The sequence below is a fragment of the Nocardia sp. NPDC003963 genome, from assembly GCF_053605105.1.
This window is the reverse complement of the sequence record NZ_JBSGIP010000009.1, coordinates 1-115343: the sequence shown is the minus strand read 5'-3', so window position 1 is coordinate 115343 and position 115343 is coordinate 1. Positions and strand designations below refer to the sequence as shown.

At 67.8% G+C, this 115343-nt stretch carries 104 protein-coding genes, 1 pseudogene and 1 riboswitch (1 of these 106 running past the window's edge); of the genes and pseudogenes, 38 read left to right on the top strand and 67 right to left on the bottom strand.

All coding sequences use genetic code 11. The features are described from left to right. Positions 1–31, bottom strand: the 5' portion of a protein-coding gene (locus ACWEWT_RS18245; RefSeq protein ID WP_452560328.1) for a hypothetical protein. The gene continues 626 nt to the left of window position 1, outside the view; 31 of the gene's 657 nt are visible here — the first part of the coding sequence; its start codon is at positions 29–31; its stop codon lies off the left edge, out of view. Between the two features lie 287 nt (positions 32–318). Here ACWEWT_RS18245 and ACWEWT_RS18240 point away from each other — a divergent pair, with 287 nt between their 5' ends. Together ACWEWT_RS18240 and ACWEWT_RS18235 are read left to right on the top strand one after the other, a co-directional pair. After that, positions 319–1212 (top strand): helix-turn-helix domain-containing protein, encoded by an 894-nt coding sequence (locus tag ACWEWT_RS18240; RefSeq protein WP_452560327.1) that lies wholly within the window; start codon positions 319–321, stop codon positions 1210–1212. After that, complete coding sequence (locus ACWEWT_RS18235; protein ID WP_452560325.1) at positions 1209–1400, top strand: DUF397 domain-containing protein; 192 nt, start codon at positions 1209–1211, stop codon at positions 1398–1400. Before ACWEWT_RS18240 ends, ACWEWT_RS18235 begins: the two co-directional genes overlap by 4 nt. Positions 1401–1642: 242 nt before the next feature. On the opposite strand, the gene ACWEWT_RS18230 is transcribed toward ACWEWT_RS18235, so the two are convergent. Next, positions 1643–2116, bottom strand: coding sequence for an RDD family protein (locus ACWEWT_RS18230; protein WP_452560324.1), 474 nt, complete (start codon positions 2114–2116; stop codon positions 1643–1645). A gap of 288 nt (positions 2117–2404) precedes the next feature. Next, entirely contained in the window at positions 2405–3640 is a 1236-nt protein-coding gene (locus tag ACWEWT_RS18225; protein WP_452560322.1) for a cytochrome P450, read from the bottom strand. A 488-nt stretch (positions 3641–4128) separates the two neighbouring features. Between ACWEWT_RS18225 and ACWEWT_RS18220 the strand changes: the two genes are divergently transcribed. The 3 genes from ACWEWT_RS18220 (at position 4129) to ACWEWT_RS18210 (ending at position 9463) form a co-directional block, all read left to right on the top strand. Further along, a complete protein-coding gene (locus ACWEWT_RS18220) occupies positions 4129–5127 on the top strand; it encodes an AraC family transcriptional regulator ligand-binding domain-containing protein (protein ID WP_452560320.1) in 999 nt (332 codons plus the stop codon). A 225-nt stretch (positions 5128–5352) separates the two neighbouring features. Then, complete coding sequence (locus ACWEWT_RS18215; protein ID WP_452560319.1) at positions 5353–6540, top strand: phosphotransferase; 1188 nt, start codon at positions 5353–5355, stop codon at positions 6538–6540. 163 nt (positions 6541–6703) lie between these two features. Continuing rightward, the gene (locus ACWEWT_RS18210; protein ID WP_452560317.1) at positions 6704–9463 is read left to right on the top strand and encodes a hypothetical protein; all 2760 of its coding nucleotides are present in this window, start codon (positions 6704–6706) and stop codon (positions 9461–9463) included. A gap of 53 nt (positions 9464–9516) precedes the next feature. Here the strand turns inward: ACWEWT_RS18210 and ACWEWT_RS18205 are convergent, their stop codons facing one another. Then, entirely contained in the window at positions 9517–10101 is a 585-nt protein-coding gene (locus ACWEWT_RS18205; protein WP_452560315.1) for a dihydrofolate reductase family protein, read from the bottom strand. A gap of 32 nt (positions 10102–10133) precedes the next feature. Between ACWEWT_RS18205 and ACWEWT_RS18200 the strand changes: the two are divergent. From ACWEWT_RS18200 to ACWEWT_RS18185, 4 genes and pseudogenes are all read left to right on the top strand, one after another. Beyond that, positions 10134–10493 (top strand): annotated as a pseudogene (locus ACWEWT_RS18200) (hypothetical protein); the annotation flags it as partial. Next, complete coding sequence (locus tag ACWEWT_RS18195) at positions 10483–10902, top strand: GNAT family N-acetyltransferase (protein WP_452560450.1); 420 nt, start codon at positions 10483–10485, stop codon at positions 10900–10902. The pseudogene ACWEWT_RS18200 and the gene ACWEWT_RS18195, both read left to right, overlap by 11 nt. Before the next feature lie 86 nt (positions 10903–10988). Then, positions 10989–11468, top strand: a complete 480-nt coding sequence (locus tag ACWEWT_RS18190) for an ankyrin repeat domain-containing protein (protein WP_452560448.1) — start codon at positions 10989–10991, stop codon at positions 11466–11468. 69 nt (positions 11469–11537) lie between these two features. After that, positions 11538–12497, top strand: coding sequence for a hypothetical protein (locus ACWEWT_RS18185; protein ID WP_452560313.1), 960 nt, complete (start codon positions 11538–11540; stop codon positions 12495–12497). A gap of 223 nt (positions 12498–12720) precedes the next feature. On the opposite strand, the gene ACWEWT_RS18180 is transcribed toward ACWEWT_RS18185, so the two are convergent. The 4 genes from ACWEWT_RS18180 to ACWEWT_RS18165 form a co-directional block, all read right to left on the bottom strand. Then, positions 12721–13557 (bottom strand): SAM-dependent methyltransferase, encoded by an 837-nt coding sequence (locus ACWEWT_RS18180; RefSeq protein ID WP_452560311.1) that lies wholly within the window; start codon positions 13555–13557, stop codon positions 12721–12723. Positions 13558–13977: 420 nt separating this feature from the next. Continuing rightward, a complete protein-coding gene (gene ilvC / locus ACWEWT_RS18175; RefSeq protein ID WP_452560446.1) occupies positions 13978–14979 on the bottom strand; it encodes a ketol-acid reductoisomerase in 1002 nt (333 codons plus the stop codon). 112 nt (positions 14980–15091) lie between these two features. Then, a complete protein-coding gene (gene ilvN / locus ACWEWT_RS18170) occupies positions 15092–15595 on the bottom strand; it encodes an acetolactate synthase small subunit (RefSeq protein ID WP_058856806.1) in 504 nt (167 codons plus the stop codon). Beyond that, a complete protein-coding gene (locus ACWEWT_RS18165) occupies positions 15592–17517 on the bottom strand; it encodes an acetolactate synthase large subunit (protein ID WP_452560309.1) in 1926 nt (641 codons plus the stop codon). The genes ilvN and ACWEWT_RS18165 overlap by 4 nt, the downstream gene beginning before the upstream one ends. Before the next feature lie 390 nt (positions 17518–17907). Between ACWEWT_RS18165 and ACWEWT_RS18160 the strand changes: the two genes are divergently transcribed. Further along, positions 17908–18504 carry a PH domain-containing protein gene (locus ACWEWT_RS18160; protein ID WP_452560307.1) on the top strand — a complete coding sequence of 199 codons (597 nt, stop codon included), beginning with the start codon at positions 17908–17910 and terminating at the stop codon, positions 18502–18504. Positions 18505–18602: 98 nt separating this feature from the next. Next, the gene (gene ilvD / locus ACWEWT_RS18155; RefSeq protein WP_452560305.1) at positions 18603–20444 is read left to right on the top strand and encodes a dihydroxy-acid dehydratase; all 1842 of its coding nucleotides are present in this window, start codon (positions 18603–18605) and stop codon (positions 20442–20444) included. Between the two features lie 78 nt (positions 20445–20522). On the opposite strand, the gene ACWEWT_RS18150 is transcribed toward ilvD, so the two are convergent. Then, positions 20523–21386, bottom strand: a complete 864-nt coding sequence (locus ACWEWT_RS18150) for a DoxX family protein (protein ID WP_452560303.1) — start codon at positions 21384–21386, stop codon at positions 20523–20525. A 170-nt stretch (positions 21387–21556) separates the two neighbouring features. Here ACWEWT_RS18150 and ACWEWT_RS18145 point away from each other — a divergent pair, with 170 nt between their 5' ends. Further along, on the top strand, positions 21557–22660 hold the full coding sequence (locus ACWEWT_RS18145) for a PQQ-dependent sugar dehydrogenase (protein ID WP_452560301.1): 1104 nt from the start codon (positions 21557–21559) through the stop codon (positions 22658–22660). Positions 22661–22751: 91 nt separating this feature from the next. Here the strand turns inward: ACWEWT_RS18145 and ACWEWT_RS18140 are convergent, their stop codons facing one another. The 9 genes from ACWEWT_RS18140 to ACWEWT_RS18100 all read right to left on the bottom strand — a co-directional run bounded on the left by ACWEWT_RS18140 (position 22752) and on the right by ACWEWT_RS18100 (position 33730). Further along, positions 22752–23390, bottom strand: coding sequence for a GyrI-like domain-containing protein (locus ACWEWT_RS18140; RefSeq protein WP_452560300.1), 639 nt, complete (start codon positions 23388–23390; stop codon positions 22752–22754). Continuing rightward, the gene (locus ACWEWT_RS18135; protein WP_452560298.1) at positions 23368–23907 is read right to left on the bottom strand and encodes a PadR family transcriptional regulator; all 540 of its coding nucleotides are present in this window, start codon (positions 23905–23907) and stop codon (positions 23368–23370) included. The genes ACWEWT_RS18140 and ACWEWT_RS18135 overlap by 23 nt, the downstream gene beginning before the upstream one ends. Positions 23908–24024: 117 nt before the next feature. Next, a complete protein-coding gene (gene gatB, locus ACWEWT_RS18130; RefSeq protein WP_452560297.1) occupies positions 24025–25533 on the bottom strand; it encodes an Asp-tRNA(Asn)/Glu-tRNA(Gln) amidotransferase subunit GatB in 1509 nt (502 codons plus the stop codon). A gap of 23 nt (positions 25534–25556) precedes the next feature. Beyond that, the gene (locus tag ACWEWT_RS18125; RefSeq protein WP_452560296.1) at positions 25557–26942 is read right to left on the bottom strand and encodes an alpha/beta hydrolase family protein; all 1386 of its coding nucleotides are present in this window, start codon (positions 26940–26942) and stop codon (positions 25557–25559) included. Between the two features lie 88 nt (positions 26943–27030). After that, positions 27031–28065 (bottom strand): ATP-dependent 6-phosphofructokinase, encoded by a 1035-nt coding sequence (locus tag ACWEWT_RS18120; protein ID WP_452560294.1) that lies wholly within the window; start codon positions 28063–28065, stop codon positions 27031–27033. An 88-nt stretch (positions 28066–28153) separates the two neighbouring features. Then, positions 28154–29128 (bottom strand): hypothetical protein, encoded by a 975-nt coding sequence (locus tag ACWEWT_RS18115; protein ID WP_452560292.1) that lies wholly within the window; start codon positions 29126–29128, stop codon positions 28154–28156. 65 nt (positions 29129–29193) lie between these two features. After that, complete coding sequence (locus ACWEWT_RS18110; RefSeq protein ID WP_452560291.1) at positions 29194–31395, bottom strand: protein kinase domain-containing protein; 2202 nt, start codon at positions 31393–31395, stop codon at positions 29194–29196. Positions 31396–31460: 65 nt separating this feature from the next. Next, positions 31461–32111, bottom strand: a complete 651-nt coding sequence (locus ACWEWT_RS18105; protein WP_452560444.1) for a response regulator transcription factor — start codon at positions 32109–32111, stop codon at positions 31461–31463. Positions 32112–32239: 128 nt separating this feature from the next. Beyond that, positions 32240–33730, bottom strand: coding sequence for a sensor histidine kinase (locus tag ACWEWT_RS18100; RefSeq protein ID WP_452560289.1), 1491 nt, complete (start codon positions 33728–33730; stop codon positions 32240–32242). A 192-nt stretch (positions 33731–33922) separates the two neighbouring features. Here ACWEWT_RS18100 and ACWEWT_RS18095 point away from each other — a divergent pair, with 192 nt between their 5' ends. Beyond that, positions 33923–34228 (top strand): hypothetical protein, encoded by a 306-nt coding sequence (locus ACWEWT_RS18095; RefSeq protein ID WP_452560287.1) that lies wholly within the window; start codon positions 33923–33925, stop codon positions 34226–34228. A 45-nt stretch (positions 34229–34273) separates the two neighbouring features. Continuing rightward, positions 34274–34987: an ABC transporter ATP-binding protein gene (locus ACWEWT_RS18090; protein WP_452560285.1), complete on the top strand. Its 714-nt coding sequence runs from the start codon at positions 34274–34276 to the stop codon at positions 34985–34987. A gap of 13 nt (positions 34988–35000) precedes the next feature. Here the strand turns inward: ACWEWT_RS18090 and ACWEWT_RS18085 are convergent, their stop codons facing one another. The 3 genes from ACWEWT_RS18085 to ACWEWT_RS18075 all read right to left on the bottom strand — a co-directional run bounded on the left by ACWEWT_RS18085 (position 35001) and on the right by ACWEWT_RS18075 (position 39155). Beyond that, a complete protein-coding gene (locus tag ACWEWT_RS18085; protein WP_452560283.1) occupies positions 35001–37025 on the bottom strand; it encodes a serine/threonine-protein kinase in 2025 nt (674 codons plus the stop codon). Between the two features lie 107 nt (positions 37026–37132). After that, complete coding sequence (locus ACWEWT_RS18080) at positions 37133–37795, bottom strand: response regulator (RefSeq protein WP_039825978.1); 663 nt, start codon at positions 37793–37795, stop codon at positions 37133–37135. A gap of 121 nt (positions 37796–37916) precedes the next feature. Beyond that, positions 37917–39155: a sensor histidine kinase gene (locus tag ACWEWT_RS18075; protein WP_452560280.1), complete on the bottom strand. Its 1239-nt coding sequence runs from the start codon at positions 39153–39155 to the stop codon at positions 37917–37919. A gap of 166 nt (positions 39156–39321) precedes the next feature. On the opposite strand from ACWEWT_RS18075, the gene ACWEWT_RS18070 reads away from it, so the two are divergent. From ACWEWT_RS18070 to ACWEWT_RS18055, 4 genes are all read left to right on the top strand, one after another. Next, positions 39322–40053: a hypothetical protein gene (locus ACWEWT_RS18070; RefSeq protein ID WP_452560278.1), complete on the top strand. Its 732-nt coding sequence runs from the start codon at positions 39322–39324 to the stop codon at positions 40051–40053. Further along, on the top strand, positions 40046–41476 hold the full coding sequence (locus ACWEWT_RS18065; protein ID WP_452560277.1) for an alpha/beta-hydrolase family protein: 1431 nt from the start codon (positions 40046–40048) through the stop codon (positions 41474–41476). The genes ACWEWT_RS18070 and ACWEWT_RS18065 overlap by 8 nt, the downstream gene beginning before the upstream one ends. Before the next feature lie 128 nt (positions 41477–41604). Continuing rightward, positions 41605–42549, top strand: coding sequence for a hypothetical protein (locus ACWEWT_RS18060; protein WP_452560276.1), 945 nt, complete (start codon positions 41605–41607; stop codon positions 42547–42549). 21 nt (positions 42550–42570) lie between these two features. Beyond that, on the top strand, positions 42571–43014 hold the full coding sequence (locus tag ACWEWT_RS18055) for an SRPBCC family protein (RefSeq protein ID WP_452560275.1): 444 nt from the start codon (positions 42571–42573) through the stop codon (positions 43012–43014). Positions 43015–43232: 218 nt separating this feature from the next. Here ACWEWT_RS18055 and gatA read toward each other — a convergent pair whose 3' ends face one another. Together gatA and gatC are read right to left on the bottom strand one after the other, a co-directional pair. Then, a complete protein-coding gene (gene gatA, locus ACWEWT_RS18050) occupies positions 43233–44711 on the bottom strand; it encodes an Asp-tRNA(Asn)/Glu-tRNA(Gln) amidotransferase subunit GatA (protein ID WP_452560273.1) in 1479 nt (492 codons plus the stop codon). After that, entirely contained in the window at positions 44708–45007 is a 300-nt protein-coding gene (gene gatC / locus ACWEWT_RS18045) for an Asp-tRNA(Asn)/Glu-tRNA(Gln) amidotransferase subunit GatC (protein WP_327150309.1), read from the bottom strand. Before gatC ends, gatA begins: the two co-directional genes overlap by 4 nt. Positions 45008–45330: 323 nt before the next feature. Here gatC and ACWEWT_RS18040 point away from each other — a divergent pair, with 323 nt between their 5' ends. Further along, positions 45331–45981 (top strand): amino acid-binding protein, encoded by a 651-nt coding sequence (locus tag ACWEWT_RS18040; RefSeq protein WP_452560271.1) that lies wholly within the window; start codon positions 45331–45333, stop codon positions 45979–45981. 34 nt (positions 45982–46015) lie between these two features. Here ACWEWT_RS18040 and ACWEWT_RS18035 read toward each other — a convergent pair whose 3' ends face one another. Next, positions 46016–46348 (bottom strand): hypothetical protein, encoded by a 333-nt coding sequence (locus ACWEWT_RS18035; RefSeq protein ID WP_452560270.1) that lies wholly within the window; start codon positions 46346–46348, stop codon positions 46016–46018. Between the two features lie 392 nt (positions 46349–46740). Here ACWEWT_RS18035 and ACWEWT_RS18030 point away from each other — a divergent pair, with 392 nt between their 5' ends. Continuing rightward, on the top strand, positions 46741–46944 hold the full coding sequence (locus tag ACWEWT_RS18030; RefSeq protein WP_452560268.1) for a hypothetical protein: 204 nt from the start codon (positions 46741–46743) through the stop codon (positions 46942–46944). 64 nt (positions 46945–47008) lie between these two features. Here the strand turns inward: ACWEWT_RS18030 and ACWEWT_RS18025 are convergent, their stop codons facing one another. The 5 genes from ACWEWT_RS18025 to ACWEWT_RS18005 all read right to left on the bottom strand — a co-directional run bounded on the left by ACWEWT_RS18025 (position 47009) and on the right by ACWEWT_RS18005 (position 54220). After that, on the bottom strand, positions 47009–48256 hold the full coding sequence (locus ACWEWT_RS18025) for an AAA family ATPase (protein WP_452560266.1): 1248 nt from the start codon (positions 48254–48256) through the stop codon (positions 47009–47011). 71 nt (positions 48257–48327) lie between these two features. Then, positions 48328–50463, bottom strand: a complete 2136-nt coding sequence (ligA, locus tag ACWEWT_RS18020) for an NAD-dependent DNA ligase LigA (protein WP_452560265.1) — start codon at positions 50461–50463, stop codon at positions 48328–48330. Between the two features lie 395 nt (positions 50464–50858). Further along, on the bottom strand, positions 50859–51893 hold the full coding sequence (locus ACWEWT_RS18015) for a methionine synthase (RefSeq protein ID WP_452560263.1): 1035 nt from the start codon (positions 51891–51893) through the stop codon (positions 50859–50861). Next, positions 51890–52990 (bottom strand): tRNA 2-thiouridine(34) synthase MnmA, encoded by a 1101-nt coding sequence (gene mnmA / locus ACWEWT_RS18010; protein ID WP_452560262.1) that lies wholly within the window; start codon positions 52988–52990, stop codon positions 51890–51892. The genes ACWEWT_RS18015 and mnmA overlap by 4 nt, the downstream gene beginning before the upstream one ends. A gap of 3 nt (positions 52991–52993) precedes the next feature. Further along, on the bottom strand, positions 52994–54220 hold the full coding sequence (locus ACWEWT_RS18005; RefSeq protein ID WP_452560261.1) for a cysteine desulfurase family protein: 1227 nt from the start codon (positions 54218–54220) through the stop codon (positions 52994–52996). Here ACWEWT_RS18005 and ACWEWT_RS18000 point away from each other — a divergent pair. Next, positions 54219–54389 carry a hypothetical protein gene (locus ACWEWT_RS18000; RefSeq protein WP_452560260.1) on the top strand — a complete coding sequence of 57 codons (171 nt, stop codon included), beginning with the start codon at positions 54219–54221 and terminating at the stop codon, positions 54387–54389. The genes ACWEWT_RS18005 and ACWEWT_RS18000 overlap by 2 nt on opposite strands. A 71-nt stretch (positions 54390–54460) precedes the next feature. Here the strand turns inward: ACWEWT_RS18000 and ACWEWT_RS17995 are convergent, their stop codons facing one another. From ACWEWT_RS17995 to ACWEWT_RS17980, 4 genes are all read right to left on the bottom strand, one after another. Beyond that, a complete protein-coding gene (locus ACWEWT_RS17995; protein ID WP_452560259.1) occupies positions 54461–54952 on the bottom strand; it encodes a hypothetical protein in 492 nt (163 codons plus the stop codon). An 803-nt stretch (positions 54953–55755) separates the two neighbouring features. After that, entirely contained in the window at positions 55756–56082 is a 327-nt protein-coding gene (locus ACWEWT_RS17990; protein ID WP_452560257.1) for a hypothetical protein, read from the bottom strand. A gap of 979 nt (positions 56083–57061) precedes the next feature. Beyond that, a complete protein-coding gene (locus ACWEWT_RS17985) occupies positions 57062–57796 on the bottom strand; it encodes an SDR family NAD(P)-dependent oxidoreductase (RefSeq protein WP_452560256.1) in 735 nt (244 codons plus the stop codon). A gap of 108 nt (positions 57797–57904) precedes the next feature. After that, on the bottom strand, positions 57905–58495 hold the full coding sequence (locus ACWEWT_RS17980; RefSeq protein WP_452560254.1) for a TetR/AcrR family transcriptional regulator: 591 nt from the start codon (positions 58493–58495) through the stop codon (positions 57905–57907). A 293-nt stretch (positions 58496–58788) separates the two neighbouring features. Between ACWEWT_RS17980 and ACWEWT_RS17975 the strand changes: the two genes are divergently transcribed. Beyond that, positions 58789–58950, top strand: coding sequence for a hypothetical protein (locus ACWEWT_RS17975; RefSeq protein WP_452560252.1), 162 nt, complete (start codon positions 58789–58791; stop codon positions 58948–58950). Between the two features lie 1260 nt (positions 58951–60210). Here the strand turns inward: ACWEWT_RS17975 and ACWEWT_RS17970 are convergent. From ACWEWT_RS17970 to ACWEWT_RS17950, 5 genes are all read right to left on the bottom strand, one after another. Then, positions 60211–61389 carry a bifunctional 2-methylcitrate synthase/citrate synthase gene (locus ACWEWT_RS17970; RefSeq protein WP_452560251.1) on the bottom strand — a complete coding sequence of 393 codons (1179 nt, stop codon included), beginning with the start codon at positions 61387–61389 and terminating at the stop codon, positions 60211–60213. Next, complete coding sequence (prpB, locus tag ACWEWT_RS17965; RefSeq protein ID WP_452560250.1) at positions 61389–62303, bottom strand: methylisocitrate lyase; 915 nt, start codon at positions 62301–62303, stop codon at positions 61389–61391. The genes ACWEWT_RS17970 and prpB overlap by 1 nt, the downstream gene beginning before the upstream one ends. Beyond that, entirely contained in the window at positions 62303–63805 is a 1503-nt protein-coding gene (gene prpD / locus ACWEWT_RS17960; RefSeq protein ID WP_452560248.1) for a 2-methylcitrate dehydratase PrpD, read from the bottom strand. Before prpD ends, prpB begins: the two co-directional genes overlap by 1 nt. A 465-nt stretch (positions 63806–64270) precedes the next feature. Beyond that, positions 64271–65698, bottom strand: coding sequence for a short-chain fatty acyl-CoA regulator family protein (locus ACWEWT_RS17955; RefSeq protein WP_452560246.1), 1428 nt, complete (start codon positions 65696–65698; stop codon positions 64271–64273). Positions 65699–66140: 442 nt separating this feature from the next. Next, positions 66141–66342: riboswitch (cobalamin riboswitch) on the bottom strand. Between the two features lie 401 nt (positions 66343–66743). Continuing rightward, the gene (locus ACWEWT_RS17950) at positions 66744–67106 is read right to left on the bottom strand and encodes a cytochrome P450 (RefSeq protein ID WP_452560244.1); all 363 of its coding nucleotides are present in this window, start codon (positions 67104–67106) and stop codon (positions 66744–66746) included. A 291-nt stretch (positions 67107–67397) separates the two neighbouring features. Here ACWEWT_RS17950 and ACWEWT_RS17945 point away from each other — a divergent pair, with 291 nt between their 5' ends. Then, entirely contained in the window at positions 67398–68888 is a 1491-nt protein-coding gene (locus ACWEWT_RS17945) for a class I adenylate-forming enzyme family protein (RefSeq protein ID WP_452560242.1), read from the top strand. Here the strand turns inward: ACWEWT_RS17945 and ACWEWT_RS17940 are convergent. Then, positions 68855–69109, bottom strand: a complete 255-nt coding sequence (locus ACWEWT_RS17940; protein ID WP_452560240.1) for an acyl carrier protein — start codon at positions 69107–69109, stop codon at positions 68855–68857. The genes ACWEWT_RS17945 and ACWEWT_RS17940 overlap by 34 nt on opposite strands. Positions 69110–69162: 53 nt before the next feature. Here ACWEWT_RS17940 and ACWEWT_RS17935 point away from each other — a divergent pair, with 53 nt between their 5' ends. Beyond that, on the top strand, positions 69163–70470 hold the full coding sequence (locus ACWEWT_RS17935) for a phthiocerol/phthiodiolone dimycocerosyl transferase family protein (RefSeq protein ID WP_452560239.1): 1308 nt from the start codon (positions 69163–69165) through the stop codon (positions 70468–70470). Between the two features lie 40 nt (positions 70471–70510). Here ACWEWT_RS17935 and menD read toward each other — a convergent pair whose 3' ends face one another. Beyond that, positions 70511–72154: a 2-succinyl-5-enolpyruvyl-6-hydroxy-3-cyclohexene-1-carboxylic-acid synthase gene (gene menD, locus ACWEWT_RS17930; RefSeq protein WP_452560237.1), complete on the bottom strand. Its 1644-nt coding sequence runs from the start codon at positions 72152–72154 to the stop codon at positions 70511–70513. A gap of 559 nt (positions 72155–72713) precedes the next feature. Between menD and ACWEWT_RS17925 the strand changes: the two genes are divergently transcribed. From ACWEWT_RS17925 to ACWEWT_RS17915, 3 genes are all read left to right on the top strand, one after another. Then, positions 72714–73319 carry a hypothetical protein gene (locus ACWEWT_RS17925; RefSeq protein WP_452560236.1) on the top strand — a complete coding sequence of 202 codons (606 nt, stop codon included), beginning with the start codon at positions 72714–72716 and terminating at the stop codon, positions 73317–73319. A 541-nt stretch (positions 73320–73860) separates the two neighbouring features. Then, complete coding sequence (locus ACWEWT_RS17920) at positions 73861–74730, top strand: alpha/beta fold hydrolase (RefSeq protein ID WP_452560235.1); 870 nt, start codon at positions 73861–73863, stop codon at positions 74728–74730. Between the two features lie 169 nt (positions 74731–74899). Continuing rightward, positions 74900–75346, top strand: coding sequence for a YybH family protein (locus ACWEWT_RS17915; protein ID WP_452560234.1), 447 nt, complete (start codon positions 74900–74902; stop codon positions 75344–75346). Between the two features lie 456 nt (positions 75347–75802). Here ACWEWT_RS17915 and ACWEWT_RS17910 read toward each other — a convergent pair whose 3' ends face one another. The 5 genes from ACWEWT_RS17910 to ACWEWT_RS17890 all read right to left on the bottom strand — a co-directional run bounded on the left by ACWEWT_RS17910 (position 75803) and on the right by ACWEWT_RS17890 (position 79709). After that, complete coding sequence (locus ACWEWT_RS17910; protein ID WP_452560232.1) at positions 75803–76597, bottom strand: SAM-dependent methyltransferase; 795 nt, start codon at positions 76595–76597, stop codon at positions 75803–75805. Between the two features lie 330 nt (positions 76598–76927). Continuing rightward, complete coding sequence (locus tag ACWEWT_RS17905; protein ID WP_452560231.1) at positions 76928–77611, bottom strand: cysteine hydrolase family protein; 684 nt, start codon at positions 77609–77611, stop codon at positions 76928–76930. 402 nt (positions 77612–78013) lie between these two features. Further along, positions 78014–78160, bottom strand: a complete 147-nt coding sequence (locus tag ACWEWT_RS17900; RefSeq protein ID WP_452560230.1) for a hypothetical protein — start codon at positions 78158–78160, stop codon at positions 78014–78016. 539 nt (positions 78161–78699) lie between these two features. Beyond that, positions 78700–79563 carry a phosphatidylinositol mannoside acyltransferase gene (locus ACWEWT_RS17895; protein ID WP_452560228.1) on the bottom strand — a complete coding sequence of 288 codons (864 nt, stop codon included), beginning with the start codon at positions 79561–79563 and terminating at the stop codon, positions 78700–78702. Between the two features lie 2 nt (positions 79564–79565). Next, positions 79566–79709, bottom strand: coding sequence for a hypothetical protein (locus ACWEWT_RS17890; RefSeq protein ID WP_452560226.1), 144 nt, complete (start codon positions 79707–79709; stop codon positions 79566–79568). 488 nt (positions 79710–80197) lie between these two features. Between ACWEWT_RS17890 and ACWEWT_RS17885 the strand changes: the two genes are divergently transcribed. After that, positions 80198–80770, top strand: a complete 573-nt coding sequence (locus tag ACWEWT_RS17885) for a hypothetical protein (protein ID WP_452560225.1) — start codon at positions 80198–80200, stop codon at positions 80768–80770. Between the two features lie 108 nt (positions 80771–80878). Here the strand turns inward: ACWEWT_RS17885 and ACWEWT_RS17880 are convergent, their stop codons facing one another. From ACWEWT_RS17880 to ACWEWT_RS17870, 3 genes are all read right to left on the bottom strand, one after another. Continuing rightward, positions 80879–81817 (bottom strand): lysophospholipid acyltransferase family protein, encoded by a 939-nt coding sequence (locus ACWEWT_RS17880; protein ID WP_452560223.1) that lies wholly within the window; start codon positions 81815–81817, stop codon positions 80879–80881. A gap of 4 nt (positions 81818–81821) precedes the next feature. Then, positions 81822–82649, bottom strand: coding sequence for a GNAT family N-acetyltransferase (locus tag ACWEWT_RS17875; RefSeq protein ID WP_452560221.1), 828 nt, complete (start codon positions 82647–82649; stop codon positions 81822–81824). 339 nt (positions 82650–82988) lie between these two features. Beyond that, positions 82989–84293 carry an NAD(P)/FAD-dependent oxidoreductase gene (locus ACWEWT_RS17870; protein WP_452560220.1) on the bottom strand — a complete coding sequence of 435 codons (1305 nt, stop codon included), beginning with the start codon at positions 84291–84293 and terminating at the stop codon, positions 82989–82991. A gap of 111 nt (positions 84294–84404) precedes the next feature. Here ACWEWT_RS17870 and ACWEWT_RS17865 point away from each other — a divergent pair, with 111 nt between their 5' ends. Together ACWEWT_RS17865 and ACWEWT_RS17860 are read left to right on the top strand one after the other, a co-directional pair. Then, entirely contained in the window at positions 84405–85262 is an 858-nt protein-coding gene (locus ACWEWT_RS17865; protein WP_452560443.1) for a LysR family transcriptional regulator, read from the top strand. An 897-nt stretch (positions 85263–86159) separates the two neighbouring features. Next, the gene (locus ACWEWT_RS17860; RefSeq protein WP_452560218.1) at positions 86160–86750 is read left to right on the top strand and encodes a hypothetical protein; all 591 of its coding nucleotides are present in this window, start codon (positions 86160–86162) and stop codon (positions 86748–86750) included. A gap of 273 nt (positions 86751–87023) precedes the next feature. Here ACWEWT_RS17860 and ACWEWT_RS17855 read toward each other — a convergent pair whose 3' ends face one another. The 5 genes from ACWEWT_RS17855 to ACWEWT_RS17835 all read right to left on the bottom strand — a co-directional run bounded on the left by ACWEWT_RS17855 (position 87024) and on the right by ACWEWT_RS17835 (position 90377). Continuing rightward, positions 87024–87320, bottom strand: coding sequence for a hypothetical protein (locus tag ACWEWT_RS17855; RefSeq protein WP_452560216.1), 297 nt, complete (start codon positions 87318–87320; stop codon positions 87024–87026). A gap of 142 nt (positions 87321–87462) precedes the next feature. Beyond that, the gene (locus tag ACWEWT_RS17850) at positions 87463–87804 is read right to left on the bottom strand and encodes a hypothetical protein (protein ID WP_452560214.1); all 342 of its coding nucleotides are present in this window, start codon (positions 87802–87804) and stop codon (positions 87463–87465) included. An 11-nt stretch (positions 87805–87815) separates the two neighbouring features. Then, the gene (locus tag ACWEWT_RS17845) at positions 87816–88661 is read right to left on the bottom strand and encodes an SDR family oxidoreductase (RefSeq protein ID WP_452560212.1); all 846 of its coding nucleotides are present in this window, start codon (positions 88659–88661) and stop codon (positions 87816–87818) included. Positions 88662–88793: 132 nt separating this feature from the next. Continuing rightward, positions 88794–89357: a hypothetical protein gene (locus tag ACWEWT_RS17840; RefSeq protein WP_452560210.1), complete on the bottom strand. Its 564-nt coding sequence runs from the start codon at positions 89355–89357 to the stop codon at positions 88794–88796. A gap of 243 nt (positions 89358–89600) precedes the next feature. Beyond that, on the bottom strand, positions 89601–90377 hold the full coding sequence (locus ACWEWT_RS17835; RefSeq protein WP_452560208.1) for an AraC family transcriptional regulator: 777 nt from the start codon (positions 90375–90377) through the stop codon (positions 89601–89603). A 248-nt stretch (positions 90378–90625) separates the two neighbouring features. Between ACWEWT_RS17835 and ACWEWT_RS17830 the strand changes: the two genes are divergently transcribed. After that, a complete protein-coding gene (locus ACWEWT_RS17830) occupies positions 90626–91420 on the top strand; it encodes an alpha/beta fold hydrolase (RefSeq protein WP_452560206.1) in 795 nt (264 codons plus the stop codon). Between the two features lie 74 nt (positions 91421–91494). Here the strand turns inward: ACWEWT_RS17830 and gdhA are convergent, their stop codons facing one another. The 3 genes from gdhA to ACWEWT_RS17815 form a co-directional block, all read right to left on the bottom strand. Continuing rightward, complete coding sequence (gene gdhA / locus ACWEWT_RS17825; protein WP_452560205.1) at positions 91495–92844, bottom strand: NADP-specific glutamate dehydrogenase; 1350 nt, start codon at positions 92842–92844, stop codon at positions 91495–91497. 204 nt (positions 92845–93048) lie between these two features. Beyond that, positions 93049–94005, bottom strand: coding sequence for an electron transfer flavoprotein subunit alpha/FixB family protein (locus tag ACWEWT_RS17820; RefSeq protein ID WP_452560203.1), 957 nt, complete (start codon positions 94003–94005; stop codon positions 93049–93051). A 37-nt stretch (positions 94006–94042) separates the two neighbouring features. After that, positions 94043–94828: an electron transfer flavoprotein subunit beta/FixA family protein gene (locus ACWEWT_RS17815; RefSeq protein ID WP_452560201.1), complete on the bottom strand. Its 786-nt coding sequence runs from the start codon at positions 94826–94828 to the stop codon at positions 94043–94045. Positions 94829–95023: 195 nt separating this feature from the next. On the opposite strand from ACWEWT_RS17815, the gene ACWEWT_RS17810 reads away from it, so the two are divergent. From ACWEWT_RS17810 to ACWEWT_RS17800, 3 genes are read left to right on the top strand one after another with little or no spacing between them, the layout of a single operon-like run. After that, positions 95024–95809 (top strand): class I SAM-dependent methyltransferase, encoded by a 786-nt coding sequence (locus ACWEWT_RS17810; RefSeq protein WP_452560200.1) that lies wholly within the window; start codon positions 95024–95026, stop codon positions 95807–95809. Next, on the top strand, positions 95806–97344 hold the full coding sequence (locus tag ACWEWT_RS17805; protein WP_452560198.1) for a 1,4-alpha-glucan branching protein domain-containing protein: 1539 nt from the start codon (positions 95806–95808) through the stop codon (positions 97342–97344). The genes ACWEWT_RS17810 and ACWEWT_RS17805 overlap by 4 nt, the downstream gene beginning before the upstream one ends. Continuing rightward, complete coding sequence (locus ACWEWT_RS17800) at positions 97341–98594, top strand: glycosyltransferase family 4 protein (RefSeq protein ID WP_452560197.1); 1254 nt, start codon at positions 97341–97343, stop codon at positions 98592–98594. The genes ACWEWT_RS17805 and ACWEWT_RS17800 overlap by 4 nt, the downstream gene beginning before the upstream one ends. Before the next feature lie 39 nt (positions 98595–98633). Here the strand turns inward: ACWEWT_RS17800 and ACWEWT_RS17795 are convergent, their stop codons facing one another. Continuing rightward, positions 98634–99944 carry an outer membrane protein assembly factor BamB family protein gene (locus ACWEWT_RS17795; RefSeq protein ID WP_452560195.1) on the bottom strand — a complete coding sequence of 437 codons (1311 nt, stop codon included), beginning with the start codon at positions 99942–99944 and terminating at the stop codon, positions 98634–98636. Positions 99945–100084: 140 nt separating this feature from the next. On the opposite strand from ACWEWT_RS17795, the gene ACWEWT_RS17790 reads away from it, so the two are divergent. Further along, complete coding sequence (locus ACWEWT_RS17790; RefSeq protein ID WP_452560193.1) at positions 100085–100834, top strand: acyltransferase; 750 nt, start codon at positions 100085–100087, stop codon at positions 100832–100834. Positions 100835–100843: 9 nt separating this feature from the next. Here the strand turns inward: ACWEWT_RS17790 and ACWEWT_RS17785 are convergent, their stop codons facing one another. Further along, positions 100844–101392 carry a DUF1697 domain-containing protein gene (locus ACWEWT_RS17785; RefSeq protein ID WP_452560191.1) on the bottom strand — a complete coding sequence of 183 codons (549 nt, stop codon included), beginning with the start codon at positions 101390–101392 and terminating at the stop codon, positions 100844–100846. A 173-nt stretch (positions 101393–101565) separates the two neighbouring features. Here ACWEWT_RS17785 and ACWEWT_RS17780 point away from each other — a divergent pair, with 173 nt between their 5' ends. From ACWEWT_RS17780 to ACWEWT_RS17770, 3 genes are all read left to right on the top strand, one after another. Further along, the gene (locus ACWEWT_RS17780; protein WP_452560189.1) at positions 101566–101784 is read left to right on the top strand and encodes a hypothetical protein; all 219 of its coding nucleotides are present in this window, start codon (positions 101566–101568) and stop codon (positions 101782–101784) included. 335 nt (positions 101785–102119) lie between these two features. After that, positions 102120–104153, top strand: a complete 2034-nt coding sequence (locus ACWEWT_RS17775) for a hypothetical protein (RefSeq protein ID WP_452560188.1) — start codon at positions 102120–102122, stop codon at positions 104151–104153. Further along, positions 104150–105625 (top strand): ABC transporter substrate-binding protein, encoded by a 1476-nt coding sequence (locus ACWEWT_RS17770; protein ID WP_452560186.1) that lies wholly within the window; start codon positions 104150–104152, stop codon positions 105623–105625. The genes ACWEWT_RS17775 and ACWEWT_RS17770 overlap by 4 nt, the downstream gene beginning before the upstream one ends. A gap of 362 nt (positions 105626–105987) precedes the next feature. Here ACWEWT_RS17770 and ACWEWT_RS17765 read toward each other — a convergent pair whose 3' ends face one another. From ACWEWT_RS17765 to serB, 9 genes are all read right to left on the bottom strand, one after another. Continuing rightward, positions 105988–106932, bottom strand: coding sequence for a hypothetical protein (locus ACWEWT_RS17765; RefSeq protein WP_452560184.1), 945 nt, complete (start codon positions 106930–106932; stop codon positions 105988–105990). A 397-nt stretch (positions 106933–107329) separates the two neighbouring features. After that, entirely contained in the window at positions 107330–108508 is a 1179-nt protein-coding gene (locus ACWEWT_RS17760; RefSeq protein WP_452560182.1) for a THUMP-like domain-containing protein, read from the bottom strand. Next, complete coding sequence (locus ACWEWT_RS17755) at positions 108508–109488, bottom strand: class I SAM-dependent methyltransferase (protein WP_452560181.1); 981 nt, start codon at positions 109486–109488, stop codon at positions 108508–108510. Before ACWEWT_RS17755 ends, ACWEWT_RS17760 begins: the two co-directional genes overlap by 1 nt. Positions 109489–109697: 209 nt before the next feature. Then, complete coding sequence (locus tag ACWEWT_RS17750) at positions 109698–110486, bottom strand: enoyl-CoA hydratase-related protein (RefSeq protein WP_452560180.1); 789 nt, start codon at positions 110484–110486, stop codon at positions 109698–109700. Positions 110487–110497: 11 nt separating this feature from the next. Continuing rightward, complete coding sequence (locus ACWEWT_RS17745; protein ID WP_452560178.1) at positions 110498–111397, bottom strand: NUDIX hydrolase; 900 nt, start codon at positions 111395–111397, stop codon at positions 110498–110500. Between the two features lie 62 nt (positions 111398–111459). Beyond that, positions 111460–112293 carry an ABC transporter ATP-binding protein gene (locus ACWEWT_RS17740; protein WP_452560177.1) on the bottom strand — a complete coding sequence of 278 codons (834 nt, stop codon included), beginning with the start codon at positions 112291–112293 and terminating at the stop codon, positions 111460–111462. Between the two features lie 141 nt (positions 112294–112434). Then, positions 112435–113070, bottom strand: a complete 636-nt coding sequence (locus ACWEWT_RS17735; protein WP_452560176.1) for a histidine phosphatase family protein — start codon at positions 113068–113070, stop codon at positions 112435–112437. A gap of 3 nt (positions 113071–113073) precedes the next feature. After that, positions 113074–113910, bottom strand: coding sequence for an aminoacyl-tRNA hydrolase (locus ACWEWT_RS17730; protein ID WP_452560174.1), 837 nt, complete (start codon positions 113908–113910; stop codon positions 113074–113076). Positions 113911–113993: 83 nt separating this feature from the next. Continuing rightward, the gene (serB, locus tag ACWEWT_RS17725) at positions 113994–115211 is read right to left on the bottom strand and encodes a phosphoserine phosphatase SerB (protein WP_452560172.1); all 1218 of its coding nucleotides are present in this window, start codon (positions 115209–115211) and stop codon (positions 113994–113996) included. Positions 115212–115343 lie beyond the last annotated feature (132 nt).

Sequence of the window (115343 nt, the reverse complement as noted above, 5' to 3'; positions counted from 1 at the left end):
ACTGCTTTTCGTTTACCGGACGTGTCGTCATCCGCTCTAACCCTTTCACAGGTGTTGTTTTGCCCGTTGACCGCGCATAACAATGCCGCCGGGCGCGGAAATACGAATCCGGCAGCTTTCCTGAAAATTTGCAATGAAAGTATTTGTGCTCAGTCGTTATCCGAGTCGGCCGTCATCGGGGTAGATACAGTAGACACCGAAAGTTGTTCGCTGGAAAGACTATTCGGGAGCATCCGGTCAGGTCGCCAGGCGTCCAGTATAGGTAGGTCCAGAAAACATAGGTCCGTACCGGACCACAACGAGATAGCGAGGGTGTGCATGGCTATTGGTTCGACTCTTCCACGGCGCGCTTTGGGCCGGCGGCTTCGCGAACTGCGGTTCCAATCCAAGAAGAGTCAGTTGGCCGCAGGTTTGGCGATCGAAGTGTCCAAGCAAGGGATCGGGAGGTTGGAAGACGGGCAGCCGGTGCGGATCAGCACCGCGCAGTTCCGAGATCTACTGAGGTTCTATGGAGCCGACGACCGAGTAACGGATGAGGTTCTGGGCCTTGTCCAAGAGGTGAAGGTGGCGACGGGCGATCCGTCACGAGGGTGGTGGCGCACCTACGCCGATGTAGTGAACCCGCACTTCGACCATTTCATGAGTCTCGAGCAGGCGTGCTCTCGGATGACCGCATTCCAGCTCACGCTTCTGCCCGGCCTGGTGCAGACGCCGGAGTATCGCCGATGGCTGGTTCGGACGGCAGACCCCGAGATGTCGGCGGTGGATGTCGACCGGCGTCTGGAGCTGATGGAGAGGCGGCAACGCAGACTCGTTGCAGATCAGCAGTTCACAATCGATGTGCTGCTATCGGAAGCAGCATTGCGACACCAGGTGGGCGGACGCCGTGTAATGGCCGGTCAGGCTCAGCACCTCGTCGATCTGGGAAGAACGTCAAATGTTTCCATCCGGGTGATTCCGTTCGGCGCCGGCGGACACTCTGGATTGATTGTCCAGTCGTTCACTCTCTTCGAGTTCCCCACCCTGCGTATATCTCGCGCTCCAGAACCGCCGGTCGTGTTCGTGGAAGGCTTTACGGGAGCACTCTTCTTGGAGGAAGACAGCACGATCGAAAGCCACAGGCAAGCCTTGGCCGATCTTCACGAGGTAGCGTTGAGTGCCGACGATAGTGGGCGCCTGATGCAGGAGATCGCAGAGGAGTTTGGCGCGTGACCAGGGATCTAACCGGTGTTAGCTGGTTCAAGAGTAGCTACAGCCAACCGAGCGGGGATTGTGTGGAGGTCGCGCACGCGACCGATTCGGTCGGTGTCCGAGATTCGAAGGCCCCAGCTGGACCCGTGCTCGTCTTCGCCCCAGCCGAGTGGGATGCGTTCATCCAGGAAATCTCGTCCGGTAGCTGAATGCCGCGACCGAAAAGGCGCGTGAATCCACCGCGATGATTCGCAGCGGCAACATTCTGCGGGGCCGAAACATCGGGAACGACCACAGTTCCGCTGGCCCGACACGATCCATCAGATGATCAGCACCCCACGGAGACGAACCGAGCGCCGAGCCGACGGTGGCTCGTCCACCGGCGCCGACAGCGCATCTCGCTACCGCACCGTCCGGTGCGGTAGCGAGAACAGCCACCGGATTACGAAAACTATGTGTCGATGACCTGGGTCCCGCCCGCCGCGTTGTCGTGCCAACCCTGCTTCGTCGGGCTCGAGCTGATCGTGAACGCGATGGCGATCGCCGCGATGAACCACAGCAGACCACCCACCCAGGGGATGATGTTGAGCAGCATGTACGCGTTGCGGACCGCCGAGTCCTTGAAGCTCGGTTTCGATGCCCCGCCCGATCCGTTGACGTGCAGCGAGAGCAGTTTCTTGCCCGGTGTAGACCCCGAGGAGACCTCGAAGGCGACGAAGTAGAGCCAGCCGAAGGCCGCGCCCGGGAGTACCGAGACCCAGTCGGGGAGGTCCCAGACCGTGCCGAGGAGCCAGAAGAAGATGGCACCGATGATGCCGGCGATGATCCAGTCGACGAACCTGGCCACCGCGCGTTTGCCCAGGCCCGCCGGTTTGATGCTGCTGGCGGTGGGGCTGTATGCGGGGTCGAATCCACCTGCGGTCATCACGCCTCCTCGCGAACACTGCGGCTCGATTGCCTGTCGGGTGCTGATCACGGCACAGCGATCTCCAAGGATGGCATACGCGCAGGTGTCGGCGACTGCTCCGACACCGTTTCGTATCCAACCCGAGCTGGTGGTTCAACCTTTTCTAAGTGCATAAATGACGGTTCGACCGGCCGCCCTCAGGGGAATCGAGCAGGTAGCACCGGAATAATTTGCCGATAGGTAGCGAAACTTGTGATCACGGCGACGAGCGCCGCGGTCCGGACAGTGGATCCCGTGCTGAATCGGTCAGAGGTTCAGTTTCGCCATCGGGGTGAAGGTGACCGGTAGCTCGGCCAGGGCACGGTGGAAGGGGCCCGGGCGCCAGGTCGGGGCGCCGCCCGGGAGGGCGGGTTCCATTTCCGGCAGGGCGTCGAGCAGCTGGTCGATGGCGCTCTGCGCGATCAGGTAGGACAGGGACTGGGCGGGGCAGGCGTGCTGGCCGATACCCCAGGCCAGATGGGAGCGGTTTCCCAGATGGTCGTCGGCGCGCACGGCGGGATCGTTGTTGCACGCGGCCATGCTGACCAGCACGGGCTGGTCGGCGGGTAGCCAGACGTCGTCGACGAGGACGGGGTGGCGAGGGTAGGTGATGAGGAAGTTCGCCAGTGGTGGGTCGTCGAACAGGACCTCGTCCAGGGCGTCGAGGGTGGACAGGCTGCCGCCCAGGACGCTGCCGCCGAACCGGTCGTCGGTCAGGATGAGCAGCAGGGTGTTGGCGATCAGGTTCTGCTGGAATTCGATACCGGCGCCGTAGTGGCCGGCGACCTGGTGGACCATCTCGGCTTCGTCCAGAGCGGCGGGATGCCGGAGCAATTGCGAGGTGATGTCGTTACCGGGTTCGGTCCGTTTGAGCGCGACCAGCTCCATCATCGCGGCGCTGATCATCTGGTTGCCCTGTTCGGCGTCGATACCCTCGACGAGCGCCGCCATACCGGTGGCGACGCGCTGACCGAGTTCGGCCGGGCAGCCGAGCAGGGCGTTGACGAGGGCGAAGGTCAACGGGAAGGCGTATTGGCCGATGAGGTCGGCGGTGCCGGTTTCGCAGAACGCGTTGATGAGTGGGATCGCCGCCTGTTCCACGGTGGCGTGCAGCGGGTGCAGGTCCACGGCGCCGATACTGGCGGTGATGGCCTCCCGGTAACGCCGGAAGTCGGCGCCGGTGTTACGGCTCGCGGTGGGCCGCCACTCCATGATCGGCAGGACGGGGCAGTCGCCGGGGATATCTTTCTGCCAGTTCCGCGGATCGGCCGGGAAACGTTCCGGATCGTTGAGGATGCGCAGGGCGGTGTTGTATCCGACCACCAACGTCGCGGGGACTCCCGGTGCCAGTTCCACCGGCACCAGTGAGCCCCATTCGGCACGCATCCGGCGGTAGGCGCGGTGCGGATCGGCGGCGAACTCCGGTGCGTACAGCGCTATCGGAGTACCGGACCGGCCCCGATGAGCGCTCGACGGGAACTGTGCGGGATTCCGCTGGGCCACGAATTCGTCCTAACCGATTGCCTCACAACACATGTCGAGATACGACCGGCAGGTCGACCGACTCGGCGATGGTGTCAGCATTCGGTTCGGGCGAACAGTGCCGATGGTGCCGCGGCCCGGGCGAACGGCGCCGATATGGCGGATATCCCTCCGCCGGAGCGGGATTCGTCACCGGCTGCCACGGCGCGGTGTTCCGATTCCGGGCAGTCGCGGATCGGCAGCATCGGGGTCGTGGGCGGGCGGTTCGATGCGGTCCGCATAGCCCGGGTCGTTTTCGAGTTGTGCCCGCGTACCGGGTTATCGGTGGTGCGAGACCGGCACACGGCCGACGGTGCCTGTCGGCGGGCGTATCGTGCCGATGTCCGGGATACCGATCGCTGGTGCCGAGTTCAGCCGCCGGACCGCCGTTTCCGGCCCGGATGCCGAGTGGAGAATCGGGCTATGGTCGACACACTCCGGGCATCCCGGTGGGTATTTGTCCTGGTTAGGTGTGTTCGCAATTGGATACGGTGGAGAGCGTCTCGTTCCCGAAGTTCATGCTGGCCCAGGCGGGTGTGAACGGCGCGACGCGACGACAACTCGCCCGTACCGCCGAGCTACCGGACTGGGTGCTGAACACGGCGGACACCATGGTGTCCAGTGATTTCCAGCTGCGGCTGTGGGAGCTGCTCGAACACGAGCGGGCCGAATCCGATATCGCGCTCCGTGTCGGTGCGACGAACACGCTGGGTCATTTCGGCGTGCACGACTACCTGTTCAGCACCGCGCCGACGCTGGGCGAGGGCCTGGCCCGCTCCGAGGAATACGCGGACCTGATCACCACCAATGTGGGATTCGCGGTGCTGGGCGATTCCGAAGAGGAAGCGAACGCCGATATCCGCCTGCTGAGCGGGCTCGGGCGAGGTAGGCAACTGGCCACCCAGTTCGCCCTGGCGGCGGTGGTGACCCGGGCGCGCAATGCCACCGGGCGCAATGTGCGTCCGATCCGGATCCGGTTCCGGCAGCCACCACCGCGACGGCACGACCGGTTCATCGAGATGTTCGGCACGCGAAAGGTCGATTTCGGTGCGCCGACCGATCAGATCACCTTCCGCGCGTCCGATCTGTCACTACCGCTGCGCACTGCCGACCCGGTACTGGCCGAGATCCTGCGCGGCTACGCGGCGATCCTGCCGCGGCCCCCGCGGCTCGAGGTCACCTGGACGGGGCAGGTGCATCAGGCACTCACGCTGCTGCTGGGCGACGGCCGGGTGACCATCGACCGGGTCGCGCGGTACCTCACGACCAGCCGGCGCAGCCTGCAGCGGCGGTTGGCCGATGAGGGGACCACGTGGACCTACGAACTCGACCGGGCCCGGGCGGCACTGGTGGAGCGGCGGGTCCAGTTCAGTCCGGACGATACGCAGACCGCGCTCGCCCGGCGGATCGGCTATTCCGACCCCGGCACCCTGCGGCGGGCCCGGCATCGCTGGTCGTCCCGGGACTGAGGCGACGACCCGGGCCGGTGGGCGGAAACCGTGCCGCGCGCGGGGCGAACGGCGCCATTCCGCTGCGGCACGCCAGGTTCGGTGGAGCGTGGTATTCGCAGTTCAGCAGGCTTATTCGACCGGCCGGACGGTACTGCACGGCCGGTGCGGCACCGGCCCCCGCTGACTCATACTTGCGGTCCGCCGGGCAGTCGTGCGGCGCCACGAGCCGAGGAAGGCGATGCGATGAGCGGGACAGCTACCAGCGGTCGGTCGGAGAGTGTGCTGCCGGGAGTGCTGCGCCTGGGCGGGCACGTACTGGCGGAGAAGATGCCGGGACGTCGGAGCGGGGATATCCCCATGCGCCCGGACGAGGTCGACGCACAGTGGCTCGACCGCGTACTCACTGCCGACAACCCCGGGGCGACCGTGGAATCCTTCGATATCGAGGACGCCGACGGCGGGACGACGAGCCGGTGGAAGGCCGCCGTCCGATACAACGAGGCCGGCCGCCGGGCGGGGCTGCCAGAACATCTGTTCGCCAAGACCACCCTGACCTTCACCCAACGCCTGACGCAGTATCTGGCGCATGCGCTACCCGGCGAGCCCGGGTTCTTCCGGCATCTGCGGCCGGGCCTCGATATCGAGGCGCCCCGCGGATATTTCGGGGCCGCGGATACGCGTACGGGTCGCTCGTTGACACTCCTCGAGGATGTGAGCGTCACCCGGCAGGCTCGTTTCTGTACTCCGCTGGAGCGGGTCACCCGGGAACAGATGGAGGACCTGCTGGCGAATATGGCCCGCTGGCACGGACACTACTGGCAGTCGCCGCGGCTGAACGGGTACGACTGGTTGAAGACACCGAGCGCGCATTTCCGCAATTTCGACCGGCTCCTCGGCATGCGGAAACGAGCGGAAGTCGGCCTGAAACGCGCCCCCGAAATCGTGCCCGACACCTTGCCTCCGGTGCAGCACGAACTCTACGAAGCCTGCGGCCGCGCTCTCCTGATCGCCGAACAGAGCCCCCACACACTGCTGCACGGCGATCCGCATATCGGCAACGCCTACATCTGCAGCGACGGCAGTATGGGATTCACCGATTGGCAGCTGGTGATGCGCGGTAGCTGGGCGTTCGATGTGGCGTACACGATCACCTCGGGGCTGGAGGTCGCCGATCGCCGGGAATGGGAGCGTGATCTGATCGCTTTCTACATCGACCGGCTGTGCGCGGCCGGTGGGCCGGTGCTGTCCTTCGACGCGGCATGGCTGGCCTACCGGCAGCAGTCGCTGTATCCGTATTTCGCCTGGATGATCACCATCGGGCGCAGCGCCCTGATGCCGGAGTTCCAACCGGCCGAGGTCTGCCGGGCGATCGTGCACCGCACCGCCACCGCGATCATGGACCTGGAGGCATTACGGGCGGTGAGCGCTTAGCGACCGGTCCGGTGCGCCGCCGGAGCGGGCGGATCGTCGGCGGAAGGCGCCGGAACACCGGGACGACCTCGGCGCCGGGACCTTCCGGGGCGGACACCATGCGCGTCATGGGCCGGGTGTGACAGCCGCGTTCCCATTGCCCGGGTCGGCTGTGGATGCTGAAGTGGGAACGGTGGGTGCGCATCCGGAATGGGCCGACCTCGCGCCGACCTTCGAATGGCGCAGGTCGCAACGACATCTGCTCGAACTGTGCACACATGTATCGGACGAACGGTGGCATCTGTGCGCGCCGCCGGGCGCGGGTAAAACGCTGATCGGGCTGGAGCTGGCCCGGCGGATCGGTGGTCGCACCCTGGTCCTGTCGCCGACCGCGGCGATCCGCGACCAATGGTGCGCGAGCACCGCCCTGTTCGGCGCGGCGGCCGAAACCTTCGCGAGTACGACGCTGGACCGTTCCGCGCACCTGTATTCGGTGACCTATCAACTGCTGGGCAACCCGGGCGCGGCCGAACAGGAACTACGCGCCGCGGCCCGACGCAGCTGGGTCGCGGAGGTCGCGGCACAGGTGGGTACCGAGGCCGCCGCGGACCGGATCGCGGTGGTGGAGCGCAGCGACAGGGGCCGGGCCGGGGCCGAGCTCTCCCGCCATATCCGGGCTCTCCGCAGGTCGCTCGCCACCGGCGAGGATATCGGCCTGGACTCCGCGACCCTACTGGGTGAGCGGACCGTGGCACTCATCGAACGCATTGCCGCGCTGGATATCCGCTGCCTCGTACTCGACGAATGTCATCATCTGCTCGATTGGTGGGCGCTGGTGGTGAACGCGCTGGTCGCGCGGCTTTCGGAGCAGCGCGCACCGGCGGTGATCGGGTTGACCGCGACACTGCCCGAGCCCGGCACCACGCAGGAGGGGCTGAACTACACCGGCCTGCTCGGTGCGGTGAACGCGGAAATGCACCTGGCGGCGATGGTCGCCGAGGGCGGCGTGGCGCCCTGGCGTGACGGGCTACGGGTCGTCGAACTCGAACCGGCCGAGTCCCGGTTCCTGGACACCTGGTCGGCTTCCTTCTGTGACCGGCTCGATTCGGTGCTGGTGAGCGAATCGTTCCTCGAATGGGCCCTCGCCCGCGTGGAAGGCGGGGATACCGCCACGTGGAAACTGTTCTGGGACAACGATCCGCTGGTCGCCCTGGCGGTGACCCGATGGTGGAATATGCGGGATCTGTTGCTGCCCAGCGGGTTTCTGCGCACCGCGCCGGCGGATGCGCGAGAGCCGCTGACCCTGGACGACCGGTTGCTGCTCGTGGACGCGTGGTTACATGCTCCGGACGCCGAGGTGCCGGCCGAGCTGCGGGACGACGCGAAGGGAATTCTGCGCGGGCACGGGGTGGCGATCTCCACGTCGGGACTGCGCTGGACCCGTTCGACGGCCGATATCGTGTGCTCGCGGTCGGCCGCGAAAGGCCGGGCGGCGGGCGAGATCATCCGGCACGAAGCGGCCGTCCGGCAGGACCGGCTCCGGGCCCTGGTCGTGGTCGAACGCGATCGGGCCACCCGCCCACCGGCCGCCGGACGGGCCGCACTCGGGGAGGACGAGGGCACGGCGGCCGGGGTGCTGGCCACGATCTGCGGTATCGGCCCGGCGGTACAGCGGGGCGTGCTGTGTGTCACCGGTAGCGGTGCCTGGTGTGATGCGCTCGGCGCGGACCGTATTCAGCATGTCGTCAACCTCGCCGCCGAAGACGGGCGGTGGGTCACCACCCGCGGCTGTGATATCCCGGCGGTGGTGGAGCTGACCGGCCGGGGCGGCCGGTGGGAACCGGTGCACTGGTTGCGGGCGGCGCGGGCGGTGCTGGAGGACGGTTCCGCGCAGACGCTGGTGTCGACCAGAGCGCTGGTCGGCGAGGGCTGGAACTACCCGGGGCTCAATGTGCTGGTGGACCTTTCCGAGATCGGCAGTTCCACCGCCATGACGCAGCTGCGCGGCCGGGCACTGCGGATCGACCCGCAACAGCCGGACAAGGTCGCTTCGCTGTGGGATGTGGTGGTCGCCCACCCCACCGCGCACGGCGATTGGCACCGTTTCCGCCGCCGGCACGCACGATGGTGGGGCCCCGACGCGGCGGACACTGTGGTGACCGGGCCCGGCAAGGTACATCCGCGAGCCACCGATCCGCGGCCACCGGCGGCGGCCGAACACGAGTCGATCAACGCGACGAGCGCGGCCCGCACGGCCGACCACGAGGGCACCGTACGGGTGTGGTCGGCGGTCGAGGCCGGTGGTATCGCGACGAGCCAGCTGCGCATCGTGTCCCGGCGCCGTAGCCGGGTCCGGACCCGCGATCGCGGCCGGTGGCTCTCCGGTGCGGGCGTGGCCGCGGCCGTGGGGACGGCCGGGGTCGCGGTGATCGATATGGCCGGGCCGATCACGACGCTACCGGGTGTCGCGGTGACGGCCGGTCTGCTGGTGCTGGCGATCCGGGGGCGAACGCGCTCCGAACGCGCGACGCTGGTCGCCTTCGGTCGCGCGGTGGCGCTGGGGTTGGCCGCCACCGGTCACCCGGAACTGCGCGCGGCCCGTATCGTCGCCACCACCGACGCGGACGGCAGCACGGTGCGGATCCACCGGGTCGCCGACGATGCCGCCACGCTCTGGGCCGACGCACTGGAGGAACTGCTGGGCCCGCTCGGCACGCCGCGATGGATGCTGGTCAGCGGTGACCGGGCCTGGCGGGTCCCCCGCCGGATCGGCGCCACCAAGAATGCGGCCGAGGAGTTCGCCCGCGCCTTCCGGCGGCATATCCCGGGTGCTCGGCTGTTACGTGCCGGAACACCGGAAGCCGCGGCGCATATCCTCCGGGCCGGCCGAACCCACCCGGAACACATCCACCGTTCGCTGCGCTGGACCGGAGCCCCTGGGTGATCCGGTGCGCACTGCTACATCATCTCGACGACGAATCGGACCACCGCCCCGGATCACCGGTGCAGAGTGGGCCGGTAGGTGAGCTCCTGGATACGGCCGTCGAGCGTCCGGCTCTCGAGCAACTCCAGATCGAAATCGGCCGCGCCCGCGAAGACCGGCTCCGTACCGGTCCGCCCGGTGAGCACCGGGAATATCGTCACCTGGACCCGATCGACCAGGCCGGCGGCCAGCAGCGCCCAGTTCATCGACAGACTGCCGTGGGATCGCAACGGCACCGCGGACTCCTCTTTGAGCCGGGCGACGATCTCGACGGCGTCACCGCTCGCGACGGTCGCGTCCGGCCAGTCGAGCGGACCTTCCAGGGTGCTCGACACCACGGTCGCGGGGAGATCGCGCATCCGGGTGACCCAGGGGTCGCCCACTCCGGATTCCGCGGTGGGCGAGCTCAGCATCGCCACGAATTGCCGGAAGGTATCGGCACCGAAGACCATGCGCTGCTCGGTACCGAACAGGGCGTATCGGTGGGCGAGCAGTTCGGGGCCCTGTTTGCCCCAGTAACCGCCCCAATCACCCCCTTCTCCGTAGGAGCCGTAGCCGTCGAGGCCGGCGAAGACATCGAAGGTGTAGGTGGCGGTCATGATGGCTCTCCTCGGGTGCAGTCGTTCCGGGTATGGGTACTGACCCGGAATCACGCCGGAACTCATCGGCGCGCGGCTACCGTCCGCTCTGTCCACGCTCGACGACGTCGGCCGTCGACGAACGCGGTGTAGTGCTGTATTCCACTGCCGGACTGCACGGATTCGCGGCGCTGCGGACCTTGACGTGCGCCGTCGCGGTGGGACGACCATGTCCCATGACGCGCACTCTGTCCACGCCGCCCACCCTCCCCTCCGGCGCGCTCGCCGGCTCCCCGCAACCCGCGATACCCGCCGCCGGGAATCTGCTGATCCGCCCCTGGGAGCCGGCCGACGCGCCGGCCTTCTTCGCCGCGTACCAGGACGGCGAGATCCGGCGCTGGCATACCCGCCGGCCTTCCACTACGACCCAGGTCCGGGATTGGTTCACCGCCTACCTCCAGGGACTGGCAGCAGGAGAAGGGCGGCCACTGGGCCGTCACCCACGCCGACGGCGAAGTACTCGGCCGGATCGCGCTGCGCGGCCTGGACTTCGACGACGGTACCGGCGATATCGGCTACTGGGTGCTCCCGGCCGCACGCGGCGCCGGTGTCGCCTCGCGTGCCCTGTCGGCACTCACGACCTGGGCTCTCGACGAAATCGGTTTCCACCGGCTGCAACTGGACCATTCGACCCGCAACCAGGCCTCCTGCCGAGTAGCCACGAAGGCCGGCTATCTCCTGGAGGGCACCAAACGCAGCGCCGCCGTACACGACGACGGCCGTCACGATATGCACCTGCACGCCCGGATCCGAGGCGACTGAGCTGTCCACAACCGCCGCACTCACCGGGGTTCGGTTCCAGAGGGGGCACGGTCGCCGGGAAAGCCGGGCCGGGACATACTGCTGAAGTGGCCGATGCGGAGGAGTTCGATCTCGTCATGGCCGTCGTACACGGCGACACCGACGAGGTGCGACGCGCTCACGCGGCCGGTATCGACCTGGCGAGTGCGACCGCGCCGGGAGGGTCACTTTTCGGTTGGGCCGCGGAGTGGGGCCGCACCGAGATCCTCGGCTATCTGCTGGCCCACGGCATCGAGCCGGACCGCAGAGCGCTTTCGAAGGCCGCGGACAAGGGCCATGCCGAGACCGTACGGCTACTGCTCGATCACGGCATGCACCCGGATCTACCGGCCGAGTGGCCACCATTGTGCGCGGCGGCAGACCGCGGTTCGCCCGAATGCGTCCGAATCCTCCTGCGGGCCGGAGCACGGGTCGATGTGCGGATGGGGACGCAGGCGGGCCGTTGGCGCGGGAAGACTCCGCGGGAGCTCGCCGTCATGCGTCCCGCGGAGGGCACAGCGGAGATACTCCGGTTGCTCGAACGGTAGACCGCGTCGAGGACCGGCCACCGGCCCGGAAGCCGTGCCGGCCTTCGGGAACTGTGGGAAAGTTGTTCTGTGACTGAGAATCCGGGGGGATTCGCGGCCAGAGTACTCGGTGTCGTACTTCTGCTGTCCGTTGCCCTACCTATCGCGTTCTGGACCGGAAAGCCGTGGCTGCTGATCTTCGCGCTTGTTCCGGTACTCGGCTGGGGAGAGATCGTCCGGGATGCCGCGTGGCTCGCGCTCGTCACTCCGCGGCGCGGTCTGATCCTGTTGTCCGGGTGGCTCTTCGTCCTGCTGGGCACAGTCGACGGCGCCGCGGTTGTTCTGGTCCTATGGGAATCGTCGTGGGTGCCGGCGGTCGTCTGCGGGGTGCTCGGTGGCTCGATCACCTATCTGGCGGTGTGCCGGGTCGTCACACGTACGTGGATCGCAAAGAATCTCTACGACTACGCGAGCCCGCCGACGATTCCAGGTGGTCTCACGGTCGGGTTCCCGGCGAATCGGCAGCCGTTCGGCCCGATACCGAGCCGGACGCGTGCGCGGCAGCTCATGGATCTGCAACCACCGGTCTTCCGGTCACCGAGCTTTCGCATCTACTTTCGCGACCTCCGCAACGATATCGCCGAACTCCATCTCCGGGTGGCAGCAGAACTCCGCACGGCCGGCGCGCTGGACGAGGCACTACTGCACTGCGCCGAAGCGTCGGCGTTGCGGCGTCGGATCACCGACGAGTCCAGGCGTACCGATTACCTCATCGCCTTCGCCCAAGCCCTGGGCGACGAGGTGGAGTGCCTGATCAGCGCCGGCCGGATCGCCGAAGCGGTGCGAGTCGGTGAGGAAGAGCTCGGCAGCGGCCGCCGCATCAACGCGGTGTTCGCTCACCACAGCGGTTTCTCGGCAGCGGACAAGAGCCGGACACTCGGTTATCTCGGCAAGTCACTGGAACGACAGGCCGATCTGCTGCACCGGATCGGTAGAACCGCGGAGGCGGAGAAGCTCACCGCGGAGGCCCGGGACCTGGGGCTGTCCTGACCGCGATGACCCGGGTCCAGCGGCCCTTCCAGCGTTCGCGACACCGCTGTCGCGGGCAGGTTCCGCATCCCGTCGACCCACGAATCGCCGCCCCGGAGTCCTCGGTATTCGTGCCCAGCACTCGTCCTCGCCGGAGCGGAGCGCAACCCTCGTCGAACAGCGGTGGACACCGACCGAACACCGGCTCAGCGGAGTTCGCCGCCGGGAATCCGGCGGCGGTCGGCTACTTCTTACGGCCCACGGCCGCGTAACCGGCGGCAGGCGGCCTGGGTGCACCGGTCGGCAACTCGGTGACTCCGGGTGCCACCTCGGGCTTTCTGCCGTCGGGATACCAGTTCTCGATCGCGACGATCCCGGGCTCCAGTAATTCCATATCGCGGAAGAAATGCGAAACCGCCGCGTGGTCGCGGGCTTCCATCTCGATCCCGCTGGCCCGATACGCCTGTACGGTGCCCTCGACCATGGCCGGATCGAAATCGGTGGTCAGATGGGTCATCACCAGATACGAACCGGACGGCAACGCGGCCAGCAACGTATCGACGATTTCGTAGATGCGGTCGCCGGGAACAAAATGACACAGGGCGATGAGACTCAGCGCCACCGGTTCACCGAAATCCAGGGTTTCGCGTACCGCGGAGGCGGACAGGATCCGTTCCGGCGCGGTCAGATCCGACTGTACGTACTGGGTCACACCCTCGGGTGTTCCGACCAGCAGCGCCCGCGCGTGCGCCAGCACGATCGGATCGTTGTCCACGTAGACCACCCGGGCATCGGCCGCGGTCTCCTGGGCCACCTGGTGCAGATTCGGCTCGGTGGGGATCCCGGTGCCGATATCCAGGAACTGGCGGACCCCCAGCTCACTGAGGTGTCGCACCGCCCGCACCATGAACGCGCGATTGTCACGCGCCACACCGCGAACCGACGGAATGGCCTGTTCGATCTTCGCCGCGGCCTCGCGGTCGGCCGGATAGTTGTCCTTACCGCCCAGGAAGTAGTCGTAGATCCGGGCGCTGTGGGCGCGGTCCTGCCGGAGATCCACCGAACCTTTGTGTTCTGCCACGATCTACTCCTCACTCGAATCCACTGATGCTATCGAGTTTTCGCCGAGTGGAGTCGGCCCGCATCCACGGACGGGAAGGTTCGATTCTCGACGTAACACATCCGGTGCGCCGATTCGGCGGCAGGACAGCGGTCGAGATGTGCAGTTCGGGTCGACCGGATCGCCGGTGCGGCAGAGTAATTCATCGTCATTGTCGTCGGTCGCCCTCGCCTGCCCCACCGCGGCTGCTCCCGTCTCGCAAGGCAGCACCCGAGAACGGGAACCATGAACGCATGGACGAATACCGGGCGGGCCGCTTCGCCGACGCCCTTGTCACCGCCACCGGATACGAGTAGGCCGATTCACCACCGACCATGCGAAAGGGGTCCTCCCGCATTCTCCGCGGAAGGACCCCTTTTCAGCGCTGGATCAGCGCACCGCTCAGGCGGTTTCGGTGATCGGCCGGTCCACCCAGCTCATCAGATCGCGCAGCTTCTTGCCGGTGACCTCGATCGGGTGCTCGGCGTTCTGCTTGCGCAGGCCCTCGAGCTCCTTGTTGCCACCGTCGACGTTGGCGACCAGGCGCTTGACGAAGGTGCCGTCCTGGATGTCCTTGAGGATGTCCTGCATCCGCTTCTTGGTATCGGCGTCGATGACCCGCGGACCCGACAGGTAGCCGCCGAATTCGGCGGTATCGGAGACCGAGTAGTTCATCCGGGCGATACCGCCCTCGTACATCAGGTCGACGATCAGCTTCAGCTCGTGCAGCACCTCGAAGTAGGCCATCTCCGGGGCGTAACCGGCCTCGACCATGACCTCGAAACCGGTCTTGACCAGTTCCTCGGTACCACCGCAGAGCACGGCCTGCTCGCCGAAGAGATCGGTTTCGGTCTCTTCCTTGAAGGTGGTCTTGATGACGCCGGCGCGGGTACCGCCGATGCCCTTGGCGTAGGACAGCGCCAGGGCCTGGCCCTCACCCTTCGGGTCCTGCTCGATGGCGATCAGGGCGGGGACACCCTTGCCGTCGACGAACTGGCGGCGCACCAGGTGGCCGGGGCCCTTGGGGGCGACCATCCCGATGGTGATCTCGGCGGCCGGCTTGATCAGGCCGAAGTGGATGTTGAGGCCGTGGCCGAAGAACAGCGCGTCGCCGTCCTTCAGGTTGGGCTCGATGTCATTGGTGAAGATCGACGCCTGCGCGGTGTCGGGGGCGAGCAGCATGATGACGTCGGCCCATTCCGAGACCTCGGCGGGGGTGCCGACGGTCAGGCCGGCTTCTTCGGCCTTGGCCCGCGACTTGGAGCCTTCCTTGAGGCCGATGCGGACCTCGACGCCGGAGTCGCGCAGGCTCAGCGAATGCGCGTGCCCCTGGCTGCCGTAGCCGATCACAGCGACCTTACGGCCCTGGATGATCGACAGGTCGGCATCGTCGTCGTAGAACATCTCGACTGCCACTTGGTGGTATCCCTTCTGACTTATTCGAACCCGCGAAACGCGGGAAACGGTAAACGAGGCACGTGATGCGGCCGGGCGCGGGGTGCGCCCGGCCACGGGTTCAGCGGGTGGCGGTGATCGATTTGGGCCCGCGGCCCACGGCCACCACCCCGGATTGCACGATCTCCCGGATGCCGTACGGCTCGAGCATGCGCAGCAGCGCGTCGAGCTTGGACCGGGTGCCGGTCGCCTCGACGGTGAGGGCGTCGGGCGAGACGTCGATGACCTTGGCGCGGAACAGGTTGACCGATTCGATCACCTGGGTGCGCACGCTGGCGTCGGCGCGGACCTTCACCAGGATCAGTTCGCGGGCCACGGAGGTGTCCGGGTCCTGTTCGACGATCTTGATCACGTTCACCAGCTTGTTGAGCTGTTTGGTGACCTGTTCCAGCGGGAGATCGTCCACGGTGACCACGATGGTCATCCGGGAGATCTCCTTGACCTCGGTGGCGCCGACGGCCAGGGATTCGATATTGAATCCGCGCCGGGAGAACAGGCTGGCCACCCGGGCCAGCACGCCGGGCTTGTCCTCGACCAGGACGCTGAGGGTGTGGGTAGTGCTCATGAAGGATTCCCCTCCGTCTCGGCCTGCTCGCGGTTCATGGCCTCGTGGATGACCGCGGGTTCTTCGGCCTGCTCGTCCTCGTCGAACAGCGGGCGGATCCCGCGGGCGGCCATGATCTCGTCGTTGCTGGTGCCGGCGGCGACCATCGGCCACACCTGGGCATCCTTGCCGACGATGAAATCGATCACCACGGGCCGGTCGTTTATCGACTGTGCCTCGCGGATCGCGGCCTCGACGTCCTCTTCCTTCTCCACCCGGATACCGTGGCAGCCCAGCGCCTCGGCGAGCTTCACGAAATCGGGGATGCGCAGACCGTGGGTCTTGAGGTCGGTATTGGAGTAGCGCTGGTCGTAGAACAGGGTCTGCCACTGGCGGACCATGCCCAGATTGCCGTTGTTGATCAGCGCGACCTTGATCGGCACACCCTCCACCGCGCAGGTGGCGAGCTCCTGATTGGTCATCTGGAAGCAGCCGTCACCGTCGACCGCCCACACCTCGCGGTCGGGCTGCCCCATCTTGGCGCCCATCGCGGCGGGGACCGCGTAACCCATGGTTCCGGCGCCGCCGGAGTTGAGCCAGGTCCGCGGCTTCTCGTACTTGATGAACTGGGCGGCCCACATCTGGTGCTGGCCGACGCCCGCGCAGTAGATGGCATCGGGTCCGGCCAGCCGGCCCAGGGTCTCGATGACGAATTCCGGGGACACCGACCCGTCCGACGGCTTGCTCCAGCCGAGCGGATAGGACTCGCGGATACCGTCGAGGTAGGTGCGCCAGGCGGTCAGGTCGAGTTCGAAACCGGCCGGATCGGCGCGCAGCGTTTCGATGAGTTCGGTGATCACCTCGCGGCAGTCGCCGACGATCGGCACATCGGCGTGCCGGTTCTTACCGATCTCGGCCGGGTCGATATCGGCGTGGATGACCTTGGCACCGGGGGCGAAGGAATCCAGCTGACCGGTGACGCGGTCGTCGAACCGGGCACCCAGGGTGACCAGCAGATCGGATTTCTGCAGGGCGGCCACCGCGGCCACGGTGCCGTGCATACCCGGCATACCCATGTTCAGTTCGTGGCTGTCGGGGAATGCCCCGCGCGCCATCAGGGTGGTGACCACCGGGATACCGGTGAGCTCGGCGAGCTCCAGCAGTTCGGCCGATGCCTCGGACTTGATCACGCCGCCGCCGACGTAGAGCACGGGCTGACTGGACTCGGCGATGAGCCGGGCGGCTTCGCGCACCTGCTTACCGTGCGGTTTGGTGACCGGACGGTAGCCGGGCAGCCGCATCTCCGGCGGCCAGCTGAAGGTGGTCTGCTCCTGCAGCACATCCTTGGGGATATCGACCAGCACCACCCCGGGGCGCCCGCTCGAGGCCAGGTAGAAGGCCTCGGCGAGGATGCGCGGGATATCGGCGCCCTCTTTGATCAGGAAGTTGTGCTTGGTGATCGGCATGGTGATACCGGAGATATCGGCTTCCTGGAACGCGTCGGTGCCGATCAGCTTGCGGCCGACCTGACCGGTGATCGCGACCATGGGCACCGAATCCATCTGGGCGTCCGCGATCGGGGTCACCAGGTTGGTCGCGCCGGGACCGGAGGTCGCCATACAGACGCCGACCTTGCCGGTGGCCTGGGCGTATCCGGTGGCCGCGTGGCCCGCGCCCTGTTCGTGCCGCACGAGCACATGGCGGACCTTGGTGGAATCGAAGAGCGGATCGTAGACAGGAAGGACAGCACCGCCCGGAATGCCGAATACGGTGTCGACGCCGAGCTCCTCGAGGGAGCGGACGACGGACTGCGCGCCGGTGACCCGCTCGGGCGGGACCTGGCGGCGGTTCGCCGGGGTGGTCGGAGCGCCGGCCGGAGCCGGCGTATTCGAAGGCGCGGGCCTGCGGGCCGCGGGCCCGGGCCGGGTAGTTGGTGCGCTCACCGTCTTGTTCCTTACTGCTTGTCGTTCACTGGTCCCGACATAAAAAAGCCCCCGACAGCCGGCGGCTGTTCGAGGGTGGCGCGTCGCAGTGCGAGCTGACGTATTCGACTCCGGATCGTCTGGCTCAGCGCTGGACGCGCCGGCCGATTACGAGCATCTCGTTTCGATTCACGCGCATGACGGTATGTGTGCGTGTGGTGCGGAGTCAAACAGCTGACCGCTGACTTCCCATTATGTGGGAAGGTAGCGGGTGCTCACGCCGGTCCACCATGATGCGAGGATGGTGTGGTGTCATCACCGCATCAGTCCGTGCCACCACCTGAATCGTCCCACAACCCCGCGGCCGCGGAGGTAACGGGTGGGGATACGGCACCGCCGGGACCGAGGCGTGTGATCCGCACTACACGACTGTCCTTCCTCGGCGTGTTCCTCCTGGCGATGTGCGTGTTCTTCCCCATCGTCGGCTGGCCCGCCGGACTGTTCTGGCTGGCGATCATCCCGCTGATCGCCGTCGTCTGGATCGTGCGGACCCAGACCACCGTCTCCCCGCAGGGCCTGGATCTGCGGTCGGTGTTCTCGTCCCGGCACATCGACTGGGCCCGGGTACAGGGCCTCAGCATTCCCAAACGCGGTTTCGTGCGGGTGCATCTCGACGACGACACCGAGGTACCCCTGCCGGCCGTGAGCTACGACCGGTTGCGCGACCTGGTGGACGCCTCCGATGGTCGGATCCCCGACCCGTTCGCGATCCCCGAACCCGATACGAGCACCGACGCCGACTCGGATTCCCCGGCCGCCGAGGGGGCCGAGCAGACGGGGGCCGACACCGATGACGCGGCGGCCGAGGGCACCGGGAACACCGCGGTCCGCGACACCGACGACACCGCGGCCGCGGACTCCCCCGCACCGCGCGGCGACTCCGCCGGCGCGACGCCCAGCCCGAAGACGGCCGATACCGAACCCGGGCCCGCTTCCGAGCGGGAGTAGCCTGAGAAATCGCCGATCGCACCGCACCCGCGGTCATCCGCTCGGGCGATACGGCGCAGTCGCATTCTCTCAGCCCCGCGACCCGACCGAGGACACTCATGCCACCGCTTCGCTCCCGAACAACCACCATCGGCCGTAATGCCGCCGGCGCCCGCGCCCTGTGGCGGGCCACCGGTATGACCGACTCCGATTTCGGTAAGCCGATCGTCGCGATCGCCAACTCCTACACCCAGTTCGTGCCCGGGCACGTACACCTGAAGAACGTGGGCGAGATCGTGGCCGACGCGGTGCGCGAAGCGGGCGGGGTTCCGCGGGAATTCCACACCATCGCGGTGGACGACGGTATCGCCATGGGCCACGGCGGCATGCTCTACTCGCTGCCCAGCCGGGAGATCATCGCCGATTCGGTCGAGTACATGGCGAACGCGCACACCGCCGACGCGCTGGTCTGCATCTCGAACTGCGACAAGATCACGCCGGGCATGCTGAACGCCGCCATGCGGCTGAACATCCCGGCGGTATTCGTCTCCGGCGGACCGATGGAAGCCGGTAAAGCTGTGGTGGTGGGCGGTGTGGCCCAGGCTCCCACCGACCTGATCACCGCCATCTCGGCGAGCGCGAACGCCGCTGTCACCGACGAAGGACTGAGCGAGGTCGAGCGCAGCGCCTGTCCGACCTGCGGATCCTGCTCGGGCATGTTCACCGCGAACTCGATGAACTGCCTCACCGAGGCGCTGGGTCTGGCCCTGCCGGGCAACGGTTCCACGCTGGCCACCCATGCCGCGCGGCGGGCGCTGTTCGAGCGGGCCGGCCGGGTGGTCGTCGATATCGCGACCCGCTGGTACCGGGACGACGACGCGTCGGTACTGCCGCGCAATGTCGCGAACGACAAGGCCTTCCGCAATGCGATGGCCCTGGACGTCGCGATGGGCGGTTCGACCAATACCGTGCTGCACACCCTGGCCGCGGCCCAGGAGGGTGAGATCGATTTCGATCTGCACAGCATCGAGACCATCAGCCGCAGGGTGCCGACCCTGTCGAAGGTGTCGCCGAACTCCGACTATCACATGGAGGACGTGCACCGGGCCGGCGGAATCCCCGCCATCCTCGGTGAGCTGCGCCGGGCCGGGCTGCTGGAAACCGATGTGCGCACGGTGCACTCCGCGACCGTGGACGAATGGCTCGACACCTGGGACATCCGGTCGGGTAAGGCCTCGGCAGAAGCCCTCGAACTGTTCCACGCGGCACCGGGCGGGGTGCGCACCACCGAACCGTTCTCGACTGACAACCGCTGGTCGTCACTGGATACCGATGCCGCGGGCGGCTGCATCCGCGATATCGAACACGCCTACACCGCCGAGGGCGGACTGGTCGTGCTGCGCGGCAATATCGCGCTCGACGGCGCGGTGCTCAAAACCGCCGGTATCGACGAAGAACTGTTCACCTTCGAGGGCCCGGCGGTGGTGGTGGAGTCCCAGGAGGAAGCCGTTTCGGTGATCCTGGGCAAGAAGATCCAGCCCGGGGATGTCCTCGTGGTGCGCTACGAGGGTCCGGCCGGAGGCCCGGGAATGCAGGAGATGCTGCATCCGACCGCGTTCCTCAAGGGCGCGGGTCTGGGTAAACAGTGCGCCCTGATCACCGACGGCCGGTTCTCCGGCGGCACCTCGGGCCTGTCGATCGGCCATATCTCGCCGGAGGCCGCCAGCGGCGGGGTGATCGGCCTGGTGGAGAACGGCGACCGGATCCGCATCGATGTCGCGACCCGGACACTCGAGGTCCTCGTCGACGACGCGGTCCTGACCGAACGCCGGGCCAAGATGGAGGCCCGCGAACGTCCGTGGCAGCCGCTGAACCGGGAGCGGACGGTCACCACCGCGCTGCGTGCCTATGCGGCGATGGCGACTTCGGCGGACAAGGGCGCGGTCCGGCACGTGCCCTGATCCCCTCACTTTCGACGAACGAGGCGCCCTCCCGGATCTCCGAGATCCGGGAGGGCGCCTCGCGTCTGTCGGGGTGGATCAGTCGAAGGGACCGATACCGGTGAGTGGGTTACCACCTTTGAGCCACCAGTAGGTGAGCACCGCGGCCACGACCGCCAGCACGAACACCACGAACGAACCGGCGCCGGGCCGGATCGCCCAGCCACGCCCCCGGTCGAACGACCAGCGCCCCGGGCCGGTGAAGATGACGGCGACAGCGGTACCGGCCAGGATGCTCTCCAGCTCGACCGCGCCCGGACCGGCCTTGTACTGGAAGCCCGGGTACATCCCCTGTTTCCAGAACCAGGCGTCCAGGATCACCGCCAGTACCGCACCCGCGGCCAGCGGAGTGGCCAGGCCCAGGATCAGCAGGGCGCCACCGCCCACTTCACCGGCGGTCACCATGGCCGCGGCCAGCGAGGGATGTTTCCAGCCGCTGCTCTCCATCATGGCCTTGGTGCCGTCCAGGCCGGGGCCGTGGAACCAGCCCGTCAGCTTCTGCAGGCCGTGGTAGAGGAAGGTGGCACCGACGACCAACCGGAGGATGAAGAGCCCGAAGTCGAGGGTGCCGCGCCGGCCGTCGCCGTTACGGCGGCGCAGGCCCCCGCTGGGCGTGTTACCGGCCGGGGGGATGCTGGCATAGCTGTAGGTGTCGTCGTCGCTCGCGGGCACGCCGGGCTCGCCCGGTCCGGCAGGGCCGGCCGGTGTGCCGCCTGTGGTAGCCGATGCGCTCACCGGGATCTCCTTGGTCATGGCCACTTTGGGGAACTGGCCGGTCGGGGAATCATAGGGACTCCCGACCCCGCCCGCGGTGGTCGACACCGCGCGCTGCTCTCCGGTAGACAGATTCCCGGGCCCCGCGGCCTCGGGGGACGCGGACCCGTTTCTCGCCTTGGCACTCACTCCTCAACAGTAGGCCGCCGAACCGCACGGCACCTGCTGAATCAGCGGCGTGTCCGCGCCACACCAGACCCATGTGTCACAGTGTGGACGGCTCCGCGCGACGCGAACGCCGTCACCCGCGGCGGGCCTCGAGGGCACGCCCGGTGTCATTTCCACTACGTTGGGACGTTATGAGGTCGGTTGGCGCGCGGCGCGTGACGGTGGGGCTGGTACTCGGGGCGTTGGTGCTGAGCGGATGCGCCCGATTCGACGATTCCGCATCCAGTCCGTTCACCCCGGAGCCGACCCTGGACGGCGCGGAACTCGAGCCGCCGAAACCCGAACAGCCCGAAAGCTCCACCAGGCCCAGCGGTCCGTGTATCGATCCCGATCCGGCCGTGGTGGTCAGCTGCCTCGATACCACCGGCGGGCTGGTCGAGATGGGCGGCTACGCGCTGGTGGCCGAGCGGCGCACCGGCCGGATCCTGCAGGTCACGCCGGATCAGCCACCGATCGAGGTGGCCAAGGTCGAGGTCGATCCCGCGGGCGACGGCGGACTGAGCGATATCGCCATCTCCCCCACCTACCCCGAAGACGGGTTGATCTACGCCTACGTCACCACCGCCAGTGACAACCGGGTGGTACGGGTCGCCGACGGCGGCCCCGCGAAACCGGTGCTGACGGGGATCCCCAAGGGCACCACCGGTAACCGGGGCGCGATCGATTGGTCGAAACCCGACCAGATGCTGGTGCTCACCGGTGATGCCGGTGATACCGGCGCGGCGGCGGACCCGGGGAGCACGGCCGGGAAACTGTTGCGGGTGAACAATCCGACATCCAACGGCAACGCGCCCACCGAGGTCGCGGTCTCCGGTATCGGTTCGGCCGGCGATATCTGCCTGGGCGGCGATCAGATCTGGATCACCGATCGCACCCCGGCCATGGATCGGCTCCAGCGGATCGGACCCGACGGTGTGGTCACCACCGCGTGGACCTGGCCCGACCGCCCCGGCGTCGCCGGTTGCGCGGTAACGCCCGAAGGAGTCGCGATCGCGCTGACCGAGGCGAAGGCCCTCGCGATGGCGGCCCCGGATCCGCAGACTTTCGCGGTCACCGCCCCGCCCAGCACGTTCATCGCGAACAAGTACGGTCGGCTGCTCGGCGCGGCCCCGGCGATGGACGGGACGATCTGGGTATCGACAGCGAACAAATCCGACGGCGGCCGGCCCACCCCGAACGACGACCGGGTCGTGCGTATCCCGCCCCCGTCCGCCGGTGGCGGCGGCCCGGACTAGACGCCGGTATCTCCCGCACCGGTCCTCCCCGGAAGTTCCGGAAGGACCGGCTTCGCGGTCCGGCCACCTGAGGCCGGCCCCGGGTACTGCCTCAGGAGATCCGCACGACCGGTTGCCGGAGGATGGTGCGGAGTTTCTCGGGCGCCACCTTGCGGGCATCACCGAGATAGATCTCGTGGTGTGTACCGGCCATCCGGAACCCGTTGTCCGGCACGAACTGGTGGTGCATCCGGGCCAGTACCTCGGCCTCGTCGTCGTAGGAACCGACGTGCAGGGTCTGTACGCAGCGGCCCTCCGACAGGGTCTCCAGGCGTACGTCGTGCAGTCGCCGGGGGCGATCATCGGCCGCGAACTGTCCGGCCACGGCCGCGAACAGATCCGGCTCGATCCAGTCGGGCACCATGATCATCAGGGTCCAGTCCCACCGGGATTTATCGCGTGCCACGGTGAACGCGTCCATATCGCCGGACCACCACAACCCCTCCAGTGGCATGACGACATAGTCGCGGCCGAGATCGCGTTTGCTGGCGAATTTGAGTTTGTACGCCAGCGGGTAAAGGGCTTCGGTCGCGTGCGCGAAGGCGGGGTCGGTATTCGGGTCACCGTGACCGTCGATCATGAGGTACTGCAGATCGGGCACATCCACCACCTGGAACCCGCCCTGCCGCGCGCGGTAGCTCGCGATCTCCTTCTTGAAATCGATCTTGTCAGTGGTCGTCTTGTTCGCCATCGTGCACCTGGACCCGCTGCGCGAGCCACAACCTCTCTGCCTCCAGGAGGCTCAGGGAATAGGAGAAGACCTCACGCGCCGGAAGCGGGAGAGGTGATTGCGCCGCCGCGGCGGCCTCGACCGCGGCGATCCGTGCCTCGACCCCGCCGAGGCGCTCGCGCAGTGCGCGCGCGTAGTCGGATTCGGCGAGCAGCGGCAGATTGGCCACACCCACCAGGAAGGGCTGCGGAACCGGGCGCGACTCCGTGACCAGGGCGAGCGCGCCGCGTGCCGCCGCTTCCCGCCCGGCGACGGTCGCACGGAAGACGCGCCGGCCCTTCGCCGTCGCGGGTTCGGCGGGAACGTGGACGAGCCCGCGTTTCTCCAGTTTGCTGAGCAGGTAGTAGATCGAGGAGAACCCGATCTCGGTCCATTGCCGGATACCCCGCCGTTCGATGGCCTGTTCCAGGTCGTAGCCGTGCTGCGGGCATTCGATGATCAGGCCCAGGACGATCAGTTCGGAGGGCGTCGGTTCCACGCCGCTATTCTAGCGCTAGAATAGCGATATCGGACAGCGGACGAGAGGAGCCCGGAGTCGGGACGACTCCGGGCTCCTGCTGTCGGCGGGTATTCGGCTACGGGCTTCGGACTCCGGTCACTCCCCGCAGGCGGCGAGGACCAGCTCGCGCACCCGGGCGGCGTCGGCCTGACCCCGGGTCGCCTTCATGACGTCCCCGACGATCTTGCCCGCGGCCTGCACCTTGCCGGACCGGATCTTGTCGGCGATATCAGGATTGGCGGCCAGCGCTTTGTCGACCTCGGCCTGCAGGGCGCTGTCGTCGCTGACCATGCCCAGCCCCTTGCTCTCGACGATATGGGCCGGATCGCCCGCCCCGTCGAGCACCAGATCGACGACCTGCTTGGCGACCTTGTTGTTCACCGTCTTGGCCTCGACCAGACCGATCACCTCGGCCACCTGCGCGGGCGTGATCGGCAGATCCTCGAGAGCGACACCGCGTTCGTTGGCCTTCTCGGTGAGGTAGGCGACCCACCAGGAACGCGCCTCCTTGGCGGGAGCGCCGGCATCGACCGTGGCGATGATCAGATCCAGCGCACCGGCGTTCACCAGATCGCGCATGACCTCGTCGGAAACACCCCAATCCGATTGGATACGCGCCCGGCGCAACCACGGGTATTCGGGGATGGTGCCACGCAACTGCTCCACCCACGCCGTATCGGGCGCCACCGGCTCCAGATCGGGTTCGGGGAAGTACCGGTAGTCCTCGGCGGTCTCCTTACGGCGGCCCGGCGAGGTGGAACCGTCGGCCTCGTGGAAGTGGCGGGTCTCCTGGATGATCTCGCCGCCGGTCGCCAGCACCGCGGCCTGCCGGCGCATCTCGTAGCGCACCGCGACCTCGACGCTCTTGAGCGAGTTCACATTCTTGGTCTCGGTCCGGGTACCGAACACCTCGGCGCCGACCGGCATGAGCGAGACATTGGCATCACAGCGCAACGAACCGTGTTCCATCCGGACATCGGAGACGGCCAGGGATTTCAGCAGATCACGCAAGGCGGTCACATACGCGCGGGCGACCTCGGGCGCGCGGTCCCCGGCACCGGTGATGGGTTTGGTGACGATCTCGATGAGCGGCACCCCGGCCCGGTTGTAGTCGAGCAGCGAATGACTCGCGCCGTGGATACGTCCGGTCGCGCCGCCGACGTGCACCGATTTCCCGGTGTCCTCTTCCATATGAGCGCGTTCGATCTCGACCCGGAAGGTGGTCCCGTCGTCGAGTGGGACCTCGAGGTAGCCCTCGGTCGCGATGGGCTCGTCGTACTGGCTGATCTGGTAGTTCTTCGGCTGATCCGGGTAGAAGTAGTTCTTGCGCGCGAAGCGGCCCCACGGGGTGATGGAACAGTTGAGCGCCAGGCCGATCCGGATCGCCGACGCGACGGCCTGCTCGTTGACCACCGGCAGCGAACCGGGCATACCCAGGCAGACCGGGCAGACCTGGGTATTGGGCTCGGCACCGAAGGTGGTCGGGCAACCGCAGAACATCTTGGTCGCGGTGTTCAGCTCGACATGGACCTCCATGCCCAGCACCGGCTCGTACCGGGTGACGACCTCGGTGTAATCCATGAGTTCGACGGTGGGTGCGCTCATGGCCACAGTCTAAGCGTGGTCGATCAGCCGGCCGGAACCCGTTCCCCGAGCCAGCCGGTGACCGTATCCAAGGCCGCCGGGTCGATGGTGGTCTCGATGGATTCGTACTCGGCGGGCAGACCGGTTCCGGCGGGCTGCATCAGATGGTTGAGCCCCGGCAGTACCGTAACGGTGGCCTCGGGATCGGCGCCCAGCAGATCACGCATGGGCTGTTCGTTCTGCGCCGGCGGGACCTGGACATCCTTCGACCCGAAGAACGCGAGCACCGGTATCCGCAGCGCGGACAGGGCGGGAGCCGGGTCGTAGGACACCAGCGCGGCCATGTACGGGGTGTTCTGGCCGGTGAGTTCCTCGGACGTGGTGCGCAGGGCCGCCGGCAGCGTGCGGTTGTAGGTCTCCGACAGTCGCGCCGCTTTCGTGAGTTGACCGGCGCGCAGTGCCGCGGTCCAGTCCCGCAGGAAACCGAGATGGCGGTCGAGCTGGTCGGGAGTGGCCCCGGCCTCGATGAAGGTACGGCGGCCCTGCGCCAGGACGATATCGGTACCGGGCACGGCCGGTGCGGCCATCAGAATCGTGAACGCGATCCCGTTCTCCGGTCGCGCGGCGACGAGCGGGGCCAGATAGCCACCCTCGGAATGCCCGAGCAGACCGATACGGTCCGGGTCGATATCCGGGCGGGTACGCAGGAAGCGCAATCCGGCTTCGATATCGCCGGCCAGATCGGCGTAGTTCGCCTGGTTCAGGTTGCCCCCGGTACCGCCGACTCCCCGATCGTCGGTGCGCAGGACCGCGTAACCCGCGCGGGTGAGTGTATCGGCCAGTAGCAGGAAGGGTTGATGTCCGGCGATCTCCTCGTTCCGATCCTGCGGCCCGCTGCCACCGATCAGTACGACCGTGGGCAGTGGACCGGCGGCGTCCACCGGCCGGGTCAGCGTGCCGGTCACGGTGATATTGCCGCTCGGGTACGAAACGTCCTCGGAGAGGTAGGGATACGGCGGTACCGGTCGCTGCGGGCGGGCCGGGGGACCCACCGGGCCGCGCGCGAGCCGTAGTCCGAAACTCTGCCCGGACTGGCGGAAATCACCGACGATGGCATCGGCGGATTCGTCGAGCCGCCCGGCGAAACGCGCGTCCCCGGGTACATCCGGCACCCCGAACTCGACCTGCTCGGGTTCGGCCGACACATCCGCCAGCGTGCGCCCGGCAACCTGTCTCGCCGGGATATCGATGACCCCGCTGTGCCGGCCGGTGAAATCCACCGCGACGACCACCGGCGCCCCGGGGACCTCGATGGCCCCGTGCCACTGCCCGCCCACCCGATCGTCGACGGCACCACCGGTGCAGCCGACGACAACCGGGACGAGCATCGAGAGAACCGCAACCAGCAACACTCCCCTGCCATGGCGCATGATCCAGACTGTATCCCCGGATCGTCTCCCGACCGGGGCGAAGCACCGTGGTAGCGGCCGATTTCGTGCGCGCGAGTCCGCGGGACGCTCAACCGAAGAAGGCGCGGGCCTCGTCGTAGCGGTCGGCCGGGACCCGTTTCAGCTGTTTGGTCGCCTCGTGCAGCGGTACCAGCCCGATCTCGGTACCGCGCAACGCGACCATCTGGCCGAAATGCCCGGCGTGTACCGCTTCGGCGGCGTGCAGGCCGAATCTGGTGGCCAGCACACGGTCGTACGGGGAGGGGCTCCCGCCGCGCTGCACATGCCCGAGCACCGTGGTGCGGACCTCTTTGCCGATCCGGCGCTCGATCTCCATGCCCAACTGCTGGGCGACACCGGTGAACCGCTCGTGCCCGAATTCGTCGACGCCGCCCTCACGCAGGGTGAACCCGGAATCCGGGGCCGGATGCGACCCTTCGGCGACCACACAGATGAAATGTTTGTCCCCGCGCTGGAAACGGCTCTTGATCAGGGCACAGACCTCGGTCACGTCGAAGGGCTGCTCGGGGACCAGGGTCAGATGCGCGCCCGCCGCCATACCGGCGTGTACGGCGATCCAACCGGCATGCCGGCCCATGACCTCGACGAGCATCACCCGCTGATGCGATTCCGCCGTGGTGTGCAACCGGTCGATGGCTTCGGTGGCGATGGACAGGGCGGTGTCGTGGCCGAAGGTGACATCGGTGCAATCGATATCGTTGTCGATCGTCTTCGGTACACCCACGACGGGCACGCCTTCTTCGGAAAGCCAGCTGGCGGCGGTCAGTGTGCCCTCCCCGCCGATCGGGATCAGGGCTTCGATGCCGTTGTCGTCGAGGGTCTGCCGGATCCGCCCGAGGCCCGCGCGCAGCACATCGGGGTTGGTGCGCGCCGTTCCGAGCATGGTGCCGCCCTTGGCGAGCAGCCGGTCGGTGCGATCGTCGTTCTGGATCCGGACCTTGCGGTCTTCGAGTAATCCGCGCCAGCCGTCCTCGAAGCCCACGATCGCGTCTCCGTAGCGGCCGTTCGCAGTACGAACGACCGCACGGATCACCGCGTTCAGTCCCGGGCAGTCCCCACCTCCGGTCAGGATTCCGATGCGCATGGCGCCCATCTTGCCCGTTGTGGGACACCTTCGCCGCGTCGGGCCCGTGAATGTCCGGTAACGCCCACGCCCCGTGCGCGGGGCACCGCTACCGGGCCGGGCAGGAACCGCCGGTGAATTCCCCCAGATGCTGCGAGATCAGTCCCGCCATCTCGTCGAGCAGATTCATCCCGTCCGAGAAGGTTCCCGAATCCGGTTGCGCGGCAAGCGCTATCGCGACCGAACCACCGTTGGCGGGGACCATGCCGAACTGCCGCACCAGATAGGCGCCGTCGGCGTCGGGGCCCCATCCGCCCTTGAACTCGGCTGCCTCGAATACCGACCCCAGCCCCCACTGCTGGTTCGAACTCACCGAACCCATCAGTTCCACGACCTTGTCCGACCCCGGCAGGCACGGCAGTTTCGCGGCGAACCGCACCTGATCGGCCAGCGACCAATCGGACTGGCCGAACGACGAGTACTCCGAACGCTTCGGTTTCTCCTGGACGACGGTGACGGTATCGCCACCTTCACGCAGTACCGCCTGCACCGACTGAGCGGCCTCACGCGGGGTGCCCAGCGAGGACCAGAGACTGTCGGCGGCGGAGTTGTCCGAAGCGGTGATGGCGGCGGAGGAGGCATAGGTCTGCGCGCCGGGATTCTTCCGTTCGGCGGCCATCACCAGCGGCACCTTCATCGTGGACCAGGCGGGACCGGTGGTCCACTCGCCCAGGCCGACGAGCTGTTGCCCACCGACCGGCATGATCGCCAGACCCAGCTCCCCCTTCGCCGATTGCTCCAGCACCGTGAAATCGGCGGCCAGCGTCCCCGGAATGGTGATCGAGACCCGGCCGTCCGGAGCCTCGGCCGCCGCCTGGGTGATCGAGGTGGTCAGCGGGCGTTTCTCGGGTTCGGTACCGCAGGCCGGGACGAATGCCGCGACGAGCAGGCAGGCGGTGACCGCGAGCCCACGACGAACCAGCGAGAGTTCCCGTTTCTTATCGGCCGACACTTCTCTCCGCATGGTTTTCGTGATCTCCCACAGTCCCGCTGATTCGTACCCGGTCGGAAAACCGTACTCCATCGGCGACAGTAGCCCGGCTCGGATGAGCTCGCGAAATATCGGGCCGGTGACCGATTCCGGGCCGGTCAGTAGAGGTAGATGATCGCGTTGTTCCCGCCCCGGCAGGTGACCAGACCGTCGTCGGCGACACATTCGAGGGTGTAGGACTGGCCGGTCACCGGACTGACCGCCTCGACCGGCACCGGATCACCTTCGGCCGAGACAACACTCGGGTCGAGATAGGCCTGCCGGACCGCTTCCGCGAATTCACAACTGGTGACCGCGGTGCCGGTCGCCGCCGAACCGTATTCGGCACCGCCGGTGGTCGACCCGGTGCAGGGCTGTGCGCCCGCGGGCAGATCCGGCCGGGCGGTGGTGGTCGGCGACGCGGAGGTAGTGGTGCGCGACGACGTGGTGGTGGCGGAGCCGGTACTGCTGCCGGCCGCGGAGGTCGGCGCGGCGGCCGAGGTCGTGGCGCCGACGGCGGTGTCGGCGGACTCCGAGCCGCCGGAACCGCCGAGGAACTGGATACCGACGACAGCGATGACGATCACCAGCGCGAACACTCCGATACCGATCAATATCGGTACGACTCCGGAGCGTCCACCGCCGGAGCCGGTCGCGCGCTCCCGCGCGGTCGCGGCGTAACTGTCCCGATAGCCGGCCTCGTAGGCGGCCGCGTAGGGATCAGCCGACGGCGAATCCTCGGCCCGGTAACCGTATCGGTCGGCGGGACCGGGTCCCGGCGGCGCCGCGGGGGCATCGTGACGACCGGCGGATTCGGGTAGCGGATACTGCTCGGCAGGTCCGTACGGCGGATACTGCCCAGCGGGCTCGTACGGCGGATACTGCTCGGCAGGCTCGTACGGCGGATACTGCTCGGCAGGCTCGTACGGCGGATTTTGCTCGACCGGCTGGTAGGCACGGGTCGTCGCCTCGTCCGCGGAATAGGCGACGGCCGGCGGCTCCTGTTCCACCGGTTGGAAGACCCGGGTGGTCTCCTCGTCTCCGGGCAGCGGGTACCCGGATCCGCCGTAGATACGGGTCGCCTGATCGTGCGGGTAGAAATCCGCGACGGGCATCCCCCCGGTCGCCGGCGCCGGATCCTCGTACTGGGTGGGGTCGGCGGCGGGGTGCAGCTGTTCGTTCTGGTAGAGGTGTGCGTCCGGGAACGGCCGGATACCGGTGGCCGGAGCCTCGGGGGCCGACGACGCTTCGGGGGTCGCCGGATCGTCGGCCGAGAGCGGCGTGAACTCGAATTCGTCGGGCCGTACCGAGGTCGGGTCGCCGGGAATGATCGCGGGCAGTGTGGTGGTGGGGTCCGGGGCGCCCTCGTCCTGCGGCATCCGCACGACGAGGGTGGGTATCCCTCCGGTCGGCGGTGCGGACGGACCGGAACCCCCATCGGTAGCGGGATATTCGCCGGAGTGCGGCTCGAGCCCCGGCGGGCGCGCCGGGGAATTCAGCGCGGCCCGGGCAGCTTCAGCTAGTTCACCTGCAGTAGCGAAACGCTCGTGCGGATCCTTGGCCATACCCCATGCGATCACATCATCGAGCGCGGCCGGTAATCCGGTTCGCTGCACGCTTGCCCGCGGGGGCGGTTCGGTCAGATGCGACCGGATCAGCACGCCCACACTGGTCGCCGGGAAAGGGGTCGCGCCGGTGAGGCATTCGTGCAGTACACAGGCCAGCGAATAGATATCCGCGCGCGCGGTCACCGGGCCGGAATCGAATCGTTCCGGTGCCATATAGGTATAGGAGCCGATCGCCACTCCCGCCTGCGTCACTCCGGTATCGCTCTCGTGCCGGGCGATACCGAAATCGGCGAGATAGGCGAAATCGGCGGGGGTGATCAGGATGTTCGCCGGTTTCACATCGCGGTGGACGAGCCCGTCCTCGTGCGCGGCGTCCAGCGCGGCGGCGATCTGCTCGATCACCGCGACCGCGCGCTGCGGGCTCAGCGGCCCGCCCGCCTGCAGTACCGCTCGCAGATCGGCGCCCTGGACCAGCCGCATATCGATGAACAGCCGGCCGTCGATGACACCCCAGTCGTGGATGGGGATGATGTGTGGTTCGGCGAGCCGGGCGGCAGCCTGCGATTCCCGCCGGAACCGCACCTGGTACTCGGGGTCGTCACCGAGGGTGTCGGAGAGCAGTTTGAGCGCGACCACCCGGTCCTTGACCGTGTCGTAGGCCTCGTAGACCTCGCCCATCCCACCTTTACCCAGCAGCGAGCGCAGCTCGTAGGGACCGAACCACCTACCGACTTCGGAGCCAGGCGCCTGCACCCGTCCATCCTCTCCACGTCGCGGGCACCGTCTCACCTGGGCGCGGATCGCACTCGGGCTGCCCGTCAAATCCTGGATTGTCCAGGGGAGACCACACCGTGGTCAAACGCGTAGACGATGGCCGCCGCGCGGTCACGCACTCCCAGTTTCCCGAAGATATGACCCACATGGGATTTCACGGTCACCTCGGAGATTCCGAGCGCGTGGGCTATCTCACTGTTCGCCCGGCCCCGGCCGATCAGCACCAGGACCTCGCGTTCCCGAGAGGTCAGTTCGACGGCCCCGGTGGGCGAGGCCGGGGCGGCGGCCGTACTGCGGTAGGTGGACAGCACGCGCCCGGTGACGGCGGGATCGAGCCAGGCGCCACCCGCGGCGACGGTGCGGACGGCACGGATCAGGTCTTCGGCCGGCGAATCCTTGAGCAGGAACCCGGCCGCACCGGCCCGTAGCGCACCGGACAGCAGTTGATCGTCGTCGAAGGTGGTGAGCACCAGTACGGGCGGTTCCGGCGCGCGGGCGCGCAGAATCCGGGTGGCCTCGATACCGCCGACCCGTTTCATCCGCAGATCCATCAGCACGATATCGGGGCTGTCGGCAGCGACCGCCGCGAGCACCTCGTCCCCGTCGGCGCATTCGCTGATCCGGAAACCGTCACGGCGCCGCAGGATGCGCCGCAGACCTCCGCGTACGAGCTCCTGATCATCGACGATCAGCACCTCTACCGCCGCCGGATCGCTATCGCCCGCCCTGGTCAATTCTGCTCCTTCGAAGGTGGTTCACGCGGTCCGGACAGGCCGCAGCGAAAGCGGAGATATAGCATCACATTTCTTCCCTCCGAGCAGTCTCATGTGGTCCGCGGAGGCCGCAGCGAAGGCGGAGGTATCGCACCACTGTCCGGTGCCGGGTACCCGGGCGGGTCGTGATCGGCGATGATCTCCGAGATCGGACAGCGCAGCCGGTCCCGTCCGGTGGCGGTATGCCGATCGGCGAGGGGGAACTCGGCCCGCACCAGCCATCCGCCGGCCTCCGGCCCGATCCGGATACGGCCCCCCAGCCCGTCGGCACGATGCCGCATCCCCGCGACACCGGTCCCGCGGCCGAGTTGCGCGGGCAGACCACGCGGGATGGTGTTGTGAATGCGCACGAGGGCCGAACCGTCGGTCAGATCCACACTCAACTCCACCGCCGCGCCCGGGGCGTGTTTGGCGATATTCGCCAGCGACTCCTGGCAGATGCGGTACAGCGCCAGCCCGACCGCCGCCGAGACGACACCGAAGTCCCCGCTGAAGTGCCGGTTCACCGGCAGACCGGCGTTCACGAAGTCGTCGACGAGCGCGGGGATATCATCGGCCCCCGGTTCCACCCCGGGCGCCGACGGTCCCGAATCCAGCAGGCCGACCGTGCGCCGGATATCGGCCATGGCCTGGCGGCCGAGCCGTTCGGCGTCGACCAGCGCGTCCGCCGCTTCGTCCACATCACGGTCGGAGGTCAGCGCGTGCCGGGCCGCTGTCACGTGCAACAACGTCACAGTGAGGGAATGGGCGATCACATCGTGGACCTCGCGCGCGATGCGGTTGCGTTCGGCGGCCGCGGCCTGCGCGGCCTGCGCGCTCCGGTTCTCCCGTTCCTGGTAGAGGAACAGCCGCTGGTATTGCAGCATCACCCCGACCAGCCAGCCGAGCACGATACCGAGGACGTACATCGGGACGCCGGTGCGCAGGGAATGGTCGTTCCACAGGCTCTGGCCGAGAAACGCGAAGGCGATCAGTTCGGCCGCGGCCAGCACGGCCAGCGGGATACTCACCCGTTTCGGCGCGATCGCCGCTATCTCGGCGATCACCACCATCAGCACGAACGGCGCGAAATCGGCATCCACCGGTTGTACGAAGAACAACGCCGCCGCGATCATGGTGGCGGCGACCAACGGCAGCGGCCGGGGCACGATCCCGAACAGGATGTAGGTCGGCACCGAGGCGAACAACAGCACCAGGGCGATCAGCGGTAGCGCGGTCGGGAAGTACTCGTGCCGCTGCAGGCAGGCAACCACCCCGATGACCAGGAACGCCAGATCGGTGAACAGTACGACCTTGGGCGGATAGTCGAACGGCAGTTCACGCAGCGGATACGGGGCACCCGGAAGCAACTTCGCCGCCCAGCCACCCATCCGATAGCGGGCGCGCGCCCACCTCCCCGCTCGGTCCGGATCCGTGGTGGGCCGATGTGCCGGCTCCGGGGCACGCGGACCGGAGCCGTCCCCGGATTCCCCCGCGCCACCGTGCGCCGGTGGCGTACGGTCCGCCGCGGCGGCACCGAGTGTGAGGTGGCTCTCAGTCACCTGTCCAGGGTAAGCACCCGCACGGCCGCTCGGCATCCTGCTACGGCCGGTTCCCGCCTCCGACCACGGTAGGACTGCGATTCACATCCCCGGCACGACGTTTTCCCTGTCCCGGATTCGTAGCGTTGAACACAAGGTCGCCGCACCACCAGGCCGGCGAATACCAGGCCCCGACCGGAAAGGGCTCGGATCATGTCTTGGGAAGATCAGCATCTACGCACCGCGATCCTGCACACCGTCCTCGACCGCGCCGCCCACGACCCGGCGCGCCCGGACCTCTTCGACGATATTCCCCACCTCGACCGTCTGTTCGGCGGACCGCAGGGAGTACTTGCGGCGCTGCGCTATCGGTGGAACATTCATCTGGACGCCAAGCTGGAGCTCGACCCGGGCCGCTGCTGGACCACCGAGGACGCCCGGCTCGAGCTGGCGGCCGAACAGCCCGTGCTGTACGCGGTGCTCGACGCGCGCACGGCGTCGCCCGTGCCGGTGTCCTGAAGGGCGCGGACCGATAACGAACATCCGTGGTAGACGGGGGTGGCGATGACGCAGCCGGCCATGCTGGAACTGACCGATGTGGTGAAGGAGTACCGGGTCGGTGACCAACCGGTGCGGGCCCTGGACGGTATCGAGCTGAGCCTGGCGGCCGGCGAGTTCACCTCGGTGATCGGCCCGTCCGGATCGGGTAAGAGCACCCTGCTGCATATGCTGGGCGCACTGGACCGCCCCGATTCCGGGTCGATCCGTTTCCGGGGCACCGAGATCGGCGATCTGGACGAGGAGCGGCAGTCGGAGTTCCGCCGCCATCGGGTCGGATTCGTATTCCAGTTCTTCAATCTGCTGCCCACCCTGTCGGCGTGGGAGAACGTGGCCGTACCGAAACTGCTGGACGGCACCGGGCTCCGCAGGGCCCGGCCGCGGGCGCTGGAACTGCTCGAACGGGTCGGGCTGGCGGCACGGGCCGAGCACCGGCCGGCCGAACTGTCCGGTGGGCAGATGCAGCGGGTCGCGGTGGCGCGCGCGCTGATCATGGATCCCCCGCTCATCCTGGCCGACGAACCCACCGGCAACCTGGACTCGAAAACCGGGGCGTCCATTCTCGAACTCCTCGCCGGGGTCGCGGGATCCGGGAATTCGGTGGTGATGGTGACCCACGACCGGGGCGCGGTCGACTACTGCGACCGGGTGGTCACCCTCGGCGACGGCCGGATCGGGTCCGACGAACGGACGGCGGCGCGGCGCGCGGTCGACGCCTGACGCCCGGCCGCGCTCACAGCGGAGCGTCCGACCACCACTGGTCGATATCGTCGCGGGCCTCGGTACCCCAGTAGCGGACGAACAGCAGCGAATTGCTCCGCGGCGAATCGGTGCGGGAACCGAAGCCCACCACCATGTTCGCGGTGGACCGGCCGCGATCTCCGGGTTCCTCCCACAGATGCGCGGTATACGGTTCGCCGCTCTTGGCGCCGGATACCGAATCGTGCGGGGGCAGGCTCTCGATCACCTCCAGGGTGTCCTCGACATCCGGGTAGGTGATGATCGTGTAATCGAGCCGGGTGGCCACCAGCGACCGCTGCCGGCAATCCCAGATCGATTCCCAGGGACGGGTTTCCAGTACCTCGTCGAAGACCGGCACCACCTCGAGAATCGGAATCTGATCACCGGGCACGTACTGGCTGCACATCGCGTCCTGATATCCGAAACCGTCCAGCTCGGATCCCTGCGGGAGCAGCGTGGGGAACAGTCGCCGGGTCCGGTCGCCGGGTTCACCACCCGGCTGCTGGTCGGTCTCTGCTCCGCCCGGCCCGGTGGTGCTGCCCGGGCCGCGCTCCAGCGTCGAGGGTTGCGTCGCGGCGGGTGCGCTGTCCGAACCGGAATCGCTGTCGGCCACGACCACCAGGACGGCGGCCACGATCACGGCCAGCACGATGAGCGGGACCAGGATCGCCACGGCGATCCACGGTGCCCGGCTGCGCCGCGGCACCGGTGCGGCCGGGCCGGGATGATAACCGTGGTACTGCCCGGGCACCGGGTGCCGCGGGACCGCCTGGACGGGTATCCCGCCGGTGTGCTCGACACCCGGGCCCGGTGCCACCCCGGCGGAACCGGTGTATTCGACCCCGTGGCCGGGACCGCCCACCCCCGGCGACGCGACGATCTGCTGCGCTCCGGTGTGCTCGACATCCCCCGGCCGGACCGCCGACCCGACCGGCCCGGCGCCCGCGCCACCGGCTCGTTCCCCGGCCGGTCCGGGACCACCGGCGGGGGTGCCCGGCGGGACCGCCGGTGCGGTCCGGCCCGGATATCCGCTGTCGGTATAGCCGGCGGCCGGGACCGCACCGGGCGGTGCGCCCGCGGGCGGGGAGCCCGGGGCGGCCGGATACCCGGTCGCCGCAGCGGTATACGCCGTGCCCGGCGCACTCGCCTCGACCGGCAGCGCATAGGCCTGAGTGGGAGCGGGCGCGGTGAAAGCCTGTTCGGCGGCATTCGCGAACTCGACACAGGTGCGGTACCGGTGCGCCGGGTTCTTCGCCATCGCCTTGGCCAGCACCGGATCCAGGCCGGGCGGGAGGCCGCGCCGTTTCACCGCGAGCGGGGGCGGCGCGAGTTGCAGATTGCCGTGGATGATATCGGCCGGATTGGGGGAATCGAACGGCGCCATACCGGTGAGCAGCCAGTACAGCGCACAGGCCAGCGAATACTGATCCGAACGGCCGTCCATTTCGCCGCCGGTCATCTGCTCGGGTGAGGCGAATGCGAGCGTGGCGGTGAACATACCGGTCTGCGTCAGCCGGACCGTTTCCGCGCGTAATCGGGCCAATCCGAAATCGGTGAGGAAAACGCGTTCGCCCTGCCCGGGATTGGCGCGGGCGAGCAGGATATTCGACGGTTTCACATCACGGTGCAGAACCCCCATACCGTGCGCGTAATCGAGCGCGTCGGCCACACCGGCGATGATCTGCACCGCTTTCTCGGGCGCCAGGGCCAGCGGATTGACCGTACCGGCGTCGGCACCGTCGATGTACTGCATGCACATCCACAGGTGATCGCCCTCGGCACCGCGGTCGTAGACCGTGACAATGCTCGGATGATCGAGCGCGGCGGCGAGATCGGCCTCCCGCTCGAACCGGGTACGGATCGCGGCGTCGGCGAACAGTTCCGGTTTGAGCAGCTTCAACGCGGTCTGTTTCCCCAGCCGGGGATGCCGGGCCAGATATACGGCGCCCATTCCGCCTTCGCCGAGCAACCGCTCGACAGTGAAACCGGCGAACACGTCACCGTTGTTGAGCAACACGACCCCCTTCAGGCGACCGACAGACTCGTGAGCCTACCGGGCACAGCGCGCCACTTCTCCCGTGACAACGGGAATCGGGGCACTTCATGGAATACCTGGCAGTCCGTTCAGCCGGGGGTGACCAACCCGGATTCGTAGGCCAGCACCACGGCCTGCGCGCGGTCGCGCAGATCCAATTTGGTGAAGACCTTGGACACATGTGTTTTCACCGTCTGTTCGGCGATGAACAACGCCGTGGCGATTTCGGTATTCGACATACCGCGGGCGACGAGTTCGAGTATCTCGCGTTCGCGCGGGGTCAGCGACGCCAGCGCCGGAGCGGGCGCACGACGCGCGGCCCGCCGGGTGGTCACTTCCGCGATGAGCCGCCGGGTGACGGTCGGGGCGAGCAGCGCCTCTCCGGCGGCGACCACCCGCACCGCCCGCACCAGTTCCTCGGCGGGGGCGTCCTTGAGCAGGAACCCGCTGGCGCCGATCCCGAGCGCCTCGTACACGTAGTCGTCGATATCGAAGGTGGTGAGCATGAGTACGCGTACCGGCGGATCGAACCCGGCACCGAGGATCGAACGCGCGGCGTCCAACCCGTTCATCTCCGGCATCCGGACATCCATCAGCACCACATCGGGCCGCAACCGCGCCGATTCGGCGACCGCCACTTTTCCGTTGGGCGCGTCGCCGACCACACTGATATCGGGTTGGGCGGCGAGCAGTGCTCCGAATCCTTGCCGCACCATGGCCTGATCGTCGGCGATCAACACGGTTATTGCCACGGGCCCAGCTTAATTCCCGATCGGCGGACAGGTGCGCCGAGCATCGGTCCGTGCAGCTCACCGCCGAGAACGGCGGCGGTGCCGAATTCCGGTGCGCCCGATGCCGGGGGAACCGGCGAGGTCAGGGGGCGGCCGAACCGGCGGCGGACAGCGTGAACTCGGTCGCGGGTCCGAGCGGCAACCGCGCGTGGACCCGGAAGCCACCGTCGGGAGCAGGTGTCGCGTCGAGTCGCCCGCCGACCGCGAGCGCACGCGCCTGCATCCCCGGGATACCGTGTCCGCCCGTACCTCCGGCCGCCGCGCCGGCGCCCGGACCGTTGACCACGGTCAGCTCGACCTCCGTGGCACTGGCGATCGTCACCCGTACCGGGGCACCCGGGGCGTGCCGTCCGGCGTTGGCCAGCGATTCCTGCACGATCCGGTACAGCGCGGACCCGACGGTATCCGGGATCGCGGCCAGGGTTCCGTCGACCGACCAGGTGAGGTCCACCCCGGCGCGGGCCGCGCCGATGAACAGCGCCTCCAGATCGGCGGCGGTCGGCTGCGGGGTGTGCTCGGCCAGCTGGCCGTCGCTGCGCAGCACTCCCAGCAGACCACGGATCTCGTTGAGGGCCTCGCGGGCGGTCGCCCCGATCGATTCGAATTCCGCGCGCGCCGCGTCGCCGACCCCCTCCACCCGGTAGGGAGCGGTCTGCGCCTGGACCACGACCAGCGACATATGGTGGGCGACCACATCGTGCAGATCGCGCGCGATCCGCGCCTTCTCCTCCAGGATGGTGCGACGCGCTCGTTCCAGCTCGCCGATCTCGGTCTGCCGGTTCAGTTCGGACCGCGACCTGACCAGCGACCGCACCAGCAGCGCGATGAAGAGCAGCCCGCCCAGGGATACCGGCCAGGCCCACGGATCGGCGCCGACTCCCTCGGCCGACAGCGCAGCCCCCAGCAGCAGCGAGGTCGCACCCCACACCACCGCGACCAGTTGCAGCGGCGACCGCAACGCCACCGCGAACACCAGGAAGTACAGCGCGACGATATGGACGACCTGGAACGGGATCGCCTCGCCGGGCAGGTTCGGTACCGCCAGCGCGATGAACAGCGCCGAAGCCGCCGATACCGACCAGCCCAGCAGCGCGTTCACCCGCATCATCAGGACCGGCAGGGCGGCGAACGCCGCGATCAGTGGCGCGATGGGCCAGGGCACCTGATGGGTCAGATGCAGGGTCGGCCACGCCACCGAGAACAACGTCACGGCGGTGAAGACCGAGGCGGCATCGAGCCACCAGCGCAGGCCGGGCCGGACGATCAGGCCCCAGATACCCGGCCCCCGGGTCGCCGGCTTCGCGATGCTCGTGTCGTTCATTCCCACGACACTAGGAACTCGGGGCCCGGCGCACCTCATACCGTGGGGTGAATTACGGCCGGTACCACAGGACTGGCCCCGTACCCCCGTAGGTTCGCGGAGCGGGGGCGAAACCCCTCCTGAGCGGGACGGCCGCGACTGTCGCGGATTCCTAACGTCCTCGGTCATGGCTGTCTCGAACAATGCCGTGCCCCACCGGGCCCGGCCGTCCCTGCAGGCCGCGCGGCGCGTGGTGATCACCGCCGCCGGACTCGCGGCGGCGGTATCGCTGGTGTCGGCCCCGGCCGCCGACGCCGCCGACGCGGCCCCCCGGCCGGACCCCGCCGCGGCGGCGGTCCGGGCGCTCACCGAGCCGGGCGCGGTCGCCGAGGTCCCGGCCGATTTCGGCACGGTCGCCGGGTACCGGCCGGCGCGGATGGACGGGATGCTCGTCGCACCGCACGGTTCGTGTTCGTCCCCGGTACCGCTGCCGGCGGAGTTCGACAAAGCCTGCAAAGCCCACGACCTCGGCTACGACCTGCTGCGCTACGCCGACCGCACCGGCGCCCCGCTCGGGCCCTGGGCGCGGCGAGAACTGGATCGCGCGCTCGCCGAGCGGATGCGCACGGCCTGCGCCGGCCGGCCCGAACTGCTACCCCGCAGCCGTTGTACCGCGATGGCCGAGGTGGCCGCGGTCGCCGTCGATCTCAACTCGATGCGCCAGGACTACGGCGTACCGGTCGTGGAGGAATTCCCGCTGGCCGGCACCCTCGCCGCCTGGTTTCCGCGACTCTGCGGCCTGCTCCTGCTCGCGGTCCTCGTGCTCGTACTCCTCCGTCCGGTGACCACACCGCTGCTCGCGGGGGCCCGGATCCACCGTCCACTCGTCGCCACTGTCCCCGGGGGTAAACATGTCTGATACCGCGACGACCACCCGGCGGGTGCCGGCACACCCGTTGCTCGTCCGGCTCGCGGGCTCGCTGCGCGTCCGGCTGCCGCGGTACCGGCCGCCGGTCGGGCCGGCACTCGCCGTCGCGGCGGGCACCGCGGTCTCGCTCGCGCCGGGGCTGCTCCCCCGGACCGCCACCGCGCAATCCGTACTCACCGCGCTGACGGTGGTGCTGGCGCTGGTCCTCGCGCGGTTCGCCCGCCTCGTCGTACGGCATACCGGCGGGCGGATTCCGGCGAGCACCGCACGTACCCGGCATCTGGCGTACGCGGCCGCTACCTCCGGTGTCCTCGGCGCGGTGGTGTACGCCGAGCACTGGCAGCAGACGTTGCGAACCGCCATGGACGTCGCCCCCACCGGACCGGGGTACTGGCTGTCATGGGCATTCGGGGCGGCCCTGCTGAGCACGGTGATCGTGGCGGCCGGATACGGATGCCGCCGCCTGCTCCGGTGGATCGGCTGGTCCCGCGCACTCGTCATGGCCGTGGTCGCCGGTCTGCCGATGGCACTGTTCGCGGTGCCCGCGGCGGTGAGCTGGGGCGACCGGACCTATGCCGCCGCGAACGCCAGTGCCGATCCCGGCCTGGTCCGGCCGGTCACCGTGACCCGGTCGGGCAGTGCCGAATCGATGGTGGGCTGGTCGACGCTGGGACGCGAGGGACAGCGGTTCGTGACCAGCGGACCTCCCGGCGCGGTCCAGGTCTACATCGGACTCCGCTCGGCGCCGGATCTGGCCGCACGTGCCGCGCTCGCCGTGGCGGAACTGGAGCGGGCGGGAGGTTTCGACCGCGCTGATCTGGTGGTCGCGGTGCCGACCGGATCGGGCTGGGTGGACGCGCGAGCGCTGCGCGGATTCGGCACCCGGTTCGGCGGCGATGTCGCGGTGGTGGCACTCCAGTACTCCTATGCGCCGAGCTGGGCCACCTTCCTGTTCGGCCGCGATGCGGCAGCGGCGTCGGCGCGCGCCTTGTTCACGGCCGTCGAGCGACGTGTTGCCACTATGGCGGATCCACCGCGACTGCACCTGTACGGCCAGAGCCTGGGCGCGTTCGGCGGTAGCGCGGTATTCGCCGGTGCCGCCGAACAGAACCGCCGGGTGTGCTCGGTGCTCTGGGCCGGTATGCCGGGCGGCGGGGGTCCCGAACCGGGCGCGCGGACCGCGGTCCTGGCCAATTCCTCCGATCCGGTCGTGCACTGGTCACTCGACCTGCTCTGGCGGCCACCGGATCTCGCCACAGCCCGCCGTGATGCGCCCACCCCGCGCTGGCTGCCCGTGGCGAGTTTCCTGCAGACCACCGCGGATCTGCTCGGCGCCCTCGGCGCACCGCCCGGGCACGGTCATCGCTACGACACGGACCAGGGCACGGCACTGCCCGGATGTGCCCCGCGGTAGCCGGCGACGGCCCTCCGGGCGGGCCGGTTTGCCGGTCGGATGCGGGCAACCGCCCCGGTGACGCCGGTCACCGGTACCGATACCTGCCGTGCGTACCCGCAGCCGTCTACCGCTTAAGGTGTCCCACCATGGCTTCACCCCGTATCGACCACCCGCGCCGGTCGCGGCGCCGGTTCCGGCGCATCTCACTGCCGGCGTTCACCGGCGCCGCGCTGTTCGGACTGGTGATCACCGCAGTGCCGGCGCCGACCTCCGAGGCCGTCGGTATCGACGGTTCGGTCGCGGCGCCCGCCGGACTGGCGGTGGTGGGTCTGACCTCGGGTGGAGCGGCCATGGACGCTGCCGCGGCCATCCCACGGGATTTCGAGGCATATCTCGGCTATGAGCCGGTCGTCCGGCAGGGTGTACTCGTGGCCCCGGGCGGCGACTGCTCGTCCCCGGTCGAGTTGCCGCCGGAGTTCGATACGGCGTGTATGGCGCACGACCTGGGCTATGACCTGCTCCGCTACGCCGACCGCACCGGTGCCCCGCTCGGACCATGGGCCCGCCAGGCGCTGGACCGCACCCTGAGCACCCGGATGCACCAGGCCTGCGAAACCCATACCGAACCGGTGGTGCGCACCCGCTGCGAGACGATGGCCGAGATCGCGGCGACGGCGGTGGACCTGAATTCCCGGCGGCAGCGCTACGGGGTCCCGGTGGTGGAGACGTTCGGTCAGGTGGCGGCTCATGCCGCCACCGAGCATCCGACCCGGCCCTGGTTGCTGCGCGCGGTGGCACTCGGCCTGGCGGCGCTGGCCGCGCTGGTCTTCGGCATCCGGCGGCTGCACCGGCGGATCCGGCGCACGACGGGTCCGGGCCGCCCGGTCGCGGTCGGGCCCGTCCGGCCGGGCCGGGTAGCCGCACTGCCACATCCGGCGACGGCGCGTCTACTGCTGCCGCGTACCCGATGGTTGCCCGGTTTCGGGAACCGGCCCGTGGCCGCCCCGGCCGACCCAGCGCTGCCGTCGGTCCTGCATCTGATGCCCGCGCAGGCGGTACGGACCGCGCCGACCGCGGTTGACCCCACTTGAAACACGTTCTAATTTGGGGTCGTGCTTGTAGTGGACGACGTGGTCGAGGTGGACGCTCCCGCCGAAGTGGTGTGGTCGGTACTCACCGATTTCGACCGGTACGGCGACTGGAATCCGTTCATCACCCGGTGCCGAGCCGATCTCACGGTCGGGGCGCCGATCGAGATGACCGTCGGGCAACTCGCTCCCCGGCCGATCCGGATGCGCGAATGGATCCGCAGCGTGACCCCGGGCCGGGAGTTCACCTACTCCATGAAACCGATCCCGCTCGGGGCGCTGCGCAGCAAACGTTCCCATTCGCTGACCTCGCTGCCCGGTGACCGCACCCGCTACGAATCTCATTTCGAACTCGACGGCTGGCTGTCTCCCCTGGTCCGCCTGCTGTTCGGCCGCGGCTTCGCACGAGGATTCCCCGGGATGACGACCGCGGCCGGGCGCGAAGCCGAACGCCTGCACTCGAGCTGACCCGGCCGGTGCCGCCGGACGGCACCCGAATACGCCCGGTACGCCGGGAGACAGTCACGCCGCCGGGTATCGGGCGGGCCCGTCCCGGGGCGCGTGCCGCCCGGCACAGAACTCGGCGGGATATCCCGCGGCGCGAAGACGCCGATGGCGGCGACCCTTTCCGGAGTCACCGCCATCGAATGTCGCGCACCGCGGCACCGGCGGTCCCGCGGTAGCCGTCAGACGATATCGCCGCGCGCCGCCTCGTAGGCCGCGCCGACCCGGTACAACCGGTCGTCGGCCAGCGCGGGCGCCATGATCTGCAGCCCCACCGGCATCCCGTCGTCGCGGCTCAGGCCCGACGGAACCGACATGGCCGGATGCCCGGCCAGGTTGGTGGGCAGCGTGCACAGGTCCGACAGGTACATGGCCAGCGGATCGTCGACTTTCTCGCCCAGCTTCCAGGGCGTGAACGGACTGGTCGGCGAAACCAGCACATCGACCTGTTCGTAGGCCTTGTCGAAATCGCGCGCGATCAGAGTGCGCACCTTGAGCGCCTGGCCGTAGTACTCGTCGTAGTACCCCGCCGACAACGCGTAGGTGCCGATCATGATCCGTCGTTTGACCTCCGGACCGAATCCGGCTGCCCGGGTCGCGGCCATGACCTGCTCGGCGCTGTGGCTGCCGTCGTCGCCGACCCGCAGGCCGTAACGCATGGCATCGAAACGGGCCAGGTTCGACGAGACCTCACTGGGCAGGATCAGGTAGTAGGACGCCAGCGCGTACTCGAAATGCGGGCAGGACACCTCGACCACTTCGGCACCGAGATCCTTCAGCACGCCTACGGCGGCGTCGAAGGACGCGAGCACCCCCTGCTGGTAGCTGTCGGAGTGCAGCTCCTTCACCACGCCGACCTTCACCCCGCGCAGATCACCGGTCGCACCCCGCCGGGCGGCGTCGACCACCGCGGGGACCGCGACGTCACGGGAGGTGGAATCGCGCGGATCGTGCCCGGCGATCACCTCGTGCAGCAGCGCGGTGTCCAGTACCGTCCGTCCACACGGCCCACCCTGATCGAGCGAGGACGCGCAGGCCACGAGCCCGTACCGGGAGACGGTCCCGTAGGTGGGTTTGGTACCGACGGTCGCGGTGACCGCGGCCGGTTGCCGGATCGAACCACCGGTATCGGTACCGATCGCCAGCGGCGCCTGATAGGACGCCAGCGCCGCCGCCGAACCGCCGCCGGAGCCACCGGGGATCCGGGTGGTGTCCCACGGATTGCGGGTGGGCCCGTAGGCGGAGTTCTCGGTGGACGAACCCATCGCGAACTCGTCCATATTGGTCTTGCCCAGGATCGGGATACCGGCGGCGCGCAACCGGGTGGTCAGCGTGGCGTCGTAGGGCGCCACCCAGTCCTCGAGAATCTTCGATGCGCAGGTGGTGGGCATATCGGTGGTGGTGAACACATCCTTGAGTGCCAGCGGCACCCCGGCCAGCGGCGACGCCGGCGGATGCCCGGCGCCCAGCGCGGTATCCACCTCGGCCGCCGCGGCGAGCGCCTGCTCCCCCGCGACGTGCAGGAAGGCGTGGTACTCGCCGTCGACCTCGGCGATCCGGTCCAGATGCGCCCGGGTCACCTCCACGGAGGACACCTCGCCGCCGTGGATACGGGCCGCGAGATCGGCCGCGCCCAGCCGGGTCAGTTCGTTCGCGCTCATTCGCCCTCTCCCAGGATCTGCGGAACCAGGAACCGCTGGTCCTCGGCGGCGGGTGCCCCGGACAGCGCCTGCCCCGGGGTGAGTCCGGGACGGACCTCGTCGGCACGGGTCACATTCGTCACCGGATCCGGCGACGAAGTGGCCGGAACATCGGCGGCGGCGACCTCGGAGATGGTCCGCACATGGCTGAGGATCGAATCCAGCTGTCCGGCGAACTGATCGAGTTCGTCCTCGGACAGGGCGAGCCTGGACAGCCGGGCGAGGTGTGCGACCTCGTCGCGGGAGATGGCGGTCACCGCGAACCCCTTTCGGCGATAGTTTGGACTGCGGATCACAAGCACCGAACAGCCTAATGGTGTGGCCGGCCGGGGTCGCCCGGCAGCCCGCGCGGCGGGCCACCGATGGTCCGCGGGCGCGTCCACGGACCGCCGGCACGGCACCGTCGGATGTCGGCGAACCCCCGGCGAAATCCGAAAGTTATACATTTCACACCATTCGTCACCTGTACGGTCCCGCTCGGGCGCACAATTCGAGTCGATAACCCTCGATAATGGGTGTAAGGATGGGCAGACCGGGTATCCGTTGATAGCCTCGGCCGCTGAAGGAAAGGGAAACGCACGTGTCTTATCTGCTCCGCGTGCAACTTCCGGATCGTCCGGGAAGCCTCGGGTCACTAGCTGTAGCCCTCGGAACCGTCGGCGCCGATATCCTCTCGCTGGACGTGGTCGAGCGCGGCGCGGGTTTCGCGGTCGACGATCTGGTGGTCGAGATCGCCCCGAACGCCCTTCCCGACACACTCATCACCGCCGCGGAATCGCTCGGTGATGTGCGCGTCGATTCCATCCGGCCCTACTCGGGGGTGCTCGACACCCATCGGGAACTCGAACTCATCGACAATGTGGCCAATGCCCGCGACGATCGACTCCAGGTGCTGGTCGACGGGGTGCCGCGGGTGCTACGCGTCGGCTGGAGCACGGTGCTCGATATGGGCGCCCAGGGCGCCTACCGCGTGGTGGGCAGCCAGAGCGCACCGCAGACCCAGGCGGCGTCGGTGCCGTGGATGCCGCTGCAGAAACCGACCGCGCTGGACGGCAACGCCGAGTGGGTCCCCGAGATCTGGCGCGATATGGATACCAAACTGGCCGCGGCACCGCTGGGACCGTCCAGCAAGGCACTCCTGCTCGGCCGCCCGGGCGGACCGGATTTCCGCCCCTCGGAGATCGCCCGCCTGGGCTATCTCGCCGGAATCGTCGCCACCGTCCTGGGCTGACCCGACCCGGATCGGGACAGGGGGCGCGAGATCACTACCCGGTGCCCGGCTCGACGATCCGCCACCGGTCCGGTTTACCCGGCGGATAGGCGACGGTCAGCGTATCCCCGACCGACGGCCAGTAGGCGGCATCCCAGACCATCCGCCCGTAGACCACCTTCCCCGGCTCGGACGGCCCGGACAGATTCCCGGTGACGGTGACGAACTGCTCGCCCATCGCCTCGGGTCGCGGACTCACCCCCGTGAGGTAGAGCGAGCCGATCTCCGCGTCGGTGGGCATACGTCCACCCCGCCGCCCTCGTAACACCAGGACGAGCATTCCCGCCAGTGCGGCCACCATGATCACCAGCATCGCCAGTTCGAACACTCCACCATGCTAAAGCCCCGCGGCGCGACCGCGGCCGCCGACGCTCTCGGCACCGGCGGTTCCGCGCCCGGGTCGAGGACCTTGCCGTGCGCCGGACCTGCCACCGGGCGGGACACTTCGGCGTCGCATCGGGTCCGTCCGGCGATCCGCGCGCCCGGCGTTCCGTAGCCGGGAGCGTCGGCGGATGGACCGCTCGCCCCTGGACCCGCGCCGGTGACTTCTCCGCCACGAACGGCCGTGCGGCGGCCAAAATTCGGCCGGCACTGTCGGCGACCCGTACTTCTGCGAGACAGGCCACGCCGCGCATGAGTCGTGCGGGACGGGGTATTTCACTTCCACCGGACATGGAAGGAAGCGATGTCATGCCGGAATCTTCGATTCGAGCAGGTGCAATGGGTAGCCGTATAGCAAGCCTCGTAGTACTGGTCTGGTTCGTGGCGGGGATCGTCGCCGCGTGGCAACGAGGCTATTTCAATGATCCGCCGGAGGAGTGCTCCCACTTCGCGACACTGGCCGTGACCGTGGTGGCCGGTCCGCTCAATTACATCGGCCTCAATCCGAAGATGGGATGCACCCTTCCGGAACCCAGCAAGTAGACCGGAAACCCGGTCGCCGCACCGGCGGCGGCCGGGTCCGGCTCGTTCAGGACACCGGGCTCGTTCAGGACACCGTGAGCGTGCTGGTACCGGTCGCCGAGCGTCGCACGGTCCAGACGCTGCTGCGGGTCCGCGCGGATCGACCGTTACCGCGTTCCACCAGCGCCCGGTTCCCGGTGGTGAACACCAGTTGCGCACCGCGCGTATTGGTTTCCGGATTCTGGAACAGCTGCACGAGCCGGTCGGCCTCCTCGACCGTCAGCTGCGCACCGATATCGTCGACCACCAGCACTTTCCCCGTGTCGAGCGCGTCGAGCAGTACCGGGAGCAATCGCAGCAGGGCCAGCGTCGCCGAGGATTCCTCGGCCAGGGTGAAAACCGGCTCCACACCGGTGTGCACCAACCGCAGGCCGACCCCGCGCCGCACCACCATCCGGGTGTAGAGCGCGTCGCGGGCATTGCGCATATTGGTCAGTTCGCGGGCCAGCTGGATCGCGTTCAACCCGCTGTCCTGCTCCAATTGCGCGGCATACGCGGCCGATACCGCCGCCCGGTCGGTCTGCTCACCCAGTACGGCGATATCGGCGTCGAGATCGCGCAGATAGTCGGCGTAGCCGGGATCGTTCTGCGCGATGAGCAGATCGGTGATGCCGAGATCCGCGGACTGCAGCAGAGTCAGCAGGCGGGCGGCGTTCTCGGTGGACCGGGACAGATGCGAACCCAGTCGCAGTTCCGTGGATTCGATATCGGTGGCACCGGCCAGCACCTCGAGCATGGTCTCGAACCACCGGTAGGCCGGCACCAGCGCCTCCGCGTACATCTGGCCAGCCAGGCTCAACAGCAGCGCGTTCGGCCGGACCAGCGGGACCAGCGCGCTGATCCCGAATCGCGCCGGTTCGAACATCGGCCCGAGCCGGACGGCCTCCCCGACACGTTCGAAGACGATCCGCTTACGGGATCGCGGATGGCTGTAGAGCCATTCGGCCGTGACATCGGCCGCGTCCAACCGGAACCCGAAGGTGTACGGAATACCTTCGGCGACGAAAACAGCCTCGAATTCGGTGGGCTGCCCCGGCAGTGCGAGATGCGGGAACCGCACCGGACCGGCGTAGGGGTCCCAGCCGGTCACCGAGTTCAGTACCGCGTCCCGCATATGGCCCAGGGCGCCGACCAGATTCGATTTACCGGCGGCCGGGCCACCGTGTACCGCGGTCACCGGCACCGCGACCGGTGCGGCCGCGCCGCGGGTCAACCGCAATTCCTGTAGATCGGCCAGCGATTTGTGGTTGGACACCCGAAAACTGCGCAACATCCCTCCATCCTGCCGTGTCCGGTCCCGGTCCCGCAGGACCGGGACTCCGTTCGTTTCCGGCCGCGCCGCCGCTACTCCTCCGGTTCGGCGACCGCCGGGCGCACCGCGTCCGGCCCGGATTCGAGCAGGACCCGGAAACCCTCCTCGTCCAGGATCGGGACACCGAGTTCTTCGGCTTTGGCGGCCTTCGAACCGGGCGCCTCCCCGATCACGACGAACGCGGTCTTCTTCGATACCGACCCCGCCGCCTTCCCGCCGCGCAACAGGATCGCCTCCTTCGCGCCGTCACGCGAGAAGGCTTCCAGCGACCCGGTCACCACGATGGACAGACCTTCCAGCGTGCGCGGGATCGACTCGTCGCGTTCGTCCTCCATCCGCACCCCGGCCGCCCGCCATTTCTCGACGATGGTCCGATGCCAGTCGACGGCGAACCATTCCCTGACCGCGGTGGCGATGGTCGGCCCGACTCCCTCCGCGGCCGCCAGCTCCTCCAGAGACGCCTGTTCGATCCGTTCCAGACTGCCGAATTCGGCAGCCAGCGCCCGCGCGGCGGTAGGTCCGACATGCCGGATCGAAAGCGCGACCAGGACCCGCCACAGCGGCCGGTCCCGGGCGGCGGCGAGATTGCCGAGCAGCCGGTTGCCGTTCGCCGAGAGGCTCCCGTTCTTGTTGACGAACAGCGCGACGTTGCGCAGCCGGTCGGCATCGAGATCGAACAGATCACCCTCGTCGGTGATCGCCTCGGCGTTCAGCAACGCGATCGCCGCCTCGTACCCGAGTGCCTCGATATCGAAGGCACCGCGGCCGGCCACATGGAAAACCCGCTCCCGCAGCTGCGCGGGGCAGCGCCGCTGATTGGGGCAGCGGATATCGGCGTCGCCCGCTTTCTCGTAGGCGAGTTCGGTCCCGCATTCGGGACAGTGCGTCGGCATCACGAAGGCCCGCTCGGCCCCGGTGCGGGCGTCCACCACCGGACCCAGCACCTCCGGGATCACATCCCCGGCCTTACGAATGGTCACCGTATCCCCGATCAGCACGCCCTTGCGCACGACCTCGGCCGCGTTGTGCAGTGTCGCCATGGAGACCGTGGATCCGGCGATGACGACCGGCTCCATCACCGCGAAGGGGGTGACCCGCCCGGTCCGGCCGACGTTCACCGCGATATCGCGCAGTTCGGTGGTGGCTTCCTCGGGTGGGTACTTGTAGGCGATCGCCCAGCGCGGCGCACGCGAGGTGGCGCCCAGCCGGCGCTGGAGCGCCAGTTCGTCGACCTTCACCACCAGCCCGTCGATCTCGTGCTCGATATCGTGGCGGTGCTCGGCCCAATAGGAGATCCGTTCGAGTACCGCGTCCACACCCTGCACCAGTCTGGTGTGCGCGGAGACCGGCAGACCCCAGGCGGCCAGCGCGCGATAGGCCTCGTGCTGGGACTTCGGGGTGAAGCCCTCGGTGCGGCCGAGCCCGTGACAGATCATCCGCAACCGCCGCCGCGCGGTGACCGACGGGTCCTTCTGCCGCAGCGACCCCGCCGCGGTGTTACGTGGGTTGGCGTACGGCGCCTTCCCCTCGGCCACAATGGCCGCGTTCAGCGTTTCGAAATCCGTCAGCCGGAAGTACACCTCCCCGCGCACTTCCAGAAGTTCCGGGACCGGGAACTCGGTATCGGCATTCAACTCCGGCGGGATGTCCTCGATGGTTCGGGCATTGAGGGTGACGTCCTCACCGGTCCGCCCGTCGCCGCGGGTCGCGCCGCGCTCCAGCCGGCCGTCCCGGTACACGAGGTTCAACGCCACACCGTCGATCTTCACCTCGCACAGATAGTGCAGATCCGGCCCGGTCTCCTCCTCGACCCGGGCCACCCAGGCCCGCATATCGGCTTCGGAGAACGCGTTGTCCAGTGAGAGCATCCGTTCGAGATGATCCACCGCGGTGAAATCGGTGGCGAACCCACCACCCACCAGCTGGGTCGGCGAATCCGGGGTGCGCAGATCCGGGAACCGCTCCTCCAGCGCCAGCAACCGCTGGAACAGTGTGTCGAATTCGCCGTCGGAGATGATCGGCGCATCCCGCACGTAGTAGCGGAACTGATGCTCGCGCACCGTTTCGGCGAGCTCCTGCCAGCGCACCCGCTCCTCGCCGGCGGCCGGGGGCGGGGCGGCGGCTGTGGAGCGGTCTTCCCGTTCGGCGGGGCTCACGGTCTCACTCACATCTCGCAGGGTAGTCCAGCCGACCGGCACTTCAGTAGCACCGTAACCGCACGTCGCCGGACATATCGGCCGCACACGGGCCTGTTCCGGAACACCGGCGGGCGCCGTCGAATCGCACCCCGGCCGTCGGGCCGGGCGGGTGGGCGGCGGCGCCGGACGCGGCCGGCGGAACCGGTGTGGCTTCGGGACCGGAGCGCCGATCGACCCCGGAGCGGCCGGCGGAGGTACGGTCGGCGGCACCCGGTCGGCAACCGAAAGTCGACTTCCCCGCTGGAACGCCGACCACCGAATCCGAGACCCGCCTCGGGCTCGGCGACCCGGGCAGGCCGGGTCGCCCGCTGTCCCGGCACCGGCTGTTCGATGTCACCGGCTGCTGCCACCGGACCGGGTGGAGGTCACCCGGCGACGAGCGACTCCGGATCCTGCGCGAAGGCCTTCGCGGTATCGGCGGCCAGGCGCAGCGCATCGCGCGCCCAGCTCAGCGGAGCCCCGGCCAGACCGCACGCGGGGCTCACCGTCACCTGCCGAGCGAGTCGAGCTCGGGGGAAACCGAGCCGATCGACCAGGCGCGCGCCCGGTTCGGCGATCTCCCGCCAGGTCACCGGTCCGGCCGGCCGGGTGGTGGGGACGAGTCCGAGAATCAGGTGTTTGCCCCGGTCCAGCGCCTCGCCCAAGGCGTCCAGGCCCGCCGTACCGGATACCGCGGCGAGATCGAACCCCAGCGCGACCGCCGAGGTCCGGCCCAGGAAACCCAGGGGCGGCCGGCTCGCGCAACTGTGCACCACCGCGGGTACGCGCTGATGGCCGAGCACCGTATCGAGTATGGCCAGCGCCTCGGGCTCGGGTATCGCCGCGACGGTGTTCAGCACGCTCGGACCGCGCAGCGAACCGCTCAGCACAGCATCCAGCAACGGTTCGTCCAGTTGCAGCACGACCTCGGCCTCGAGTCGCGACCCGACCTCGGCGATATGGGTCGCCAAACCCTCGGCCAGCGATTCCGCCAGATCTCGTACCGCGCCCCGGTCGGTCAGTACCCGGTGCCCACCGGCCAGTTCCACCTGCGCGGCGAGCGTCAGCGGGCCGGCGGCCTGCACCTTCACCGGCCGGCCCGATCCACGCAATCCGGCGTTCTCCCAGGCCTCCTGTAACGCGTCCAGATCGGTGCGCAAGAGATCGCTCGCGCGCCGCGAGGCCGAACCCGGCCGCGCCGCCAGCCGGTAACCGCGCGGGGTGGTATCGAATCGCATATCCACCAGCAGCGCCGAGACCCGGCCGACCGTATCCGCACCCACCCCGCGCGCCGGTAGTTCCACCAGATGTGGCAGTTCGGTCAGCTCGCCCACGATGACCGCGGCGGCTTCCCGGGGATCGGTACCGGGCCACGACCCCACCCCGGTGGCCGCTCCGGCCGGGAAACCGGCCGGATTCATCGTGGCGCGCCCGCCGGAGCCGTACGCGCGGTCGCGGTGATGGTGCCGCTGCCGAGCACTTCGTCACCGGCGGTATCGGGGCGGTACAGGACCACGGCCTGCCCGCGCGCGACACCGCTGAGCGGTTCGTGCAGGCGTACCGCGAGCCCGTCGCCCACCGCCTCGGCGGTCGCGGGCGCGGTCCCGCCGTGTGCGCGAACCTGCACCACACAGTCGAACGGCTCCCCGGGGACCGCCCCGCCGGTCCAGATCGCCCTGTCGGCCTCGATCGACCACACCTGCAGATCATCGGCGGAACCGACCCGTACGGTGCCGGAATCGGGGTCGATATCGGTCACGTAGCGGGGTTTGCCGTCGGGTCCGGGACCGGGCAGGCCCAGCCCCTTGCGCTGTCCGATGGTGAACCCGTGCACGCCTTCGTGCCGGCCCAGTTCCGCACCCGCGGAGTCCACGATGGCGCCGGGCCGGATCCCGATCTTCGCGCCGAGGAAGGCGCGGGTGTCCCCGGAGGGGATGAAGCAGATATCGTGGCTGTCCGGTTTATCGGCCACGGCCAGCCCACGTTCGGCGGCTTCGGCCCGGATCTGCGGCTTCGGAGTATCGCCCACCGGGAAGACGGCGCGCGACAACTGTTCGGCGGTCAGCACCGCCAGGACGTAGGACTGATCCTTGTCGGCGTCCACCGCCCGGCGCAGCACCCCGTCGGCGAGCCGGGCGTAGTGCCCGGTGACGACCGCGTCGAAGCCGAGCGCGACGGCCCGGTCCGCCAGGGCCGAGAACTTGATCTTCTCGTTGCAGCGCAGGCAGGGGTTGGGTGTCTCACCCGCCGCATAGGACTCGACGAAATCGTCGATCACATCTTCTTTGAAACGGTCCGCGAAGTCCCAGACGTAGAAGGGGATCCCGAGTACATCGGCCGCCCGGCGCGCGTCCCCGGCGTCCTCCTTCGAGCAGCAACCGCGCGATCCGGTGCGCAATGCGCCGGGCGCGGTGGACAGCGCCAGGTGCACCCCGACCACCTCGTGCCCGGCGTCGACGGCCCGTGCCGCCGCCACCGCCGAATCGACTCCACCACTCATCGCGGCGAGCACTCGCATACGCTACGCACCTCCTCTCGCACCGGCCAGACCCGCGGCTCTGGCTCGTTCCACCACCTGCGGCAGTACCTCCAGTACTGCATTGATATCGGATCGCTGCGAAGTGTGTCCAAGGGAAAACCGCAGCGATCCCCGCGCTTCCCGGGCCTCGACTCCCATTGCGATCAGGACATGACTCGGCGAGGCCACTCCGGCGGTGCACGCCGACCCGGTCGAACATTCGATTCCCGCGGCGTCCAGCAACATCAGCAGCGAATCGCCCTCGCAGCCCGGGAAGGTGAAATGGGCGTTGCCCGGTAGCCGCCGGTCGTCGTACGGACCGTTGAGTACCGCGTCCGGAACAGCCTGCCGCACTCCGGCGATCAGCTCGTCGCGCAGGGCGGCCAGCTCCCCGGCCCGGACCGGCATCTCCACCACGGTCTGCCGCAGTGCGGCGGCCAGGCCCGCCACCGCCGCGACGTCGGAGGTACCCGAGCGCAGATCCCGTTCGTGCCCACCGCCGTGCAGCAGCGGTACACAACCCGCCTGCCGCCCGAGCAACAGGACGCCGACACCGTGCGGACCACCCAGTTTGTGGCCGGCGAAACTCGCCGCCGCCAGCCCGCTCGCGGCGAAATCGATGGGCAGCTGGGCCGCGGCCTGCACCGCGTCGCTGTGCATCGGCACACCCGCCGCCTGCGCGATCTCCGCCAGTTCCCGGATCGGCTGGACGGCACCGATCTCGTTGTTGGCCCACATCACGGTGACCAGGGCGACCTCGTCCGCGCATTCGGCGAGGGCGGCGCGCAGCGTCTGCGGTGCCACGATTCCGTCCGCGTCCACCGGCAGCCAGGTGACCCGGGCGCCCTCGTGCCGCTCCAGCCATTCCACGGCGTCGAGGACGGCGTGATGCTCGGTGGCACCGGCCAGGATCCGGTTACATCGCGGATCGGCGTCACGCCGGGCCCAGTAGAGACCCTTGACCGCGAGATTATCGCTCTCGGTTCCGCCCGAGGTGAGGATGACTTCGGAGGGACGGGCGCCCAGATCCGCGGCGATCGATTCGCGCGATTCCTCCAGTCGGCGCCGGGCCGCCCGGCCCGATCCGTGCAGCGAGGACGCGTTCCCGACCAGTGCGAAGGCAGCGTTCATCGCCTCGATCGCTACGGGCAGCATCGGTGTGGTCGCCGCGTGATCGAGGTAGACCGTCGTGGGCACACCGCTGACAGCACCCGGGAAAGCCGACTTCATGACCGACAAAGCCTATACCACCGTTGACCTGGGCATCTTTGGGGTATCCCCCCTGTTTCTACAAATTTTCTACAAACTACACACGATCCACAACAAAGCAGGCACCACCGACATTCCTGGATTTACATGCCCGGATGGCAGACATGGCACCGCCGGACTTGTGGCCTGAACACCAAGTCCGGGCCCTTCGGGACAGATCAGGAAGAGGCCATCGCGATGAACCCCGCTCACCGAGCTCGGTCAGGTCCCCAGTGACTCGATCGGGTGCTCGAAGTCAGCCGTGCTGACCTCGACGATGGCAAACGGCTCCACCTCGCCGGTAGCGCGCAGTTCGGGGGTTCGAGGGCCGGTCTGTGGTTCTGGCCAGCCGGTAGGAGTCGGGAGCTCACCCAACTCGAAGTGCTTTCGGTCCAGTACATGGACGTGGCCAGAGTATCTCATTTGCGATTCGGGTTCGTCGACGATCGCTGCGCGGTAGGTCATAGTGCCGTCGTCGTTGATCTCGTAACCACATCGCGCGCGGCCCTTGAAAAGCGCCAGGAACATCGGAACATCGAATTTGGTGTCGGCGCAAATGGCAGGTTCACCATCGGGATATCGGCGACCGCCACTGTCGATCCAGTTCATCTGGCGTGGTTCGAGTTTGAAGATGGCATCAGCGCTGCCGTGGAAGACGATCCGGTCGCCATAGATCGACGACAGATCCTCGAGGGCTCGGCGGCCTCGCAACATGATCGGTCCATTGCGATCCGGCTCAGGAACAGCGGGTGGGACATGAGACCGGCTCTCGCTTGCGTGATCGAATGAAGGCCCGATTCGGTGTTCGAGTTCACCGAAGATCTCTCCGACGGTCTTCAACCCACGCGCCGAACCTGTGGTGTGCGCCGTGAGTTTGCTGCATAGTTTCCGAAAAGCGCAGTCCAGTCGTCGGACAGCGAAAATCATTCCAGTGCTGGGGGATTGCATGAAGTGTCTCGTAGCGCCTTCCTCGGCTCAGCGGCCTCCCGTCGCCGGTGCGCCGATGTGGGCACCTCGATCTCCGGCGCCGCATCGTTGCCTTGCACCTCACTGCCCATAGGACGCAGGGCGATCAGCGATCGAGTTTCGGCTGCCACAGTCGAATACGCAATCGAGGCACCGGTCCCTGCCCCGCACCGATACTTCGAAACACCAGAACATAATTTCGAGACTCGAGTACGACGGTCCTCGCGATCGACCTCGCCACCAGGTGCCGGTGTTCGTGCCACGAAGGTTCGAGAGACCGATGGCCGGGCCCGCACTCGCGGAGCGCGATGGCGGCCCTGCAACCAGGCTCGGGCAGTCATAGTCCGAGAGTGCGCGGACGAGCGTCCGTGTCGACAGCTTTACCGGGGAGTCGATCTCGTCGATTGCGCATCGGCGGCTCACGCGGTGCCGCGGAGTTCATCCTTGCCGTGCGGCTCACCTCATTGAGGATTCGCCGTCCGATCGCTTCGCGTTCCGCGTGCAATGCACCCTCGCCCGAGACCGCGGATCGATCACTCTCGTTGCCGGCGTCATCGGCCGGACCGCCTGTTTTGCTGGCCACCGGCGGCGACAACCTCGTCCACACCGCGTGCGTCGGTCAGCGTCGGTGGGCCGTCGAAACCCTGTACCCGGCAGATCTCCGCGAGGCCGGGGTCGCTCCGACCCTCGAACCACTGCTCCAGTTTGCTACGAACGACCGCGCAGTCCAACCTGTCCAGCAGATTCCTCCCGCGCGAGTAGTTCGATCGGGACAGCTGCGGCAGGCCGCTGCGCTCACGCCGGGCGAACAAATTCGAAAAGGCGCCGCGTACACCGTGGGGGCGGTCCGCGGCGTCCAGATCCCGTGTGGCATTCATGGCCGCGTCGCTGATCAGGCGGGTTCTGCTTGCCGAAGCATGCGCGCCCATTCGCAGCGCGCTTCCGAGCCGGTTTCTGATCGACTGCATTACGTCGATCAACGAGCGAGACAGCACAGAGGTCCTCGGGCCGGTGCGGTCCGATCCGCGGGCCGCCTTCGCCGCATTATTGCCCAGCGGTAGCCCGTCTCCGTATCAGAGATCAGTTCAGAATGAGTTTGCGGAGGCGGATGACCGAGCAGGCCAGGCTCACACGACGAGTGGATCGAGGGCCGCCGCTACCTCGGCCTCGACGTCCTGGCCCGCTCCCGCCACCACAGCGACCCTACCGAGGAACAGGGGGACACCGAACCCGCAGCCCTGACCGCCTGACCACACCGGATCACGCGGCGATCACCCTGTTACACCACGCATTTGGACTTGACCGCGTTGTCTGTGACCTCCGCCGTCCGAGCGGCACGGCCGAGGCCGGCTGCCATCGGCGAAATCTGATGTCACCAGCGCGCGTGTCCGGCGGCACCGGACCTCCTGCGAACGCACTCCTCCGTGCGTGTATCGAGTTGCTTGTGTCCGTACCTGCGGTGCCGACCGACCCTGATTGCTGCCGGAGCTGTCATACGGGCGATCCGCGGACGGTCCGATGAAGCGGGGCGAGCGCAGAGTTACGTGACAGCCTATGTCGCCTGCCACCACTACGTTCCGATCCAGCGTTGTCTGCTTATGTTGTCCGGCAGGGTAATTCGACGACAGCGAAGGCCCGCGAACGCGCGTGGTCGTGTTGCGTTGCCTGCACAGTGTTTTGGGAGGAGCACTTGACCGGCACCACCCGGGCCCGGCAGGGATGAATCCGCACCGCGAGAAGATCACCTCGGCTCGAACCCGGGAGGATAGGCCACTACAGCTCTTGGTTGGCAAACAGTGCCATGCGCTCGGACTTTCCACAGCTTCTGCCGGGCGGACGGGCTTGCGCCTACGCGGCTCAGATCTGGGCGGAGCCGCCGTCCACGGCGAGCTCGGAGCCGTTGACATAGCTGGACGCGTCCGAGGCGAGGAAGACAGCCGCCGCGGCGATCTCTTCGGGTTCGGCCAACCGGCCGAGCGGAACCGACGCCCCAGCGGTGGCGACCGTCTCCGCCGAGATCAGGTCGACCAAACCCTGCGTGCGGGTACCGCCCGGGGAAAGCATGTTGATCCGGTACCGGCGTTCCCCGGCTTCGTGGGCGAACCCGCGAACCAGGTTGCGGAGCGCGGCCTTGGTCGCCCCGTACACAGGCAGGTACGGCTCGGGCCGTGAGGCCGCCGTCGATCCGGTGAGGATGATCGACGCCCCCGGCGAGAGCAGCGGCAGCGCCTTCTGCACGGTGAACAGCGAGCCCTTGACGTTGGTGGTGAACATGGCGTCGAACTGCTCCTCGGTGATCTCGCCCAACGGCGCCACGATCCCGATCCCAGCGTTGGCGACCAGGACGTCGATCCGACCCGCCTGCTCGGCGACCGTCGCGTAGAGCGCGTCGAGGTCCTCGAGCCTGCCCACGTCGCAGCGGACCCCGGTCACCCCGGGACCGAGATCGGCCTCGACCTCGTCGAGCTGCGCCTGGCGTCGGCCGGCGACGAACACCCGGGCACCCTCGTCGAGGTACGCCCGCGCGATCGCCCGTCCGATACCCGCGTTTCCCCCGGTCACGACCGCGACCTTGTCCTCCAGAATCTTCATGGCAGCTTCCCACTTCCTATTATTGACCGATCCGTCCATAACACTCGATATGGACGGATCAGTCAAGAACTTGGTCGGTGCTCGATCTCACGCCACCACGGGGAACGCTCAAGCGTTCGGCAACAGACCGTCGAGCAGGGCCTCGGCCATGATCAACAACGCAGCCGGATCTTGACCCACCCTGCCGAGAACAATGAGTCCGAGCTGACCCGCCAGCACCGCATGGGCGGCGCTGTCCGGGTCGACATGGGGCGCGATATCGCCCTCGCGCTGCGCTCGCCGTATCGCGTTGACCAGCACAGACGTGGTCGCGGCGTAGCTGCGCCGAGCCTCGGCCGCCACCTCGGAGGTACTCACGGAGAGCTCCATCGCGGTATTGGCGAGCAGGCAACCCCGACGGGCCTGTTCGCCGCCGGGATCACGGACGGGTCCGGTCACGAAACCGCGAATCACATCGATAGCCCGGTCGGCCTGCTCCAGCCACGTACGCAGCATCCGATCGTTGGCCTCGTCGTACTCGCGCAGCACCCGCAGGAACAAGCTCTGCTTATCCCCGAACGCCCCGTACAGACTCCCTTTGCCCAGGCCGCTGGCCGCCAGGAGATCTTCGAGTGACGTGCCCGCGTACCCGTTGTCCCAGAACACCGCCTGCACGGCCGCCAAGACGCGCTCTTCATCGAACTGGCGTGGACGCGGCATGCATCCAGGCTACCTATAGTGGACCGTCCGGTCCATCATTGCGCCAACAGGCGACACCCGCTGACACGGGGTGAGCTGGTGATCGGTGGCCCTTGCCGCGCAGGTTCCGCATCCACAGGACCGCCCCCTGCGACGAGGTGAAGACCTCCACGTCAGCACTTCGGCCGGCCACTCGCTCGATCATCGGCTCGACCGGGAACACCGGGAATGCGACACTTCGTCGCTGGTGATCCTTCGGGGCCTTGATCACCAGCTGCCCATCCACCTCGCTAATCGCCATCGCATTACCCGGTATGCAAGGCGCCGAGCAGGCCGGTGTCCGTGCGTTTCTGGAAACCTCGGCCGAGCGCAACCTACGGTTCTACCGGCGGCTCGGCTTCGAAGTGACCGACGAGGTGGCCATTCCGGACAGTGGCCCGACAACGTGGTGCATGCTGCGATACACGGGCACCTGACCTTGCTCCGCGTGCACGTGTGTGGCCATGAAGCCCCAACTTCGGGAGGCAGCCGGGTTCAAGAATCAGTCGGCGGAATATGGAAGCGCTCGTGATTGTGGAAGCGGCTGTGGTCATGAATGCAGGTGAGATCACTGACGCGCGCCCCGTCGCGCACACGCGTGTTCTCATCGATGCAAAAGCCGTCATCCCCAGACGGCAACGACTCGGCAGTCGCCGTCACCGCGCTCGGCGCCCCGATCGCCGCGGCAATCAGCGCTACAACCAGGGTACGGCGCACCAGCGCGGCAGTCGTTGGGCATTGTTCGCCCCATCGGGTTCCTTCCGTCGCGGGACCTCACAAGATTCTATCAGCGCACACAGCATGAAAATTCACCGATTCCAGTGGCGCCTCGAAGATCATCGACCGCGATCCCTTCCTGACCGGTCGGATCCCGGCCCAGTACACCGAGTTGGGCTCGCACCTGTACGTACAGCGACGAATCTCGTTTCAGCGAAGCAGGCCAGGGCGTCCACGGAGGTTATGCACCGGGACCGGTTGAGGCACCCGTCAACCGGATCAGGATGATCGAACGCCGGATGTTCGGCCGTGCAGAAGCGGATCCACCCCGGAGGCGAATCCTGTTGAAAACACAGCACTCCCGCCGCCAGTATCACGCAATTTGTGCCTCATCCAACATTCGACCGACGGTGACACGAGGCTATGCCACATCGAACTCGAGCAGTCACCGACGATGGCCACGCGCTGAACACCGCCTCGCACCGGAGGTTCATCGCCGAATTCGCGGGCCGGCCGGGGCACCGAATCGAACCAGAGCAGATCCCCGGGTAATCCGCGTTCCCATCTTCGATGTGCCCCACCCTGGTCCCGGATGGCGGACTCGCGCCCGACGGCACTCGCATCTTGACCGTCGACTCGACGCGCGGCGATCTCGTCGCGCGGTCCCCGCGCCGAGGAGGTCCGGCCGGTGAGCACACCCACGTCCAGGTCCGCGGCCGGCGCGAACCCCGGTTCGGAGGAGGTGCCGATCCACAGCCGGTCACGGAGGCGGGGGCGTTCGGCACGAGATCGCCACCCGCCGAGAGCAGTTCGCGTAGTCGATGCAGGGTGTCGGCGAATTGTTCGCGGCGATCGGCCACCAGGATCTCGGAGAACATATCGGTCGACCTCGTCGGATTCGGGCGCGGTGGGTGAACGCGCCGGGAACGGAGTAGACGGCTCGCACAACTCGTGCGAGCCGTCGACGGGGTGGCGAGATATCAGGCCACGACCGGGCGCTGCGGCACGCCCACGTATTCGCTCAGCGGCCGGATCAGCGCGTTGGATTCACCCTGTTCGATGATGTGGGCGGTCCAGCCGGTGATGCGGCTCAGCACGAAGATCGGGGTGAAGACCTCGATATCGAAGCCGAGCAGGTGATAGGCGGGCCCGGTCGGGAAATCGAGGTTCGGTTTGATCCCGGTGGCGTCGTCCATCGTCTTCTCGAGGACCTCGTACATCCGCACCCACTTCTGCCCACCGGTGACAGCCGCGATATCCAGGAACGCCTGCTTCATGGTGGGCACCCGGGAGTCACCGTTCTTGTAGACCCGGTGACCGAAACCCATCACCTTCTCTTTCTTCGCCAGCTTCTCCCGTAACCACTCCTCGGCCAGGGCGGGATCGTTGATCTCGAGCATGTGATGCATGACGGCCTCGTTGGCGCCGCCGTGCAACGAACCCTTGAGCGCACCGATCGCCGCGGTGACCGCGCTGTAGATATCCGACAGTGTCGAAGTCACCACCCGCGCCGCGAAGGTCGAGGCGTTGAAGCTGTGCTCGGCGTACAGGATCAGCGAGACTTCGAACGCCTTCACCAGCTCCGGGGCGGGGACCTTGCCGAAGCACATGTTCAGGAAGTTCTCGGCGTATCCCATATGGGAATGCGGGGCGATGGGGTCCAGGCCGTGCCGGCGCCGGTGATCGGCCGCGACGATCGTCGGCAGCACGGCGAACATCCGCAACGATTTCGCGCGATTGGCCGGCGCGGAGTTGTCGTCCTCGAGCGGATCCTCGGCCCCCAGATAACTGATCGCCGTCCGCACCACATCCATCGGATGGCAACTGTCGGGCAGCTTCGCCACCAGCGACAGCAGCGACCGGTCGGCCCGCCGGGAGGCACGCTCCTGCTGCTGGAAACGCTCCAGCTCGGCATCGGTCGGCAACTCCCCGTTCCAGAGGAGATAGGCGACCTGTTCGAAGGTGCAGTGGGCGGCCAGATCCTGCACGGCATAACCGCGATAGGTCAGCGAGTTCGTATCCGGCACCACTTTCGAGACGGCGGTGGTGTCGACGACGATGCCCGCCAGCCCCTTGTAGATGGTCGGTATCGCGGTCTCCGGCCCACCCGTCGCCCGACCACCACCCCTCACCGAATCGCTGAGCGATGCTGAGCTCATCACTGGTTCCTTCCCAGAGTGAAATCGAATATGTCGGAATCGAATTCGTTGTAGCGCTCGTACTGCAGCAGTTCGTAGAGGCGGCTGCGATGCTGCATACGGTCCAGCAGGCCCGACTGGGTGCCCTGGGCGTAGATCTCCCGCAGCCCGGCCTCGGCGGCGAACATCGCCAGCCGCAGGGTCGAGACGGGGTAGATGACCGCGTTGTAGCCGATCGATTCCAGCGTGGTGGCCGGAATCAGCTCGGATTTACCGAATTCGGTCATGTTGGCCAGCAGCGGGATCGATACAGCGGCCCGGAACTTCTCGAACTCCGCCGGCGTGTGCAGCGCCTCGGTGAAGATGAGATCGGCGCCGGCGTCGGCGTAGGCCTTCGCGCGGTCGATCGCCGCGGCGATGCCTTCGATTCCCGCGGCGTCGGTGCGGGCGCAGATCACGAAGCCGGGATCCCGGCGCGCGGCGACCGCGGCCCGCAGTCGGCGCATCATCTCGCTGGTCGGGACCACGGCTTTTCCGTCGAGATGCCCGCACCGCTTGGGGTTCACCTGGTCCTCGAGGTGGCAGCCGGCGATACCGGCGTCCTCGAGCACGGTGATCGTGCGGGCGGCGCTCATCGGTTCACCGAACCCGGTGTCGGCATCGATGAGCACGGGCAGGTCGGTGACCCGGGCGATCTGGTGACCGCGCCCGGAGACCTCGGTGAGGGTGGTCAGGCCGATATCGGGCAGTCCCAGATCGGCGGAGAGCACCGCACCGGAGACATAGACACCTTCGAACCCGATTTCTTGGATCAGTTTCGCGACAAGAGGATTGAAGGCACCGGGGAACCGCTGGATCCCGCCCGATTCGAGGCCGGCGCGGAAGGCGATGCGCTTCTCGGCGGCCGACGTGGACGCCGCCAGGAGGCCGGTCATCAGAACAGTCCCTTCGGGGAACGGGGCGCGCGGGCGAGCACATCCGGCGAGACGGTGAAGGTGAGCTCCGACAACTCACCCACGGACAGCTCACCCGCGCGCTCGACCACTTCGAGGAAGCGGTCCTGCTCGGCCGGATCGACAACGCCCTCGGCGAGGGTGCGGAATTTGGCGATGTACTGGTCACGGGCGAAGGGCCGCGCGCCGAGTGGGTGGGCGTCGGCGATCGCGAGTTCGTCGACGATCACCTCCCCGCTCTTCAGGGTGACCTCCGCGCGGGCGCCGAAGGCCTTCTCGTCCGGGTCGGTGGAGTGGTAGCGGCGAGTCCATTCCGGGTCTTCGGCGGTGGAGATCTTGCGCCACAGCTCCACGGTGTCGGGGCGCTGCGCGCGCTCGGGAGCGTAGGAGCGCTCGTGATGCCAGGTGCCGTCCTGCAGCGCGACCGCGAAGATGTAGGGGACCGAGTGGTCGAGGGTTTCCCGGGAGGCTCGCGGGTCGAATTTCTGCGGATCGTTGGAGCCGGTGCCGATCACCACATGGGTGTGGTGGCTGGTGTGCAGGACGATCGACGCGATCTGGTCGAGATCACCGATACGGTCGCGCAGACGGCGGGCCAGATCGATCGGGGCCTGGCTCTGGTATTCGGCGGAATGTTCCTTGGTGTAGGTGTCCAGGATCGCCCGCTTGGCTTCACCGGGTCCGGGCAGCGGCACCGAGTACTCGGCCTTCGGCCCGCCGAGCAGCCAGGCGATCACACCGTCCTCGCCCTCCCAGATCGGCGACGGCGCGCCCTCACGGCGCATCGCCCGGTCGACGGCCTCCACCGCCATCTTCCCGGCGAACGCGGGCGCGTAGGCCTTCCAGCTCGAGATCTCGCCCTTGCGTGACTGGCGGGTCGCGGTGGTCGTGTGCAGCGCTTGGCCGATGGCCTGATAGACGGTCTCGGTATCGAGCCCGAGCAGCGTTCCGATACCGGCGGCAGCCGACGGACCCAGATGGGCGACATGGTCGATCTTGTGTTCGTGCAGGCAGATCGCGCGAACCAGATCTACCTGGATCTCGTACCCGGTGGCCAGGCCACGAACCAGTTCGCGACCGGACCGGCCGGCATGCTGGGCCACCGCCAGAATCGCGGGAATGTTGTCGCCGGGGTGGGAGTACTCGGCGGCCAGGAAAGTGTCGTGGAAATCGAGTTCACGCACCGCGACCCCGTTGGCCCAGGCCGCCCATTCCGGGGAGAACCGGCCACCGACACCGAAAACGGTCGAGCCGGGGCCATACGGGTGGGCCAGAGCCTGGGCGCGCGCATTGGCGACCGGGCGCCGGATCAACGACGCCGCGGCGACCGCCGCGTTGTCGATGATCCGGTTGACGATCATCTCCTCGGTCTCCGGGGCGACCTCCACCGGATCTGTCGCGACCTCCGCGATCCGCCATGCCAGATGCTGCTCGCGGGGGAAATGCTCCGCGGAACGATGGGTACGGACGAGATGATTCTTCACAGTCCTCGGCCTCCAGGGATCGATGCGATTCGCTTCGATTCGCACGCTACTGACGCGACAGAGCTGCCGGAATCCGTCGCAAATGCGTATTTTGTGGAGACTGAACTGCAAAGTTGTGGAGTTTGTGGAGGACACGGCGGACCGGCGCAAGCCGACGTGGGTCGGCAGCCATGGCTCGGTTACTCCGCCTGCGCCGCGCCGCTCGAACCGTTCCGCCGAGCACGGCCCGGGCGATCGGAGCCACCCGGAAGTCCTTCATCCACGCCGTTCTCGGATCACCCAACCCCGCCGACCGGCTCGCGGGGTCGCTCGCCGGCGCGGCACTCGCCTCCGCAGGAGGCGCGGCGATCCGGACCCACGATGTGCCGCTCATCCAGCACACCGTGCGCATGGCCGGGCCCGCCCCGGTGACCGCGCGCCGGTGCCTACGCCGCAGCCCGACCCGACCGCCTTTGGCGGGCACCTTCAGCCATCGACCACCGCGGGCGCGTACGGGGTTGTCGCCGGGCGGTTCTCGTCAGCGGCGAGCGGTCGCCCGATCTGCGGGAAAGCCCGTTGCGGACACGCCACACGCTCACATACCCGGCAACCGGCTCCGATCGGAACAGCGGCAGCCGCATCGTCGAGCGGGAGCCCGTGGGAATACACGAGTTTGTCGGCGTAGGCCAGATCACAACCGAGTCCGACGGCGAAATCTCGCGACGGCGCCAAATAGCCCGGGCTGCTCTCGCCTGTAGTCCGCGCCAACCACAGATAGGTCCGTCCATCCGGCATCTCCGCGATCTGCGTGCGGATCCGGCCCGGCGTCGCGAACGCATCGTGTACCACCCACAGCGGGCAACTTCCCCCGGCACGGGAGAAGTGAAACGCGGTGGCGGACTGGCGCTTGGAGATATTGCCCGCTCGATCGGTACGGACGAAGAAGAACGGCACACCACGCTGCCCACGCCGCTGCAACGTCGACAACCGATGACACACCGTTTCGAAACCGACCTCGAACTGCGCCGCGAGCAGATCGATATCGTAACGTAACGCCTCGGCCGCACTCAGGAACAACCCGTAGGGCAAGATCAACGCGCCTGCGAAGTAATTGGCCAGCCCGATCCGCAGCAGCCGACGCGATTCCGTCGGCAACGCAGCACTCTCGGCGAACAGATCCTCGATCACCCCCGACTGGGTGAGAAACGCCAGCTGCGTAGCCAACTGGAACGCGCGCTGCCCGGCGGTCAGGCGCCGCGCGAGTACGAGCGTACGTTTCTCCGGATCATAGAGACGCTTGGGACCGGGCCGGGCCGGGTCTTCCGAGCGGATCGAAACCTTCACATCGTGTTCTTCGTGCAGCAGGTGGGCCAGTTGCAGATCGAGCCCACCGAGCGTGAATCCGCCCCGTACGAACAGGCTCTCGGCGGCAGTATCCAAGGCCGGGATGTGATTACGGCGGTCGTAGAAGAAGTCACGAACATCTTCGTAGGGCATCGCTGTCCGCGGATCGACCACCGGCGATTCGAGCCCGGCGGTGAGCTGTTCGAGCTGGCCGTTGGCACTGCGCAACCGGCGGTGCTGACTGATCAGCAGCCGCGCCGCGGCCGGCACCCGCGAAAGAAGATCGTCGAGTTCGCTGCCGCTGACCGAGCCGGATTCCGGATCCTCGGCGAATGCCTCCTGCAGATCTGCCAGCAACCGCGCATCGGTCTCCGGCGCGAAGAAACCCACCTCCAAATCGAAGGTCGATGTCAACCGCATCAGCACCGGCACCGTCAGCGGCCGCTGATCGTTCTCCAGCTGATTGACATAACTCAGCGACAATCCGAGCATCTTGGCCAGCCGGGACTGAGACAATCCCTCCTGCTCACGCAACACCCGCAACCGAGCGCCCGCATACATCTTCTCCACCGGCCGACCTCCTTCCCGCAACGTTCGAGCCGACAATCGGCCACCCGAACCGAACGTGCTGTGCTTGCGCCCGACGCGAGGGGCCGCGGGTACTACTCCGACCGGAACCCCCGGCCCAGCAGCGCACAATGCCGGTCACCGGAGACCAACCGGCCGAGTGGTCGGACCGTACCGATCGCCTGCACCGGGGTGCCGGTTCGGGAAGGCTCCACTGAGCACCTGAGTGCACGGGGCAGGCAGACCTGCGGCGACCGCGACTCGACGGCCCTGAGAACCCCGAAAGTGATGACACGATACATACCCTGTCGTCGGCAGTGAACGGCCGTCACCCGTTCACGCGCACACGACGACTGCGCATCGGGAACTCTCCCGAATGCGTGGATATCGGCGTAGCACCCACTCCGCGAGGCGACGGCCGCCGGGCACGGCGCACCCGGCACAACCGGCAGGTCTTCGGACTCACGGGCATCGGCCTCGATCGGCCGACTCGGGATATACCCCGAGCTGTACTACGCCGTCGCTTCCCAGGACAGAACCCAGTGCTCTATGACGGCGGTCGTTCCCGCTCACCGCTGCGGGACAGTCCCGGATTCCCACCGGGTTCCCTCTCACCCGGCCACTCGACGTCGCGAAACGTCAACCGGCGGGCTTCGACGCCGCACACCGTCGCAACAGCGCACGACGAACCAGCTGCGCCCGCCAGAATATGCCCGCCTCCAGAAACATCGATCGGCGGGCGGGTAGTACATGAGATCGGTGTCCCGGATCGACGAGCACTGTCGAGAGCCGTACGTCGACAGGGTACTGCGACATTTCGCCGAGCTCCGCGTCGCCGACGGAACGCTCGGCTTCCCGGGCCATCGCGGCCTTGTCGCGACTTCCAGGAGCGAGCGCGGCAAAGCGCGTGCGGCATCCGGTGTAGGTGCCGGCGGCTCCTCCGGCACAATGACTTCGAGTTCCCATCGAGCTCGCGCTCTGTGCGGTGCGCGCATAGGCCGCCGGAGTGGTCTCGACTGGGCGAACATGCTCCATGGAACCCGGAGCATCAGCATCCGACCAACCGGCTGTCCGCAGGGATACAACACACGCGAATCGGCGAGCCCCGCCTGTATCCGGGCACTGTTCGACCCAGCGGTCTCCAGCCGACAAAGAGTCTGGCGGGCATGGAACGGTAGCTGTTCGGGTTCACCAGGCCGCGCGGGATCGGCGGCCCGTCCGGACGCAGATCAGGGTACCGCTCGAACAGGGCGCGCAATGCGACGGTGCCTCTCGATCGGGCCAGATCAGCGCCCGGACAGCCGTGCAGCCCGCTGCTGAACGAGAGGTGCTCCGCGGCGTTGCCCCTGGTCACATCGAATCGTTCGGGATCGGGGAAGACGGTGGGGTCCTTGTCGGCGCCCGCCAGCAACAGCGGGACCAGGGAACCCGGTTCGACATGTTGATCGGCGACGTCGATGTCACAACGTCACGCCGGCCGAATCGATGGGCAATGCCTCGGGAGCGGCATTGCGCCGGCTGCTAAAATCGCAGGTGGGTGGTGTGAGCATTTGCCCCACCCTTTCGACACCGACAGAAGCTCTGACGTTCGACAACGGCGTTCGCTGCCTCGCTTATCGGCATGATCGCCGACGCCTTGGAGATGCCGCAGCCCGGATATACCTCTCGGTCAGCGGGGGCGGCCCGACCGTGCGGAGTCGGAATGATCTACGACAACCTGCTTTCGCTGACAGCCGCGGCACCGATCACCAGTGGATTGCGCCACGGCGAAGTATTCAGGCCCTACGCTGCTCTGGTCGAGCGGATCGGCCGAATCGCGGCCGGCTTGATCGAACGTGGCGTCGAGCACGGCCATCCGGTTGCCCTGCTGGTTCCGAACTCGCCCGATCTTTTCGTCACTGCCCACGCACTGTTCGCCGCCGGCGCGATCGCTATGCCCTTGGACGTAACAGCCACGCGATCCGAGCTTGCCGCGCTCGCGCAGAAGACCGGACCCGAGGCCGTCGTGTCGACCCCCGGCCTTGCCGCTGCTGCCGAGACGCTGATCGCAGATGTGGCCCCCGGCATTCCCCTGTTCCTGACAGATACCCTGCCGCAAGGAAGTGCGACCGCCCCGCTGCCCGAGCTGCCGGGTGACACGACGGCGCTCTACCTCTTCTCCTCCGGCTCGACCGGGTTACCCAAGGTGGTGCCGCACACCCATGCCGAGCTCATCGCCGATGGTGAACGAGCCAGTACCGCCTGGGACCTCCAGCCAGACGATATCGTTCTCAACATTCTGCCCGGCAACTTCTCGTTGGGCTTCATACTGGGCGCTACGGAGGCCGTGGCCCGGGGTGCCACGACGCTCTACTGGAGCGATCCGCTGCCGCTGGCGCTCTCGCGCAAGAAGCTACTCGACACCATGGTCCGCGAGCGCGTCACCGTCATGGGTGCCGTTCCGGAAATGTACAGAATCATCGCCGGTCAGACCGGCAGTTACGATCTCGGTCTGCGCCTGGCCTTCTCGGGTGGCGCGCCATTGACGCGGTCGCTCTTCGAAGCGGCGTGCGGGCGCCTGGGTGTGGTACTCCGGCAGGCTTACGGCTCTGTCGAGGCGAGCATGTTCTCGCACAACGACTCCGCCGATCCCGATTCGAGCTGGGCCTCGGTGGGCAAACCGGCGGGCGACGCCAGGGTCCGCATCACGCCGTTCGATACCGAATTCGGCTCGTCCGTCGGGGAGATGGAAATCCGATCGTCCTCGCTCATGCGGGGCTATCTCGGCGATGCCGTGGCCAACGCCGCGGCGTTCGACGAGGGCTGGTTCCGGACCGGCGATCTCGCGTCACTCGATGAAGAAGGCCGCATCTTCCTCCGTGGCCGCAGCAAGCTGCTGATCGAGGTATCCGGCTACAAGATCGACCCCATCGAGGTGGAGGAGACGCTCATGACCTTGCCTGCCGTCGCCGAAGCCGCAGTGGCGGGTCTCCCGGACCCGCGGATGGGTAATCGGCTGATCGCGTTCGTCGTCAAAGAGGCGGAGGTATCGGCCGCCGAGTTGATGCACCAGGCCCGCGAAAGGCTGTCCGTGCAGAAGGTCCCCGCCGAGATCGCGTTCATCGATGCACTGCCGCGCGCCCCGACCGGCAAGCTCCTGCGCGCCCGGCTGTGCGAACTTCAGGCGGGTTCAGCCGCTCGTTGCGAAACGTAGGCTGCTACAGATGCCGGCGATTCGAACAGCTCCGCCTCTACTTCCGTATCCGGAATGCTGATCTCGAATCGCTCCTCGACGAAGTGCATCAGTTTCACCAGATCGATCGAGTCCAGCATGCCGGCCTCGAGCAAATGGGTTTCGCGACCGACCGGCGCTCCACCGGTTTCGGCCACCAGCCCGGAGATGTAGTCGATTATCGGTTGTTCGAAATCGTTCATCACTCGAGTCCCTTGTCCAATGTGGTTACCAGCCGATTTCATCGCGTTCTGAAATGGTGCTCGAAACGTGGGAGGACAGTGTGGATGTTACGCGCGCGCTGGGCGAACAGGAACAACTGCTCAGTTATATGCACGCCCATCGTGGGCTGATCGCCATACAGGTGCTGCACGTGCGCGGGCACCTCGATCCGGCGCTGGTGAAGCAGGCGCTCGCCTGGCTGCAGACGCAGCACCCCATTCTGTGCGCGCATATCCGCTACGGCAAGGTTATTTGGCGACGCCTGCCGCCCCTGGCCATGCGCCGGCCCTCGTTCCACACCGAGGGCACGACGGAGATCCCGTTGAAGGTGCTCTACGGTGCCGAACCGGACACCTGGCGCAAGGTTCTTGCCTCCGAGCTCCGTACACCGATCCCGAAGGGTAGTCATCCGCGCCTGCGGACAACGCTGGTGCGGCAGTCACCCGACGCCGACCTCAACCACATCGTCATCTGCGTCGATCACGCGATTCTCGATGCCCGATCCGCCAACATGCTCGCTCGCCAGCTCCTCGAATTCCTCGCCGATCCGGCCACGGCGCAACTCGAACCCCCGGTCCACACCACCCTGCCCCCACCGCTCGAGGAGGTCCTGCCCAGCAAATCCGGCAGCGGCAAGGAACCCACCTATACGCCCGCCATCCGGCTACCCAAGCAGAAGGTGCCCGATCCGAAGAAAGAAACCCGGGTGCTGGCGCGTTACCTCGGGCCCGACGCAACGGCCACGCTCATGGATGCCGTCGAAGCCAACCGGACCACGCTGCACGGAGCGGTAACGGCAGCCTTCCTGCTCGCCATTCGCGAGCGGTACCGGCTCGACGCCATGACCGTGTTGACCACCATCGATCTCCGCCGCCTGAGTAATCCCGCGCCACCGCGGGAGACCTGCGGTTGCTATGTCGACATCCTGCGTATCGAGCACCCGATAACCGACGACTTCTGGGCAACCGCCCGTGACGCCTCGTTCAAGCTGATCACCGCGCTGGCCAAGGACCAGGCGTCCGCCTCGATCATGAAGCTTCCCGACTGGGAGCTGTACCGGCACGAAGCCCGGCCATCGATGCGGCACAACGGGCGCATCGACGGACTCGCCGTTACCACGGCAGGCGAGTCCGGCCTCCAGACCACCTACGGCGCCTACACGCTCGAGGATGTCACCCGGGCCGTGTCACTCGACGTGTTCGGCCCGTCACTGTTCGTGATCGCCAACGAGCAGCTCGGTGGTCTCGATCTCAGCGTCGGGTACACGGCCTTTGCGATGAGCGATGAGGAGATTCGCTGGCTCACCGACAACGCGGTGGCGCAGCTCGAAAGTACGAAATAAGAACACCGCACCCATCCGGTTGCGGGCAGACCAGCCTCGATCAGGGCGCGATCCTGGCGCGCACCGCCGCATGCAGCTCACGCAGGCGCGACCGCTCGGTGATCACCTCGAGCACCCGAGTTCCGTGCGCGTGCCCGACCAACTCGACGGCCAGCTGCTCCGGATCGACCTGCCTGTGCGGAATGCGGTAGGCGGCGCACAGCGCGGCCAGATCCATACCGTGCGGGGTGCCGAACACCCGCTCGAATACTCCGGCATACTGCGGGTCGCCCTGTTCCAGTAGCTCGAAGATGCCGCCGCCGCCGTCGTTGGCGACCACGATGGTCAGATCGGCCGGGCGGGGTTCGCTGGGGCCGATCAGCAGGCCGGACGCGTCGTGCAGGAAGGTCAGGTCACCCAGCAGCGCGACGGTGCGGCCGTCGTGCTGCAGCGCCGCGCCGACAGCTGCGGACACGGTGCCGTCGATGCCCGCGACACCCCGATTGGACAGCACCGTGATACCCGGCCGCGGGTACGACACCAGGGCCGCGTCGCGCACCGGATTGGACGCGCCGAGCAGCAGCAGGTCGCCCTCGCGCAGCGAGTCCATCACCACCGCCGCCACGTGCAGGCCGGTCGGCTTCGGATACACGGCGAGTTCGGCCCGGACCACCTCGGTGGCCTTCTCGTTGAGCTCATGGCAATGCGCCAGCCATTCAGGGCGCGACGCGCCGCTGACGATCACCCGAGTGCCGGTGCCGACCACATTGCCGGAGACATCGGGCCAGCGCGGCCCGTTTGTGACCGCGTAGACAGTGACGTTCGGATCGGCCAGCACCTCGGCCACCGGACGGTGCAGGGTCGGACGGCCGGTGATGATGGCCTGACGGGGCTTCAGCAGCGGCAGCGCCAACGGGTGCAGCGCGGGGCCGTGCATGGGCGCCGTGGGTTCGGCGACAGTTGGCAGCCCGGACAGTTCCGGCCGCAGCCCGGCACCGTGACCGGAGATGACGACCGTATCGGGGGCCAGGTCGATATCGAGCGGCACATCGAGCATTGCGTACTCGGTGAGCGTCCAGGCCCGGCCGCCCTCGCGCCCTTCGGGCGCGCACTCGCCGGACGCGAGGTCGGGCACCAGCGGCTCGCGCAGCGGTATATCGAAGTGCACCGGGCCCGCATTGCCGGAGCGGGTACCGCGGGCTGCCGCGAGCACCCGGCAGACCACCGAGCGCCACATGCTGTTCTGGTGCCCGTACGAGGCATATTCGGCGGACGCGGATTCTTCCTCGGCCAGGCCGAGGCTGATGGTGGTGCGGACCTGGCTGCCGAACAGACCGAACTGCTCCACAGTCTGGTTGGCGCCGGAACCGAGCATCTCGTAGGGCCGATTAGCGCTGAGCACCACCAGCGGCACCCGCGCATAGTTGGCCTCCAGCACCGCGGGACCCAGGTTGGCCACCGCGGTCCCCGAGGTCATCACGACCGGTACCGGTAAACGACTGGCTACCGCCAGCCCAACCGCGAGGAAACCCGCGGTCCGTTCGTCGATGCGCATGTGCAGCCGCAGTCGGCCCGCAGCATCCGCCGCATGCAAAGCGAAGGCCAGCGGCGCGTTCCGTGAGCCGGGACACAAAACAACATCCCGGACACCACCGCGCGCGAGCTCGTCGACAACCACGTGCGCCTGTGCTGTGGACGGATTCACGGCCCCAGCCTCTCAGACGCACATCTCGGTTGACTGTCAGCTTCTGTTGCGGTCGTCGTGATGTTCGAGGCCCACTTCGATACAGAAGTGGACCACTTCGCGCCGCATTTGTTCATCACGGTGTCGTATGTGGCACGACCCACGATGCAATTCACCTGGGCGGGCCGGAAGGATTCACCGCCTGATGTCTCGCTGCGGGTTCGGTGGTTGCCGCCGACGTCGAAGACAGCGAACCGAGGTGGCCCCGGACGACAAACTTGCCGCTTCAACCGCAAAGTAGTAGCAAATACGATCGACGGCACACAACCCGGCCGACAAGGTCACCTGGGAGGCCGCGGCAATGGACGGCACCCCGCGACAGCCCGGCACGTGGAACCGGCTCGTCCGCCGGAGTGCCCCCGTTGTTACCGGACGACGATTCCGGGCAGCCCCACCATGGGTGTCGGTGACTCATGGCAGTGTCCGTCGCTGTGACTGCTTCAGCTAATGGCGATACCCGGTTCCATGATCATGGATCGTGGTTCCCGACCTCGATCGCGATCAACGAACCGGGGGCGTCGTGAACATCACGACCGGCGGCCTCGGGTGGATGTACGACACGGATCTTCCGCTGGTCGGCCTCACCTTCGCCCGTCAGATCAACGCCCGAGAGCTATTGGAGCGGATGGGCGTCGACCACACCACCGTGGCGGTGCGCGGGCCGGATGACTTCCACTACGAGCTGGGCGGCCATCTCTACACGACCGACGGATATGTGGTCAGCGCAGGGCATTGCCGAAGCTGGGCCTGGGCGTGGGAGCACGGCAGTTGGAAATCCATTCATGACCGAGGACCGGTGCTGCGCGCCTCGATCGGAACCGCGGCACTGGAGCTGCACGCCACCATGAAACCGGGAGCGGTGTTCCAATACGCCGAGAACGCCCGCCTCATCACCGGACTCGACACCACCGACAGCAGCCTCGCACGGACGGGCAGCGACCCACACCGCTTCGACACCGAGATCGAGGCACTCGGCGCTCGACCCGAACAATACGAATACGGTCCCCGGGGGTCCCTCGGAATGTTCTACAGGCTTGCAGAGAACCTCGGCGTCGGACTCCCTCAGGATGACCTCACCGCCCGTCCTGTCCTCAGTGGCCGGCTCCTGCCCCCAGCCTCACGATAGGTGCCGAGTCGCCCGACGCGCGTGCCGACACCTCGCAGCGGGGTGGTCCCAGCGGCCGGTCCAGCCGCGGCACGCGGGAACCTCGAGCGGCAGCCGGACGGAAGAGTGTTCAGCGCCACCGAAATAAAAAGGGGTTCACCGGCTCCAGATCGAACCTCTGCCCGGACCGACATCTCGGCATTGCCCAGCCTCCGGTCGAGGCTCGGCATCGCGTGAACGAGCGGAAGAGATATCTCGTCCAGGAGATCCTGGCCGCCACGCTGCCGATGGTCCGTCGCTGTGGCCGGCATCTTCGCTGATCTTCTCGCACTCGGCCGTACCTGGTTGCCGACCGGATCCAGACCGGGTAGCGAACCCGCCCGCGCTCGGAAATCCCACTGTTCGACGAGGTCGGCCGACACAATGTGGCGATGCGGCCGGATCACCGGACACCCGGACGCACACGCCGACCCCGTTCCGGCGGCAATTCTGGAGATCCGGGCGCTCCAGCCTCGACAGCAGGACCGATGAACAGCACCGACCTGTACAAGATAGGGATTCGATGACCCATTACCGCACGGTCTCGGTACACGGCCACGACATCTTCTACCGGGAGGCCGGCGACCCCGGTGACCCCACCCTGCTACTCCTGCACGGTTTCCCGACCAGCTCGCATATGTTCCGCGACCTGATCCCACAACTCGAAGATTCGTTTCATCTGGTTGCTCCCGACCATCTCGGTTTCGGGTACAGCGCCATGCCCTCGACCGAGGAGTTCGATTACACCTTTGCCGATCTGGCGCGACTGACCGAGGAGTTCCTCGGCGTAATCGGGGTGACGTCGTTCGCTGTTTACGTCCAGGACTACGGCGCACCACTGGCCTGGCATATCGCCCTGCACACCCCGGAGCGCATCTCGGCGATCATCACGCAGAACGGCAACGCCTACACCGAAGGATTGATCCCAGAGTTCTGGGACGGCCTGCTCAGCTATGCCGACAATCCCACACCGGATACCGAAGCTCCGGTGCGTGCCGCGCTGTCACTGGATTCGACCATCTGGCAGTACACCCATGGCGTCGCGGACACCTCACTGGTATCACCCGATGCTCGGCTGCACGCGCAAGATCGGCTGGACCGTCCGGGCAACACCGATATCCAGTTGGCGTTGTTCCGCGACTACCCCAGCAACATCGCACTCTATCCGGCGGTCCACGAGTACTTCCGGCAATCGCGGGTGCCGGTCTTGGCGATCTGGGGCGAAAACGATCCTATTTTCGGCGCCGACGGCGCTCTTGCGTTCGCGCAGGACACCGTCAACGGTGAGGTGCGGCTGCTACCGACCGGCCATTTCGCGTTGGAGACCCACCACCGCGTCATCGCAGACGAGATTCGCCGCTTCCTGGCCGACCGGCTCGAAGTCCGTCGATGAACTTGCACGGAAACCCCACCCGTGCCGCCGCACAACCTGGAGAACCACCCACGCCGCGCGGCCGGTCCCGGGCCCGAGGCGTCACTCCATACGATGTCGAATGCGTGAGTTGATCGGACGGGTGGCCCGAATACCAGAAGCGGGAACGCGGCGGCGTAGCCTGCGGGGAGTGAGTTCTCGCGAGCCCGTCCGGTCCGACGTCCGCCCCACGGCGGGGATCTCCGACGCCGACTCGGTCACGACTGCCCGGATCGAAGCACTGTTCCGGACACTGGAATCCGCGTTGGAGGCCAAAGACGCGGCCGCCTTCGATCAGCCGTTCACCGAAGACGTCATCTTCATCACGCCGGCGGGGGCGATCTTCCGGGGCTGGGACGAACTGCACGACTACCATCGCAAACGCCTCGGCGACAGCCCGGACGCGCGAGCCCGCTTCGAAATACTCGCCCTACGACTCCTCACGCCCGAACACGCAGTCGTCAACGTCGAGCAAACACTGCACACCCCAGAGTTCTCCGTCACCAACCGGGGCACCTGGGTCCTACTCGAACGCCACGAGACATGGTGGGTCTGTTCGGTGCACAACACCAACATTGCTGGATCGACCAAAGCCTGAGCCGCTGGCCGACGCTCGCCGTCAGGTCGACCTCCCGACTGTTCCGGGGTCGCGCCTCGCTCGGTTTCTGGACGATCCGCCCAGGCGACCCGCGGTATTCGGGAATTGAGTCTCTTTGGGCGATATCGGACATAAACCATCGCTGACCTGCGATGAATATCCGTCAGCATGCCCGACAAAGCATCGATCAATGCTCTGCCCAGCCCGGACAACCACCACATCGTAGGCCGCGAAAGCAGTCGGATGTCAGCGGCTCCATCTCAGTGTCGCTCCCCCGCCCGACCGTATTGCTGCCCGCCGCCGAACCACACTCTCCGAGGGGGATCACAAGCACCTGTCGCCCGAAACATCGAGCATCCTTCGGGTAACACGGTTGTGTGCCCGAACTTCGAGGCCATCGCGGGACAACAGCAGCCGTGGTCGCGGCCGCGACTGGGCACTCGGGGCGGTGCATTGTCAGGGTTTTCGGGCAACGCCTGCGTAGCAGGACACTTTGGCGTCGTGGGAGGCCGGGGTTTCGAGGTCGGGTCGCCACCGGTGCGGGGGCACGATTCCGGGGTCGAGGAGTTCGAGCCCGTGAAAGAACTTCGCGACCTCTTCGCGGGTGCGGTCCTGGGCGGTGATCCCGCGGGCACGGTAGATCTCGCGCGCGGTGGCGACCTGGTCGGGGTCGAAATCGGCGGTGGCCGTGCAGATCGTGAGGTAGGAGCCGGGGGCCAGCGCGTCGACGAGCGTAGCGACGATGCGCTCGGCGTCGTGCTCGATGAAATGCAGCAGGGCGATCAAGCTGACCGCGACCGGCTCGGACAGGTCCACGGTTTCGCGGAGTTTCGGGGAATCGAGGATCGCGGCCGGGTCGGTGGCATCGGCATGGATATAGGTGGTGCGGCCCTGAGGAGTCCCCGTCATCAACGCGCGGGCGTGGGCGAGTACCAGCGGATCGTTGTCGGTATAGACGATCCGGCACTGCGGTGCGACCTCTTGCGCGATCTGATGCAGATTCGGTTCGGTCGGTATCCCGGTACCGATATCGAGGAACTGCCGGATACCTTCTTCACGGGCAAGGTGTTCGACACTGCGGCGCATGAACGCCCGATTGGCTCGGGCAGCGATCTGGATCCCGGGCCACACCCCCAGGACGGCCCGGGCGGCCTGCTCGTCGGCGGCATAGTGGTCCTTGCCGCCGAGGAAATAGTCGTACATCCTCGCCGAATGCGGCTGATCGGGTCGATGATCGGATTCGGTTCCCACCAGTACCTGCCTCCACGATTCAGATCTGCTGTACCCGAACGTAATACACCCCGGCCGGCCGTGCGCTCCGAGCGGCATTCGGCCCATCGCAGCGCACGATGGCCCGTGGCTCCCAGCATCGACAAGGTGCGTACGCCGTCGGCGGCGGACCCACCGGCCGTCCCAGCCGGCGTTCGCGGTGTCGGCTGCGGCAGGAGGGTCGAAGCCTCGGCCCGGCTGTTCGAGGATGATGCTGCCGGTTTGGACGATGCCGAGTTCAGGCATGGTGGTCGAGGCTTCGGCGTCGACCACGGCACGGTCGCTTTCTGCCCGGCGGGTCGGGGGTGAGGATCAGTTCGGGGAATGCAGTGGGTCGACCCAGTAGTTCGGGCTTCGGCCGTAGTGCGGTGTCGAATACGCTCTATCCCACGCAGCGCCGGGGGCGATGAGTTCACGCCACGCTGCGACTTCGACATACATCACCCGCATCGAATTCAAGGATCCGGTATGGAGTTCCGGCCCGTCGGTCGTGACCGCATCCTCGGCGACCGCGACTTCGAAGTTGCGTTCCAGGGCGGCGCGGACCGTGGCTTCCACACAGACGTTGGTCTGGAACCCGCAGACGATCAAGCGGTTCGTGCCGAAAGTGCGCAGGATCGGTTCGAGCTCGGTATAGGCGAAGAAGCTGTGCCGGGTCTTGTCCAGCACCAATTCGCCCGGCTCGGGTGCGACAGCATCCATGATCCGCGATCGCCACAGTTGCTCCGCCTCGGACAACACCGGCAGCCGATCAGCGCGACCGGCACGATGCCGAGCCGACCTCGGCGTCGGCGCCGCAGACGAGACCTGGCGTGAGTAGATCACCGGAACCCCCTGCGACCTCGCCTCCTCGATCAACGACCGGCACTCGGCCACCACGTCGTCGCGCCGCCACAACGGCGGCCAACCGTAGGCGTCGCGGGTATCTTGCCGCAGATACGAGTTCTGCATGTCCACGACGAGCAACGCCAACGACCCCACGAGTGACCCCTCCATGATCCGAAACCTGCGCTACCCCAGCGGCTGGTGCCTCCGAAATCACCAGTATGGTCGGGCAACCGAGCTGTCACCCCGCATTTCGCGAACACCACCCGGCGCCGTCACAGGATCCGCTCACCGACCGGTGCGGGCACGTCGCGACGCTTGGATTGATGATCACCCACGATGACCAGGCCTTTTCCGCTCGCCCATGTTTTGCGTATCCGGCCGAGGGCACCGATCTGCCGAGATTCCGCCGACCGTAGCGCGATCGGGGGGTGTGGCGATGCGCAGGAGCTCAGGGCGGGTCGGGCTGGAGTCGGCGGCTGTTCTGGCCGGTCGCCGCAGGTAGTGATGCTGATGCCTGCCGATCCGGCTCTTGCCGCCGAACCAGTGGCGCCGGCCCTGTCCGGAACCGGATTACCTGGAACCGGCCTCCGGGCGGGCGGCGGTGTCCGGCTCGGGCACCGCGGTCAGGAATACCGGTTGCGGAGCATCGGCCGGTATCGAGTACGGCTCGGGTTCGGCGGGGACGTGACTGAACAGTCCGGAATTGTCGTCGTACATATTCGTGCTCCGATCTTCGGGGTGCACTGCCGCTGAGAGTCGCGGCAGGCAGGGTCGAGATGCGCGCCCCTGGTGGTCGGGCCGACCGACGGTCCGCCCCTTCCCGGGATACCCATCCGAACCCGGGGCCACTCCGCGCCGGACTGCCGAGTGGAGCAACCCGTCACCCGGAGGTAGCGGGACTGCGGCAGTTCGAAAGAGGTCCTGTCGGGTTCGGCAGCCGATCGGCTGCTCGACGGTGTTCCTCACCACCGTAACCCCCTCCGCCCCTACCGCGTGCTTCCCGGTCGAAAATCCGGTCCGCGACCGCATCGTCGCGCACGCGCCGCTTCACCGCACCGATCACGCCGGGCCGAAACCTCCGGGGCGGGTGACCGACACCGAGCGCAAGTCACCTGTGAACGGCAGGTCCTCCGCCGAGGACTCGCCCCGACCGGGCTCTCCCTGAGAAGACTGCGACACGCGCGGTCGGCCGGCCCACTCGATCGTCGCAATCGTCAGATCGGATACGAATCGAGATGACCAAGGCGTCGCTGTGTTCATCCGTCCGGCCAGAGGCGCTGCAACATATGCCAGTCGGCGGGGTGGGCGGCGATCCCCGCGGCGAACCGGTCGGCCAGCGTCTGGGTGGCTGCGCCCACCCCACCGGAGGTGTCGATCGGCTCCCCCACCGAGAAACCCCACCCGTCCGGCGTGAACCAGCAGTGCACGGGCAGCAACGGGGCGCCGGTATCGATCGCCAGCCGAGCCGGGCCGGCCGGCATCCGCACCTGTTCACCGAAGAAGGTGACGGGTACACCCCGGCCGGAGAGGTCCCGTTCCCCGAGCAGACAGACCAGACCGCCCGCGCGCAGGCGGGCGGTCAGCCCTTCGAACGGCGGCGAATCGGCACCGGTGAGGGGGATGATCTCGAAGCCGAGCCCTTCCCGGAAGCGAACGAAGCGCCGGAACAGCGACTCCGGCCGCAATCGTTCGGCGACGACGGTGGGTCTGCCGACCCGCTGGACGAGCCAGACTCCGGCGAGATCCCAGTTCCCGCTGTGCGGCAGGACGATCACCGCGCCACGGCCCGCGGCGGCCGCGGCACGGATCCGGTCCAGGCCGGTGGCCGAGGCTTCGATGGTGTCGGCCAGCTGCTGGGGATCCATCGAGGGCAGCCGGAAAGCTTCGCGCCAATATCGCGCGTACGAACGCAGATTCGCCTGGATCAGTTCGCGCGGAACCTCTTCGGGGGTCACCCCGAGTACCCGGGCGAGATTGCGCCGGAGCTGCGGAGGTCCACCGTCGCGCCGGGCGACGCGGTCGGCACCGGCGTCGAACAGGCGGACCGCCCATCGATGTGGCAGGGCGCGTACCAGGCGCCACCCCGCCGCATAGCCGAGGTCGCTCACCCTGCCGGGCATCGCTACCTGGGGCCGGCGTCCGGTGAGGAGGTCTCCGGCTCGGATACCGCGGTCAGGAATACCGGTTGCGGAGCATCGGCCGGTATCGAGTACGGCTCGGGTTCGGCGGGGACGTGACTGAACAGTCCGGGGTTGTCGTCGTGCATGTTCGTGCTCCGATCTTCGGGGTGCGCTGCCGATGGAAGTCGCGGCAGGCAGGGTCGAGATGCGCGTCCCGCGGCGGTCGGGCCGGCCGGCGGTCCGGACCTTCCCGGGATACCCATCCGAACCCGGGGCCACTCCGCGACGAGCTGCCGAGTGGAGCAACCCGGCGGCTCGGAGGCCGGGGACTGCGGCAGTTCGAAAGAGGTCCTGGCGGATTCGGCAGCCGATCGGCTGCTCGACGGTGTCCGTCACCACCGTAGTCCTATCTACCGCCGCGGTGTGCCCCGGTACACCGTCGGCCTTCGATCCGTGCCGCCCGCGGGCCGCATCGTGCCGGACTCGGCGAGTCGCGCCGATCACCCCGCTTGACAGCCACCTATTGAACGTGCCGTTATTCAGCGGTACGGTAAGTGATGTATCAATAAAGCACTCTGAGCAGTGCGGGCACCCGGGTCACGCGACCGAGGGTGTGACCGAGTGAGGACCACCGATGAACCGAAACCACGAACAGCGCGCCCGCCGTCTCGCGGCGCGGATCGCCGCGCTCGCAGTCATCACCCTCGCGCCGCTGGCGGTCACCGCCGGCCCCGCCCTCGCCGGCCCGGCCGATGCGGTCCAGGTCAGCGATTCCCACGATTCCGGTGACAGCTTCGGCGACAACAGCAGCTGGAACGACAACGGCCGGAACGACTACGACCACCACACCGGATTCGACGACGGCAACGATTTCGGCTGGGACGATAACGGCCACTACGGCTACAAGGACCACCACCGGCAGGATTACGACGGCTGGGAGGACCACCTCAACAGCGGCGGCAACCAGTACCCCGATCGCGATTCCCACGACAACCGGGGCCGCGATTACGACCAACCGGCCGATTGGGACCGCCACGAGAGCCCGCGCGGTGGTGGCGGAGCGCCGCCGAACTGGAATATGCCCAACCCCTACATTCCGCCGCCCCCGCCCAGCCTGCTGCCGCAGGTCCAATTGCCGGTACTTCCGCAACTGCCCTTCGCGCTGCCGGGCATTCCGGCACTCCCCGGAACGGGTAGCGCCCGCTGATACTGCAAACAAGTAGCCGTTGTATAGCGGTACATGAATGGGCGAGTCGATATATAGCAGCAGAAGCGGCCGGGTCCGCTCGGTGGACCCGGCCGCATTCCGCTCCGATCAGACGGTTGCCGCCGCCGCTTTCGTCAGTTGCCGGCCCGCCGCGGCGAGCACGGCATGCGCGGCATCCGAGAGTTCCTCCGCACGAACCGCGCGTTCACACCGCCGCGCCAGATCCCGGCGATCGGTACCGGCCGCTTCGACCGGCGCGAGGACGACCTCGGCGGTCAGGTTCCGCGCCCGCAGCACCCGCACGATGGAATCGATGAGTGTGTCGTCTCCGACGAAACCGGGGACGGTGGACCGATTACCGTGCGCGTCCAGGTACCGGAGCCGGACCGGCTGGACCGGCACCCCGGTATCCACGGCGGCCTGGAACAGTGCGGGCCGCAGCGTCCCGTAGGCACGACCGCACCAGGTGGTGCCCTCCGGGAAGAACCCGATCCGCTCCCCCGCGGCGAGCCGTCGACCCACCTGCCCCACCACATCCGGCAGGCGGTGCAGGCGCTCCCGTTCGATCGGGACGACCCGCATCGCCCGCGCGAGTCTTCCGAGCAACGGCCAATCGATCAGATCGGCCCGCGCCACGAAGGCGAGCGGCTGGACCGAGGCGAGCACGACGATATCCGCCCACCCGATATGCCCACAGGCGACGAGCACCCCGGCGCCCGGTTCGGCATACCGCGGCCCGATCGCAGCGGAGTCCGTCCGCCGGTCCACCACCCGCAATCGGATACCACAGGCACGCAGCAGCGTCCGCGCGAACCGGCGCTGGACACCCGAGCGCCGGGACGCCGGCGTCACGATATGTGCGAAAGGATAGGTGAACAGCACCGACAGCGCGCCCACCAGCCGGAGCCCGGCCCGCGCGATACCGATCTCGGGACGCTGCTGCACACAGCCGGTCCCGCACGGGCTCACCGGCATCCACGAGTGCAGAACGGGCAACTGCTGAACCTCGGCGGGCACCCGCTCCGCCGACTCGGCGATCATTTCCATCCCGTCACCGCCCGCCGTCGAAATTCGCGGCCGCGCCGCGCAACCGATCGAGATAGCGGGTGTTGATGGTGTCGAGCCCCAGCAACACCACGAAATCGGCGACGGCGAAATCCGGGTCGTGCGCGGGCTCCCCGCAGATCTCGGCACCGAGCCGCAGGTAGCCGTTGAGCAGCGGCGGCAGTTTCGGGCGGGCGGGGGCGGGCAGATCGTCGAGCGCCGCCCCGTCGACCACGACGGGGCGGTAGGGGTGCACCCGCCGCTCCGGCGCGCAGGCGTGCTTACCGAGCAGGAAGTCGCGTACCCCGCGGACATTGACACCGGCGGGTTCGGCGGGACTGTTCTGCATGGGCACCGAAGCGCAGCCCATCACCCAGTCGTAACCGGTGAGCTGGATGTAGTGCAGGATCCCGGCCCACATCAGCGTGAGGACCGAGCCGTTGCGATGTTCGGGCACCACGCACGCGCGCCCCATCTCCACGATCCGCAGCCCGTGCGGATCGAGATTCGTGAGATCGAATTCGGTGGCCGTGTAGTACCCACCGGCTCCGGCGACCTTGTCCGGCGGCAACATCCGGTAGCAACCCACGAACTCGCCGGTGGCCTCGTCGCGGACGAGCATATGGTCGCAGTGCTCGTCGAACCTGTCCGCGTCCAGGCCCGTGCCGTCGTCGGGGATCGAGAAACCCGGCTCGCCGGCGAATACGTTGTACCGCAGCCGCTGCGCCGCGATGCGATGGTCGGTGTCGGAGGAGACGATGAGGGCGTATCGGGACCGGTGATCCTCGCCGGCGGCCGGTCGAGCCGGAGCCGTCAGCACGGACGTAATAGCCATGGTGACAAGCAGGCCAGTCCGACACTGCGGCGGGGCGACCGTGACATGTCGCGGGCATGCCGGTTCGGTTAACGAGACGTAGGTCACACCGGACGTTCACCGGTCGGTACCCGCGCGTTCGCGCGAACACCGGAATCGGCACCGGAATCGGGCCGGGCGCAACCTGGAATTCGCCGCCGCCGCCCGGCGTACGCACCGTGGGCGGACCCTACTCGACCAGGTCCGCCCACAGTGCAACGCGTACCTCCGCGTTCGCTCCGGCCGTGCGCTCCCTGCGTACCTCCGCGTTCGCTGCGGGTCGCGCGCCGTGTGTCGCCGGGCTTCGCCCGGCCGCACCCATCAGGCGACGAAACGTTCGGGTTCGCGCATCCGTTCCAGATGCTGCCTGTCCACCTCCTGGAACCCAGGGCGTCCGGTGCCGATGAACGCCACCAGCCACGACAGGACCGCGGCGAACCGGTTGCGGAAGCCCACCAGATAGAACAGGTGCACGGCCAGCCAGATGAACCACGCGAACACACCTCGGAAGGTGATCTTGTCGTTCAGTTTGGTGACCGCGCTGAACCGGCTGATCACCGCCATGCTGCCCTTGTCCCAGTACACGAACGGGGTACCCGGGTGGGTGTCACGGCTGATGATATCGGCGGCGTGCCGCCCCTCCTGCATGGCGACGGGCGACTGGCCCGGGTAACCGTTGAGCGAGGTCATATCGCCGATCGCGTAGATATCGGCGTAGCCGCCGACGGTGAGATCGGGGTTGATGAGCAGGCGCCCGGCACGATCGGTTTCGCAACCGGTCGCCGCGGCCAGCAGTTTCGCGAAACCGCCGGCCTGCACACCGGCCGACCACACGATGGTCTCGGCCTCGATCTGGCGCTGACTGCCGTCCTTGTCCTTGACTGTGACCTGCCCGTCCTCGATATCGGTGACGAACGTGCCGAGCAGGACTTCGACCCCGCTGCGGGTGAGCGTTTTCTTCGCGTATTCCGATAGACCGCCGCCGAAGGGTGGTAGTACGGCGCCGGCGCCCTCGACCAGGGTCACCGACACTTCCTGGTGGTAGTACCGCTTCGCGAGTTCTTTCAGCTGTCCCGCGACCTCGACACCGGTGGCCCCGGCGCCGACGACGACGAACGAGAGCAGCCGGCGGCGGGTTTCCTCGTCGGCCTTGGCCGCCTCCCGGAAGACCCGTTCGATCTGGGCCCGGAGCAGCTTCGCGTCATCGATGGTTTTGAGCGAGTAGGTCTTGTCGGCGAAGTCGTCGCGTCCGAAATACGACTGGCTCGCGCCGGTGGCCGCGATCAGCGATCCGTAGCGGATCTGCCGGGTCTCCTCGCCGGTGCGGTAGGTCAGGACGGCCGCGTCGGGCTCGATAGCGGTGACCTCACCCAGCCGGACATCCGCCTCTTTGTGCCGGCGCAGGATGTTCGCGATGGGGGGTGCGATCTCGGCGGACGCCAACACCCCGGTGGCGACCTGATACAGCAGCGGCTGGAACAGGTGTTCCGGCGTGCTCGAGATCAGGACATAGTCCACTCCCGCCTTGGCCAGTTGTTTGGCCGCGGCGAGTCCGCCGAACCCCGAACCGATGATCACGACGTCCGCATATTCCACGCCGGCGCCGTTCTCAGTGACCTTGTGCATGACAGCCTCCTTCACTCATTAGGAACCGTCATCCGTAAGGCAGATATTTCAGGGTTCAGGGCGCATAATTGAGATGACTCTTATCTGTTCTGGTCATGAATGGAGATCGTGGTGGAACTACGCCAGCTCACGTACTTCGTGGCGGTGTGCGAGGAGCTCAGTTTCAGCCGGGCTGCCGTCCGGTGCTTTATCTCACAGTCGGCGATCAGCCATCAGATCGCCCGGCTCGAGCACGACCTGGGTGTGCAACTGTTCGAGCGTTCGACCCGCTCGGTCGTCCCCACCGACGCGAGCACCAGGCTACTACCGCTGGCCAAGCAGATGCTAGGTCTGGAATCGGCCATCCGCGCCTCCATCCGTACCACCGGACCGCGGATCCGGCTGGCGGCGAATATGTCGTTCGCCACGCGGTCGCTCTCGGCCATCGCCGGCGCGCGCGACGCACACCCCGGCGCGGAGATCGAATTCGTCATCAAACCCTTCCGTCAGCGGGTCGCCGCCGTTGCGGACGGCGATTGCGATCTCGCGCTGATCCGCGGCAGTGTGCAGCAGGCCGGGCTGATGGTCGAGCAACTATGGGTGGAGGACCTCACCCTCGCCACCGCCCCCGCGCATCCGCTGGCCGGCCGCACCGATGTCACCCTCGCCGAACTCAGCGCCTACCCGCTGCTCCTGCCACCGGAATCCGAGCAGTTCCTCCTGCACAATGTCATCCGGACCGCTTTCGCCGACCTCCCCACCGGACCCAGATTCGGCCCGCCCATCCCGCCGGACCATACCGCGACCATGGAGCTGATCAACCACCCCGACGCCTGGACGGTTCTCTACGCCAACAGCTCCACCGAGGGCATCGCCGCGCTCCCGCTGGTCGATCACCGCCTCCGCATCCCCGTTTCTGCGGTCATTCGTGCCGACACCCGCCGTACACCCATCCTCGACTCACTGCTCGAGGGGCTGCACTGCGCCTAGCAGTACCGGGGCACGCCGACGCGTCGGCTCGGGTTCTGTGACGATTCCCGAAACGAGCCCGTCGTGGATACCGCGACGGCGGTCCGAATCGGCGAGCGACGGATCTATCGGCGAATATCCGGCGAAACCCTGCCCGAGACCTGCACAACGGCGATCCCCGCCGCCGAGACCGGACTCAGAGCCGCACGAACAACGGCCATGACCAAGAGCCCGGCGCCGATAGCGTGACTTCACCTCTCGGTGCCACCCGTGCCGGAGCCCAGCGGTTCCGATAGTGCAGTCCTCACAATGCGCTGCCGAAATCTTGGCGGCACAGACCGTTTCCCGGCCGGCGCGATCGGGCTAGAGTTGCCCACCAGACAAATTCGATAGATCGAACCCATTCCCGCTGCAGCATTCCGGTGGCCACCAGCGACAGAATCGGCGCACACCCGAACCAGGTCGGCCCCGGCCTGTGCTCCGGATCAGAATCGATGTCGTGAGCCTCAACTCGATTCCGGATCATCACGAGGAGCTCGATGGCGATCTCACCACCGGCGGACTTCCGCCGGTCGACCGGCCGGGATCCCCTGGAAGCCTTTCGGCAGCACAGCCGAGAAACGATGGATGACAGCGTTCGAACAGGTCATACGGTCACGTCTGGAATGGATGCGAAATGATTTCATCGGGATTCGCGGACCTTACGGCAATATTCCGGCGACGCCGCCGAGACCGGTTCCGAGCGGAAGTCCCCGGGGTTTCCCCGAGCTCGGCAGATCTGGCAGGAGAAGCCATATGAGGAATCCCATTCCCGGGACAGTTGCCGCTGCGGCGCGACAGGCCGCGGCGAACTCATTGAAACTGGTGCACTCCCTGGCATCGGGATCCGCCAAAAACTACCGCAGTGCCGCGACGGGTGTGCGCGGCACCGACGAACTCGCGCAGGTCGACCGCAAGCCCGCGACTTCCCTCCGGTGGGTGGCGGTCGGTGCCGCGGCCTCGATCATCTCGACGCAAGTCGCCGGCGACGGCACCGTGGTCGAAGAAGACAGCACAGCAGCAGATCCCGGCATCGATCCGGCCGTCGGAGGCCGCATCGTGGAGGTCCCGCCCGACGACGTTCGTCACCGGATCACAGATCCGCGGGAAGACCCGACAGACGACCACTCCGGGGACGACATCAGAGATGATGTGCGTGAGTTCCTCCGTGAATCCCGCGAAACCGCGGCAGATGACACCGCCCCCGGAGCACGTTCGTCCCTCCCGGGGGACGAGAACCCCTTCCTGTGGGAAGACCCGCCACCGTGGTTGTTCGACGATATGGGCGGCTATCCCGGGGCGGGCGTGGGCAACCCGCAACCTTCCGCCGAACCGACGAAAGACCGATTGGATGAGGACGAGGGTGTGCCCGCGCCGCCACCGCCGGACAACAGCGGAAACTCCCCCTCTCCTCGGCCTCCTGCGATGGGCGTGCCGGCCGGCGATCCATTCGAACAGGACGGCTCATAGCCGGCCCCCAGGGGAAACGATCCCACGACCGGCTGCGGCATTCATCGGCCCACAGCCGCTCGGGCCCGCGCGCAGAACGTGAGCGCGTCCGGCCCGGTACGCGGGGTGCGTACCGGGCCGCGCGACCCCGGCGGCCGGGCAGTGGCCGACAGGGCTTCGGTGACCTCGCCGATTCGGCGGGGCGGGCCACCGGCAACCCGAGTGGCGAGGGATCCGGCTCGGGTCGGTTCGTGGTGCCGTCACACAACGGCACAGGCGGCTGTCACCGCGCGATCACCGGCCGGGACGCTGCCGGAGCACGGCCCCCTCGGGCACCGGCTGGACCGCACCGCTCTTCAGGACGATCACACCCGGGCTCCCCGGCGGCAGCCGATAGCCCGGCAGATCCCGGTCGATATCCGCGCGCAGGATCACCCTGTCGATATCGGTCCGCTCCTGCCCGTCGATGACGATCTTCTTCTCGGGTCCCGGGTCGGCGGCGGCCACACCGGTGCCCGCCACGGCCGCACCCGTCACCGCGGCCCCGCACACCAGGGCCGCGAACGCTCTACTCGCCGGTTTCAGTTTCATCGTGTAACTCCTTGTCGCACCGCACTTCTCGTCGATACGTCCGATCGACTCCAACTACGGCGACAGTAGTTCGGCTCGCTGTGCACCGGCTGGGGACACAGCTGGGAGTCTGCTGGGAATCGGGGCCGCACCGCGGGAAGGTTCATCCGCAGCAGAACGGGTCGTCACAAGGTCGGCCCACCTCGCTGCCGTAGACGCTCAGCGGCCGCACCGGGGCGAGCACTCTCTCCGCGGTTGCCGAATCCAGCGGCGGCGCCGACGCCGGGGCGAGCCGCCCCCAGCCGGAGGGCGCCTGCTCGATGTCGTAGCGGACGGCACCATCGGCGAACAGCGTCCACATGCAGTGATCGGGAAAGGGGTTCGCGCGAAGCACCCACCAATGACCCTCGATCTCGGCGGCCAGGGGGAAGCGCGGATCACCCGTGCTCCGCCATTCGGGCCGAGCCGCTGCGAATCGTGCCCTGTCGTCATCTCCGTTCGACATCCGTGTACCACCTACCCGGTAGGCACGCCGAACGATTCCAGAATGGTCTCGATCCGCTCCCGCGCGGCGTTCGCCATAGTCGGATGCGTTGTCTCGTAGAGCTTTCCGGATTCCACGGCAGCGAGGATGACCTCCGCGGCCCGCTCCGCCGACACCATTTCCTTCGCCAGATCGGTGATCGCCTCCCGCATCGGCGCCAGGGCGGCCGCGATCTCGGGAGGCATCGATTCCGGCCCGGACACATCGTCCCGGGGCGGCGCGGCCAGTTCGACCAGTCCGCCGAACATCCGGGTATCGACCGGTCCCGGGCACACAACGGTGACACCGATGCCGGGCGCGATGATGTCCAGTTCGCCGCGCAACGATTCCGAGATCGAGATGATGGCGCTCTTGCTCGCCGCGTACGGCGCACCGAAGAGACCGACGGTGAGCCCGGCCAGCGAAGCGGTATTGACGATATGTCCGCTACCGGCAGCGATCAGGTGGGGGGCGAAAACGTGGATACCGTTGACCACACCGCCCACATTCACCGACCAGACCCGGTCCCAGTCGGCCGGCGCGATATCCCAGCTCGGCCCGCCCGCCCCCATACCAGCGTTGTTGACGACCAGGTCCACCCGGCCGAACGCGGCGAGTGTCCGATCGGCGAGTGCGCGCATCTGCCCGATATCGGAAACATCGGCGGCTACGGCGATCACCTGATCACCGAGTTCGTCGGCCGTCCGCGCCAAGGTGTCGGTCTCCACATCGGCCACCACCACCCGCAGGCCCCGCTCGACCAGCGCCGCGGCCACGGCCCGGCCGATTCCGTTCGCGGCACCGGTGACGACGGCGACCTGTCCGGTCTCGAGTTGCATGGCACCTCCACTCCGCGGTCCGCCCCGTCGGCGGCCCGTATCCACCATCGTCACCGGCTCCGGCTGCCACCGCATCGGCCGCCGGGTTGATCTACGGGTGGTACGCGGGTAGCAGGTCCCGGGTGCGGCCGGTCACCCGCCACCATTGTCGTCGGCCGCGCGGGCGGACAACGGTGGCAGGGACTTTTCCCCACAGGCGAGTGCACGGGCCAGGCTCTCGTAGGAGAAATAGGCGCGGGCCAATTGCCGGCGATTCAGTGCCTGCGGTCCGTCCAATACGAAGGGGCCGAAGGAAACGGTGTACAGATGCGCCATACGTCCGAAAACCGCGCCCAGGCCCTCGTGATGTTCCACCGCGCCGAAGCGGGGCGCACCGAGCACGCGATGCGCTTCCAGATCCACGGTGAGGATATGCCGTTGCGCCTCGTCCCAGATCCCGGTGAACGGATCGCCGACCGGATCCGGTTCCGGCAATTCCGGACCGGCCTCGCCCGGCACCCAGGTGATCACCATATCGTCCCAGTTCGGACGGGTGTTCGCCAAGCGCCGGTGCGCATCCACCAGACCCGCGACGGCCGCGAGTAGCGGACAGTACGGATCGACGCGGCCCACGGCGCCGGATCCGGCCACCCGCGCGAATACTGTCGATACGACTCGGCTGTCCGGTAAGGGACCGAGCCCCCTGGGGCCGTCCACGGCTCACCTTTTCCCGCCGCCGAGGCGGCCGATCATGAATTATCGGAATCGGCAGCCCCCCGGTACCGATCATTACGCAGCAATGCCGATGCCATGGGCATTCGACGCGCACAGCATAGCCAATTCCCGCGTTCCGAACACTATTTCCCGGCGGGCCGTGAGAGCCGGAAAGTGCTTCGCACCAATATATTTGGAATAGACCGAATCAGAACCGGGCGCGTTTCCCGCACCCTCCACATCCGGCTAACCCGTCGCGTTCCCGGCCCGCGGCACCGGTATCGCCCCGCGCCGCGACCGCCCCGGGGTGTGTCCGAGAGCGTGCCGGTAGATATCGATGAACGCACTCGGTGAGGCCCAGCCGCAGCGCCTGGCGACGGTGGTCACCGAATATCCCTCGGCGAGCATCCGCACCGCCCGATGCAGACGCAGGTGCGTCCGCCATTGCGGATAGGTCATGGCGAACTCGGCGCGGAACAGCCGGGTGAGAGTGCGTTCCCCCGCACCTACCCGCCGGCCCAGTTCGGCCAGCGTCCAGGCGATCTCGAGGTCGCGTTCGACGAGGGCGCACGCCGCGCGCAGACGTTCGTCGCGAGCGACCGGGAGGGGCAGCTGCTCGCGGGGCATCCGGTCCAGCTGGTCGAGCAGCACCCGGCGCAACCGGCCCAGTTCGTCGGCCGGCAGATCGCCCGGCGCGGAACAGGTGATGATCAGCTCACGGACCAGCGCGGAGGTCCCGAGTACCACGGGCGTCTCCCGATCGCCGCCCTGTCCGAGCGGAAAAGCGATGCAGTGGAATCTGGTCGGGCCGAAGAAATGGTGTTCGTGCCGATGACCCGCCGGTATCCAGATCGCTCTGTCCGGCGGCGCGATCCAGGTACCGGTATCGGTACGGACCTCCGCCGCGCCGCCACTGCAGTAGATCAATTGATGTTCGGGATGGTGATGGGTATCGATATGCGAGCCGCCCGGCAGGTCCCGCACCCGGGTGGGAGTGGGAACAGTGCGGCGGGTTATCGACATATCTCGGCATTTTATCGGAAGAAGCCGGGCCGCCCGCTTCCTAGGCTGAGTATCGGCCGACGACCGGAAACGGCCCGGCCGTGGATATTCCGACGACTCTACCGGTTCCCGCAGGCACGTCCGAGCCGCTGCCGACTCGCCGATCGGCTCGGGCGGCGGCACCACCTGCTCACCTTCCTGCCGCTCCACCGACCGGGGCACCACAGGTTTCGTCGCCGTACCGGAGAGAAGACCATTCGGAGGTTCCCGTGTTCACCTATTCCGGCCACGACGGCCATCCGCTGCGCGCGGACACCCGCGGTAGCGGCACCCCCGTGGTGTTCCTGCACGGCGGGGGGCCGGACCATCGCAGTCTGCTCCCGCTCGCGGATCGGCTCGCCGATACCTACCGCATCGTGCTCCCCGATATCCGCGGGTACGGACAGTCGCGGTGCCCGGACCCCGCCTCCCACACCTGGTTCCGCTATGCCGAGGACGTCACGGCACTGCTCGATCACCTCGGTGTGGAACGGGCCGTGCTCGCCGGTATGGGACTCGGGTCGACGATCACCGCCCGGACGGTGATCGCGCATCCGGATCGTTTCGCCGCCGCGATCCTCATCAGCCCGGAGGATATCGAGGACGATTCGGCGAAGCAGGCCGAAACAGCGTTCCTGGACGCCTTCGCCGAGACCGTACGAACCCACGGCATCGAAGCGGCCTGGGCCCCGGTCCTACCCGAGCTGGCGCCGGTGATCGGGACGCTGGTCCGCGACGCGATCGACCGCAGCGACCCGGCCAGTATCGCGGCAGCGGCGGCCATCGGCCGGGACCGCGCGTTCGGTACACCTGCCGAACTCGCCGCACTGACCGTGCCGACCCTGGTGATCCCCGGTATCGATCACCGCCATCCCACCCGGTTCGCCGAACAGGTCGCCGGGATACTGCCCGACGGCCGTCTCGATTCCGGTGTCTTCACCGAGCAGGTCGACACCATCGAGGAACTGGCCGCGGCACTGGCTCCCGCAATCCGGAGATTCCTCGATGACATCGTGGGTCGCTGAGAACCCAGCGGCGCCTCCGCACCCGGAACCGGAGTCGACAGCACGCGGCAGCCACTCCCGGAGTGATCGCCTGTTCAGATGACCCCGAGCGCGAGCATGGCGTCGGCGACCTGGACGAATCCGGCGATATTCGCGCCCGCGACATAATCCCCGGGGGAACCGTACTCGTCGGCGGTCGCCAGACAGCGGTCGTGCACACCGCGCATGATCTCGGCGAGACGCTCCTCGGTGTGTTCGAAGGTCCAGGAGTCCCGGGAAGCGTTCTGCTGCATCTCCAGCGCGCTGGTCGCCACCCCACCGGCATTGGCGGCCTTACCCGGTGCGAATACGACCCCGGCCTCGGCGAACACCCGCACCGCCTCCGGCGTGCAGGGCATATTCGCCCCTTCGGCGACTATGGTGACACCGTTCTCCGACAGGGCGACCGCGCCGCGGGCGTCGAGTTCGTTCTGGGTGGCGCACGGCAGCGCGATATCGCAGGGCACTTCCCAGACCGAACCGGTCTCGACGTACGCGGCCGACGGGCCACGTTCGTCGGCATAGCGGGAGATCCGCTCCCGGCGCCGCTCCTTCACCTCTTTGAGCAGCTCGAGGTCGATACCTTTCTCGTCGACGACATAGCCACCGGAGTCGGAACAGGCGACCACGGTGCCGCCGAGCTGTTCGATCTTCTCGATCGCGTACACCGCGACATTGCCCGAACCCGAGACGACGACCTTCTTCCCGTCGAAATGCTCGCCGCGCGCCCGCAGGATCTCGTCGACGAAGAAGACGACTCCGTACCCGGTGGCCTCGGTCCGGACCCGGGACCCGCCCCAGGCCAGCCCTTTGCCGGTGAGCACACCGGATTCGAAGCGGTTGGTGATCCGCTTGTACTGGCCGAACAGATAGCCGATCTCGCGCCCGCCGACACCGATATCACCGGCCGGTACATCGGTGTACTCGCCGATATGCCGGTAGAGCTCGGTCATGAACGCCTGGCAGAAGCGCATCACCTCGCCCTCGGAACGGCCCTTCGGGTCGAAATCGGACCCGCCCTTCCCACCACCGATCGGCATACCGGTCAACGAGTTCTTGAAGGTCTGCTCGAAGCCGAGGAATTTGACGATCCCGAGATAGACGCTCGGATGAAACCGCAGCCCGCCCTTGTACGGCCCCAGTGCGGAGTTGAATTCGACCCGGAATCCACGGTTGATCTGGACCCGGCCCCGATCGTCGACCCACGGTACGCGGAAGATGATCTGACGTTCCGGCTCGCACAGGCGACGCAGTACCGCGGCGTCGGTGTAGGCGGGATGTTTCGCCACCACCGGGCCGAGACTGTCCAGCACCTCGCGCACAGCCTGATGGAATTCGATCTCACCGGGATTGCGCTGCAGCACCTCGGCGTAGATATCGCGCAGTTTCTCGTGCAGTACGGGCATCAGCTCGATCCCTTTCCGTCATCCACATCCCGGAAGTACACCGCCTTCGCCGCCCGGGTCTCCTGGCGAACCTATCCGCAACCCGCCGGGCGGCCGGCAGCCGCCCCGCCGTGGATCCGTTCCGGGTTGCCGGCACCGGGTCCGGATACAGGAAACGTCCGGCCGGTGACCCGGCCGGACGTTCGATCCCGCGAATTCGGCGGATCAGCCCTTGTGCTTCTTGACCTCTTCGGTCAGCTGCGGGGCGACATTGAACAGATCGCCCACGATGCCGTAGTCGGCGATCTCGAAGATCGGGGCTTCCTCGTCCTTGTTGACCGCGATGATGGTCTTGGACGTCTGCATACCGGCCCGGTGCTGGATGGCGCCCGAGATACCCAGGGCGACGTACAGCTGCGGGGAGACCGTCTTACCGGTCTGACCCACCTGGAACTGGCCCGGGTAGTAGCCCGAGTCGACCGCGGCGCGCGAGGCACCGACGGCCGCGCCGAGCGAATCGGCGAGCGCCTCGACCACGGAGAAGTTATCGGCCGAACCGACACCGCGACCACCGGAGACGACGATATTCGCCTCGGTGAGCTCCGGACGGTCACCGGCCACCACGGGCTCGCGGCTGGTGACCTTGACGACGCCCTCTTCCTGCGCGGGGACCTCGACGGTGACCTTCTCACCGGCACCGGCCGCGGGCTTGGCCTCGATCGAACCCGGGCGCACCGAGATGACCGGGACATCGCCGGTGGCCTTGGCGTCGACGGTGAACGCGCCACCGAAGATGCTGTGCACGGCCGTGCCGTCGGACTTCACATCGATGACGTCGACCAGCAGGCCCGACCCGATCCGGGCAGCGAGCCGGCCGGAGACCTCTTTGCCCTCCGCGGTGGCGGCGACCAGTACGGCGGCCGGGGACGCGGATTCGACGAGGCCGGCCAGGATATCGACCTTCGGGGTCACCAGGTAGCCGTCCACATCATCGGATTCGGCGATGTAGATCTTGGCGGCACCGGCCGCGGCCAGCGTATCGGCCAGTTTGTCGCCGGTACCGGCCGGGCCGGTCACCACGGCGGCCGGCTCGCCCAGGGCGGTGGCGGCCGTCAGCAGTTCGGTGCTGACCTTCTTGACCGCACCGTCGGCGTGCTCGACGAGCACAAGTACTTCTGCCATTTGTCTCTTCTCCTAGAAGTTGCTGCGGGTGCGGGTCTCAGATGATCTTCTGGCCGACCAGGTACTGGGCGATCTTGGTGCCGCCGTCGCCCTCGTCGGAGATCTTCTCGCCCGCGGTGCGCGGCGGCTTCGGGGTGGACGCGGTGACCGAGGTGCCCGCGTTCGCCACACCCACGGTCGACGGGTCGATGCCCAGATCTTCCAGGGTGAAGGTCTGCACTTCCTTCTTCTTCGCGGCCATGATGCCCTTGAAGGACGGGAAGCGCGGCTCGTTGATCTTCTCGGTGACGCTCACGATGGCCGGCAGCGTGGCCTCGAGCTTGAAGACGCCGTCGTCGGTCTCCCGCTCGCCGGTGATCTTCTCGCCGTCGACGGTGAGCTTGCGCAGGTGGGTGAGCTGCGGGATGCCCAGGTATTCGGCGATGATGGCCGGGACGGCGCCGGAGCGTCCGTCGGTGGCCTCGTTACCGGCGATGACGAGCTCGACACCTTCGACCTGGCCCAGGGCACCGGCCAGCACCCATGCGGTCTGCACGGTATCGGAGCCGTGGATGGCCGGGTCGTTGATGTGGATGGCCTTGTCGGCGCCCATGGACAGCGCCTTGCGGATGGCCTCGGTGGCCCGGTCGGGACCGGCGGCCAGCACGGTGACCTCGCCACCCTGGGCCTCCTTGATCAGGAGGGCTTCCTCGACGGCGCGCTCGTTGATCTCGTCGAGCACCGCGTCGGCGGCTTCACGGTCGAGGGTGAAGTCACCGTCGGTCAGCTTGCGCTCGGACCAGGTATCGGGCACCTGCTTGATGAGTACGACGATATTCGGCATCGGTCTTCGTCGACCTCCTGTTCTGGTTACCTGTATTGGCGGTCGCACGAACTCCAGCGGCCGTACGTCCATGTGAGTAGCTCAGGCCGAGACATTACCCTACGTTAAGTTACTCGTGGGTAACTTACGTCGCAAGGCCCTTCGAGGGCCCACCGGGCGTCTCCCGTACCGGGCCGTACCAGTAACCTCGTCGCAATGAGCGAGGCTGTGATTCCCGCCGCACCGGCCGCCGAGGACGTACTGGAGCCGCTGCCGTTGACCGGTGAGCGGACGGTGCCGGGTATCGCGGAGGAGAACTACTGGTTCCGCCGGCACGAGATCGTCTACGACCGGCTGCTGTCGCGCTGCGCGGACAAGGTGGTCCTCGAGGCCGGCTCGGGCGAGGGCTACGGCGCGAATATGATCGCCGGAGTCGCGCGGGCGGTCGTGGGCGTGGACTACGACCGCGGCGCCGCGATCCACGTCCGTACCCGCTATCCGGCCGTGCATATGATCCGCGGCAATCTCGCCGCGCTGCCCCTGCCGGAAGCGTCGGTGGACGCCGTGGTCAATTTCCAAGTGATCGAACACCTTTGGGATCAGGCAGAGTTTCTGCGCGAATGCCTGCGGGTCCTGCGCCCCGGCGGCGAACTGCTCATCAGCACCCCGAACCGGATCACCTTCTCGCCCGGCCGCGATACACCGCTCAACCCCTTCCACACCCGGGAGCTGAACGCCGCCGAACTCACCGAACTCCTCGAGGCGGCCGGATTCCGGGTCGAACTGATGACCGGTGTGCACCACGGCCCGAATCTGCGGGCCCTCGACACCAAACACGGTGGTTCGTTCATCGACGCCCAGATCGAACGTGCGCTGGCCGGTGAGCCCTGGCCCGCCGAACTCACCGCCGACGTAGCGGGTATCTCCATCGACGATTTCGCGCTGACCCCCGAATCCGTCGACGCCAGTCTCGATCTCGTGGCCCTCGCGGTGAAGCCTTGAGCGGCGAGCGGTCCCAGGACGTACCCGGGCAGTTCACGCTCGTCCTGCACTCCCATCTGCCCTGGCTCGCCCGGCACGGCCGGTGGCCGGTCGGCGAGGAATGGCTCTACCAATCGTGGGCTGCGTCCTATCTGCCGGTCGTCGAGGTCCTGCGCACGCTGGCCGCCGAGGGCCGCTCCCATCTGCTGACCCTCGGGATCACCCCGGTGCTGGCCGCCCAGCTCGACGATCCGCACTGCCTCGCCGGTATGCACCACTGGCTGGGCAACTGGCAGTTGCGGGCCGACGAAGCGGCGAAATCGGGAAATCGCGCGCTGGGCAGTCACGAACATCGGCTGGCGGCCGCGGCGCTGGCCGAGTTCGAACAGAACTGGCGCCACGGCGCCGCGCCGGTCTGGCGCCGGCTGCTCGACGACGATGTGGTCGAGCTGCTGGGCGGACCGCTGGCCCACCCGTTCCAGCCGCTGCTCGACGAACAGCTCCGCGAGTTCCAGCTCCGTGAAGGCCTCATCGACGCCCGGCTGCGCTGGGGACACACCCCGGCCGGGATCTGGGCGCCGGAATGCGGATTCACCCCCGGTATGGAACGGGGCTACGCCGACGCAGGTGTGACGCATTTCATGGTCGACGGGCCCGCGCTGCGCGGCGATACCACCCTGGGCCGCCCGGTACACGAGTCACCGGTACTGGCGTTCGGCCGCGATCTCACGGTCAGCTACCGGGTGTGGTCGCCGAAATCGGGCTATCCGGGGCACGGGGCGTACCGGGATTTCCACCACTACGACCACGCCACCGGCCTGAAACCGGCCCGGGTCACCGGGAAGACCGTGGCCGGTCCCGACAAGGCGCCCTACGATCCAGCCCTCGCCACGGCCCAGATCGGCCGCGATGTCGACGATTTCGTGCAGACGGTGCGGGAGCGGCTGATCAGCGAATCGGAGCGGATCGGGCGACCGGCGCTCGTGGTCGCCGCGTTCGACACCGAGCTGTACGGACACTGGTGGCACGAGGGGCCGCAGTGGCTGGCACAGGTGTTGCGGGCACTGCCGGAGGCCGGTATCACCGTCGGCACCCTGGCCGACGCGCGCGACCGCGGCTACGTCGGCGAACCGGTCCCGCTCGCCGATTCGTCGTGGGGTTCGGGCAAGGACTGGCGGGTGTGGGCCGGAGATCAGGTGAGCGACCTGGTGGACCTGAATTCCGAAATCGTCCGCCTGGCACTGGATACGGCGGCCAAGATGCGCGCCGGCGCCCCGACCGGCCGTGACCCGGTAGCCGACCAGCTGCTGCGCGAAGCGATCCTGGCGGTGTCCAGCGACTGGGCGTTCATGGTCAGCAAGGACTCCGCCGCCGGTTATGCCCGCGACCGAGCGCATCAGCACGCGCACGCGGTCCGCGAGATCGCCGGTGCGGTCGAGGCCGGCCAACTCGGCAGAGCCCGCGATCTCGCGGCAGGATGGGCGGTGGCCGACGGAGTGTTCCCGGCCCTGGACGCGCGTAGGCTACGCGTCACCCCTGCAGAAGGACCGCGATGAAAATCTTGATGGTGTCGTGGGAGTACCCACCGGTGGTCGTCGGCGGACTGGGCAGGCATGTCCATCACCTGGCGACATCACTGGCCGCGGCCGGTCACGAAGTGGTGGTACTGGCCCGGCGGCCCACCGGTACCAGTCCGGCCACCCATCCCACCCATTCGTTCGTCGCCGAAGGGGTCCTGGTGGTGGCGGTCGCCGAGGATCCGCCGATCTTCGATTTCGGCGAGGATATGCTCGCCTGGACCCTGGCCATGGGGCATGCGATGGTGCGTGCGGGTATCGCCCTGGACAAACCGGGTATCGGCGAGGGCTGGACCCCCGATGTGGTGCACGCGCACGACTGGCTGGTGGCCCATCCCGCGATCGCCCTGGCCGAGTACTACGACGTTCCGCTGGTATCGACGATCCACGCCACCGAAGCCGGCCGGCACAGCGGCTGGGTCGCGGGCCGGGTCAACCGGCAGGTGCATTCGGTGGAATGGTGGCTGGCCAACGAGTCCGACGCGCTGATCACCTGCTCCACCTCGATGAAGGACGAAGTAGAGCGGCTCTACCGGCCCGACCGGGTACCGGTACACGTGATCCGGAACGGAATCGATGTGGGGGCGTGGACATTCCGCACCCGCTCACCGCGCGGCGGGCCGCCCCGGCTGCTCTATGTGGGACGCCTCGAATACGAGAAGGGCGTCCAGGACGCGATCGCCGCACTGCCCCGGATCCGCCGGGCCCATCCCGGCGCCGCACTCACCGTGGCCGGGGTCGGGACCCAGTTCGAATGGCTACGCGAACGCGCCCGAACGCATCGGGTCGCGCGCGCAGTACATTTCGCGGGCCAGCTCGACCATGCCGAACTGCTCGGCTGGCTGCACGGCGCCGACGCGATCGTGCTGCCGAGCCGGTACGAACCGTTCGGGATCGTCGCGCTCGAGGCGGCCGCGGCCGGAACCCCGCTGGTCACCTCGACCGCCGGCGGTCTCGGCGAGGCCGTGATCGACGGTGTCACCGGAGCGTCGTTCGAACCCGCCGATGTGAACGGTCTGGTGGACGCGGTGATCTCGGTACTCGACGATCCCGCCGCCGCCCAGGACCGCGCGTTCGCCGCGCGGGAACGACTGACCGCGGATTTCGCCTGGGATGTGGTGGCGGCCGAAACCGCCGGGATCTATTCCGATGCCAAACGCCGGGTGCGTAATCCGCTGGGCCGCCCGGTGATCGTCGAACGCCCGCTGCCGGAACGGGATCCGAAGTAGCCCGGCGGGTTCGCGACGCCGGGCCCTTCCGCGCGCAGATCAGTCGTTCTCGGCGAAGGCGAAGATCTCGCCGATCCGGGTGGCGACCACGACCTCCCCCTCGGCGCCGACCGCGGTACCGGTGGTCGTGCCCCGGGCCCCCGGCAACACATCGGAATCGAGGGTGGCACCGGTGCTGGTGTCGAAGGTGACCAGATTCAGTCCCGTACCGATCGCGGCGGTGACGTAACCGGTCTCCCCCGCGGTCTGCACCGGAAGGCCGCGCAGCGCGAGATCCTTACGCTCCCAGACCCTTTCGAAACTGGTGCCGGTGTCCTGCAGGGCCACGAGATAACCGTCGTCACCGGCCGGGATGATCAGGCCGTCGTCGGAGACCGAGATACCGCGGCGCGGCTCCCAATCCAGCTGCGCCTCCCATTTCGGGGTCCCGTCGGCGGTGTTCACCGCGATCAGGCGTTTGCTGTTGTCACCGACGTAGAGTGTCGCGCCGTCGGCGGACAGTGCCGGATCGGTGGCACTGCCGTCGGCCAGGATCTCCCGGCTCCACTCCTCGGTGACCTTGCCGTCGGCGTAGCGCAGCGCCACCAGGGCCGCCTCGGCTTCGCCGGGTTTGCGGACCGTCGCGTAGATCCGACCGCTGTCGATATCCATGGCCGCCACCGTCGCGACCGCACAGTCGGGGCCGCCGGTCCGGCAGTCCTCGAGCCCGGCACCGGCCGGGGGCCAGTCCAGATTCGGTGACTGCAGGAAATCGGGCTGCGGCAGCAACTGCTGGGTGGGGACCATCCGCCGACCGGTCTGCCGTTCCAGCACATCGACCTGACCCGACTGGGTGATCACCAGTAGATGGCCGTCACCGGTGAACTGCATTCCGATCGGTACGCCCGCCACCGGCGTACGCCAGCGCGGCTGACCGAGGAAATTATCCGATTCGATCCCGCTGTCGAGACCGACGTACACATTGTTCGCCCCGTCCAGCAGAGTGGGCGAATAGACGGCCTCGGGGCCCAGTGGATTACAGAAACGCTTACGCCCGGTGCGCATCTGGTACGAGAAGATATCGCATTGCGCGCCGGTACGGCTGGTGACGAAGATCTGTCCCTCCGACCCCACCGTCGGCGGCTGCACGATGGGCCCGCCGACCGGCCGCGACCACTGCAGACTCAACGCCCGCGACCCGGTCACCGGGGTGGTGCCGCTGTTCCGGCTCTCGTGCCCGGGCGCGGGCCAGCCCAGCCCCCGGCCGACCGTGATGTCGTCGACATCGGTCCCGCACGCGGTGAGCACCCCCAGGGCGGCCACCGCCGCCGCAAGCCAGGACACGGTCCGTACGCCGCTGCCGATACGCACCTGCTGGTCTCCTCTGTCGTCCTGTCTCCCCGGACCCACGTGTGTGTGAGATTAACGGAAGGGTATAGGCCGGGGTCCCCGAGCACGAAAGTAGGCTGTTCGGCAGTACCGGGTGGCACAGGATACGAGGAGAGACGTTCGTGACGAGCATGTGGGGCGCACCGTTGCGCACACGTTGGCAGGGCTCCCGGCGGCGCGACCGGCGGCAGGCCCGGTTCCTCACCGTCGCTTCGCTGCGCTGGGTGCTGGCCAACCGCGCCTACACGCCCTGGTACCTGGTCCGCTACTACCGGCTGTTCAAGTTCCGGCTGGCCAATCCGCACGTGATCCTGCGCGGCATGGTGTTCCTGGGCCGCAATGTGGAGATCCACGCGACGCCCGAACTGGGCCGGCTCGAGATCGGGCGCTGGGTCCATATCGGCGACGGGAACGCCATCCGCTGCCACGAGGGCTCGCTGCGTATCGGTGACAAGGTGGTGTTCGGCAAGGACAATGTCGTCAACACCTACCTCGATATCGAGATCGGCGAATCCACTCTGGTCGCCGACTGGTGCTACATCACCGACTTCGATCACCGGATGGACGACATCACCCTGCCCATCAAGGATCAGGGCATTGTGAAGAGCCCGGTCCGGATCGGCCCCGACACCTGGATCGCGGCCAAGGTCACGGTCTTGCGCGAGACCCGGGTCGGCCGCGGCTGTGTGCTCGGCGCGCACGCGGTGGTCAAGGGCGAGATCCCGGATTACAGCATCGCGGTCGGCGCACCGGCGCGGGTCGTGAAGAACCGGAAGTCCACCTGGGAGGCCGGGGCCGCCCAGCGCGCTGCTCGTGAGGCCGCGCTGGCCGATATCGCACGGAAGAAGAACGGCGTCGCGCAGGAGGCGTGAACACGCCGCCTATTTCACCGCGTCGATCTTCTTCACGACCCGCTGCACGGTGAGCCAGGTGCGGGTCGTGATGTCCTTGCCGTAGGCCCGCTCGAGCCACGCCATGAAATTAGGCGTTTTCGGCGTGCTGTTGTCGACGACCGCGAGGAAGACCCGGCCCGGCTCGTCGTAACCGATGACCTCGGTGAGCGGATCACCGTCGGTCGGCGCGACGGGCGGGGCCTCACCGGTTCGCTTGAAGAAGGTCGCGGTGAGATAGGTGCCGCGGCCGTGGGTGAAACCGGCGAAGGGATCGCGATCGAGCAGCTCCCGCAGCTCGGACTCGCTGCGGATGATCGTGCCGCCCGGAATGCCGAGCTCGGCGTTGAGTGCCTCTTGGATACGATCCTCCAATTCGGCATTATCGGTCTCCGCGGTGGCGAAGACGATATTGCCGCTGGACAGCACCGAGGCCACCGATTCGAATCCGAGTCCGGTGAACACGCCGCGCAGTTTCTCGTTACTCATATTCGGATTGCTGGGCATGATCCCCCGCAACAGCGCGGCGTACATCGTCATGGAGCGACCGTACCCCGGCCCCCGACACCGGCGGCCGGCCCGCTCTCGCCGCTCCAGCCGACGGGCCGGTCCGCCCGGAGAACCATGGGCAGGGCAACTCGGGGCTGTGCCGCGACCGCGGATGCCACTAGCCTCGCTGCTGATCGGTACGGCCCGATCGGAAGGAAGTAATCATGCGCCATGTTCTCCGGGCAGGCCTGCTCGCCTCGGCCCTGCTGACGATCCCGGCCGCCACCGCGGCCACGTCCACGGCCCTACCGCTCGAACCACGGCCCCAGCCGGCCGTCGAACAGCAGACATCCGAACCGGTCGGTCTCGTATGCACCATGCAATACCCCCCGACTCCCCTGTGCTGGTTGTCGTCGTTGTCGGCCTCGGTATCGAAGGCCTGAGTCCACACAAAACCTACGGCTCGCCCGACCCCGCGTAGCGAGCCGTAGCGAATGCCCCGGGTGCCCACCGCGTCCCCGGGGCATTCCCGGATGGTCACCGCGGATATCTCGGCCGTCCCCGAGCCACACTATCGATCGCCCGGCAACAATTCGCACGTCTCCGTTTCACATTCCGCTTTTCCGGTGAGCCCAACAGCGTCGGCGTAATTGCCTAGGATGGCTTGTACCGATCGATATCTTCGACCGGTTCGCCCAGCTCAGGCCGGGATGACCGGGGCGTCCACGAGGTGCCGGAAATCGATATGCCGGATATCGAAGCCGAGCCGGGAGGGGCGATGCCTGTAGAAGACCCGAAATTGCACGGGCTGGAATCGATCACCGGGGCGTTGATCGAGCAATTGGTCCAGCGTCCGGAGGGGCGGAGCAGAGTGTTGCCGGTGGTGGTCGCCGTGGGGCCGCCGGGCAGCGGGAAAACCGTTCTGCTGCAAGCACTCGCGCAGCGTTGCGCGAAACTTCCACTGGCCCGGGTCGATCTGCGCCAAGGGGAGCGTGCGCCGCGGGAAGTGTTCGGGGAGCTGGCATTCGAGCTGGGCCGGTATCGGCGCCAGTTCGGCCGGATCGCCTTCCCGCAGCTGTGGCTGTGCCTGGTCGCGGTGGGCAGCACATTGCATATGCACGAGGACAACCGCCGGACCGCACTGCGGAACCTGCGCCAGGTCGTGTCGAGTGCCCAGCCGATGGAGGCGCGCAGCCAGAGTGTCGCCGATATCCTCGAGGCCGCCGGCCAGGTGCCCGAAGGGATGTCCCCGTGGGTGGGTATGACCGTGGAGACCCTGTTGCAGAGCTTGAACCGGCTCAATATCAGGCGGCGGATCAGCCAGGGTCCGCGGCTGACCGGCGATCAGATCCGGCGCGAGGACATGCTCATCGATCTCGCCAAATGGGCGCACGGCGACGACGAGTCACGCGCCGAGGCCGACGCCATCTTCGGTATGGCCTTCCTGCACGATCTGCGCCAGGCATACGGGGGCGTACGCGGTACCCGTCGCACGCTCAATGCCGTTCTGCTGCTGGACAACGCGCATACTCCGGCGGGCCGGCAGTTCCTGCAGACCCTGCGCGAGGCGCGGCGGCGCAACGGCGCCGAACCCGATCCGCTGGTTGTCGTCGCCACCAGTGCGCAGTGGTTGCCCGCCTGGAGCGAATGTTGGCATCGCCCGGGAATGCACCGTTTCAGCGAGGACACCGAACGTCGCGAACCCGAACACCGCACCGGGGGTATCGACTGGCCCGTTCCGCGTACCCCGCCGGATATCCCCGCGGACTGGGCGGCGGCCGATAATCCGGCGGCGTCCTGGTTCCCCTGGTATCTGGTGGATCTGAGCCGGTTGAGCGAGCAGACCACCGGCGACCTGGTCGCCGATCAGCGGCTGCGGTCGATTTCCCGGGTCGCGGCCTTCGTCCGGTCGCTCACCGGCGGGAACGCCGCCGGGACCGCCGATGTCATCGCCGCGCTGGGGCACACCGGTGAGGACAATCCGCTCAGCGGCGCACGTACCGTACTCACCGCGACCGTGGGCACTGCGCACGATCCACTGCCGGAACCGGTCGAGGTACCAAGCACCGTGCTCGAACGTGCCCGGCAACGGCTGCTCGGCGATTTCCTGGAGACCGAGAGTATGCGCGATCTGGTGACCGCCGCCGCGGGCCGTACGGTCGACGTCATCTACCAGCCGGGAGTCCTGGATTCCGCCCTGCCCGACGGCGAGGCCCTGCTACAGGAGCTGCGTAATCGGCTGTGGATCCGCACCGTGGACGGGCCGGAACCGGAGATGGTGCTCGATACCTGGTTGCGCCGGATCCTGCTCTGCGAACTCGCCGAGCGGGCGCCGGAGGATCCGCGGAGTTGGGAGGGCACCCACGAGATATGCCGGGATATCTACCGGCAGCGGTTCGCGGAAGGTGATCCGGACGACGAGGCCGAGGCTCTGTACCACGATCTGGCGCTCGGCAATCTCGGTGGCGCGATCGAGTACCTGGAGCGGCCGTTCCTCCCCGACCACGGTGAGTTCGGCCGGGGCACGGCCGCCGCCTGGCTGTCCGGTCTGGACCTGATCACCGCGGCCCCGCGCCGCCCGGACGACGCGGGAACCCCGTTCGCGCAGGTCGAGGCGATCGTGCGGGACAACGGTCTGGATCCCGAACACGAGCTGGCCTGGTTGGTCGCCGCGCTGTGGGTCTCCAACGACCCACTGGGCGATCCGCAGCGGACCCTGAATCGCACCATCGAGAACGAATTCCGGCAGTTGGCCCGGGGGCTCGGCCGCGGGGCCCTGCTGTTGTACGAACGGGCGGAGAGGTACCGATGAGCACTCTGATCCAGCCCCCACCGCCCGGTTACCGGAAGTGGTGGTGGGTCCCCGCCACGATCGCGGTGGTGGCCCTGGTCGTCACCGCCGTGATCTGGTTGCCCGAGGTCTTCCGGACGGACGACAGTTGCGGTGCAGGCGTCGTCCACAGCGGGCCACACGGCGAATGCGCCGGAGTCACCGACGGCGGCGTGGTCTTCGCCCCGGAACTCGGCGATATCGAGAAACGCATCCTCGACGAGAACCGCGCTGTCGAGAGCTCGGGCGCTCCCTATGTGAGCGTTGTGATGCTGACGCCGATGACACCTGGCGACAAGACCGAGGGCATCGTGACCATGTCGGGTATCCGGCACCGGCTCGAGGGTGCGCATCTGGCGCAGCTCGCGGCGAACCGGACCACCATCTGGGGGGATACACCCAAGATCAGACTGCTGCTGGCGAATCCCGGTAGCGATTTCGCCGAATGGGAGACCGCCGTCGACGCGATCGAGACGCGGCGCGAAGCCGACCGGATCGTCGCGGTGACCGGTATCGCGTTCAGCGTCCAGAACGCGGTCCGGTCCATCGAACGTCTCACCGGACTACAGATTCCGGTGGTCGGGTCCACGCTGACCGCCGGGGATCTGCCGGTACTGCGCGGCTTCCTGCGGGTCTCCCCGACTGCCGCGGACCACGCGCGGACCGCCGCGGAGTACCTTTCCACGCGCAGCCGGCGCATCCTGATCGTCCGCGACGACAGCCCGGCCGACCACTACGGCCGAACGCTCGCCGAAGCATTCGCGGCGAGCTTCCCCGACGATCCGCAGCGCTTCGCCGGCGTGGCGGAGGGTTACGACTCCGATTTCGGCAACCTGGCGAACACGTTCCACTACATGATGCCGAACATCTGCCAGAGCGCGCCGGACACCATCTATTTCGCCGGCCGTGCGGCGCACGCACTCACCTTCCTGACCGCGCTCGCCGAACGCCGCTGCCGGGAGGTCCCGATCCAGGTGGTCACCGGGGACGATATGCCGTACTACCGCCTTTCGGACAGCCCGGCCCGGGTCGCGCTCGAAACCGGAGTATCGGTGCTGTACACCGGGCTCGTACATCCGCAGGCCTGGCGCGACCATCCGGAGCGGTTCAATCTGTACTCGGTCGAACAGTTCTCACCCGATTGCGCCGGCCCCGTCTGCTATCGCGCTTTCTCCGACGACACTCTGGAGGATTTCGCCGCCGTCATGGAGCACGATGCGGTGGTGACGGCCGTCCAGGCGATCCGGCAGGCGGCCGGGAACGCCGGGAACGCCGGGAACATCGTGCACTCCGACCAGGTCCTGCAGGCGATGAAACGGCTGCACGGGGCGACCGCGGTCCGCGGGGCCAGCGGTATTCTGTCGTTCGACGAGAACGGTCTGCCCACGGACAAACCCATTCCGATCCTGGAGGCGCTGGACGGGGAACCACCCCGTTACATCGGGCTCCCGTAACCGGTTCGGGAGCGCGCTGTCCGACGAATCCGGCCGGCGTGACGTGGGCGACGCGGCGAGCCGGTCGGGAGCCGGCGGGCACGGTCTACTGCGCCGTGGCATCGGCGCCGTTCGCGCGGTGAGCGATGCGTTCGCCCAGCCTGATTCGAGCCACCGGCCACTCGTCGGCCCGGATCGAGTAGACGACCGTATCCCGGCGGGTACCGTCGCGGCGGCGGGCATCCCGGCACACCGTGCTATCGACTCGCGTAACCATGTGCGGTGCGGCCTGTTCCGGACTGGAACAATCGGGCGTCCTGGGGTGAAGCCCGAGAGAACATCGACGCGGCCGGAAGTGGCTCGGCGTCCCCGGTAGGTTCCAATTACTGCGTGGTACTCGCGGTGGGAGCCTGGAATGTGCGGATCTCGGGCAGTAGTCGCCCGGCCTCGTCGGTTGTCTGCTCCAAGGCGAGAGCCGCGATATCGGTACCCGGAAGAACTTCCGGTTTGGCGATACCGGTCGGCACGTGGATATCGCCGACCACCCCTCCCTCGCCGTGCATATAGCCGGCGAACTCCTGCGCACCCGAAGCACCGGGCCGGCTGCTGTTGCACGACAACAGCACCATCGGCCGCTGCGGTCCGTCCGTGATCGCCCGGTGCAGATCTGGATGGCTTCGAACAAGGCGGCCGAACGTCTCCCCGTTCACCACCATCTTCTTCCATACCGGGTTCTCGGCAGTACCGACATTGGCATCAACGCTGTAGCCGTGAAGCCCCGCATGGGCATCGATGTAGATGGGCGGAGTACCGTTGCGCCGAACTGCCGCCCCCCAGGCCGCTTCTCTGGAGTGGCCCCATTCCCAGATCGATCGGGAACCGCGTATCGGTAGCTCCCGGCGCACCGCCGGCGAGTATTCCGTGTCGGCCAAACGGTCCGACTGTGCCCACGTGCGCATGTACGCGCTCTCAGCGGCGTCATCGATGCCGGGTTGCGTGCTCAGCACTCGCAGCCCGAGGATATTTCCCTCCGAGTCGTACATGGTGGTGGTGCGCGCCGCACTCGCATCGAATGTGAGTTCGTCGCCGTCATCGGTCCGTCCCCGCAAGGGCGCTGCGGCATCGACCGGGGATCTCTCGTCACCTCGACCGACGGCCGAGACGGCTCGGGCGCCGTCCGCGTCACTGCCTGTTTCCTGCTTGATGATCCCGCGCAGGTCCTCTGCCGCTCCGGTGAGTTTGCCATTCGCGCCCGACTTGATGCCCTCGACAGGTTTCTGAATCGCCCTGACGGCTGCGCGCATCAACTCCTGCAGTCGTCGGCTCATGTCACAAAGTCTGCTCTCGACCTGTCACACGATTCAACCCCGGAGGATCAGCGGGCCATCGGGCCCTGACCTGCGGTTCACCGTGGTGGCGTCCTCGTGGCGTCGTATCCCCTGGACGTACTGCTCCAGGTACTCTGCGGCGGCTTCTCCGCCGATACCCTCTATCAGCACCGCCTCCGGTTTGCGGGGCCGGCCCACATACACACGGCGCCCGGGGTCGTCCGGTGCGCCGAGCAGCCGGTCACCTGGGAGGACAAGATCGTGTGCCCCACTCCTGGTGAGGCCATACGGATCTGGTGTGTCGGCGGTTTCTACAACGGTCTGGAAATCCTGGAGACAGGTGGCAGATCCCACTACAGCGTTCCGCCGGGCTTGTGTGATGCGTAGCCGCGCATGCTCAGAGACGCGACGCCTCACACAGGAAGACCGTGGCCGCACTGCCGATGCGGGTGATCACGAGCGTATAGGGCCGCGATCCGGTGAGCTTCAGCCGGCGCCGCAGTAGATCGGGATCGATATCCACGCCGCGGACCAGGATTTCCAGGCGGCCGCAGTCGCGGCGGCGCAATTCGGCCCGCAGGGTCTTCTCCCGGAGCACATGGCGGTCGAGAATACGGAAACCGCGGACACCGTCGGGGAGCCGGTCACCGGTCAGATAGGCGATGCGCGGATCCAGTTGCCACAGCCCGTGGCGGGCCGCGTAGTGACGGACCAGTCCGGCGCGGACCACCGCACCGTCCGGGTCCACGATCCATTCCCCCGGTTCACGCTCGGGGATCTCGGCGGGATCGGCATCGGTGAGGGTGGTCGCGGCGCCTGCCGAGGTGAGGACAGTTGCCCGGCGGGTGACACCGGGTTCGCGCAGTCCCACCGACCACAGACACGCCTCCCGGACCCCGCCGTCCAGGGAGACGACCTCGACCTCACCGTCCCGGTCCAGCCGGTCGAAATCCAGTCCGGGGGCGCATTTCACGACCAGATCGCGACCCGCGTACACCGACAGCAGATCCGGTAGCGGCGGTTGCAGCGCGGCCGGGTCGTGCGTGCGTTTCCCGTCCGCCCGGCGCGCGGGATCGGCGACGACAACCGTGCCGGAGGTACACGGAACCAGCGCGTCGGCACGCACGAGCAGTGTCTGCTGTTCCGGTGTGTGGCGGGCCAGGTTGTGCTGGGCCATGGCCAGCCTGATCGGGTCCAGGTCGCTGCCGACCACCCGCGGGCACACCCTGGCCAGTTCGGCGAGTTCGGCACCGATCGAGCAGGTCACATCGTGGATATCGCGGCCGGCCAGCCGGTGGGCGCGATGGCGTGCGACCAGGGTCGGGGTGGCCTGCTGGACCGCGTCGTCGGTCAGCAGCCAGTGCTGCGCGTCGTGCAGTTTGGCGGCGGCCCGGCGGCGCAGACGCACGGTTTCGACCAGCGCGGCGGCGTATTCGCCGAATCTCCGGCGCACCACCGCCACGTCGCGCAGTTGCGACGCGGCGGTGAGTTCCAGTTCGGCGACTACGGCCAGCGCGGCCGTACCGTCCGCCGAGCCCAGGTAGCCGATATCGGCCCTACTGAAGCCGTAGCCCACTATTTCCCGGCGGCGGCCGGTTTCACTCCGGTGATCATGGCGTTGTAGAAGAACTGGCGCGGCACCACCCGGCGCATCACGTTCTCGTCCACCCAGCTCAGTCCGAGCCAGGCACGGTACATCGCCATGCGGTAACCGAAGGTGAGCTTCGCGTCGGGGACCGCGGCCTCGAAGGTCCGCACGGGCCAGCCCCAGAGGGCGGCGGCGAATTCCTCGGTCTGCGCGGCGACATCCACCGCGCCCGCCGACCGGGCCATCTCCTCGAGTTGAGTCGGATCGAAGGTGTGCAGATCGACCACGGCCTCCAGCGCGGCGGCGCGCGAGGATTCGTCGAGCTCTTCCTGGGGGCGGCGCCAGTCCCGCAGGAACGGGAGCTTGGTGACGGCGGTGGTGGCCTTCCAGGTGATGTTGCCGAGGTTACGGGCGTACAGGTTGCCGATGGTGGTCGGTTCGCCGGCGAAGACGAAACGGCCACCCGGCTTGAGCACCCGTAGGCATTCCCGCAGCGACTGTTCCACATCCGGGATATGGTGTAGAACCGCGTGTCCGACGACCAGATCGAAGGTGTCGTCGTCGTAGGGGATGGTTTCCGCGTCCGCGACCCGGCCGTCGACGTCCAGGCCCAGGTTCTCCGCATTGCGCAGGGCGACCTTCACCATCCCGGGCGAGAGGTCGGTGACCGAACCGCGCTTGGCGATCCCGGACTGCATGAGGTTCAGCAGGAAGAAACCGGTACCACAGCCCAGCTCCAGGGCCCGTTCGTAGGGCAGCTCCGCATCGGTGCCGACCGCGAGGTCGAACCGGCCGCGGGCGTAGTCGATACAGCGTTCGTCATAGGAGATCGACCATTTGTCGTCATAGGTCTCGGCTTCCCAGTCGTGATAGAGCACCTGGGCGAGCTTGGTGTCCTCGAATGCTGCTTCGACCTCCGCGGCGGTGGCGTGCGGATGGGGTGCGGGGTCGTCGGGGCGTACCGTCATGATCGGAGAGCCTAATAGGTGCTACCGGCAGTAGCCCATCCGCAGTCCGCGCACGGCCGGAGCGGAGCCGCAGATATTCCGGAAGCGCACGGCCGGAGCGAAGGCGGAGGTCCGCCGGAACCGCACCGCCGGAGGGCGTCGGATACGGCGGATCGCCGGCCTCCGGCGATCCGATACCGACCCGTGCGCCCGGGTGGCCCGCGACTCGTTCAGCGCCCGGTGAACGCCGCCGACCCCGGCCCGTCGCGCAGGTAGGAGCGGGTCCCGATGCGCTGATCCGCGGTGGTGAACAGCCGCGCCCATTCGGTGCGGGCACGTTCGGGGCCGTCCGGGCCCGCTTCGAATACCGCCTTGGCGGCGGCCAGCGCCCGCGCCGGGCCGTCGGTGAACCGGCGGGCCCAGTCGATCGCCGCCCCCAGCACATCGTCGGGCGCGACGACCTGATCCACCAGCCCCAGCCGGGCGGCCTCGTCCGCTTCCACGAAACGTCCGCTGTACACCAGATCCTTCGCCGCCCCGGGGCCGATCAACCGCGCCAGCCGCGTGATCCCGGCGAGTGGGATCAGGCCGAGATCGATCTGCGGAAAACCCAGTTTCACATTGTCGCCGATGATCCGCCGGTCCGCGCCCAGCGCCAACTCCAGACCCGATCCGAGTGCGTATCCGCTGATCGCGGCGACCGTGGGCTGCGGGACGGTGGCCAGGCAGTTCAGCGCGTCCTGCAGATCGGCGGCCATGGCGGCGGCCTGTTCGGCCGGGAGGTCGGCGAGCTCGGCCGGCTCGTCACCGGCGCAGAAGACCCGCTCGTCCCCGTAGACCACCAGCGCGGCGATCTCCGGATCGGCACCGCACGCGGCGGCCGACTCGGCGATCTCACGGATGAGCTGGGTGCCGAACAGATTCATCGGCGGGCGGGCGATGCGCAACACCGCGACACCACGCCCGGACCCGTCCGGGTCGCCGGACCCGAGCCGGGACAGGGATACGAATTCCGCCATGAACGGCTACGCTACCGGCCGCCGGCGGCGTCGCCCGCATTCCCCGAACCGCCCAGCAACGACGGATCGGTATCGCGCATCCCCTTCGAGCCGACCAGCCTCGACGGATCCGGCAGATCCGCGAAGTACCGCGTATTGTCCGGGAACTGCAGCAGCTTCCGACCGTCGACCTCACCGAATACCGGCTGGATCGGATCGATACGGGGTTCGGCCGCCAGGATCTGCGCGGTATCGGCGTATCCGGCCAGCGACGTCAGCTGCGACCAGGTCGGCGGGAGCAGCACATGTTCACCGGCTCGCCAGGTCCGCAGGGCCGCGGCCGGAGTGGACCATTGCACCAGATCGGTTTCCGTGGTCGCGCCGTCGGCCAGCTGCCCCGCGGGCAGCACGGCGACGAAGAAGTTGGTGTCGTAGCGCCGGCGTTCCACCGTCGGCGTGATCCAGCGCGACCACGGCCGCAGCAGATCGGTACGCAGTACGAGCCGCTGTCCGGCGAGGAACTCCGACAGCGTCAGATCCCGGCCCTCGATCCGCTCCCGCTCCCCGCGATACCCGGCCGTATCGGCGACCACGGTATCGGCGGTGGGACCGGCCAGCAGGACCCCGCACTCCTCGAAGGTCTCCCGGACGGCCGCGCACACGAGTGCCTTCGCCCGCGCTTCGGACACCCCGAAGCGCTCCCCCCACCACCGCGGCGACGGCCCGGCCCATTCGATGGCCACCTCGGCATCGACCGGATCCACCCGGCCACCCGGAAAAGCGGTCATCCCCGCGGCGAATTCCATGGCGCCCGCCCGCCGCTGCAGGAACACCTCCGGACCCGCGGCACCGTCCCGCACCAGCATCACGGTCGAAGCGTCCTTGGCTTCGGGCACTCCGGCCCCCGAATCCGGCACAGTCGTCTCACTCACCCTTCGCACCCTAGCCGCATCGCCGGTGCGCCGACGTGCGCGGGCCCGTGGCCGGGTAGCCCCTACCTCGACCGGTGCCGCCCCAGCCGCCGCGCCCGCCGCGCGAAATACCGCCCGTCGATCCGGTCCAGTGCGATGGACTGCCGGAAGGCCTCGCTGAGGTTCTCGGCGGTGAGCACATCGTCGAGCAACCCCTGGGTGACGATCTCACCCTCGCTGATCAGCATGCAGTGGGTGAATCCCGGCGGGATCTCCTCGACGTGATGGGTGACCAGGACCAGCGCCGGCGCATCGGGATCGGAGGCGAGATCGCCGAGGCTCTCCACCAGTTCCTCGCGGCCGCCCAGATCCACACCGGCGGCCGGTTCGTCCAGCAGCAGCAGTTCCGGATCGGTCATCAGCGCACGGGCGATCAGGACCCGTTTGCGTTCCCCCTCCGACAACGTGCCGTAGGTGCGGTCCAGAAGGTGTTCGGCACCCAGGCTTTCCAGCATATCGATCGCGCGATCGGTATCGACGTCGTCGTACTTCTCGCGCCAGCGACCGAGGACCGCGTAACCGGCCGAGACGACCAGATCGGCGACCCGCTCCTCCGCGGGGATCCGCGCGGCCAGGGCCGCCGACGACAACCCGATCCGCGGTCTCAGTTCGCTGACGTTCGTCTTGCCGAGTCGTTCACCGAGTACGTAGGCGGTCCCGTAGGAGGGATGGGTTTCGGCGGCCGCGATCTGCAACAGCGAGGTCTTACCGGCGCCGTTGGGGCCCAGGACGACCCAGCGTTCGTCGAGTTCTACCTGCCAGGTCACGGGGCCCACGAGATTGTGCCCGTTGCGGCGGATGGAAACGTTGGTGAAATCGATGAGCAGATCTGGATCGGGATGCGCCACGCGCTCCATCTTGTCTCGAGGCGAACACGATCGCGGCACCGGGCACCCGCGATTCACCGGAGCGGCGGACCGGACACTGTACGAGATACCACCCGGATCGGAGGTATCCGGCAAACCGGACCACCAGCGCGGATTCCGGTGGGCGGTGCTTCAGGGGCGGGCCGGGAGGTGGCGCGTATCGCCGAGGCTCACGATCTGCCGATTGTGATAGAAATCGTCCTCGCGCAGCTCGGTGATACTTCCGGAAGGAGCGCGGAAAGAGACGTAACCGGTTGATTCGACCGGCATTCCGATCCACGCGGCCAGCACGAAAGTGAAAGTGCCACCGTGGGTGACGATGACCTGGTGTCCACACGGACGCGCCAGGATCGCCTGCATCGCCGCGTAGACACGTGCTACGAACATCACCCGGGTCTCGGCACCGGGAATACCTTCGTCGTGCCGCATCCGGTCGCCGATCGCGGGCGGCGGTACGAACCGCTCGTCGAGCCACTGCTGCGGCCGTCCACCGGCCGCACCGTAGGACTTCTCCCGCAGCCGCTCGTCGTATACCGGCGTCACTCCCAGCGCGGTGCCGACGGCCACGGCTGTCTGCGCGGTCCTGCGCAGGTCCGAAGAGAAGACCTCGACATCCGCGCCGACCGGAATCCGTGACCGCAGCGAATCGGCGACCGCCGCCGCGGCTCGTTCACCGGCGGCGGTGAGCCGGGAGTCGTACCAGCCGCCCACCACCCGGTCGACGTGATGCGTGGCTTCCGGATGGGTGACGACATGAACGGTACGCATCCGCTACCACTGATCCGGCCGTGCGGGCCGGGTGGCGATCACGGTGGTGGACCCGGGCGCGACCTCGGTGAATCCGGCGTCGCGGACCGCGGTCGCCGCACTGCGGTTCACGGCCGCGCGCAGCATCTGCCACTGGTCCGGCCCGGCTTCGCGGACCGCGCAGGCGAATCCGCGCTGCGCCCAGGTGCGGGCCTGTTCCACCGGCAGGGCGCCGGCGAACAGCATGCTCGCGTGCCCGACCTGCGCCGCGGCCTTACCGACCGTCATACCGAGTTCGGCGTTCACCCAGAACACCGGGACGTCCAGCGGCACCGGGCCGGGATCGTCGGATTCGAGGTCGGTACCACCGATCTGGAGCCGCCGGATCCGGGCATCCACCGATCCGACCGAACCGGGTACCAGTGCCCGCACCAGGGCACCGCCACTCTCGACGGTCACCCCGGGGACCTCGTTCGCGGCCGCCCACTGGGCGCCGCGCGCCCGCCGGGCCACCTTCCGGATACGCGATCGCTTCCACGCCACGTACCGCTGCTCCCATTCGCCTTCGGAACCGACACGCGGATCCAGGCAGAGCGCGACAGCGGCGGCCGCCGCGGCGGCGAGCACATCACTGCGCGCGGGCGGATCGGTTTTGGGGATGTGCAACACCATCTGCATCGCCTGGACCTGTGCGGGATCCTCGGGATCGCCCAGACCCCCGTAGCCCGCGGCGAGTTCGGCGTGACGCTCGGAAAATCCTGGTTCCGTGAAGAACTCGGGATCCGGGCCGTCCTCCAGGTCCGGATCCGCATCAATGTCGTGACCGTTCGCCGCCACATCCGTCACGCCGCTATCCGGCATTTCACCAACCCTCCCAGCACCCGAGCAACACCGGACGACAGCCTACCCACGAACTCACCGGAAGACCGCCGCGGTGCGCTCCTTCACGCCAGCGGAACGCGACGCAGCAGACCGTCTTCGGCGTCGGCGGCCTCGACCTCGTCGCGAGTCACGCCCAGGATGAACAGCACGGCATCCAGGTACGGGTGTGAGAGCGCGGTATCGGCGACTTCGCGCAGTGCCGGTTTCGCGTTGAACGCCACACCCAGCCCCGCCGCGTTCAACATATCGATATCGTTGGCGCCGTCGCCCACCGCGACCGTCTGTTCCATCGGCACCCCGGATTCCGCCGCGAACGCCCGCAACGCGGTCGCCTTGTAGGCCCGGTCCACGACCTGCCCGACCACGCGACCGGTGAGTTTCCCGTCGACCACCTCGAGGATATTGGCCTGCACGAAATCGAGATCCAGTTCGCGCGCGAGCGGGTCGATCACCTGCCGGAAACCACCGGAGACCACCCCGCACCGGAACCCGAGCCGTTTGAGCGTACGGACGGTGGTCCGGGCACCGGGAGTGAGCGTGATCGTGGCCGCGACCTCGCCGATCACCGATTCGTCCAGCCCCGCCAGCGTCGCCACCCGTTGCCGCAGCGATTCCGCGAAATCGATCTCCCCGCGCATCGCCGCCTCGGTGACCTGCCGGACCTGTTCCTCGACCCCCGCGTAGGCGGCCAGCATCTCGATAACCTCACCCTGGATCAGGGTGGAATCCACATCGAAGACGATCAGCCGTTTCGCCCGGCGCGACAGCCCGGCCCGCTCCACCGCGATATCGACGCGTTCGATCACCGCCACATCGGCCAGTGCCGTCCGCAACCGCGAATCGGTATCGCCCCCGTGGTCGGGCGCGGTCACCATCAGTTCCATCCCCGTCACCGGATAGTCGGCGATACCGCGGATCGTATCGATATTGGCACCGAGCCCGGCCAGTTCCCGGGAGACGGAACTGAACGCATGCGCCGTCACCGGCGACCCGAGCACCACCACGGCATGGGTGGACACCGGCGCCCGCGCGACATCGGCGTCGATATCCACGTCCACCTGCATACCGACGGTGTTCATCGCCTCTTCGAGCTCGTCCTGCAACGACTCGGGATCGGACGGACAACTGATCAGCACGCCCAGGGTGAGCCGGCCGCGGATCACCACCTGCTCGATATCGAGCAGACTCACCCGGTGCCGCGACATGGCCGTCAGCAGTACCGACGTCACACCGGGACGATCGGGCCCGGTAACGGTGACCAGCACGGTGGTCTCGGCCAAAACAACTCCCCTATCTTCGGCGCCGCCTCCGGCGGCGCGGGTCGGGGCCCTATTAACCCCGGTTCTTCACTCCTGCGCTCAGTCGCTGCGCTCCTTCGCTTCGTCGCTCCAGAACCGGGGCGGGCCCCGACC

Coding starts and splice junctions, on each gene's coding strand:
- ACWEWT_RS17940 (WP_452560240.1), bottom strand. CDS start 69,109: ATGAACGATTTCGAACAACCGATAATCGACTACATCTCCGGGCTGGTG.
- ACWEWT_RS17835 (WP_452560208.1), bottom strand. CDS start 90,377: ATGTCGATAACCCGCCGCACTGTTCCCACTCCCACCCGGGTGCGGGAC.
- ACWEWT_RS17855 (WP_452560216.1), bottom strand. CDS start 87,320: ATGAAACTGAAACCGGCGAGTAGAGCGTTCGCGGCCCTGGTGTGCGGG.
- ACWEWT_RS18075 (WP_452560280.1), bottom strand. CDS start 39,155: ATGAACGACACGAGCATCGCGAAGCCGGCGACCCGGGGGCCGGGTATC.
- ACWEWT_RS17765 (WP_452560184.1), bottom strand. CDS start 106,932: ATGAGCCGACGACTGCAGGAGTTGATGCGCGCAGCCGTCAGGGCGATT.
- ACWEWT_RS18065 (WP_452560277.1), top strand. CDS start 40,046: ATGTCTGATACCGCGACGACCACCCGGCGGGTGCCGGCACACCCGTTG.
- ACWEWT_RS18120 (WP_452560294.1), bottom strand. CDS start 28,065: ATGCGCATCGGAATCCTGACCGGAGGTGGGGACTGCCCGGGACTGAAC.
- ACWEWT_RS17890 (WP_452560226.1), bottom strand. CDS start 79,709: ATGCACGACGACAACCCCGGACTGTTCAGTCACGTCCCCGCCGAACCC.
- ACWEWT_RS18060 (WP_452560276.1), top strand. CDS start 41,605: ATGGCTTCACCCCGTATCGACCACCCGCGCCGGTCGCGGCGCCGGTTC.
- ACWEWT_RS18230 (WP_452560324.1), bottom strand. CDS start 2,116: ATGACCGCAGGTGGATTCGACCCCGCATACAGCCCCACCGCCAGCAGC.
- ACWEWT_RS17810 (WP_452560200.1), top strand. CDS start 95,024: ATGAGCGAGGCTGTGATTCCCGCCGCACCGGCCGCCGAGGACGTACTG.
- ACWEWT_RS18115 (WP_452560292.1), bottom strand. CDS start 29,128: ATGGAGTACGGTTTTCCGACCGGGTACGAATCAGCGGGACTGTGGGAG.
- ACWEWT_RS17875 (WP_452560221.1), bottom strand. CDS start 82,649: ATGGCTATTACGTCCGTGCTGACGGCTCCGGCTCGACCGGCCGCCGGC.
- gatB (WP_452560297.1), bottom strand. CDS start 25,533: ATGAGCGCACCCACCGTCGAACTCATGGATTACACCGAGGTCGTCACC.
- mnmA (WP_452560262.1), bottom strand. CDS start 52,990: ATGCGAGTGCTCGCCGCGATGAGTGGTGGAGTCGATTCGGCGGTGGCG.
- ACWEWT_RS17850 (WP_452560214.1), bottom strand. CDS start 87,804: ATGTCGAACGGAGATGACGACAGGGCACGATTCGCAGCGGCTCGGCCC.
- ACWEWT_RS17785 (WP_452560191.1), bottom strand. CDS start 101,392: ATGACGATGTACGCCGCGCTGTTGCGGGGGATCATGCCCAGCAATCCG.
- ACWEWT_RS18030 (WP_452560268.1), top strand. CDS start 46,741: ATGGGTAGCCGTATAGCAAGCCTCGTAGTACTGGTCTGGTTCGTGGCG.
- ACWEWT_RS17990 (WP_452560257.1), bottom strand. CDS start 56,082: ATGAATGCCACACGGGATCTGGACGCCGCGGACCGCCCCCACGGTGTA.
- ACWEWT_RS17870 (WP_452560220.1), bottom strand. CDS start 84,293: ATGCACAAGGTCACTGAGAACGGCGCCGGCGTGGAATATGCGGACGTC.
- ilvN (WP_058856806.1), bottom strand. CDS start 15,595: ATGAGCACTACCCACACCCTCAGCGTCCTGGTCGAGGACAAGCCCGGC.
- ACWEWT_RS17815 (WP_452560201.1), bottom strand. CDS start 94,828: ATGCCGAATATCGTCGTACTCATCAAGCAGGTGCCCGATACCTGGTCC.
- ACWEWT_RS17885 (WP_452560225.1), top strand. CDS start 80,198: ATGAACCGAAACCACGAACAGCGCGCCCGCCGTCTCGCGGCGCGGATC.
- ACWEWT_RS18015 (WP_452560263.1), bottom strand. CDS start 51,893: ATGAATCCGGCCGGTTTCCCGGCCGGAGCGGCCACCGGGGTGGGGTCG.
- gdhA (WP_452560205.1), bottom strand. CDS start 92,844: ATGCCCGTACTGCACGAGAAACTGCGCGATATCTACGCCGAGGTGCTG.
- ACWEWT_RS17755 (WP_452560181.1), bottom strand. CDS start 109,488: ATGACGGTACGCCCCGACGACCCCGCACCCCATCCGCACGCCACCGCC.
- ACWEWT_RS17880 (WP_452560223.1), bottom strand. CDS start 81,817: ATGGAAATGATCGCCGAGTCGGCGGAGCGGGTGCCCGCCGAGGTTCAG.
- ACWEWT_RS18145 (WP_452560301.1), top strand. CDS start 21,557: ATGAGGTCGGTTGGCGCGCGGCGCGTGACGGTGGGGCTGGTACTCGGG.
- ACWEWT_RS17905 (WP_452560231.1), bottom strand. CDS start 77,611: ATGGAGGGGTCACTCGTGGGGTCGTTGGCGTTGCTCGTCGTGGACATG.
- ACWEWT_RS17770 (WP_452560186.1), top strand. CDS start 104,150: ATGAGCACTCTGATCCAGCCCCCACCGCCCGGTTACCGGAAGTGGTGG.
- ACWEWT_RS17845 (WP_452560212.1), bottom strand. CDS start 88,661: ATGCAACTCGAGACCGGACAGGTCGCCGTCGTCACCGGTGCCGCGAAC.
- ACWEWT_RS18240 (WP_452560327.1), top strand. CDS start 319: ATGGCTATTGGTTCGACTCTTCCACGGCGCGCTTTGGGCCGGCGGCTT.
- ACWEWT_RS18090 (WP_452560285.1), top strand. CDS start 34,274: ATGACGCAGCCGGCCATGCTGGAACTGACCGATGTGGTGAAGGAGTAC.
- ilvD (WP_452560305.1), top strand. CDS start 18,603: ATGCCACCGCTTCGCTCCCGAACAACCACCATCGGCCGTAATGCCGCC.
- prpB (WP_452560250.1), bottom strand. CDS start 62,303: ATGACCGGCCTCCTGGCGGCGTCCACGTCGGCCGCCGAGAAGCGCATC.
- ACWEWT_RS18095 (WP_452560287.1), top strand. CDS start 33,923: ATGTCTTGGGAAGATCAGCATCTACGCACCGCGATCCTGCACACCGTC.
- gatA (WP_452560273.1), bottom strand. CDS start 44,711: ATGAGCGCGAACGAACTGACCCGGCTGGGCGCGGCCGATCTCGCGGCC.
- ACWEWT_RS17985 (WP_452560256.1), bottom strand. CDS start 57,796: ATGAAGATTCTGGAGGACAAGGTCGCGGTCGTGACCGGGGGAAACGCG.
- ACWEWT_RS17735 (WP_452560176.1), bottom strand. CDS start 113,070: ATGCGTACCGTTCATGTCGTCACCCATCCGGAAGCCACGCATCACGTC.
- ACWEWT_RS17800 (WP_452560197.1), top strand. CDS start 97,341: ATGAAAATCTTGATGGTGTCGTGGGAGTACCCACCGGTGGTCGTCGGC.
- ACWEWT_RS17820 (WP_452560203.1), bottom strand. CDS start 94,005: ATGGCAGAAGTACTTGTGCTCGTCGAGCACGCCGACGGTGCGGTCAAG.
- ACWEWT_RS17975 (WP_452560252.1), top strand. CDS start 58,789: ATGCAAGGCGCCGAGCAGGCCGGTGTCCGTGCGTTTCTGGAAACCTCG.
- ACWEWT_RS17970 (WP_452560251.1), bottom strand. CDS start 61,389: ATGAGCTCAGCATCGCTCAGCGATTCGGTGAGGGGTGGTGGTCGGGCG.
- ACWEWT_RS18025 (WP_452560266.1), bottom strand. CDS start 48,256: ATGTTGCGCAGTTTTCGGGTGTCCAACCACAAATCGCTGGCCGATCTA.
- ACWEWT_RS17995 (WP_452560259.1), bottom strand. CDS start 54,952: ATGTTGCGAGGCCGCCGAGCCCTCGAGGATCTGTCGTCGATCTATGGC.
- ACWEWT_RS17945 (WP_452560242.1), top strand. CDS start 67,398: ATGATCTACGACAACCTGCTTTCGCTGACAGCCGCGGCACCGATCACC.
- ACWEWT_RS18205 (WP_452560315.1), bottom strand. CDS start 10,101: ATGACCGCCACCTACACCTTCGATGTCTTCGCCGGCCTCGACGGCTAC.
- ACWEWT_RS18140 (WP_452560300.1), bottom strand. CDS start 23,390: ATGGCGAACAAGACGACCACTGACAAGATCGATTTCAAGAAGGAGATC.
- ACWEWT_RS18125 (WP_452560296.1), bottom strand. CDS start 26,942: ATGCGCCATGGCAGGGGAGTGTTGCTGGTTGCGGTTCTCTCGATGCTC.
- ACWEWT_RS17740 (WP_452560177.1), bottom strand. CDS start 112,293: ATGGAGCGCGTGGCGCATCCCGATCCAGATCTGCTCATCGATTTCACC.
- ACWEWT_RS17935 (WP_452560239.1), top strand. CDS start 69,163: ATGGTGCTCGAAACGTGGGAGGACAGTGTGGATGTTACGCGCGCGCTG.
- ACWEWT_RS17780 (WP_452560189.1), top strand. CDS start 101,566: ATGCGCCATGTTCTCCGGGCAGGCCTGCTCGCCTCGGCCCTGCTGACG.
- ilvC (WP_452560446.1), bottom strand. CDS start 14,979: ATGTTCTACGACGACGATGCCGACCTGTCGATCATCCAGGGCCGTAAG.
- ACWEWT_RS18215 (WP_452560319.1), top strand. CDS start 5,353: ATGAGCGGGACAGCTACCAGCGGTCGGTCGGAGAGTGTGCTGCCGGGA.
- ACWEWT_RS17775 (WP_452560188.1), top strand. CDS start 102,120: ATGCCTGTAGAAGACCCGAAATTGCACGGGCTGGAATCGATCACCGGG.
- ACWEWT_RS18070 (WP_452560278.1), top strand. CDS start 39,322: ATGGCTGTCTCGAACAATGCCGTGCCCCACCGGGCCCGGCCGTCCCTG.
- ACWEWT_RS17920 (WP_452560235.1), top strand. CDS start 73,861: ATGACCCATTACCGCACGGTCTCGGTACACGGCCACGACATCTTCTAC.
- ACWEWT_RS18005 (WP_452560261.1), bottom strand. CDS start 54,220: ATGAAGTCGGCTTTCCCGGGTGCTGTCAGCGGTGTGCCCACGACGGTC.
- ACWEWT_RS17730 (WP_452560174.1), bottom strand. CDS start 113,910: ATGCCGGATAGCGGCGTGACGGATGTGGCGGCGAACGGTCACGACATT.
- ACWEWT_RS17980 (WP_452560254.1), bottom strand. CDS start 58,495: ATGCCGCGTCCACGCCAGTTCGATGAAGAGCGCGTCTTGGCGGCCGTG.
- ACWEWT_RS18000 (WP_452560260.1), top strand. CDS start 54,219: ATGACCGACAAAGCCTATACCACCGTTGACCTGGGCATCTTTGGGGTA.
- ACWEWT_RS17750 (WP_452560180.1), bottom strand. CDS start 110,486: ATGGCGGAATTCGTATCCCTGTCCCGGCTCGGGTCCGGCGACCCGGAC.
- ACWEWT_RS17900 (WP_452560230.1), bottom strand. CDS start 78,160: ATGTACGACGACAATTCCGGACTGTTCAGTCACGTCCCCGCCGAACCC.
- ACWEWT_RS17895 (WP_452560228.1), bottom strand. CDS start 79,563: ATGCCCGGCAGGGTGAGCGACCTCGGCTATGCGGCGGGGTGGCGCCTG.